98 protein-coding genes and 1 pseudogene (2 of these 99 only partly in view) are annotated in these 115,343 nt (G+C 72.9%); 43 read left to right on the top strand and 56 right to left on the bottom strand.

Translation table 11 applies throughout. From position 1 onward, the window contains the following. From Q2K16_RS12005 to Q2K16_RS11985, 5 genes are all read left to right on the top strand, one after another. Window positions 1–1,650 carry the 3' portion of a replication initiator gene (locus Q2K16_RS12005; protein ID WP_302745423.1) on the top strand. 105 nt of this gene lie to the left of the window's left edge, so the window shows 1,650 of its 1,755 coding nt (coding positions 106–1,755); its start codon lies off the left edge, out of view; the stop codon is at window positions 1,648–1,650. After that, the gene (locus tag Q2K16_RS12000) at window positions 1,647–1,832 is read left to right on the top strand and encodes a helix-turn-helix transcriptional regulator (protein WP_302745421.1); all 186 of its coding nucleotides are present in this window, start codon (window positions 1,647–1,649) and stop codon (window positions 1,830–1,832) included. The genes Q2K16_RS12005 and Q2K16_RS12000 overlap by 4 nt, the downstream gene beginning before the upstream one ends. After that, on the top strand, window positions 1,832–3,052 hold the full coding sequence (locus Q2K16_RS11995) for a tyrosine-type recombinase/integrase (protein WP_489671914.1): 1,221 nt from the start codon (window positions 1,832–1,834) through the stop codon (window positions 3,050–3,052). Before Q2K16_RS12000 ends, Q2K16_RS11995 begins: the two co-directional genes overlap by 1 nt. 362 nt (window positions 3,053–3,414) lie before the next feature. Beyond that, on the top strand, window positions 3,415–3,777 hold the full coding sequence (locus tag Q2K16_RS11990; RefSeq protein WP_302745418.1) for an RIP homotypic interaction motif-containing protein: 363 nt from the start codon (window positions 3,415–3,417) through the stop codon (window positions 3,775–3,777). Between the two features lie 728 nt (window positions 3,778–4,505). Then, window positions 4,506–7,472: a hypothetical protein gene (locus Q2K16_RS11985; RefSeq protein WP_302745416.1), complete on the top strand. Its 2,967-nt coding sequence runs from the start codon at window positions 4,506–4,508 to the stop codon at window positions 7,470–7,472. Between the two features lie 270 nt (window positions 7,473–7,742). Here the strand turns inward: Q2K16_RS11985 and Q2K16_RS33225 are convergent, their stop codons facing one another. From Q2K16_RS33225 to Q2K16_RS11955, 5 genes are all read right to left on the bottom strand, one after another. Further along, the gene (locus Q2K16_RS33225) at window positions 7,743–9,236 is read right to left on the bottom strand and encodes a hypothetical protein (RefSeq protein WP_489671878.1); all 1,494 of its coding nucleotides are present in this window, start codon (window positions 9,234–9,236) and stop codon (window positions 7,743–7,745) included. A gap of 253 nt (window positions 9,237–9,489) precedes the next feature. Beyond that, window positions 9,490–9,978: a roadblock/LC7 domain-containing protein gene (locus tag Q2K16_RS11970; protein ID WP_302745413.1), complete on the bottom strand. Its 489-nt coding sequence runs from the start codon at window positions 9,976–9,978 to the stop codon at window positions 9,490–9,492. After that, window positions 9,975–10,346, bottom strand: a complete 372-nt coding sequence (locus Q2K16_RS11965) for a hypothetical protein (protein ID WP_302745411.1) — start codon at window positions 10,344–10,346, stop codon at window positions 9,975–9,977. The genes Q2K16_RS11970 and Q2K16_RS11965 overlap by 4 nt, the downstream gene beginning before the upstream one ends. Window positions 10,347–10,668: 322 nt before the next feature. Continuing rightward, a complete protein-coding gene (locus Q2K16_RS11960) occupies window positions 10,669–11,889 on the bottom strand; it encodes a M48 family metalloprotease (RefSeq protein WP_302745410.1) in 1,221 nt (406 codons plus the stop codon). Window positions 11,890–11,927: 38 nt separating this feature from the next. Further along, window positions 11,928–13,391 carry a hypothetical protein gene (locus tag Q2K16_RS11955; RefSeq protein WP_302745408.1) on the bottom strand — a complete coding sequence of 488 codons (1,464 nt, stop codon included), beginning with the start codon at window positions 13,389–13,391 and terminating at the stop codon, window positions 11,928–11,930. Window positions 13,392–13,463: 72 nt separating this feature from the next. Here Q2K16_RS11955 and Q2K16_RS11950 point away from each other — a divergent pair, with 72 nt between their 5' ends. Then, a complete protein-coding gene (locus Q2K16_RS11950) occupies window positions 13,464–14,894 on the top strand; it encodes an RNB domain-containing ribonuclease (RefSeq protein ID WP_302745406.1) in 1,431 nt (476 codons plus the stop codon). 78 nt (window positions 14,895–14,972) lie between these two features. Beyond that, window positions 14,973–15,671 carry an NADPH-dependent F420 reductase gene (gene npdG, locus Q2K16_RS11945; RefSeq protein WP_302745404.1) on the top strand — a complete coding sequence of 233 codons (699 nt, stop codon included), beginning with the start codon at window positions 14,973–14,975 and terminating at the stop codon, window positions 15,669–15,671. 122 nt (window positions 15,672–15,793) lie between these two features. Here the strand turns inward: npdG and Q2K16_RS11940 are convergent, their stop codons facing one another. The 3 genes from Q2K16_RS11940 to Q2K16_RS11930 all read right to left on the bottom strand — a co-directional run bounded on the left by Q2K16_RS11940 (window position 15,794) and on the right by Q2K16_RS11930 (window position 19,352). Beyond that, complete coding sequence (locus Q2K16_RS11940; RefSeq protein ID WP_302745403.1) at window positions 15,794–16,294, bottom strand: hypothetical protein; 501 nt, start codon at window positions 16,292–16,294, stop codon at window positions 15,794–15,796. A 186-nt stretch (window positions 16,295–16,480) separates the two neighbouring features. Further along, a complete protein-coding gene (gene panB / locus Q2K16_RS11935) occupies window positions 16,481–17,326 on the bottom strand; it encodes a 3-methyl-2-oxobutanoate hydroxymethyltransferase (protein WP_302745401.1) in 846 nt (281 codons plus the stop codon). A 265-nt stretch (window positions 17,327–17,591) separates the two neighbouring features. After that, the gene (locus Q2K16_RS11930; RefSeq protein ID WP_302745399.1) at window positions 17,592–19,352 is read right to left on the bottom strand and encodes an NAD+ synthase; all 1,761 of its coding nucleotides are present in this window, start codon (window positions 19,350–19,352) and stop codon (window positions 17,592–17,594) included. Between the two features lie 247 nt (window positions 19,353–19,599). On the opposite strand from Q2K16_RS11930, the gene glnA (Q2K16_RS11925) reads away from it, so the two are divergent. Together glnA (Q2K16_RS11925) and Q2K16_RS11920 are read left to right on the top strand one after the other, a co-directional pair. Further along, a complete protein-coding gene (gene glnA / locus Q2K16_RS11925) occupies window positions 19,600–20,949 on the top strand; it encodes a type I glutamate--ammonia ligase (protein WP_088644813.1) in 1,350 nt (449 codons plus the stop codon). 169 nt (window positions 20,950–21,118) lie between these two features. After that, window positions 21,119–21,544: a DUF350 domain-containing protein gene (locus Q2K16_RS11920; protein WP_302745397.1), complete on the top strand. Its 426-nt coding sequence runs from the start codon at window positions 21,119–21,121 to the stop codon at window positions 21,542–21,544. Window positions 21,545–21,678: 134 nt separating this feature from the next. Here Q2K16_RS11920 and Q2K16_RS11915 read toward each other — a convergent pair whose 3' ends face one another. Then, entirely contained in the window at window positions 21,679–22,149 is a 471-nt protein-coding gene (locus Q2K16_RS11915) for a hypothetical protein (RefSeq protein ID WP_302745395.1), read from the bottom strand. 233 nt (window positions 22,150–22,382) lie between these two features. Further along, window positions 22,383–23,318 carry a S66 peptidase family protein gene (locus Q2K16_RS11910; protein WP_302745394.1) on the bottom strand — a complete coding sequence of 312 codons (936 nt, stop codon included), beginning with the start codon at window positions 23,316–23,318 and terminating at the stop codon, window positions 22,383–22,385. A gap of 79 nt (window positions 23,319–23,397) precedes the next feature. Here Q2K16_RS11910 and Q2K16_RS11905 point away from each other — a divergent pair, with 79 nt between their 5' ends. Together Q2K16_RS11905 and Q2K16_RS11900 are read left to right on the top strand one after the other, a co-directional pair. Further along, a complete protein-coding gene (locus Q2K16_RS11905; RefSeq protein WP_302745392.1) occupies window positions 23,398–24,162 on the top strand; it encodes a type 1 glutamine amidotransferase in 765 nt (254 codons plus the stop codon). A 1-nt stretch (window position 24,163) separates the two neighbouring features. After that, window positions 24,164–27,187, top strand: coding sequence for a bifunctional [glutamine synthetase] adenylyltransferase/[glutamine synthetase]-adenylyl-L-tyrosine phosphorylase (locus Q2K16_RS11900; RefSeq protein ID WP_302745389.1), 3,024 nt, complete (start codon window positions 24,164–24,166; stop codon window positions 27,185–27,187). Between the two features lie 137 nt (window positions 27,188–27,324). On the opposite strand, the gene Q2K16_RS11895 is transcribed toward Q2K16_RS11900, so the two are convergent. The 3 genes and pseudogenes from Q2K16_RS11895 to Q2K16_RS33215 all read right to left on the bottom strand — a co-directional run. Further along, on the bottom strand, window positions 27,325–27,714 hold the full coding sequence (locus tag Q2K16_RS11895; RefSeq protein WP_088644805.1) for a peptidase inhibitor family I36 protein: 390 nt from the start codon (window positions 27,712–27,714) through the stop codon (window positions 27,325–27,327). A gap of 317 nt (window positions 27,715–28,031) precedes the next feature. Beyond that, window positions 28,032–28,745 carry a class I SAM-dependent methyltransferase gene (locus Q2K16_RS33220; protein WP_489671913.1) on the bottom strand — a complete coding sequence of 238 codons (714 nt, stop codon included), beginning with the start codon at window positions 28,743–28,745 and terminating at the stop codon, window positions 28,032–28,034. Window positions 28,746–28,769: 24 nt separating this feature from the next. Then, window positions 28,770–29,864, bottom strand: a pseudogene (locus tag Q2K16_RS33215) (NAD(P)/FAD-dependent oxidoreductase); the annotation flags it as partial. Window positions 29,865–30,247: 383 nt separating this feature from the next. Here Q2K16_RS33215 and Q2K16_RS11885 point away from each other — a divergent pair. Continuing rightward, entirely contained in the window at window positions 30,248–30,886 is a 639-nt protein-coding gene (locus tag Q2K16_RS11885; RefSeq protein WP_302745384.1) for a helix-turn-helix domain-containing protein, read from the top strand. Window positions 30,887–31,089: 203 nt separating this feature from the next. Here the strand turns inward: Q2K16_RS11885 and Q2K16_RS11880 are convergent, their stop codons facing one another. Further along, the gene (locus Q2K16_RS11880) at window positions 31,090–32,769 is read right to left on the bottom strand and encodes a hypothetical protein (protein ID WP_302745382.1); all 1,680 of its coding nucleotides are present in this window, start codon (window positions 32,767–32,769) and stop codon (window positions 31,090–31,092) included. 44 nt (window positions 32,770–32,813) lie between these two features. On the opposite strand from Q2K16_RS11880, the gene mptB (Q2K16_RS11875) reads away from it, so the two are divergent. The 3 genes from mptB (Q2K16_RS11875) to Q2K16_RS11865 all read left to right on the top strand — a co-directional run bounded on the left by mptB (Q2K16_RS11875) (window position 32,814) and on the right by Q2K16_RS11865 (window position 36,366). After that, complete coding sequence (gene mptB, locus Q2K16_RS11875) at window positions 32,814–34,247, top strand: polyprenol phosphomannose-dependent alpha 1,6 mannosyltransferase MptB (RefSeq protein WP_302746451.1); 1,434 nt, start codon at window positions 32,814–32,816, stop codon at window positions 34,245–34,247. Window positions 34,248–34,260: 13 nt separating this feature from the next. Beyond that, window positions 34,261–35,730, top strand: a complete 1,470-nt coding sequence (gene mptB, locus Q2K16_RS11870) for a polyprenol phosphomannose-dependent alpha 1,6 mannosyltransferase MptB (protein WP_302745380.1) — start codon at window positions 34,261–34,263, stop codon at window positions 35,728–35,730. 165 nt (window positions 35,731–35,895) lie between these two features. Next, a complete protein-coding gene (locus tag Q2K16_RS11865) occupies window positions 35,896–36,366 on the top strand; it encodes a hemerythrin domain-containing protein (protein ID WP_302745378.1) in 471 nt (156 codons plus the stop codon). 95 nt (window positions 36,367–36,461) lie between these two features. Here the strand turns inward: Q2K16_RS11865 and glnA (Q2K16_RS11860) are convergent, their stop codons facing one another. Then, the gene (gene glnA, locus Q2K16_RS11860) at window positions 36,462–37,886 is read right to left on the bottom strand and encodes a type I glutamate--ammonia ligase (RefSeq protein WP_088644628.1); all 1,425 of its coding nucleotides are present in this window, start codon (window positions 37,884–37,886) and stop codon (window positions 36,462–36,464) included. Window positions 37,887–38,206: 320 nt separating this feature from the next. Between glnA (Q2K16_RS11860) and Q2K16_RS11855 the strand changes: the two genes are divergently transcribed. Beyond that, a complete protein-coding gene (locus Q2K16_RS11855) occupies window positions 38,207–38,617 on the top strand; it encodes an RDD family protein (protein ID WP_489671877.1) in 411 nt (136 codons plus the stop codon). A 99-nt stretch (window positions 38,618–38,716) separates the two neighbouring features. Here Q2K16_RS11855 and Q2K16_RS11850 read toward each other — a convergent pair whose 3' ends face one another. The 3 genes from Q2K16_RS11850 to lipA form a co-directional block, all read right to left on the bottom strand. Further along, on the bottom strand, window positions 38,717–39,406 hold the full coding sequence (locus Q2K16_RS11850; protein WP_145921086.1) for a DUF4191 domain-containing protein: 690 nt from the start codon (window positions 39,404–39,406) through the stop codon (window positions 38,717–38,719). 67 nt (window positions 39,407–39,473) lie between these two features. Then, entirely contained in the window at window positions 39,474–40,997 is a 1,524-nt protein-coding gene (locus Q2K16_RS11845) for an NAD(P)/FAD-dependent oxidoreductase (RefSeq protein ID WP_302745375.1), read from the bottom strand. Between the two features lie 215 nt (window positions 40,998–41,212). After that, on the bottom strand, window positions 41,213–42,262 hold the full coding sequence (gene lipA, locus Q2K16_RS11840) for a lipoyl synthase (protein WP_302745373.1): 1,050 nt from the start codon (window positions 42,260–42,262) through the stop codon (window positions 41,213–41,215). A gap of 357 nt (window positions 42,263–42,619) precedes the next feature. On the opposite strand from lipA, the gene aspS reads away from it, so the two are divergent. Continuing rightward, entirely contained in the window at window positions 42,620–43,906 is a 1,287-nt protein-coding gene (gene aspS / locus Q2K16_RS11835) for an aspartate--tRNA(Asn) ligase (RefSeq protein WP_302745371.1), read from the top strand. A 63-nt stretch (window positions 43,907–43,969) separates the two neighbouring features. Here aspS and lipB read toward each other — a convergent pair whose 3' ends face one another. The 6 genes from lipB to Q2K16_RS11805 all read right to left on the bottom strand — a co-directional run bounded on the left by lipB (window position 43,970) and on the right by Q2K16_RS11805 (window position 50,843). Continuing rightward, window positions 43,970–44,608 carry a lipoyl(octanoyl) transferase LipB gene (gene lipB / locus Q2K16_RS11830; protein WP_302745370.1) on the bottom strand — a complete coding sequence of 213 codons (639 nt, stop codon included), beginning with the start codon at window positions 44,606–44,608 and terminating at the stop codon, window positions 43,970–43,972. A gap of 112 nt (window positions 44,609–44,720) precedes the next feature. Beyond that, window positions 44,721–46,544, bottom strand: a complete 1,824-nt coding sequence (locus Q2K16_RS11825) for a DUF6311 domain-containing protein (RefSeq protein WP_302745368.1) — start codon at window positions 46,542–46,544, stop codon at window positions 44,721–44,723. A 64-nt stretch (window positions 46,545–46,608) separates the two neighbouring features. After that, window positions 46,609–47,508: a TIGR01777 family oxidoreductase gene (locus Q2K16_RS11820; RefSeq protein ID WP_302745366.1), complete on the bottom strand. Its 900-nt coding sequence runs from the start codon at window positions 47,506–47,508 to the stop codon at window positions 46,609–46,611. A 97-nt stretch (window positions 47,509–47,605) separates the two neighbouring features. Then, window positions 47,606–48,256, bottom strand: coding sequence for a DUF4276 family protein (locus Q2K16_RS11815; protein WP_302745364.1), 651 nt, complete (start codon window positions 48,254–48,256; stop codon window positions 47,606–47,608). Beyond that, window positions 48,253–49,680: an AAA family ATPase gene (locus Q2K16_RS11810; RefSeq protein WP_302745363.1), complete on the bottom strand. Its 1,428-nt coding sequence runs from the start codon at window positions 49,678–49,680 to the stop codon at window positions 48,253–48,255. Before Q2K16_RS11810 ends, Q2K16_RS11815 begins: the two co-directional genes overlap by 4 nt. A 161-nt stretch (window positions 49,681–49,841) precedes the next feature. Then, entirely contained in the window at window positions 49,842–50,843 is a 1,002-nt protein-coding gene (locus tag Q2K16_RS11805; protein ID WP_302745361.1) for an aldo/keto reductase, read from the bottom strand. A 55-nt stretch (window positions 50,844–50,898) separates the two neighbouring features. Between Q2K16_RS11805 and Q2K16_RS11800 the strand changes: the two genes are divergently transcribed. Continuing rightward, window positions 50,899–51,270 (top strand): MerR family transcriptional regulator, encoded by a 372-nt coding sequence (locus tag Q2K16_RS11800; protein WP_302745359.1) that lies wholly within the window; start codon window positions 50,899–50,901, stop codon window positions 51,268–51,270. Between the two features lie 17 nt (window positions 51,271–51,287). On the opposite strand, the gene Q2K16_RS11795 is transcribed toward Q2K16_RS11800, so the two are convergent. The 3 genes from Q2K16_RS11795 to Q2K16_RS11785 form a co-directional block, all read right to left on the bottom strand. After that, window positions 51,288–52,244, bottom strand: coding sequence for an LLM class flavin-dependent oxidoreductase (locus Q2K16_RS11795; protein WP_302745357.1), 957 nt, complete (start codon window positions 52,242–52,244; stop codon window positions 51,288–51,290). Window positions 52,245–52,352: 108 nt separating this feature from the next. Beyond that, complete coding sequence (locus tag Q2K16_RS11790) at window positions 52,353–53,693, bottom strand: low temperature requirement protein A (RefSeq protein ID WP_302745356.1); 1,341 nt, start codon at window positions 53,691–53,693, stop codon at window positions 52,353–52,355. Window positions 53,694–53,755: 62 nt separating this feature from the next. Further along, entirely contained in the window at window positions 53,756–54,433 is a 678-nt protein-coding gene (locus tag Q2K16_RS11785) for a TetR/AcrR family transcriptional regulator (protein ID WP_368052547.1), read from the bottom strand. Between the two features lie 227 nt (window positions 54,434–54,660). Between Q2K16_RS11785 and Q2K16_RS11780 the strand changes: the two genes are divergently transcribed. Continuing rightward, the gene (locus Q2K16_RS11780; RefSeq protein ID WP_302745354.1) at window positions 54,661–55,605 is read left to right on the top strand and encodes an SDR family NAD(P)-dependent oxidoreductase; all 945 of its coding nucleotides are present in this window, start codon (window positions 54,661–54,663) and stop codon (window positions 55,603–55,605) included. An 85-nt stretch (window positions 55,606–55,690) separates the two neighbouring features. Here Q2K16_RS11780 and sucB read toward each other — a convergent pair whose 3' ends face one another. Both sucB and lpdA read right to left on the bottom strand, forming a co-directional pair. Then, entirely contained in the window at window positions 55,691–57,496 is a 1,806-nt protein-coding gene (sucB, locus tag Q2K16_RS11775) for a 2-oxoglutarate dehydrogenase, E2 component, dihydrolipoamide succinyltransferase (protein WP_302745352.1), read from the bottom strand. Between the two features lie 71 nt (window positions 57,497–57,567). Beyond that, window positions 57,568–58,995 carry a dihydrolipoyl dehydrogenase gene (lpdA, locus tag Q2K16_RS11770; protein ID WP_302745351.1) on the bottom strand — a complete coding sequence of 476 codons (1,428 nt, stop codon included), beginning with the start codon at window positions 58,993–58,995 and terminating at the stop codon, window positions 57,568–57,570. Window positions 58,996–59,137: 142 nt separating this feature from the next. On the opposite strand from lpdA, the gene Q2K16_RS11765 reads away from it, so the two are divergent. Then, window positions 59,138–59,467 carry a hypothetical protein gene (locus Q2K16_RS11765; protein ID WP_302745350.1) on the top strand — a complete coding sequence of 110 codons (330 nt, stop codon included), beginning with the start codon at window positions 59,138–59,140 and terminating at the stop codon, window positions 59,465–59,467. A 104-nt stretch (window positions 59,468–59,571) separates the two neighbouring features. Here the strand turns inward: Q2K16_RS11765 and Q2K16_RS11760 are convergent, their stop codons facing one another. Continuing rightward, window positions 59,572–61,146, bottom strand: coding sequence for a leucyl aminopeptidase (locus Q2K16_RS11760; protein WP_302745349.1), 1,575 nt, complete (start codon window positions 61,144–61,146; stop codon window positions 59,572–59,574). A gap of 161 nt (window positions 61,147–61,307) precedes the next feature. Between Q2K16_RS11760 and gcvT the strand changes: the two genes are divergently transcribed. Further along, the gene (gcvT, locus tag Q2K16_RS11755) at window positions 61,308–62,438 is read left to right on the top strand and encodes a glycine cleavage system aminomethyltransferase GcvT (protein ID WP_302745348.1); all 1,131 of its coding nucleotides are present in this window, start codon (window positions 61,308–61,310) and stop codon (window positions 62,436–62,438) included. A 93-nt stretch (window positions 62,439–62,531) separates the two neighbouring features. Here the strand turns inward: gcvT and Q2K16_RS11750 are convergent, their stop codons facing one another. The 3 genes from Q2K16_RS11750 to Q2K16_RS11740 all read right to left on the bottom strand — a co-directional run bounded on the left by Q2K16_RS11750 (window position 62,532) and on the right by Q2K16_RS11740 (window position 66,617). After that, window positions 62,532–63,827 (bottom strand): DUF2314 domain-containing protein, encoded by a 1,296-nt coding sequence (locus Q2K16_RS11750; protein ID WP_302745347.1) that lies wholly within the window; start codon window positions 63,825–63,827, stop codon window positions 62,532–62,534. Between the two features lie 65 nt (window positions 63,828–63,892). Further along, a complete protein-coding gene (gene cobS / locus Q2K16_RS11745; protein WP_302745345.1) occupies window positions 63,893–64,666 on the bottom strand; it encodes an adenosylcobinamide-GDP ribazoletransferase in 774 nt (257 codons plus the stop codon). Continuing rightward, window positions 64,656–66,617, bottom strand: coding sequence for a bifunctional adenosylcobinamide kinase/adenosylcobinamide-phosphate guanylyltransferase (locus Q2K16_RS11740; protein WP_302745344.1), 1,962 nt, complete (start codon window positions 66,615–66,617; stop codon window positions 64,656–64,658). The genes cobS and Q2K16_RS11740 overlap by 11 nt, the downstream gene beginning before the upstream one ends. Before the next feature lie 169 nt (window positions 66,618–66,786). On the opposite strand from Q2K16_RS11740, the gene Q2K16_RS11735 reads away from it, so the two are divergent. Both Q2K16_RS11735 and Q2K16_RS11730 read left to right on the top strand, forming a co-directional pair. Next, a complete protein-coding gene (locus Q2K16_RS11735; RefSeq protein WP_302745343.1) occupies window positions 66,787–66,987 on the top strand; it encodes a hypothetical protein in 201 nt (66 codons plus the stop codon). Then, window positions 66,987–67,784: a site-2 protease family protein gene (locus tag Q2K16_RS11730; protein ID WP_145921064.1), complete on the top strand. Its 798-nt coding sequence runs from the start codon at window positions 66,987–66,989 to the stop codon at window positions 67,782–67,784. The genes Q2K16_RS11735 and Q2K16_RS11730 overlap by 1 nt, the downstream gene beginning before the upstream one ends. A 49-nt stretch (window positions 67,785–67,833) precedes the next feature. Here the strand turns inward: Q2K16_RS11730 and Q2K16_RS11725 are convergent, their stop codons facing one another. Together Q2K16_RS11725 and Q2K16_RS11720 are read right to left on the bottom strand one after the other, a co-directional pair. Continuing rightward, window positions 67,834–68,832: an aldo/keto reductase family protein gene (locus Q2K16_RS11725; RefSeq protein WP_302745341.1), complete on the bottom strand. Its 999-nt coding sequence runs from the start codon at window positions 68,830–68,832 to the stop codon at window positions 67,834–67,836. A gap of 51 nt (window positions 68,833–68,883) precedes the next feature. Further along, complete coding sequence (locus Q2K16_RS11720; protein WP_302745339.1) at window positions 68,884–73,929, bottom strand: WG repeat-containing protein; 5,046 nt, start codon at window positions 73,927–73,929, stop codon at window positions 68,884–68,886. Window positions 73,930–74,090: 161 nt separating this feature from the next. Between Q2K16_RS11720 and Q2K16_RS11715 the strand changes: the two genes are divergently transcribed. From Q2K16_RS11715 to Q2K16_RS11705, 3 genes are read left to right on the top strand one after another with little or no spacing between them, the layout of a single operon-like run. After that, entirely contained in the window at window positions 74,091–74,939 is an 849-nt protein-coding gene (locus tag Q2K16_RS11715; RefSeq protein ID WP_302745338.1) for an ABC transporter permease, read from the top strand. Then, the gene (locus tag Q2K16_RS11710; RefSeq protein WP_489671876.1) at window positions 74,932–75,783 is read left to right on the top strand and encodes an ABC transporter permease; all 852 of its coding nucleotides are present in this window, start codon (window positions 74,932–74,934) and stop codon (window positions 75,781–75,783) included. Before Q2K16_RS11715 ends, Q2K16_RS11710 begins: the two co-directional genes overlap by 8 nt. Continuing rightward, window positions 75,780–76,760 (top strand): ABC transporter ATP-binding protein, encoded by a 981-nt coding sequence (locus Q2K16_RS11705; RefSeq protein WP_302745337.1) that lies wholly within the window; start codon window positions 75,780–75,782, stop codon window positions 76,758–76,760. Before Q2K16_RS11710 ends, Q2K16_RS11705 begins: the two co-directional genes overlap by 4 nt. Before the next feature lie 83 nt (window positions 76,761–76,843). On the opposite strand, the gene Q2K16_RS11700 is transcribed toward Q2K16_RS11705, so the two are convergent. From Q2K16_RS11700 to nadA, 3 genes are all read right to left on the bottom strand, one after another. Beyond that, complete coding sequence (locus tag Q2K16_RS11700; RefSeq protein WP_204959364.1) at window positions 76,844–77,467, bottom strand: DUF3043 domain-containing protein; 624 nt, start codon at window positions 77,465–77,467, stop codon at window positions 76,844–76,846. 95 nt (window positions 77,468–77,562) lie between these two features. Continuing rightward, a complete protein-coding gene (murA, locus tag Q2K16_RS11695) occupies window positions 77,563–78,918 on the bottom strand; it encodes a UDP-N-acetylglucosamine 1-carboxyvinyltransferase (RefSeq protein ID WP_088644655.1) in 1,356 nt (451 codons plus the stop codon). Window positions 78,919–79,156: 238 nt separating this feature from the next. Continuing rightward, the gene (nadA, locus tag Q2K16_RS11690; RefSeq protein WP_302745334.1) at window positions 79,157–80,356 is read right to left on the bottom strand and encodes a quinolinate synthase NadA; all 1,200 of its coding nucleotides are present in this window, start codon (window positions 80,354–80,356) and stop codon (window positions 79,157–79,159) included. Between the two features lie 94 nt (window positions 80,357–80,450). Here nadA and Q2K16_RS11685 point away from each other — a divergent pair, with 94 nt between their 5' ends. The 4 genes from Q2K16_RS11685 to Q2K16_RS11670 all read left to right on the top strand — a co-directional run bounded on the left by Q2K16_RS11685 (window position 80,451) and on the right by Q2K16_RS11670 (window position 83,727). Next, window positions 80,451–81,587: a glycerate kinase family protein gene (locus tag Q2K16_RS11685; RefSeq protein ID WP_302745333.1), complete on the top strand. Its 1,137-nt coding sequence runs from the start codon at window positions 80,451–80,453 to the stop codon at window positions 81,585–81,587. Window positions 81,588–81,777: 190 nt separating this feature from the next. Beyond that, window positions 81,778–82,146, top strand: a complete 369-nt coding sequence (gene erpA, locus Q2K16_RS11680; protein ID WP_302745332.1) for an iron-sulfur cluster insertion protein ErpA — start codon at window positions 81,778–81,780, stop codon at window positions 82,144–82,146. A gap of 106 nt (window positions 82,147–82,252) precedes the next feature. Then, the gene (locus Q2K16_RS11675; RefSeq protein WP_302745331.1) at window positions 82,253–83,230 is read left to right on the top strand and encodes a carbohydrate kinase family protein; all 978 of its coding nucleotides are present in this window, start codon (window positions 82,253–82,255) and stop codon (window positions 83,228–83,230) included. Beyond that, on the top strand, window positions 83,227–83,727 hold the full coding sequence (locus Q2K16_RS11670; protein WP_302745329.1) for a P-loop nucleotide/nucleoside kinase family protein: 501 nt from the start codon (window positions 83,227–83,229) through the stop codon (window positions 83,725–83,727). Before Q2K16_RS11675 ends, Q2K16_RS11670 begins: the two co-directional genes overlap by 4 nt. A gap of 629 nt (window positions 83,728–84,356) precedes the next feature. Here Q2K16_RS11670 and Q2K16_RS11665 read toward each other — a convergent pair. Further along, a complete protein-coding gene (locus tag Q2K16_RS11665; RefSeq protein WP_302746447.1) occupies window positions 84,357–84,572 on the bottom strand; it encodes a sulfurtransferase TusA family protein in 216 nt (71 codons plus the stop codon). Between the two features lie 116 nt (window positions 84,573–84,688). Next, window positions 84,689–85,840 (bottom strand): cysteine desulfurase family protein, encoded by a 1,152-nt coding sequence (locus tag Q2K16_RS11660; protein ID WP_302745327.1) that lies wholly within the window; start codon window positions 85,838–85,840, stop codon window positions 84,689–84,691. A gap of 171 nt (window positions 85,841–86,011) precedes the next feature. Here Q2K16_RS11660 and ctaC point away from each other — a divergent pair, with 171 nt between their 5' ends. Both ctaC and Q2K16_RS11650 read left to right on the top strand, forming a co-directional pair. Next, complete coding sequence (ctaC, locus tag Q2K16_RS11655; protein WP_302745325.1) at window positions 86,012–86,983, top strand: aa3-type cytochrome oxidase subunit II; 972 nt, start codon at window positions 86,012–86,014, stop codon at window positions 86,981–86,983. 10 nt (window positions 86,984–86,993) lie between these two features. After that, complete coding sequence (locus Q2K16_RS11650) at window positions 86,994–87,422, top strand: cytochrome c oxidase subunit 4 (RefSeq protein WP_088644665.1); 429 nt, start codon at window positions 86,994–86,996, stop codon at window positions 87,420–87,422. A gap of 161 nt (window positions 87,423–87,583) precedes the next feature. On the opposite strand, the gene Q2K16_RS11645 is transcribed toward Q2K16_RS11650, so the two are convergent. The 5 genes from Q2K16_RS11645 to Q2K16_RS11625 all read right to left on the bottom strand — a co-directional run bounded on the left by Q2K16_RS11645 (window position 87,584) and on the right by Q2K16_RS11625 (window position 91,100). Further along, window positions 87,584–87,985, bottom strand: a complete 402-nt coding sequence (locus tag Q2K16_RS11645) for a VOC family protein (protein ID WP_302745324.1) — start codon at window positions 87,983–87,985, stop codon at window positions 87,584–87,586. A 75-nt stretch (window positions 87,986–88,060) separates the two neighbouring features. Further along, window positions 88,061–88,267, bottom strand: coding sequence for a hypothetical protein (locus Q2K16_RS11640; protein ID WP_302745322.1), 207 nt, complete (start codon window positions 88,265–88,267; stop codon window positions 88,061–88,063). Between the two features lie 141 nt (window positions 88,268–88,408). Next, a complete protein-coding gene (gene trpD, locus Q2K16_RS11635; RefSeq protein WP_302745320.1) occupies window positions 88,409–89,455 on the bottom strand; it encodes an anthranilate phosphoribosyltransferase in 1,047 nt (348 codons plus the stop codon). Between the two features lie 86 nt (window positions 89,456–89,541). After that, window positions 89,542–89,937: a hypothetical protein gene (locus Q2K16_RS11630; RefSeq protein WP_302745319.1), complete on the bottom strand. Its 396-nt coding sequence runs from the start codon at window positions 89,935–89,937 to the stop codon at window positions 89,542–89,544. A 176-nt stretch (window positions 89,938–90,113) separates the two neighbouring features. Next, window positions 90,114–91,100 carry a cytochrome c oxidase assembly protein gene (locus Q2K16_RS11625; RefSeq protein WP_489671875.1) on the bottom strand — a complete coding sequence of 329 codons (987 nt, stop codon included), beginning with the start codon at window positions 91,098–91,100 and terminating at the stop codon, window positions 90,114–90,116. A 108-nt stretch (window positions 91,101–91,208) separates the two neighbouring features. On the opposite strand from Q2K16_RS11625, the gene ctaE reads away from it, so the two are divergent. The 5 genes from ctaE (at window position 91,209) to Q2K16_RS11600 (ending at window position 96,349) form a co-directional block, all read left to right on the top strand. Then, window positions 91,209–91,808 (top strand): aa3-type cytochrome oxidase subunit III, encoded by a 600-nt coding sequence (gene ctaE, locus Q2K16_RS11620; RefSeq protein ID WP_088644671.1) that lies wholly within the window; start codon window positions 91,209–91,211, stop codon window positions 91,806–91,808. Window positions 91,809–91,880: 72 nt separating this feature from the next. Beyond that, the gene (gene qcrC / locus Q2K16_RS11615) at window positions 91,881–92,714 is read left to right on the top strand and encodes a cytochrome bc1 complex diheme cytochrome c subunit (RefSeq protein ID WP_204927835.1); all 834 of its coding nucleotides are present in this window, start codon (window positions 91,881–91,883) and stop codon (window positions 92,712–92,714) included. Window positions 92,715–92,781: 67 nt separating this feature from the next. After that, a complete protein-coding gene (gene qcrA, locus Q2K16_RS11610) occupies window positions 92,782–93,867 on the top strand; it encodes a cytochrome bc1 complex Rieske iron-sulfur subunit (protein ID WP_302745318.1) in 1,086 nt (361 codons plus the stop codon). Beyond that, complete coding sequence (qcrB, locus tag Q2K16_RS11605) at window positions 93,864–95,489, top strand: cytochrome bc1 complex cytochrome b subunit (protein WP_302745317.1); 1,626 nt, start codon at window positions 93,864–93,866, stop codon at window positions 95,487–95,489. Before qcrA ends, qcrB begins: the two co-directional genes overlap by 4 nt. Before the next feature lie 182 nt (window positions 95,490–95,671). Continuing rightward, on the top strand, window positions 95,672–96,349 hold the full coding sequence (locus Q2K16_RS11600) for a DUF4142 domain-containing protein (RefSeq protein WP_088644675.1): 678 nt from the start codon (window positions 95,672–95,674) through the stop codon (window positions 96,347–96,349). Between the two features lie 65 nt (window positions 96,350–96,414). On the opposite strand, the gene Q2K16_RS11595 is transcribed toward Q2K16_RS11600, so the two are convergent. The 6 genes from Q2K16_RS11595 to Q2K16_RS11570 all read right to left on the bottom strand — a co-directional run bounded on the left by Q2K16_RS11595 (window position 96,415) and on the right by Q2K16_RS11570 (window position 102,538). Beyond that, window positions 96,415–96,702: an Lrp/AsnC family transcriptional regulator gene (locus tag Q2K16_RS11595; protein ID WP_302745316.1), complete on the bottom strand. Its 288-nt coding sequence runs from the start codon at window positions 96,700–96,702 to the stop codon at window positions 96,415–96,417. A gap of 78 nt (window positions 96,703–96,780) precedes the next feature. Next, window positions 96,781–97,395, bottom strand: coding sequence for a hypothetical protein (locus Q2K16_RS11590; protein WP_302745314.1), 615 nt, complete (start codon window positions 97,393–97,395; stop codon window positions 96,781–96,783). Between the two features lie 23 nt (window positions 97,396–97,418). Next, window positions 97,419–98,279, bottom strand: a complete 861-nt coding sequence (locus Q2K16_RS11585) for a sugar phosphate nucleotidyltransferase (RefSeq protein WP_302745313.1) — start codon at window positions 98,277–98,279, stop codon at window positions 97,419–97,421. Then, complete coding sequence (locus Q2K16_RS11580) at window positions 98,276–98,797, bottom strand: NUDIX hydrolase (RefSeq protein ID WP_302745312.1); 522 nt, start codon at window positions 98,795–98,797, stop codon at window positions 98,276–98,278. The genes Q2K16_RS11585 and Q2K16_RS11580 overlap by 4 nt, the downstream gene beginning before the upstream one ends. A gap of 67 nt (window positions 98,798–98,864) precedes the next feature. Next, window positions 98,865–100,652, bottom strand: a complete 1,788-nt coding sequence (locus Q2K16_RS11575) for a RelA/SpoT family protein (RefSeq protein ID WP_302746445.1) — start codon at window positions 100,650–100,652, stop codon at window positions 98,865–98,867. A gap of 128 nt (window positions 100,653–100,780) precedes the next feature. Beyond that, the gene (locus Q2K16_RS11570) at window positions 100,781–102,538 is read right to left on the bottom strand and encodes a DEDD exonuclease domain-containing protein (protein ID WP_302745311.1); all 1,758 of its coding nucleotides are present in this window, start codon (window positions 102,536–102,538) and stop codon (window positions 100,781–100,783) included. Between the two features lie 127 nt (window positions 102,539–102,665). Between Q2K16_RS11570 and Q2K16_RS11565 the strand changes: the two genes are divergently transcribed. From Q2K16_RS11565 to Q2K16_RS11545, 5 genes are all read left to right on the top strand, one after another. Beyond that, window positions 102,666–104,135: an NYN domain-containing protein gene (locus tag Q2K16_RS11565; RefSeq protein ID WP_302745310.1), complete on the top strand. Its 1,470-nt coding sequence runs from the start codon at window positions 102,666–102,668 to the stop codon at window positions 104,133–104,135. 310 nt (window positions 104,136–104,445) lie between these two features. Continuing rightward, a complete protein-coding gene (locus Q2K16_RS11560; protein WP_302745308.1) occupies window positions 104,446–104,949 on the top strand; it encodes a flavoprotein in 504 nt (167 codons plus the stop codon). A 175-nt stretch (window positions 104,950–105,124) separates the two neighbouring features. Then, window positions 105,125–105,334, top strand: coding sequence for a hypothetical protein (locus Q2K16_RS11555; protein ID WP_302745307.1), 210 nt, complete (start codon window positions 105,125–105,127; stop codon window positions 105,332–105,334). Window positions 105,335–105,475: 141 nt separating this feature from the next. After that, a complete protein-coding gene (locus tag Q2K16_RS11550; RefSeq protein ID WP_302745306.1) occupies window positions 105,476–106,735 on the top strand; it encodes a M48 family metallopeptidase in 1,260 nt (419 codons plus the stop codon). After that, window positions 106,732–107,871 carry a glycosyltransferase family 4 protein gene (locus tag Q2K16_RS11545; RefSeq protein ID WP_302745305.1) on the top strand — a complete coding sequence of 380 codons (1,140 nt, stop codon included), beginning with the start codon at window positions 106,732–106,734 and terminating at the stop codon, window positions 107,869–107,871. Before Q2K16_RS11550 ends, Q2K16_RS11545 begins: the two co-directional genes overlap by 4 nt. Window positions 107,872–107,926: 55 nt before the next feature. Here Q2K16_RS11545 and Q2K16_RS11540 read toward each other — a convergent pair whose 3' ends face one another. From Q2K16_RS11540 to Q2K16_RS11520, 5 genes are all read right to left on the bottom strand, one after another. After that, a complete protein-coding gene (locus tag Q2K16_RS11540) occupies window positions 107,927–109,687 on the bottom strand; it encodes a putative bifunctional diguanylate cyclase/phosphodiesterase (RefSeq protein WP_302745303.1) in 1,761 nt (586 codons plus the stop codon). Next, complete coding sequence (locus tag Q2K16_RS11535) at window positions 109,680–110,489, bottom strand: SAM-dependent methyltransferase (RefSeq protein WP_302745301.1); 810 nt, start codon at window positions 110,487–110,489, stop codon at window positions 109,680–109,682. Before Q2K16_RS11535 ends, Q2K16_RS11540 begins: the two co-directional genes overlap by 8 nt. A gap of 208 nt (window positions 110,490–110,697) precedes the next feature. After that, the gene (locus Q2K16_RS11530; protein WP_007072219.1) at window positions 110,698–111,366 is read right to left on the bottom strand and encodes a response regulator transcription factor; all 669 of its coding nucleotides are present in this window, start codon (window positions 111,364–111,366) and stop codon (window positions 110,698–110,700) included. A 7-nt stretch (window positions 111,367–111,373) separates the two neighbouring features. Continuing rightward, on the bottom strand, window positions 111,374–113,065 hold the full coding sequence (locus tag Q2K16_RS11525; RefSeq protein WP_302745278.1) for a GAF domain-containing sensor histidine kinase: 1,692 nt from the start codon (window positions 113,063–113,065) through the stop codon (window positions 111,374–111,376). Window positions 113,066–113,079: 14 nt separating this feature from the next. After that, window positions 113,080–114,879, bottom strand: a complete 1,800-nt coding sequence (locus tag Q2K16_RS11520; RefSeq protein WP_302745276.1) for an AMP-dependent synthetase/ligase — start codon at window positions 114,877–114,879, stop codon at window positions 113,080–113,082. Between the two features lie 167 nt (window positions 114,880–115,046). On the opposite strand from Q2K16_RS11520, the gene Q2K16_RS11515 reads away from it, so the two are divergent. Then, window positions 115,047–115,343 carry the 5' portion of an SRPBCC family protein gene (locus Q2K16_RS11515; protein WP_302745274.1) on the top strand. It continues 156 nt past the right edge of the window, so the window shows 297 of its 453 coding nt (coding positions 1–297); the start codon lies at window positions 115,047–115,049; its stop codon lies beyond the right edge, outside the window.

Below are 115,343 nucleotides of genomic sequence, written 5' to 3'. Positions count from 1 at the left end.
GACGTCCTCAAGGAGATCGCCGCCGAGTACGGCGTCTGCGTGCGTCCCCTCGCCATGCGCCGCACCGACCTCGACACCGGCCTGACCGAAGTCATCGACCTGCCCTGCGGGGCCACCCGGGAAGACAAGTGCGCCCCGTGCGCCAAGAAGAACCGCCGGCTGCGGCAGGCCCAGATCCGCGAGGGCTGGCACCGCGACGACGAACCACTACCGCCACCGGAACCCGCGACCGAGGAACAGAAGGCGCTGATCCTGCTGCGCGGGCATCTGGAGTTCTCCCGTGACGAGGCATCCCGGGCGTGCCAGTGGGACCAGGTCGAAGACCTCGACGACGCTATCCGCGAGGTGGAAGAGGCCATTGCGGCCGAAGGACTCCGGGGAAGGGTCGCCCCGCCGCACGCGACCGGCGACGACGACCAGGGCGACGACGACACCGGCCCGCGTCGGAAGCGCTCGACCCGACGTCGGCAGGATGCTCCCGAGCTGCCTCGGCGCAAGGTGGAGCGGCGCACGGTCGGCAGGACGTTCACCGCTGCGGACGGCACCACCTACCGGCCGTCGATGTGGCTGACCCTCACCCTCGACTCCTACGGCCCGGTCCGCCCCGACGGCACCCCGGTCAATCCCGACCGGTACGACTACCGCCGTGCCGCCTGGGACGCCGTGCACTTCCCCCGACTCCTGGATCGCTTCTGGCAGAACCTACGGCGGTGTGAGGGCTGGAATGTCCAGTACTCCGGCTGCGTCGAGCCACAACGCCGCCTCGCCCCACACGCACACTTCGCCATCCGGGGCACCATCCCCCGCGAAACCCTCCGCACGGTGGCAGCGGCCACCTATCACCAGGTGTGGTGGCCGGCCGTCGACGTCCAGCAGTACACCGCCGACCGGCCTCCCGTGTGGGACGAGGACGCTTCGGCGTGGGTCGACCCGGACACCCGCGAGCCGTTGACCACCTGGACGGAAGCCCTCGACGCCATCGACGACAACCCGCACGCGGAACCGGTGCACGTCGTCCGCTTCGGTACCCAGGTCGACGCGCGGGGCGTCATGCCCGGCACCACCGACGCCGAACGGACCATCCGGTACGTCACGAAGTACATCACCAAACACACCGGCGACGTGCACAAGGCCACCACCGACCGGCAACGCAAACACCTCGACCGGCTCTGGCGGGAACTGCGCATCACGCCCTGCACCGACCGGTGCGCCAACTGGCTGCTCTACGGCATCCAACCCAAGAAGGCGAACGCCAAGCTCAAGCCGGGCCGGTGCAAGGGCAAGGTCCACCAACGGGACACCCTCGGCATCGGCGGCCGGCGCATCCTCATCTCCCGCGACTGGTCCGGCAAGACGCTCAGCGACCACAAGCACGACGTCCGGGCCTGGGTGCGATCACTGCTCGGCGTCACCGTCGGCCTCGATGGGGTCGACGACCAGGGCGCCACCGTCGAACCGGTCCGGCACGCCTGGGAACTGGCCCGACCCGATGACCCGGACGTGCCGGCCATGGCTCACCGGCTGCTGCGGTCGATCAGCGAGCGTGCCCGCTGGCGCTCCGAACTGCTCGCCGCCAAGGACCGGGCCGCTCAGCTCCCCGACGACGGATCAGCAACAGGAACGGGCGACACAACGGGGGAGGGGCTATGACGGTGGTGAACGATGGGCTCTGGACGGTGCGGGAGGTGGCGGCCTACCTGCGGGTGCCGCAGGAAACGCTGTACCGCTGGCGCAAGGTCAAGTACGGTCCGCCGGCGGCCCGGGTCGGTCGACACCTGCGGTACGAACCGGAGACGGTCCGGGCGTGGGTACGCGCGCAGGCGGCGGCCTGATGGGACACGTGGAGGATCGCTGGTACAAGGTGATCCGGCACCCCGGCGGCCGGAAGGAGCGGATCAAGTCGAGTCTGTTCGGCAAGGGAATGCGCTACCGGGTGCGGTACATCGGCCCGGACGGGCGGGAACGTAGCCAGTCCTTCCCCGACCGGGCCAAGCGTGACGCTGACGCCTTCCTCGTCTCCACCGAGACGGACAAGCTCCGGGGCTCCTACGTCGACCCGTCCGCCGGTCGGATTACCTTCGCTGAGTACGCCGAGAGCTGGTTGCGTACGCGCTCGTTCGACGAGTCGACGCGGGAGAGCACAGAGTTCCGGGTACGGAAGCACCTGCTGCCGTTCTTCGGCTCTCGGCAACTTGCCTCGATCAAGCCGGGTCACATCCGAGAGTGGGATGCCGGCATGGTCGGCAAGCTGGCCCCGGCGACCCGGGCCGTCGTCTTCGCTCATCTCCGGACCATCCTCGGCGCGGCCGTCGACGACGAGCGCATCGCCAAGAACCCGTGTTCGGCAAAATCGGTCAAGCCCCCGCGACCCGTACAGCGTCGGGTGGTGCCCTGGCGGTACGACCAGGTTTCGGCAGTCCGCAGTGGCCTCGCCCAGCGGTACCGCCCGATGGTCGACCTGGGGGCCGGCTGCGGTCTGCGGCAGGGGGAGATCCTCGGTCTCGCGGTCGACGACATCGACTTCGACGCGGGCTGGGTGCACGTCTGCCGCCAGGTCAAACTCGTCCGCTCTCGGCTCGTCTTCGGGCTGCCCAAGAACGACCGGGACCGCCGGATACCGCTGCCCGACTCCGTCGCCCGAGAGCTGCGGCAGCACGTCGACGACTTCGCCCCGCTGTCGCTCACCTTGCCGTGGGAAGATCCGGCCACCGACGAGCGGGTCACGGTGCCATTGCTGTTCACCACTACCCGGCGGGGCGCGATCAACCGGCGCACCTTCGACAACAAGAGCTGGCGACCCGCTGTCGTGGCGGCTGGCATCACGCCAACCCGGGCCACCGGCATGCACGCGCTACGCCACTTCTACGCCTCGTCGCTGCTCGACGCGGGGGAGAGCATCAAGGCCCTCGCCTCGTATCTCGGCCACGCCGATCCCGGCTTCACCCTCCGCGTCTACACCCACCTGATGCCTGCCAGCGAGGAGCGAACCCGGCGATCGACCGATGATCTATTTGGGTCGCTTCCAGGTCAGGAGTGGGGTACGAATCGGTAATCAAGAGAGCCACGCGTGACGGGCAGCCCGTACCCCCTGACCCGTCCCGCAGGGCTCGTTAGCAGCATGCCTACTGCGCTCTAGTGCGGACGAAGGGGAGGAGAGAGGTCCGCCACTACCGGTGAATCAATGAAGCATTTGTGCAGCAAAGCGGCAAAGCCTACTGGAAGTGAGTCATGGGAAGCCAGGCGGTCGGCAACGCTCTGCCGCAGCGCTGCGGCCACGTAGTTCTAGCCAGACGTGGAACTTGTGGCTGTCGAGTGTTTGCCAGCGACGTTAGCATCGAAAGCTGATCAGCTTAGATATGGTTCTGGTTGTCCGGTACGGTAGCCAGACGGACTGGGAGGTTAGAGATGGACCCGGTGTCTCTGGTGGTCGGCGCGTTGGCGGCGGGGTTATCGGACACGATAAGTGTCGCAGTCAAGGATGCTTACTCGGAGTTGCGAGACGCTTTGTTGCGGCGGCTGCGGAAAACTGGAAGTCCAGAGGCAGACCCCGAGCAGATCGTAGAAGCGCTTGAGGCGCGTGTCGCTGATCCCAACATTTTGAAGTCTTTGGTTATTTCCGTTGACGTCGCAAATGATGAAGATGTTCTTGCTGCGGCGCGGCAGGTTCTTCGTGCGAGCGATCCTGCGCAGGCGAAAGTTGGCAAGTATGTGATCGACATGCACGATGCGAAGGGCGTCCAAATTGGAGATAATTCGAATATGAACATCAAATTTTAACCCTTGGACTGATGACTTCCATGACAGAGCCGATTGAAGCTGATCTTGTCAGGGCGGTGGACCTGCGGAACGCAATCGGGGTGCAAGTAGGAGACAGTTCGCAGATGCACTTGCATCTCCATGGCGGTCGGCCCCGATGGTGGACAAGGTCCGGTTATATCGAGCAGGTCCGTGATATCGCGCCGGGTAGCGGACTGCCTGGGATGCTAAAAGATCGGGACGCTGAACTCAAGGAACTTGCGGACTTTTGTGGAAGTGACGAACAGTACCTTTGGTTGCGGGCCGGCCCGTGGGCGGGCAAGTCTGCCTTACTGTCAACCTTCGTCCTTAGCCCGCCACAAGGGGTTGAGGTGGTGTCGTTTTTTGTGACGGCGCGACTTGCCGCCCAAGCTGATAGCAACGCCTTCACGGATGCTCTACTCGATCAACTCTCGGCAATCGTTGACGAAACTCTGCCGCCAACTTTAACCGCGACTGCACGCGACGCTCACCGTAGAGCTTTGTTGCGAACTGCCAGCGAAAAGGTCCACGCTGAGGGTAGGCGACTGGTGCTGGTTGTCGACGGTTTGGACGAGGACATAGGTACCGGCGCGGACTCGAAGTTGGCTAGCGTTGCATCAATGCTTCCGAAAGCCCCCGGCGAGCATCTTCGGGTCATAGTCGCCAGTCGCCCTCACCCGCAGCTGCCAGGTGACGTATCTCGTGACCATCCACTGCGAAGATGCCGGGTGCGCGACCTCGACGTCTCGCAACACGCTACCGAGATCGCCCTTGCTGCCCGGGCTGAGCTTGACCAGATTCTGCATGGTGGCCAGTCGAAACAAGAGGTCATCGGACTAATCACGGCGAGTGGCGGCGGCCTCACCCTAGACGATCTAGAGGAGCTAACCACCATTCCTCGGTATAGTCTCGATAGCATGCTCGGCGGCCAATTTGGTCGCACTGTTACCGGGCGGGTTGATGCAATTGGAGTCGATGGCCAACACACTTTCATTTTCGCCCATGAGACCCTGCGTGAAAGTGCTATACATCGGCTTGGGCGGGCTTTAGAGGGGTACCGGGAGCGGCTCCACTGCTGGGCGGACCGGCATTCTAAAAGCGGCTGGAGTGGCGATACGCCCCAGTATTTACTGCGAGGTTATCCGCGCATGCTCCGTGCGCAGGAGGACTATGGTCGCCTCGTCAAGCTTGCGGTGGATTCAAATCGACACAACCGGCTCTTGGCAACTACTGGTGGTGACGCTGCTGCTTTCGCGGAGATAGCGTCTGCACATGACATCGTCATCACTAGAGATGAGGCTGATGTACTTGCGATGACGCGGTTGGCTATTCATCGCGACGCGCTTACTTCGCGTAACGCCAATTTGCCAAGTGGGCTACCGTCCGTGTGGGCGAAGATTGGACAGACGGCTCGCGCAGAGGCTCTTGCGCGTGGCATTGCGGATCCTGACGGGCAGGCTCAGGCATTGGCGGCGCTGGCCACCGTAATATCGGCATCTGGCGATGTGGGATACGCCCAAGCTCTGGCACGCGATATTGCTACATCTGACCGACGTTCCCAGGCACTTGCTGCGGTTGCACAAACGGCGGCCCGAGTCGGCGACCTCGAACGCGTCGAGGTGATCGCTCGTTCTATCGCCGACCCGTATTGGCAGACGCAGGCATTAATAGCTCTTGCTGAAGCGTTGCCGGCTCTGGGCAGAGTCGATGAGGCTGAATCAATCATTACGGCCATTGCAGACCCGTCCTGGCGTGCCCAGGCGCTGACACGAGTGGCTGCCGCCGAGGCGGCCTCTGGGGATCATGATCAAGCAAGCCGTCTAATGACTAGGGCAGAGAGTATCGCTGAGGCCCTTGTGGACCCCTACCGGCGAGCGCAAACGTTAGCCGTTGTAAGCAAAGCCGCGGCAACGACTGGCGAGATCGAATTGGCTGAGAGGTTATGTAGCGGCATCTCTGACCCAGGATGGCGAGCGGAAGCGCTGATAGAAGTAGTCGGGGCATGCGCTGGAAATGGCGAAATCAGCCGGGCTTGCGCCATCGTAAAGGGAATCTCTGACTGGTATCGTCGGGCCCGTGGCCTGATTGCTATCGCCAAAGCGGCCGCCGTTGCCGGAGACGTAAAACGTGTCGACGCTATCGTCGCCTCTATTGACGTTCCCGAACTGCGGGCGGCGGCTCTTGCGTCCGTAGCGGAGACGGTAGCAACGGCTGGAAACACTGTTCGGGCAGTGAAATTTATTGCCGATGCCGAGTTCGATGTGGAGGCAATCGCGAATCTTGGTTTACGGGTGGAGGCTCTAACGGGACTGGCCAAGGCGGCAATGGTGAGCGGCGACATCTTCCGCAGCGCTCGCCTAATCACGGATGCTGAAATCATCATTCGGGCGATCGGCGATCCTGCCCGGCGGGCGCGGGAACTTACTGCCTTAGCAAACTCGCTAGCGGCATCTGGTGACCTTGTCCGAGCGGCGCAACTAGCTACCGATGCAGAGGGAATCGCTCGCGCCATTATCGACCAGGATAAGGAGGCGCGTGCCCTCGCGGCGCTTGTGGAAGCGGTAGCCGTTGCCGGCGATGTTGATCGGGCGGAAACGATTGCTGCTACCATTAAGAACAAGTATCTACAAGGGCAAGCGCTTGGTACTATTGCGCAGGCTGTAGCTGTGGCGGGGGATATGGGGCGGGCGGAGAGCCTGGCGCGCACCATTAGAGACCCTGGTCTTCGGGACCAAGTGCTGATGGTTATGTTCGATGCAACGATAGCAGCGGGCGAGCTGGATCGGGCTGAGTTGGTAGCTCGGGCAGTTGGGGAAACGATTCGACGAAACCAGGCTTTGAGGAGTGTCGCAGTTGCCTTGGCGGAGACAGGCAACGCTTCTCGAGCTAAGACGATCGCAAGCGCCATCTCAGACCCCTACTCGCAACAATGGGCGGTAGAAGAGATGGCAACAGCATCTGTCAAGGCCGTGGCGGTAGCCGGGAAGATCGATCTTGCCAGCTGGTCGGCGGGGCAGATTGAAGATCCTTATTCGCGAATGCGAGCCCTGGTTGGCGTAGTTGAGGTTGTTGCGGCGAGGGGTGATGTTGATAGAGCTGAGGCGATCGCCAAGACCATAACTGCTTCCTATTACCTGGGTCAGGCTCTCCTTGCGGTGTCGCATGCGGCGGGCATGGCGGGTGATATTGACAGGGCTGAGGCTATAGCGAAGGTCATTAACCCTCATTATCAGGCGCGAGCCCTTGTCGCGGTGTCGCGAGCGGCAGGAATGGTTGGCGATGTCGACCGAGCCGAAGCTATCGCCAAAGCGATCTCCGAGCCCTATCGGCGGGCAGAAGCGTTGGCTGGCGTGGTTGATGCCGTAGCGAAGGGCGGTGATGTCGACCGAGCCGAAGCGATTGCTGCCTCTATTACTGACTTGTTTCGGCGGTCGGAGGCTATGATCGCAGTGGCAGAGGCGGCAGGTGTTGCGGGGGACGTCGACCGGGCTGACGCGATTGTGCAAGCCATGAGTAGTCAGGAATTGACTCGTCAAGCGCTCGCCGCTGTTGCGACAGCCGTAGAGCCTCGCGATTCGCGCCGCCTCCTTATTGCTGCACTTTCTCGTGATTGGACGACGGCACTACATGCGCTCGCGAAACTGCATCCTGACGTTATCTTGGACGTTGCGGCAGAAAGGATAGCGGCTATCTGAGTAGCGCCGAAAGAGCTGGCGTGAACTGGGTATCGGACTTACTTCAGCGGCCGGCCGGGGTTTCCGCTGGGTCGGCAGAAGATCCCGCCTGGCATATGAGCGCAGCTCCGACGGCCTAGCGACGGCCTACGGTGGCAGTAGCCGGGCTCTTGCCCAGGTCGGCAGGCTTCTCACCCTCATAATCCGGCGTACAGGTCGACTCGTCCGTCGCCCACCGGATGGGCATCGGCTCCGGGCGTCGTCGACGCCCGGACGCCCCGTCCGTTCAGTTCAGGCGGTGCACACGCGACCCCCGTCAGCGGCCAGGCTGGCCAGGGAGCAGACCTTCAACAGCGGATAGTGCGGCCCCATCACGGCGGCGGCGGTCTCCGCCGAGCTGTCCACCGGCACGTTCTGGGTGGCGTGCGGGAAAGCGGGCACCGGCAGCAGGTTCCGCAGCAGCACCATGTGCGGAGCCGCCGGATACGAGACGGAGAACGGCAGGAAGGTCGCGTCGTCCACCGCCTCGATTGCCGTCCGCTGCTGCTCCCTGCCGAGCACGTACGTGTAGTAGCCGTGTCGGTCGAGCCGGGTGTCGTCGTCGTAGCGGCACCCGAGGCTCGCCGGCGCGTCGGTGAACCGGTTGATCACGACGGGCTTGACCTGGCCGCCGAGGTTGGTGCACATCGAGAAGTAGCGCAGGTCGGCGTGTCGGCGCGGCCAGACGCCCGGATGGTTGCCGGTGACCGCCCGGGGTGCCCGACCCCGGATCACCAGCACCTGGTCCGCCGCTGGCGGGCTGACCCAGGTCCCGAGGTAGGCGTTGTCCGGGTTGGGGGCGAGGTTCTCCACCTCCGACGTCCGGGTGAAGAGCTTCTGCCCGGTCTCCTCCGGCAACCCCGGCCCCCCGGGATGCCCCGGCCCACCGGGCCCGCCCGGCCCACCGGGATGACCGGGCCCGCCCGGCCCACCTGGATGACCGGGGCCGCCGGGGCCAGGACCGCCGGGGTGGCCGGGTCCGCCCGGTCCGCCGGGGTGGTGGCCGGGTCCGCCCGGTCCGCCCCCGGGATGCCCCGGCCCGTCACCGGGACCGCCCGCGCCGGACAGCCCCGCCTCCCGGGCGTCCGCCTTCGCCGGGGTGGTGGAGGTGCTGCTGCCCGACGAGCAGGGCGGCAGGGTCTGCGACACCCCGTCGAGGGTGAGGGTCATGGTGGGTAGGGCGACTGTCGTGTCACCACCGGCCGGCAAATAGACCCGGAAGATGACCGATGCCTTCGCGCCGGGCAGGGCGTCCTCCCGGGCCAGGGGCAGCCGGTTGGTCTGTCCGAAGGCCACCTCGGGGGTGATGGTGAGGGTGAACCGCCCACCCGGCGCGACACCGGTCTGCCACGGATTCTGGCTGCCCGCGTCCGGTGCGATGAGGTAATCCGGCATGCTGGAGCTGACGCCATTACGGGTGAAGTACGTGGGCTTGTCGTCGTACACGTTGAAGGACGCGTACCTGGCGTCGGGAAAGACCCCGGAGAGGGTGATTTCCAGGCCCGGCGTGACCGGATAGATGGTCGACCAGTAGGTGGCGGCGGTGTCCGGCCAGTAGGCGTTCAGGCTTGTCGCCCCATACTTCGACGACCAGGCGCAGGTGGGCATGGTGACGCCGGAGCCGACGGCGCGCTCTGCCTCGGCGGGGGTGGCTACCAGGGGAGCGGTCAGCGCGATCAGCCCTGACAGCAACAGAAGTCGCCGACGCGTGGCCTGCGTCGCCTGTGCGAGTACGGATGGTGGCATGCGTCGACTTGATCAGAAACATGTGTCGACGTAGTTACTCTCACCGTCAATTAACGTTGCTGTGTCGCGCGTTTTTGGCCTATCTGTGAACAATTTTCCGGCAGTGACGATTATTTCGGAAAAGCCACTTCCAGGGGTCCTGGTCGGCTGGTGCGGTGGAGTGTGGACAGAGGTCGGGACTCATCCGTCACCGCGGGGCTCCGTCCCGGCCGGGCGGGGGTACGGCGTGCCCGGCCGCACCCCGCCGTACGGGTCAGGCCTGGGCCGGGACCCGGGTGAGCAGCGCCGCGATCCGGCTCGCCACCCCCGGGGCGCGCAGGTGCAGCCGGGCGACGTTGACGGTGTCCGTGCCGATGACGGCGAGCAGGGCCTGCTCGCTGACCGCGTAGACGCTCAGGTAGCCGCCCTGGTTGCGTACCGTGGACTGTTGGAAGTCGCCCTGGCCGAGCCGCATGCCGACCTGCCGCCCGAGGCCGAAGGTGGTCGCGGCGAGCGCGGCCAGGTCGTTCGGGTCCACCTCGTTCTGCAGGTTGTGCGTGATGAGCAGGCCGTCGACGCCCCCCAGAACGCAGCCGTGCACCCCGGGGATCTCGTGCCGCAGTGCCGCCAGCTCACGACTGATCGCCGGGTACGGCAACGAGCGGTCCCCGGCCAGCGACGGCGGGAGCGGCCGGGCGGCGGGCAGGGTGGCGGCGCGGGCGGAACGGCGGGGCAGGATGGTCTCGGTCTTGTCCGCGGTCACAGTTCCAGGCTCTCCTCGATGATGCGCAGCTGGTGCCGGGCCATGGCCAGGTTGGCCCGGCTCTTGCTCACCATCAGGTAGAGGAAGAGGCCCTTGCCGGTGCGGCCGGTCAGCGGGCGGATCAGGTGGTACTGGCTGCCGAGCGTGATCAGGATGTCCTCGATCTCGTCCTCGATCTTGAGCATCTCCAGGGTGCGCATCTTGGCGCGGACGACGTCGGTGTTGCCGGCGGCGGCGACGGTCAGATCGATCTCGCCGGTGCCGCCGGCCACGCCGAGGGTCATGCCGCTGTTGTAGTCGACGAGCGCCACCCCGATCGCTCCGTCGATGTTCATCGCGTTCTTCAGGGCGACGTCCAGGCTAGCCACGGTGGTGTTCTCCCGCTTCGACAGGGCGGCGCCGTCGACATCGTCGTCGTCCCGCCCAGGTGGCGGGCGGTGGGCAGCGCCGCAAGAGGTCTGACGAGGCTCGCACACACCCGGGTCGGTCGCACTCGGTGCCGCCGCATCGGGGCTGTCCGGCCGACCCGGACCGCCCGGCGGTCCCGCCAAGAGGACCAGGCCGAGGGATGGTTCATCGCGGGGCGAACTGATACCAAGTGCCTGGTCGGGACGGTAGGGCCGAAAGTCTCTGATCCGGGGGCCACCGCGTGCCACGACCGTCCCGGCCGTGGACACCACGGACGACGGCTCAGCCGGACCAGGCGACGGTCCGGGCCGTCCGGTCGAAGTGCCTGGTCAACTCCGCGTCGAGGCGCTCCATCCGGCTGCCGTCCAGCGTCACCGTCGGCTCCTGCGGGGTGCGGGCGGTGAGCATCCGGTGGCGCAGCCCGGCCGGCGGGTGCGCGGCGAACAGCGACGCCTCGTCGCGGACCGACAGTTGGCGGACCAACGGCATCCGGCCGGCAGCCGCCGTCCGGGCCAGCGCCACCCCCGACCGCCACGCCGCCGGCCCGTCCCCGGCGCGCGAGGCCTGCCGCACCACCCGGGCCACCGCGTCCCCGCTGAGCAGGACGTCGAGCAGGTTACGCGCGCCGTCGGTGCCCGCCACCCGGGCGGCCAACTCGTCGGCGAGGTACTCGGCCCGCTGGCCGTCCCGCAACGCCGTCCAGACCAGCAGCAGGTGGACGCCGAAGAGCACCCGGGACAGCGCCCACGACATCGCCCGGCCCGCTGCCTCGCCGAGCAGCTCCAGCAACCCGACGTCCCGGCGGGCGGGGGACGGCCGGAACAGGTCGGCGGCGTCACCGAGCATCGTCAGCGCGGGCTGGGTGACCAGCAGCCGGCGTACGTCACCGTTGACGAAGTGCGCCAGTTCGTGACCGATCAACGCGACCCGCTGCGCCCCGTCGAGGGCACCCCACAGCGGCAGACCGAGACAGAGCACCCGCTGCCGCCGCAACCCCACCGACGTCGAGTAGGCGTTGAAGCTGCCGTCCACCCCGACCACCTGCGGCACAGGCGCGCCGATCGCCGCCGCGACCTCCGCGACCAGCGCGTGCAACTCCGGCGTCTGGGAACGGTCGAGCACCTCCAGATCGGCGTCCAGCCGCCCCAGCCGGGGCCGCAGCACCACCGCCAGCGCGATCAGCGCCACCCCGAGGAGGACCGCGACATTCGGAAAGGGGTACGCGACGAGCAGCCAGCAGCCGAGCCCGGCCAGCGTCGGCACCCCGACCGTCAGCAGCAGCGAGACGGTCGCCGTCACCACTCCCGCGGTCCCCGGCCCGGTCGACTCCAACGGACGGTCGACGAGCGCGGCGTACTGCCGACGGTTCAGCCGGGCGGCGATCCGGTGGGTACGCCTGTCGACCCGTCCCCAGCCGAACTCCGGTGCCCGCCGCCCCGGGTCGTAGCCGTCCAGGTTCCACTCGCAGTCCGGGCACCAGGGCATCGCCGCACGGATGGACACGGTCGCCGTGGTGCAGCGCGGACACGTCCCCGTCATGATCACGACGTTCGATTCTGCCTGGGCGTGCGGCGTCGTACCACCGGCTTTCCGGCTCCTCCCGGACGCGTCGCGGCGGCCCCGCGACCCGGGCCGACGCGGTGTCGCCGGGGGTTTTTCCGGCGGCGTCCGGGCAGGTCAGGACCGATTTTGCGATTTCGCCCCGGAGCCCGCCGAGCACGTCTACTGTGGATGTGGTCGCGACCAATTGCGGCGATCCGGTGGCGGTCGGGCTGCGCCCGGTGCACAGTGATCTCATGAACGACAGCGGAAGTGGTGGGCACTACTACTGGTGCACCCGACACCACCGGGTCGAGACCGATGCCGACGTGTGCCCTGCCAAGCACGTTCTCGGACCGTATCCCTCGGCTGCCGACGCGGAGAACGCCCTGCAGAAGGTGCAGGAGCGCAACGAAGCGTGGGAGGCCGAAGATGCCCGCTGGGCCGGGGAGGGCAACTGAACGGCGCGGGACGGCCCGCGTCGAGGACTCCGTGCCTCCGTGAGGAGGCACGCGGGAGCATGTCCCCAAGGAGGGAACCGAGATGGCCGAAGCAGCAAAGGCCACCACCCGCCCGGCCGCGACGAAGACCGCCGCCGCGCAACGGACCGCAGGCGCGACCCGGAGCACCGCGGCCCGCCGCTCGACCACGACCACGGCCGCGGCCCGCAAGGCGTCGGCCGGCCGGGCGACGGCGAGCGCGGCGGGCGCCGGCTCGGGCCGGACCCCGTCCACCGGCACCGCCCGGAAGACGGCGACCGGCACGGCGAAGAAGGCCCCGGCCGCCAGGAAGGCCCCCGCCTCGAAGTCGACGGCGAAGAGGGCCCCGGCGGCCCGGAGCACCGCGTCGAAGTCGACCGCGAGAAAGGCCCCGGCGAAGAAGGCCGCCAGCAGGACCACCGCCGCCGCCCGCACCACCGCCGGGGCGGCCAGGAAGACCACGGCCGCCGCCCGGAGCACGGCGGCGAAGAAGACCACCGCGGCGAAGCGGACGACCGCGGCGGCGGCGAAGAAGACCACCGCGACCGCCCGGACCGCCGCCAGTAAGACGACGGCCGCGACAAAGACCACCGCCGCGAAGAAGGCGATGCCCGCCAAGAAGGCGATGCCCGGCACGAGGAGCACGGCCGCCAGGAAGACCACGGCCGCCAGGAAGACCACGCCGGCGAAGACGACGGCGGCGAGGACCACGGCCGCGAAGAAGAGCACGCCCGCGAAGAGGACCACCGCGGCCACGAAGGCACCGGCCCGTAAGTCGAGCGCGAAGACCGCACCCGCGTCGAAGTCGACCGCGAAGGCGGCGCCGGCCCGCAGGACCAGCGCGACGGCCACCCGCAAGGCGGCGGCGAAGAAGACCACGGCCACGACCGCCCGCAAGGCCACCGCCCGTAAAGCCACCGCCCGCAAGGCGCCCGCACGGACGGCGGCGGCGCGGGCCACCGCACCGACGCGCGCCCGCAAGGCCACCGGCTGACCGTACGGAGCCTGCGGCCCGCCCGCCGGAGAGCGGATCACGCGGCACGCTGCCAGGATTGACCCGTGGTCATCCGACGTGTGCTCGCGCCCCGCATCGACTTCGGCGCGCTGCGCCGTGAGCTGGGACTGCCTGACGGCTTCCCGGCCGCGGCGCAGCGCGAGGCGGACGAGGCGGCCGACGCCCCACCGCCCGCCGTGGCCGACCGGACCGACGTCCCGTTCGTCACCGTCGACCCGGCCACCTCCCGCGACCTGGACCAGGCGATGCACCTCAGCCGTCGACCCGGCGGCTACCGGGTGCGGTACGCCATCGCCGACGTCGCCGCCCACGTACGCCCCGGCGGGCCGCTGGAGGAGGAGACCTGGCGGCGCGGGCAGACCGTCTACCTGCCCGACGGCAACGTGCCGCTGCATCCGCACACCCTCAGTGAGGGTGCCGCCAGTCTGCTGCCCGACGTCGACCGGGCAGCCGTGCTATGGACCATCGACCTCGACGCCGACGGGGCCACCGTCGCCGTCGGACTGGAACGCGCCCTGGTACGCAGCCGCGCCAAGCTGGACTACCCGGGCGTGCAGGTGGCCGCCGACGCCGGCCGGCTACCCGACCCGATCGCGCTGCTGCCCGAGATAGGTGCCCTGCTCACCGCCCGTGGCCTGCGCCGGGGCGCGGTCAACCTGCCCCTGCCCGAGCAGGACGTCGAACCCGACGGGGACGGGTGGCGGCTGGTGCTGCGCGGCCCCGGCCCGATGGAGGACCACAACGCCCAGATCTCGCTGCTCACCGGGATGGCGGCGGCGGACATCATGCTGGCCGGCCGGATCGGGCTGCTGCGCACCATGCCCGCCCCGAAACCGGAGGCGGTGGCCCGGCTGCGCGCGGCGGCGGCCCCGCTGGGCGTGCACTGGCCGGACGGGGTACGGGTCGGCGAGGTGCTGGCCGGGTTGGATGCCTCCCGGCCCCGGGCCGCCGCCTTCGTCGACCAGGCGGCCGAGCTGATGCGCGGTGCGGCGTACACGGCGTTCGACGGTGAGCTGCCGGAGCAGCCGGAACACGGCGGGGTGGCCGCCGCGTACGCCCATGTCACCGCCCCGCTGCGCCGGTTGGCCGACAGGTACGCCACGGAGGTGTGCCTGGCCCTGCACGAGGGGCGCGAGGTGCCCGGATGGGCCCGGTCGGCGCTGCCCCGGCTGCCGGAGGTGATGGCCTCGACCGACCGGACGGCGGGGGCGGCCACCCGGGGCGCCATCGATCTGGCCGAAGCGGTGCTGCTGGAACACCGGGTGGGGGAGACGTTCTCGGCGGCGGTGCTGGACGCCGACGTGCCCCCGAACGGCCAGGCGAAGCCCGGCCGGGTCCCCGGCGGGACGGTGGCGTTGGACGATCCGCCGGTACGGGCCCGCTGTACCGGGGACCTGCCGCGGGGTGAGCGGGTCACCGTACGCCTGGTCACCGCCGACCCGGTCGGCCGCAAGGTGCTCTTCGAGCGGGCCTGAACCCGGCCCCGGCCCCGGCGGCCCGGCCCGACAGCGCCCTACGCCGCTGGTGGCGTGGCGGTTTGCGAGGATGACGCCATGGCATACGACGCGAGCACCCTCCCCGACGTGTCCGGGCTGACCGTCGGCATCATCGGCGGCACCGGCGACCAGGGACGGGGGCTGGCCTACCGGTTCGCCCGTGCCGGCCAGCGGGTGCTGATCGGGTCCCGTTCCGCCGACCGGGCCGCCGAGGCGGCGGCGGAGATCGCCGCGCTGCCCCGGCTGCCCGCCGGGGCCGACGTGACCGGCGCGGACAACGACGAGGTGGCCCGCCGCAGCGACGTGGTGGTGGTCGCGGTGCCGTGGGACGGGCACGCGGCCACCGTCGGCGCGCTGGCCGGTCCACTGGCCGGCAAGATCGTCGTGGACTGCGTGAACCCGCTCGGCTTCGACAGGCAGGGCCCGTACGCGCTGCCGGTCGCCGAGGGCAGCGCGGTGCAGCAGGCGGCGGCCCTGCTGCCCGACTCCCGGGTCTGCGCGGCGTTCAACCACGTCAGCGCGCCGCTGCTGGCCGACCCGGAGATCGACCGGATCGACCTCGACGTGCTGATCTGCACCGAGGAACGGGAACTGGTCGACATCGTCGGCGCGTTGGCCGCCCGGATTCCCGGCATGCGCGGCATCTACGCCGGCCGGCTGCGCAACGCCCACCAGATCGAGGCGTTCACCGCGAACCTGATCGCCATCAACAAGCGCTACAAGGCCCACGCCGGCATCCGGGTCACCGACCTCTGACCCACCGTGCCTCCCCGCCTCCGTTCCCGTCTTCCGCTGCGATCCTGGAGGGAAACTGCCCCGCAGGGGGCCGGTTCCCTCCAGGATTCTCTGGCGGGTGGGGTCGTGCGGTGGGGTGGTGGTCAGAAGTTGGTGTCGACGCCTGCCTTTTTGCAGGCGGCGTTCGCCATCGCGCTGGTCTTCTGGAACTCGGGGGCGTCGGCGGCGGTGTCCAGGTTTGCCGCGGTCGCCGCCCGGCCGGACGCGGCCCCGAACGCGGCCAGCGCGGTGACCGCCTCACTGGTGGGGACGCCGGTGGTGGCCTTCGCCAACTTCTGCGCCATCTCCGTGTAGGCCTTGCGGATGGTCGGCGTGGGGTCGCCACCGGACGTCGCGGCCTTCATCACGTCGGCCTTCGTCGTGTCGGCGATCTTCTTGGCCGCCGTGCAGAGCTTCTTGTCGGCTGTCGGGTCGGCGGCGGCGGTCGGGCCGCCGGTGCTCGGGTCGATGGTGGTCGGGTCGGTGGCGGCCGACGGGGCCGCAGCGGTGGCCGACGCCGACGGTGCGGTAGTGGTCGACGGCTCCGCCTCGCTGCACGCCGTGAGGGCCAGCACGGAGACACAGGTCAGGACGACTGTTGACAAGCGAACATGATCCACGGGCGGAACCCTAGCCGCTCCCGCCGTACCACGGTCACCCCCCGGGCCTGCGGCGATCATCCCGGGCCGGGCCCTCGCCCGACCCGGCGCGGCGCGTACCGTGAGGCGCCCGAACCGGGCGGTTGATCGTTGCGGGGCGGTGGGGCGGGGGTGCCGCCCCACCGCCAGTGCTCAGAAGGTGTGCTCGGTGGCGGGGAAGTCGCCGCCGCGTACCTCGTCGGCGAACCGGCGGGTCGCCTCGGTCAGCGCCCCGGCCAGGTCGGCGTAGCGCTTGACGAACCGGGGGGCCTTCCCGGTCCGTAGTCCGGCCATGTCCTGCCAGACCAGCACCTGGGCGTCGGTGTCCGGGCCCGCGCCGATGCCGACGGTGGGGATCGCCAGTTCGGCGGTGACCCGCTTCGCGACCTCACCGGGCACCATCTCCAGCACCACCGCGAACGCGCCCGCCCCGGCCACCGCCCGCGCGTCGGCGAGCACCTCGTCGGCGGTGTCGCCGCGCCCCTGCACCCGGTAGCCGCCCAGGGTGTGTTCGCTCTGCGGGGTGAAGCCGATGTGCGCCATCACCGGGATGCCCGCCCCGGTGACGGCCGCGATCTGGTCGGCGCAGCGCCGGCCGCCCTCCAGCTTCACCGCGTGGCAGCCGCCCTCCTTCATGAACCGCACCGCCGTACGCAACGCCTGCGTCGGTCCCTCCTCGTACGAGCCGAAGGGCAGGTCGCCGACGACGAGGGTGTGCCGGGTCGCCCGCACCACGGCACGCACCAGCGGCAGCAACTCGTCGACCGTCACCGGCAGGGTGGTCTCGTAGCCGAACACGTTGTTCGCCGCCGAGTCGCCGACCAGCAGCGCCGGAATTCCCGCCTGGTCGAAGATCCCGGCGGTGTACTGGTCATACGAGGTGAGCATCGCCCACCGGTCGCCGCGCTCCTTGGCGGCGATCAGGTCGCGGGTGCGGACCCGGCGGGTGGCCGGCCCGCCGTACAGGGCGGTCACCTCGGTCGGGGTGGACTCCACCATGACTGTCTCCTTTCCTCGAGGCCGCTGTCGCGGTCCCCGGGTTCTGCCGCGATCGTCGCACCGCGCGACCTGTCGACGGCAGGGAACAGTGCAGGATTTCACTCCGCCGGGGCGACGCCGGCCGGGGCCGGCCGGCGTCGGGTTGCCCAGCCGGCCGGGTTGCCCAGCCGGCCGGGTTGCCCAGCCGGCCGGGTTGCCCAGCCGGCCGGGTTGCCCAGCCGGCCGGGTTGCTCAGCCGGCCGGGTTGCCCAGCCGGCCGGGTTGCTCAGCCGTCCTCGCGCCAGCGGTTGGTGATCGGCAGCCGACGGTCGCGGCCGAACGCCTTCATCGAGATCTTGGTGCCGGGCGCGGACTGCCGACGCTTGTACTCGGCGGTGTCCACCATCCGCAGCACCCGGTCGACGATCGCCGGGTCGTGGCCGGACTCGATCAGACCGGCCCGGCCCAGGTCGCCGTCGACGTAGCCGATCAGGATCGGGTCCAGCACGTCGTAGTCGGGCAGGCTGTCGCTGTCGAGCTGACCGGGGCTCAGCTCGGCCGACGGGGGCTTGCCGATGGAGTTCTCCGGGATCGGCGGGGTCTCGCCCCGGCGGGCCGCGTCGGCGTTGCGCCACTTCGCCAGCCGCCAGATCAGCGTCTTCCAGACGTCCTTGACCGGGTTGAACCCGCCGACCGAGTCGCCGTAGAGGGTCGAGTAGCCGACCGCCAGCTCACTCTTGTTGCCGGTGGTGAGGACCAGGTGGCCCTCCTGGTTCGACAGTGCCATCAGGATCACCCCGCGCACCCGGGCCTGAAGGTTCTCCACCGCCACCCCGGACAACGAGATGTTCGCCAGGAAGGTGTCCACCATCGGCTGGATCGGCTCGATCCGGTAGTCCAGGCCGGTGCGCTTGGCGAGGTCCTCCGCGTCGGCCCGGGAGTGCTCCGAGGAGTGCTGGCTGGGCAGCGACACGCCGACCACCCGCTGTGGCCCGAGCGCGTCGACGGCCAGCGCGGCCACCACCGCCGAGTCGATGCCGCCGGACAGGCCCAGCACCACCGAGGGGAACCGGTTCTTGTTGACGTAGTCACGCAGGCCCAGCACCAGCGCCTGCCACACCTCGGCCTCGTCGGCCACCGGGGCCATCAGGCTGCCGTCGGCCGCCGGCCCGGTCGGGGCCGCCGGCACCCCCTCGACGGTACGGCGTAGCACCCGCATCCCGTCGGCGAGATCCTCGGTGTCGGCGGCGTGCGGGCCCGCCCCGGCCAGCTCCACGTCGTGCACGAGCAGGTGCTCGACGAACTGCGGCGCGCGGGTGAGCAGGTCGCCGTCGGACGTGACGATCATCGAGTCGCCCTCGAAGACCAGCTCGTCCTGGCCGCCGACCATGTTGACGTACGCGATCGGGGCACCGGCCTCGGCGGCCCGGCGGCGCACCAGCGGCAGCCGGACGTCGTCCTTGTTCAGCTCGTACGGCGAGCCGTTGATGTTGACCACCAGACCGACGCCGGCCTGCCGGGCCACCGCGAACGGGCCGCCGGCCTGCCACAGGTCCTCGCAGATGGTCAGCGCCACGTCCACCCCGCCCACCCGGACCACGGTCAGGGTGTCGCCCGGCACGAAGTAGCGGTCCTCGTCGAAGACGCCGTAGTTGGGCAGGTGGTGCTTGAAGTAGTGGGCGACCACCCCGCCCCGGTGCAGCAGTGCGGCGGCGTTACGGGCCCCCCGGCCCGGCTGGGCGTCCCCGCTGACCTGCGGTGGCCCGTCGGCGTCCAGGTAGCCGACGACGACCGGCAGGTCGCCGAGGCCGTCGGCGGCCAGGTCGGCGGCGAGCTGCCGCAGCGCGGCCTGCGAGGCGGCGACGAAGGAACGACGGAAGACCAGGTCCTCGACCGGGTAGCCGGTGAGCACCAGCTCCGGGAAGGCGACCAGCTGGGCGCCGGCGTCGGCGGCCCGACGGGTCCAGGCGCGGATCAGCTCGGCGTTGCCGGCCGTGTCGCCGACGGTCGGGTTGACCTGGCACAGGGCCAGACGCAGGGTGGGCATGCCCTCATCTTGCCCCAGCGGCAGCCGGTCAATCCGGCGGCTCCGACGAGACGACCGCCACCCTTTCCCCGCCCCCGGGCCACCCGGCGTCGGCGGGCGGAGGCCGCCCGTCGATCCGGCCGTCGGGACACCGCAGGACGGGCGAGGGCAGGTCGCGTAACGTCTGCTTAACCAGGCCGGTGAAGACTGGGCGGTCAGGACGGACCGGCCGACCGGTGCCGGACGTACGTGGCGAGGGGTTGGGGAAGTGGACCGTCAGCAGGAGTTCGTCCTCCGTACGCTGGAAGAGCGGGACATCCGGTTCGTCCGGCTGTGGTTCACCGATGTGCTGGGCACGCTCAAGAGCGTCTCAGTGGCCCCGGCGGAGCTGGAGGCGGCCTTCGAGGAGGGCATCGGGTTCGACGGCTCGGCCATCGAGGGTTTCGCCCGGGTCTTCGAGTCCGACATGGTCGCCATGCCGGACCCGACGACCTTCCAGGTGTTCCCGTTCGAGGGAGGGGTCAGCGGCGAGAGCGCCCGGATGTTCTGCGACATCCTGCTGCCCGACGGCGGCCCGTCCTGGGCCGACCCGCGCCACGTGCTGCGCCGGATGCTGTCCAAGGCGGCCGAAAAGGGCTTCACCTTCTACACCCACCCGGAGATCGAGTTCTTCCTGCTGGAGAACGGCCCGCAGGACGGCTCGGTGCCCACCGCCGTGGACACCGGCGGCTACTTCGAGCACACCACGCACGCCGTGGCGCGGGACTTCCGCCGCCAGGCCGTGCTGGCGCTGGAGCGGATCGGCATCTCGGTGGAGTTCAGCCACCACGAGGTCGCCCCCGGCCAGCAGGAGATCGACCTGCGGTACGCCGACGCGCTGACCACCGCCGACAACATCATGACCTTCCGGCACGTGGTCAAGGAGGTGGCGCTCTCCACCGGCGTGCAGGCCAGCTTCATGCCGAAGCCGTTCACCGACCAGCCGGGCAGCGGCATGCACACCCACCTGTCGCTGTTCGAGGGGGAGCGCAACGCGTTCCACGACTCCGGTGACCCGATGAAGCTGTCGAAGGTGGCGAAGTCGTTCATCGCCGGCCTGCTGATGCACGCCCGGGAGTACACCGCCGTCACCAACCAGTGGGTCAACTCGTACAAGCGGCTGTTCCCGCAGGCGTTGCCGGACCGGATCACCGAGAGCCCGGCGTACGTCTGCTGGGGGCACCTGAACCGGTCCGCGCTGGTCCGGGTGCCGGCGTACGGCAAGCCGAACTCGGCCCGGGTGGAGGTCCGGTCGCTGGACTCGGCGACCAACCCGTACCTGGCGTTCGCCGTCATGCTCGGTGCCGGCCTCAAGGGCATCGAGGAGGGCTATGAGCTGCCGCCGGGTGCCGAGGACGACGTCTGGTCGCTGAGCAGCGCCGAACGGCGGGCGATGGGCTACGAGGCGCTGCCGGAGAACCTGTCCGAGGCGATCGACGTGATGGCCGGCTCCGAGCTGGTCGCCGAGGTGCTCGGCGAGCACGTGTTCGACTTCTTCCTGCGCAACAAGCGGGCCGAGTGGGAGCAGTACCGCCGCGAGGTCACCCCGTACGAGCGGCAGCGGTACCTGTCGCTGTAGTGCGTACCGCCGCCGGCCGGGGCCGTCGTGCCCGGGCCGGTGGCGGCCCGGCTGCCCCGGCGGCCCGCGTCTGCGCCGTTGCGGGGGTGTCGGAGGTGGCGCGGTGCCGCTATCGTCTCGATCACCGTGCCGGCACCTCCGCCGGGCGCAGGAGGTCGGGAGGCCGTCGGTGCTGGAAGATCTGCTCACCGGAGCATGGCAGAGCGTCGTGTTCGGTGTCGTCGGGGTGGCGCTGATGGCGGCCGGCTTCGTGGTGGTCGACGTGCTCACCCCGGGCAAACTGCGCGAGCTGATCTGGGTACGCCGCAACGGCAACGCGGGGCTGCTGCTGGCCGCCAACCAGCTCGGCGTGGCCGGCATCGTCTTCACCGCGATCGTCACCAGCTACGACGACTTCGCCAAGGGGCTCGCCTCGACCGTGGTCTTCGGCCTCATCGGGCTGGCCGTCATGGCGCTCGCCTTCGGCGTCCTGGACCTGCTCACCCCGGGTCGGCTCGGTGAGGTCATCTGCTCGGACGAGCCGCACCCGGCGGCCCGGGTCAGCGCCGCCACCCACTTCGGCGCGGCCCTGATCGTCTGCGCCTGCATCGCCTGACCCCGGCCGCCCGCGCGGCCCGTACCGGCTGGGTCACAGGGCCGACGTTGCGGTGTCCCAGTGCGCCGGACACCGCAACGTCGGCCCTGTCGTGTCGATCCTCGGCCCGCCGGGTGGGGCGGGCCGCAGGTGGGTCACCTGCCGGGCGTACCCTCCGGGCCGCCGTGGTGGCCGCGGCCGGCCGGACCCGGGAAGACCCCGGCCTCGACGGCCTTGGTGATCGCGTCGGCCTGCTCCTGGGTGAGCTTGCCGTCCTTGACCGCCTGGGCCAGCCGCTCCGCCAGCTTCTCCTGCCGGTCCTCCGGTGACGGGCGCTCCGGCCGGTCACCCTTGGGCCGGTGCTGCTCGCGCACCTTCTCCAGGGCGGCGGTCACCTTGTCGGTGTCCACCCCCAGCTCCTTGGCGAGCGCGTCGGCGAACTCGTTCTGCCTGTCGGCGCGCTGCTGCTGCCGGTCGGTGCCCTGGTCGGCTTCACTGCTGACGCCGGCGGTCGGGGTCGCCGACTCCTCGGCGAAGGCCACCGTCGGAGCGGCGATCCCCACCCCGAGCAGGCCGGCGGCAGCGAGGCCGACCAGCAGCTGCTTCCTCGACATCGTGCGGGACATCGGTCCTCCATGGGTCGGTGGTGCTGTTGACGTCACCGACAGTGACCATCGAACCTGAAAAACCCCCGTCCCCGTCCTGTCCGCCAGCTGAAAGTTCCACCCCCTGACTCCGGTGATCAAGAGGTTTCGGTCAGGAACACGCTTTCCCCTGCCGCGAACCTCTTGATCACCGCAGCGGGCGGCGGGACGGCGGGCGGCGGGGTGGGAAGAGGGCGGACGGCGGTGGGGGTGGGTTACCGGACGGCGGCGGTGACGGTGAGGGTGCCGGCGGTGGCGTCGAGGGTGGCGCTGGTGCCCACGGGGACGGTGAGTTGGCCGGGGCCGTGGCCGATCGGCAGACCGCCGAGGACCGGCACGCCGAGGTCGCCCAGCCGGTCGGTGAGCACGTCCACGACGGTGGTGTCCCAGCCGTCCGCGCAGTCGGTGAACTGGCCCACCGCCACCCCGGCCAGGCCGTCGAGCACCCCGGCGCGGCGCAGGTGGGTGAGCATCCGGTCGACCTTGTACGGCGGCTCCTGCACCTCCTCGACCAGCAGCACCGCCCCGGTCAGGTCCGGCATGTCCGGGGTGCCGAGGGTGGCGGTGAGCAGACAGAGGTTCCCGCCGAGCAGCCGGCCCACCGCCCGGCCGGGGACCCGGACCGGATACGTCTCCTCCCCGGGCACCGCCGCCACCGTCACCGGCGTGGTGGTCATCAACGCGGCGTGCAACGACTCGGCGGAGCGCAGCGGGGTCCGCTCGTCCACCCAGGCCGCCCCGGGGCCGTGCACGCCGGTCAACCGGGCGCCCCGCCAGAGCGCGAACTGCAGGGCGGTGATGTCGGAGAAGCCGGCCACCACCTTCGGGTCCCGCCGGACGGCGGCCATGTCGATCAGGTCCACCACGCGTTGTGCGCCGTACCCGCCCCGGGTGCAGATCACCCCGCGTACCTGCGGGTCGGTGAAGGCGGCGTTCAGGTCCGCGGCGCGTAGCGCGTCGTCACCGGCGAGGTAACCCCGCCGGGCGTACGCGTTCGGCGCCACCTGCGGGCGCAGCCCCCAGCCGGTCAGCAGCTCGATGCCCCGGGCCACCCGCTCCGGCCGGGTCGGCCCGGACGGCGAGACCAGCAGCACCGTGTCACCCTCCCGCAGCACGGGCGGGCGCAGGACGGACGGGTCGTCGGCGGTCACAGCGGCCGAGCATAGCCGCCCCGCCGGGCGGGCCGAGGCGTTCCCGGTGGCGGTCGACGCACCCGATAGCCTCGACGGCGTGGGAACCGCACTGGTGATCGAGAACGACCCGACCGACGACCCCCGACGGCTGGGGGAGTGGCTGGTGGAGGGGGGCCTTGAGCTGCGGGTACTGCGTCCGCACGCCGGTGACGAGATACCCGACGACCTCACCGGATACGTGGCGCTGGTGGTGCTCGGCGGTGACCAGCACGCCTACCCGGCCCCCGACGGCACCCCCGGCGCACCCTGGTTCCCGAAGCTCGAAGGGTTGCTGCGCAAGGCGGTCCGGCACCGGGTGCCGACCCTCGGCGTCTGCCTCGGCGCGCAACTGCTCGCCACCGCGCACGCCGGCCTGGTCGAGCGCAGCCCGTCCGGCCCCGAGGTCGGACCGGGGGTGGTCGGCCGGCGCGACGCCGCCGAGAGTGACCTGCTGTTCCGGTACGTGCCGCTGATCCCGGACGTGCTCCAGTGGCACTCCGACGAGATCACCGAGCTGCCCCGGGCCGCCACCCTGCTGGCCGCCTCGACCCGCTACCCGCACCAGGCGTTCCGGCTCGGCGACCGGGCCTGGGGCCTGCAGTTCCACATCGAGTGCGACACCGCCATGATCGCCGAGTGGGCGCACGGCTCCGAACTGCTCGCCGAGCTGGGTTACGACGAGGATCTGGTGGTGGCCGCCTGCGACCGGGTGATGGCCGACGTCGAGGAGGTGTGGCAGCCGTTCGCCGTCCGGTTCGCCGCTCTCGCCCTCGGCGAGCTGGACGACGACACCCGCCGCAGCCTGCCCCTGCTCGGGCACTGAGATGAGCAGACCGACCAGGGGACGGTTGGCCCGCTACGGGTTCGCCGAGGGCGACGGTGGCGTCCGCGCCGCCGACCTGCTCGGGGCGGACGGCCTTGGGCTGTGGCAGGCCGACGAGCAGGAACCCACCGACAGGGCGGCGGCCGACCTGCTGGCCGCGCTCTCCCGGGCCGCCGACCCGGATCTGGCGCTGCGTCAACTGCACCGGATGGTGGAGACCGAACGCCGCACCGCCGCCGACGACGCGACCGGGTCGGAGCTGCTGGCCGCGATCGCCGCCGACCCGGGGCTGCGCCGCCGGCTGGTCGCCGTGCTCGGCGCCTCCGCCGCCCTGGGCGACCACCTGGTCGCCAACCCCGGACAGTGGACGGTGCTCCGCACCGCCCCGGACGGGCTGGCCCCCACCGCCGACGGGCGGCTCGACCTGGCGCTCGCCGGCCGGCTGACCACCGCCACCGCGCCGGTGGCGGTGCTGCGGCAGGCGTACCGGCTGGCGTTGCTGCGGATCGCGGCGGCCGACCTGACCGGCGGACGCGGCCTGGAGCAGGTGATGGCGGCGCTGTCCGCGCTGGCCGACGCCACCCTCGCGGCGGCGTACGAGATCGCGGTGGGTGAGCTGCCGGCAGGCACGCCCCGGCCCCGGCTGGCCGTGGTGGCGATGGGCAAGTGCGGCGGCGACGAGCTGAACTACGTCTCCGACGTCGACGTGATCTTCGTGGCCGCGACCGACGAGGACCTGCCCGCCGCGACCACCGTCGCCGCCCGGCTGATCCACGTCTGCGGGCTGGTCGCCTGGCCGGTGGACGCCGCGCTGCGCCCCGAGGGCAACCGGGGGCCGCTGGTGCGCACCCTCGCCAGTCACCTCGCCTACTACCAGCGGTGGGCCCGCACCTGGGAGTTCCAGGCGCTGCTCAAGGCGAGGCCGGCCGCCGGTGACCTGGCGCTGGCCGGCGAGTGGATCGCCGCCCTCGCCCCGCTGGTCTGGCGGGCGTCCGAGCGTCCCGAGGCGGTCTCCGACGTGCGCGCCATGCGCCGTCGGATCATCGACAACATTCCGCCGAAGGAGTTGGACCGCGAGATCAAACGGGGTCCCGGCGGGCTGCGGGACATCGAGTTCGCCGTCCAACTGCTGCAACTGGTGCACGGCCGAGGCGACGAGTCGCTGCGGGTGCCGGGCACCGTGCCGGCGCTGCGCGCGCTGGTGGCCGGCGGCTACGTCGGGCGGGCCGACGGCGAGGCGCTGCTGCGCGGGTACCGCTTCCTGCGCGGCGTCGAGCACCGGCTCCAGCTCCAGGCGCTGCGGCGGACCCACACCGTGCCGACCGAGCCGGCCGCGCTGCGCTGGCTGGCCGCCGCGCTCGGCTACGCCGCCACCCCGGGCCGCAGCGCCGTGGAGAGCTTCCGGGCCGACTGGGTCGCCCACGCCACCGAGGTACGCCGGCTGCACGCCAAGCTGCTCTACCGGCCACTGCTGGAATCGGTGGCCCGGGTGCCCGCCGACGGCCTGCGGCTCACCCCGGAGGCGGCCCGGCACCGGCTGGAGATCCTCGGCTTCGCCGACCCGGCCGGGGCGCTGCGGCACCTCCAGGCCCTCACCGGCGGGGTGAGCCGGACGGCGGCCATCCAGCGCACCCTGCTGCCGGTGCTGCTCAGCGAGTTCGCCGACGCGCCCGAACCGGACCGGGGGCTGCTCAACTACCGCCAGGTCTCCGACAAGCTCGGCAGCACCCCGTGGTACCTGCGGCTGCTGCGCGACTCCGGCCCGGTGGCCCGCCGGCTGGCCCGGGTGCTCTCCTCGTCCCGGTACGCGGCCGACCTGCTGGCCCGGGAACCGGAGGCGCTGCGGCTGCTGGCCGAGGAGAACGAGCTGACGCCCCGGCCCCGGGAGGTGCTCTGCGACGGGTTCGCCGCCGCCGCGGCCCGGCACGCCGACCCGGTCGAGGCGACCCGGGCGGTACGCGCGCTGCGCCGCCGGGAACTCGTCCGGATCGCCTGTGCCGACGTGCTCAGCCGGGCCGGCGGGTTGGCCCCGCGACCCGAGCGTGGCGCACCCGCCGGCCCGCTGGCCGACGTCACCCGGGTCGGCACCGGCCTGTCCTACGTCACCGACGCGACCCTGTCCGCCGCGCTGCGCGCCGTCCGGGCCGCCCAGCCGGAGCTGCCCGGCCTGCGGTTCGCGGTGATCGGCCTCGGCCGCCTCGGCGGGTACGAGTCGAACTACCTCTCCGACGCCGACGTGCTCTTCGTCTACGACCCGCCAGCCGGGACGGCGGAGAGCACGGCCAGCGCCGCCGCGCACGCGATCGCCGAGGAACTGCGCCGGCTGCTCGGCGCGCCCGCCCCCGACCCGGCGCTCGGGGTCGACGCCGACCTGCGCCCCGAGGGACGGCAGGGTCCGCTGGTCCGCAGCCTCGCCGCGTACGCCCAGTACTACGCCCGCTGGTCGCGGGTGTGGGAGGCGCAGGCGCTGCTGCGGGCCCGGTTCGTCTGCGGCGACGCCGACCTGGGCACCGAGTTCGAGAAGATGGTCGACCCGGTCCGCTACCCGGCCGACGGGTTGACCAGGGAACAGGTGGTCGAGATCCGCCGGATCAAGGCCCGGGTGGAGAACGAACGGCTGCCCCGGGGCGCCGATCCGGCCACCCACACCAAGCTCGGCCGGGGTGGCCTCGCCGACGTCGAGTGGGCTGTGCAACTGCTCCAGCTCCGGCACGCCGGGGCGTACCCGCAGCTGCGCGGCACGCGTACCCTCGACGCGCTCGCGGCGGCCCGGGACGCCAAGCTGGTCGACCCGGCGGACGCCGTCGCGATGACCGCCGGGTGGACCCTCGCCGCGCAGGTCCGCAACGCGTTGATGCTGGTCCGGGGGCGTGCCGGTGACCAGTTGCCCCGGCACGGGGTGGAGTTGGCCGGCGTGGTGCGGCTGCTCGGCGCGGACGACCCGGGTGAGTTCCTCGACGACTACCTGCGTACCGCCAGGCGGTCCCGGGCCGCGATGCAACGCGTCCTCGACGCCGGGGTCTGAGCCCCGGCGTCGAGGACGGCTGAGGGTGCGCCGAATGAGCGCGTCACCCGATGGTGACCGCCTGGTAAATGGTCGTGGAACGCTTTTCCCGCACTATTTCCAGGTGTCGGAAAATGGTGTTCCGATTGGTGTGGGGGTCAGCACCAGATCTGCGCGTAGCTGATGGAGTCGTTCCACTGCAGACCCCAGAACGTCCCGAGGTTGGAGATCTCGGTGCGCGGGCCGACGGTGATGGGGCTGTCGGAACGGTCGCCGTTGCGGTAGAGCTTGTAGGCGCAGGTGCCCCGGTTGCGGACCGAGGTGACCGCGTTGTCGGCGTTGGTGTTGACCAGGCTGGCGCTGCCGTTGAGCACGTCCAGGATGTTGAGGAAGCCGGCGTCCTTGTAGAGGCAGAGCGCGCCGGTGGAGGGGCAGCTCAGGGCCAGTGCGTCCGTCGTGGCGGGTGCTGCGGCCTGGGCTGGGGCACCGGCGAGGACGGTGGTGCCGACGAGGGCGAGGCCCGCGAGTGTGGTCCCGATGTGTCGCATGGTTTCCTCCCGTGAAGTGGTGGCGGGGGGCATGGCACGACGCGGCACATGGCCGGCCAGCGAGCGACCTTCGACCGAGACGTCGACTGTCAATGCTGAGAATTGCGGATACCCGCATGTGCGGCGGCAGGGCGTGCCTGCGCCGTCGTCCAACAGTTCTCCCAGAGGCCCCCGTGGCCTGTTGTCGGTCCTTAACCTACGTGAAGGAAAATGGGGCGTCAATACTTCTCGATTTCTTTGGTGGTAGTCCGGTGATTCCTGCAACCGTGGGGATCTCCGGTCGGCTCACCCCATCGTGGACGGAGATCGGGCCCGCCCTACCGGCGGCGAACCAGCACCAGATGGTCGACCAGGGTGCCGGTCTGGCCGTCGGGGCCGGTCGCCTGCCGCTGCGGCGCGTCCAGCCGTTCGACGTCCCAGCCGTCCGGGTCGAGGTCGAGGTCGGCCAGGGTCTCCTGCGGGGTGGGGAACCGGATGTGGTGGTGCGCGGCGTTACCCCACGGCGGCACCGCCCCGTGCTCGACCACCAGCAGCCGGCCGCCCGGGGCGACCGCCCGCGCCGCCGCCCGCAGCACCTCGGCCCGGGGGAACTCCAGCGGCGACTGGAGGAACTGCGCGGAGACCAGGTCGAACACGCCGGTCGGGAAGGTCCGGGCCAGGTCGTGCCGCTGGAAGTCGACCAGGGCCGCCACCCCGGCGGCGGTCACCGCGGCGGCCGACCGCTCCAGGGCGGCGGTGGAGACGTCGACGGCCGTCACCCGCCAGCCCTGCCGGGCCAGCCACACCGCGTCGCCGCCCTCGCCGCACCCCAGGTCCAGCGCGGTGCCCGGCGGCAGCGCCCCGGCCACGTCGACCAGGTGCGGGTTGGGCCGCCCGCTCCAGTACCGCTCCCGGCCCCGGTACAACTCGTCCCAGTGCCGGGCGGTCGCCTCGTCTACCGCGTCGGCCCGCTCGCCGTTCGCCCCGGCCTGCTCGTCGCTGTTGTCGTCGGCCCCGGTTCGGTCGCCCGCGGCCCCGGGCGGGTCGACCATGGTCCCGGGCGGGTCGACCATGGTCCCGGTCCGGTCGTCGACCGCCCCCGTCTGCTCGTGCCCGGCCCCGGTCTGCTCGGCTGCGGCCGTGCGTCGGGCGGCGACGGCCCGGTCGGTGTCCTCGGCGATCAGGTCGGCGTTGAGGGCGGCGGCGGCCTTCAGGCCCGCCGCCGCGGCGGCGATGACGGTGGCCTGCGGATCGGTGACGTTGCCGGCCACCCAGACCCCGGGCAGCCCGGTCGCGCCGGTGGCGTCGGCGGCGATCCGGTCGCCGAAGGCGTGCCCGCCGACGACGAAGTCCTCCGGGGTCAACCCGAGCCCGGCGAGGAAGGCGGCCCGTGCGCCGAAGCGGGGCGCCACCACCAGCGCCTCCCGGGGGACCACCCGCCCTGACCGCAGCCGTACGCCGGTGAGCCGGTCGGCGGTGACCTCCAGCTCCGCCACCTCACCGTCGACCACGGTGACGCCCCGGGCGGCCAGCCGCTCCGCCTCGTCGGCGGGCAACGGTCCGGCGGTGTGGGTGAAGACCACCACGTCGTCGGTGAGTTGCCGGAACAGCAGCGCCTGGTGGGCGGCCATCGGGCCGGTGGCGAGCACCCCGACGGCCTGGTCGCGTACCTCCCACCCGTGGCAGTACGGGCAGTGCAGCACGTCGCGGCCCCACCGCCCGGCCAGCCCCGGAATGTCGGGCAGGTCGTCGACCAGGCCGGTGGTGACCAGCAACCGCCGGGCGTGCAGCACCCGACCGTCGGCCAGCGTCACCGCGAACCGCGCCGGCCCTGCGCCGTCGGCCGGGCGGGTGCTCTCGGGTGCGCCGTCGGCCAGGCCCGCCCCGGTGGTCGCGGGTCCGTCGTCGAGCGGGTGGGCGGCGGTGACGGTGGCGTCGAGCAGGGCCACGCCGTACCTGGCCACCTCGGCCCGGCCCGTCGCGTACAGGGTGGCGGGTGGGACACCCTCGTTGGTCAGGAAGTTGTGCACGTGGTCGGCCGGGGCATTGCGCGGGGCGCCGCCGTCGACCACCACCACGTCGCGGCGGAACCGGCCCAGGGCGAGCGCGCCGCTGAGCCCGGCCGCGCCGCCGCCGACCACCACCACGTCGTGCACCACCGGGTACGTCATGCTCGATGCCTTTCGCCGGGCGGGCCCGTCCCGCCGATGCTCCGGATCGTCCGCCCGAATCACCGTACCGCCAAATGTTGTTGCCGGAATGGCAAACTGGTGCGGTGACCGACGACCACAGGGACCGGACGGCAGCACCCCGGCGGGACGACCCACCCCCGGCGGACGACGCACACGGGCGGGCCGGAGCCGGACCGCGACAGGGGCCCCGACCAGGGCAGAGTGATGATCGACCTGAGTCCCGCCACGGTGGTGGTCGACCGGGCGTCGAGGGCCGGGGCCCGGGTCGGACACGTGATCCGGGTCAGGCGGGTGATTCCGGTCCGGGGCCGGGTCCGGGCCGTGATTCCGGTCCGGGGCCGGGTCGTGATCCGGGGCAGTGGGTGGTCCCGGGCGACACCGCCGCCACCACCTCGGAGGAGGTGCTCACCACCGTCGGGCCGCGACTGCGGGCGCTACGGCAGCAGCGCGGCGTGACGCTGAGTCAACTCGGTGCGGCGACCGGGATCTCGGTCAGCACCCTGTCCCGGCTGGAGTCCGGCGGCCGGCGGCCCACCCTGGAACTCCTGCTCGCCCTGGCCCGCTTCCACCGGGTACCGCTGGACGATCTGGTCGGTACGCCGACGGTCCGGGACCCCCGGGTCCACCGCCGGCCGGTCGTCCGGCACGGCGTCACCATCGTGCCGTTGACCCGCCGCCCGGGTGGCGTCCAGGCGTACAAGATGATGTATCCGGCGCGGACGCCGGTGGGGGAGCCGACCCCGCAGGTGCACGAGGGGTACGAGTGGCTCTACGTGCTCTCCGGCCGGGTTCGGCTGCTGCTCGGCGGGCACGACCTCACCCTCGACGCCGGTGAGGTCGCCGAGTTCGACACCCGCACCCCGCACTGGTTCGGCAACCCGTTCGACGTGCCGGCCGAGATCCTCAGCCTCTTCGGCCCCCAGGGCGAGCGCCTACACGTCCGCGCCCGCCCCGCCCTCACTCCCCCCACCCCCGCCCCTGCCCCCGCCCCGTCGAGTTGATCAAGAGGTTTGCGTCATTCCCACCCACGGCGGATGACGCAAACCTCTTGATCACCGGCCCGGACGGGGGTGGTCTGCGGTGATCAAGAGGTTTGGGGCAGGGATTGCGGGGCGGGATGACGTAAACCTCTTGATCAACCCGAGCAGGCGCGGGACGGGGCTAGGGACGGGGGCGGGGCTGGGGCGGGAGGGGTGTGGGTGGGTCAGGTGTGGAGGGTCCAGGTGCCGGCGTGGGGGACGGTGACCAGGGTCCAGGGGCCGTCGGAGGTGACGGTGGCGTCGGGTGAGACGGTCAGCCAGGGGGAGTGGCGGATGCGGACCGGGACCCGGCCGGCGGCGGTGGTCCGGAACGTCAGCGTGGCGGCGTCCTGCCGGACCAGCACCCCCGGCGCGGCGACCAGGGGCGTCGGGTCGGTCACCGCGTACAACCGCCAGTGCCGGTCCGACCAGACCTCGGTCAGGTACGGCAACCCCGCCCCGACCAGTTCCGCCTCGGCCCGGCCCACCCAGGACAGCGGCGCGTCGGCGACGGCGACGTACTGCACGGCGTACTCGTCCAGCCAGGTCCGGTAGCTGTCGGCGGTCAACGGCACACCGGTGCCACCGGCTCCCGGGACGGTGGTGAAGAACAGCGGGTTGCGGCCGATGTCGACCTGGCGCAGCCAGCCCCGGGCCAGCGGCACCCCACCGAGTTGTGCGGCCTCCCAGTAGTTGCGGGTCGGCGGCACCTCCACCCGCCCGGTGAGCCCGCGCCGGCCCAGCTCGGCGGCGAGCGGGGCGAAGTAGCTCCGGTCGGCGGTCGGATCGTCGGCGCTACGCACGTCGGCGGCCACCACCGGCGGCAGCCACCAGCACACCACCGCCAGCACCACGGCCAACGCCGCACCGCCGATCCGGGCGACGGTACGGGGTGCCGCCGACAACCGGGCGGTGAGCCGGCCGGGTGGCCTGGCGGCGGCCAGTACCGGCAGCGCGAACATCGTCACCAGCCGGGTCGCGTTCAGCCCGACCGGGGTGTGCACCAGCGCCGCCGCCAGCACCCCGCCCGCCGACAGCAACGCCCCCACCCGCACCGGCCGGTACGCCACCACAGCGGCCACCAGCAGGCTAACCGTGACCGACCGGAGGGTGTCGGTGCCGCTGATGTTCATCCAGCCGCCCTCACCGAACAGCAGGCCGGTGACCGCCAGCGGCACCGCCGCCGCGACCCCGAGCAGCAGGCCGTCGACCCACCGGCGGGTGACCAGCAGCGCCACCCCGACCAGACCGACGAACAGACCCGCCACCGGGCTGGTCGCCGACGCCAGCGTCGCGCCGGCCACCACCAGGACCGGTCGGCCCCAGCGCCCGCCCCGTGTCCAGCGCCCACCCCGGCCGGCCGCCCGACTCGGCTCGGCTCGACCGCCCGCCCCACCCCGGCTGTCAGTCTCGCCCCGGCGGGCCGGCCCGCGCCGGTCGGTCGGCAGGGTCAGGGCGAGCAGGGCGGCCAGCCCGAACGCCACCCCGAGGGCGTAGGTGACCCGGCCGGAGACCAGGTTCCCGGTGATCGTCAGCACCCCGACCAGGCTGCCCAGCAGCGGCCGGGGCACCCGGGTCCGCACCAGCAGGGCGGCGAACGCGGCGGCCGAGCCGACCAGCGCCAACGCCCCGGTCAGGCGGACCCCGAGGGTCGCCATCAGCGGCGGTGAGACCAGGCTGTAGCCGAGCGGCTGGATGCCGGCGTACCAGCGCAGGTCGGCCAGGGCCCAGCCGTGCGCGGCGAAGAAGTCGGCGCGGGCCACCTGGGCCGACAGGTCCGACCCGAGCGGGGGCAACGCCAGCCACACCCCGGCGAGCACGACGGCGACCACGGTGGCAGACCCCACCACCCTGCTGCCCCGCATGCCCACCTCCGGTCCGCGCCCACGCTACTGGCAGCATGACGGACGTGCCTCACCACCTGTCCCGCTGGCTCGGTCTGTCCGGTTCGGTGCTGCTCGCCATCGCCGCGTACCTCGGCGGCGCGCTGCCGGGGTCGGAGCTGCGGCCCACCCCGGTCAGCATCTGGCAGAGCCGGCACGGGCCACTGATCATCGCCCTCTGGCTGGTCGGCACCGGGCTGCTGGCCTGGGCGTGGTGGACCCGGCGCGACCGGGTGCCGTCGGCCCGGTGGGCGCTGGTCACCGCCGGGCTGTGGGTGCTGCCGCTGCTCGTCGCGCCGCCGCTGGCCAGCCGGGATGTGTACGCGTACTCCTGCCAGGGCGCGAGTTACGCGGCCGGGATCAACCCGTACGAGCAGGGGGTGTCGGCGCTGCCCTGCCCGTGGATCGACACCATCTCCTACATCTGGCGGGACACCCCCGCCCCGTACGGGCCGCTGTTCGTGATGGTCGCCGGGGCGGTGGTACGGCTCACCGGGGGCCTCGACCCGGACACCGCGCTGACCGCCAACATCGCCCTGTTCCGGCTGCTCGCCGTGGCCGGGGTGGCGCTGACCGCCGCCTGCCTGCCGGTGCTGGCCCGGCGCTGCGGCGTACCGGTGGAGCGGGCGGTGTGGCTGGCACTGGCCTCGCCGCTGGTCGGCGTACACCTGGTCTCGGGGGCGCACAACGACGCGCTGATGATCGGCCTGCTGGTCGCCGGCCTGGCCGTGGTGGCGGCCAACCCGGGCCGGCGCTGGCCGCTGCTGGCCGGCGGGATGCTGCTCGGGCTGGCCGGCGCGGTGAAGGTGACCGCGCTGGTGGTGGTGCCGTTCGCGGTGCTGGCCGCGCTGGTCGGGCCGTACCGGATCAGGGCGCTGCTGCGCGACGGCCTGCCGGTCGCCGTCGGCACGCTGGTCGCGGTGGCCGGCGCGACCCTGGCGGCGGGCCTGGACTTCGGATGGATCGCCGGCCTGGAACAGGGCGGCCTGGTGATCGCCTGGACGTCACCGCCGACCGCCGTCGGGCAGACCGCCGGGTACGTCGCGGCCCTGTTCGGCGCGGACGTCGACGCGCTGCCGGTGGCCCGGACGATCGGCATGCTGGTGCTGGCGGTGCTGCTGGTCTGGTTGTGGTGGCGGGCCCGCACCCGCGACCCGCTGTGGCACGCCGGCCTGGCGCTGGCCGCGACGGTGGCCCTCGCGCCGCTGTTCCATCCCTGGTACTGGCTGTGGCCGGTGGCCGTGCTCGCCGCGACGACCCACCGGTCGACCCGGTGGTTCGCGCTGGTGGCGTTGGTCTCCTCCTTCCTGGTGCTGCCGGACGGCACCGGGCTGCCCCGGTTCACCAAGATGCCCGGTGCCCCGCTGATGACGCTGTTGGTGATCGTGGTGGCCGTCCGGTTGGTACGGTCGGCTCGGGCGGGCCGGCGACCCGCCACCGTGGACGCGCCCGCCGACTGAGGAGAGGTGGCCGGTGACCGAGGCCGGCGCACCGACCGGGGGGCGGGCCCGCGCGGCACGCCACCTCGGGACGAGCGGCGCGGTGCTGCTCGCCGTCGCCGGCTGGCTGGGCGGGGTGCTGCCCGAGGTGCCGCCGACCGGCCCGTGGCGCGCGCCGCACGGCCCGGCCGCCGTGAGCTGCTGGATGCTCGGGACGGCGCTGATGGTGGGAGCCTGGTGGGCGTTGCGCGCCGGTGCCCCGTCGACGGGGTGGGCGTACCGCACCGCCGGGCTGTGGTCGCTGCCGCTGCTGCTCACCCCGCCCCTGGCCAGCCGGGACGTCTACTCGTACGCCTGCCAGGGCTGGTCGTACGCGGCCGGGCACGACCCGTACCGGGTGGGGGTGGCGGTGGCCGGCTGCCCGTGGGTGGACGCGGTGGCGCCGATCTGGCGGGACACCCCGGCCCCGTATGGCCCGGTCTTCGTGCTGCTGGCCGCCCTGGCCGCCGGGACCGGCGGTTCCCTGCTCGGTGCCCTGGTGGTGCTGCGGCTGTACGCGGTGGCCGGGGTGCTGCTGGTGGCGCTCTGCCTGCCCGGCCTGGCCCGCGCCGCCGGGGTGCCCACCCGCCGGGCGGCCTGGCTGGGGCTGGCCTGCCCGCTGGTCGGGGTGCACCTGGTGGCCGGCGCGCACAACGACGCGGTGCTGCTCGGGCTGCTCGTGCTGGGCCTGCTGGTGCTGGTGCGGTCGCCCGGCCGGACCCGGGGGCTGCTCGTCGCCGGGGTGCTGTTCGGGTTGGCGGTGGGGGTGAAGGCGACCGCGCTTGTGGTGTTGCCGTTCGCGGCGTTGACGGCGGTGCACGGCCGGTACACCCTGCGGGCCCTGCTGCGCGACGGCGGCCGGCTCGCCGGTGCGGTCCTGGTCACCCTGGCGGCGGTCTCGGCGCTGTCCGGCCTGGGGCTGGGCTGGGTCGCCGGGCTGGCGCGCAGCGGTGACTCGCAGCAGTGGACGTCGCCGCCGACGGCGGTGGGCTTCGTCGTCGACTATGTCGGCGAGCTGGCCGGTCGGCGACCGGACGCGGTGCCGGTGACCCGGGCGGTGGGCCTGCTGGCGCTGGTGGCGCTGCTGGTGGTGCTGTGGTGGCGGGCGTGGACGGCGCTGCGCCGGCTCAACGACGTCCGGCGGCGGGTGCACCGGCTGGCGGCGGCCCGGCCCCGGGTCACCCTGGGCGCGGCGGGCACGGCGCTGGCCGCGACGGTGCTGCTCGCCCCGGTCCTGCACCCGTGGTACGTGACCGGGCCGCTGCTGCTGCTCGCGGTGTCGGCGACCCGGACGACCTGGTTCGTGCTGCCCGCGGCGGTGGCGTCCTTCCTCACCCTGCCGGACGGCACCACTGTCGCCCGGTACACCAAGGCGCCCGGCGCGATCGCGGTGACCGCCCTGGTGCTCGCGGGCGCGCTCGGGGCGCTCCGCCGCCGGTACCCGACCCGCCGTGACGTGCCCTGACCCGCCCTGACGTGCCCCGGGTCCGGGGTGGGCGCGGGCCGCCCGGGTGGGCGGTTTCGAGTAGGGTGACGGCAACGCCGCGTGCCGGTGGCAGACCGTGTCAGGCATGGAGGCGTCGAACCACGAAGGAGCCGACGATGATGCCGTCGTTCCCTTCGCCCTCGCGTGTCTGAGGGCGAGCAGACCAGGCTGATCGCCTGGAGTCAGGAAATGCGCACCGTCCACCACCGCCTGCGCGAGGCCCTACGGGTGACCCGGGACGCGGTGCGGGACGGCGCGGACGCCGAGCCGGCGACCCGGGATCTGCTGATGTTCTGCCACGGGTTCTGTGCCGCGCTGACCGGCCACCACGAGGGCGAGGACGAGCAGCTGTTCCCCGCTGTCGCGGCGGCGTACCCCGAGCTGGGCGACACCCTGCGGCACCTGAGACAGGACCACTCGATGATCGGGCATCTGCTCTCCGGCCTGCGGGCCGCCGTGGAACGGGCCGCCACCCCCGCCGAGATCAGCCGACATCTGGAGGGCGTGGCCGCGATCATGGAGAGCCACTTCCGGTACGAGGAGCGGCAGCTCCTGTCGGTGCTGGAGACGCTCGCCCTGGACGCGGACCCGCGCGTGGTCTTCGGGCCGCTGTGAGCGCGCCACACCCGCGGGCCGGTTGACACACGTCCGCACCCGCAGACGGAGCAGGCCCCCGAAGATCCGGGGGCCTGCTCCGTCTGCGTGACCGCTCAGCAGTCGAAGTACATCGCGAACTCGTGCGGGGTCGGGCGCAGGCGCACCGGGTCGACCTCGTTGGCCCGCTTCCACCCGATCCAGGTGGAGATCAGGTCGGGGGTGAAGACGCCACCGTCGAGCAGGTAGTCGTGGTCGGCCTCCAGGGCGTCGAGCACCTCCGGCAGCGAGCCCGGCACCTGCTTGACGTCGCCCCACTCCTCCGGCGGGAGGTCGTAGAGGTCCTTGTCGATCGGCGCCGGCGGCTCCATCTTGCTCTTGATGCCGTCCAGGCCGGCCATCATCATCGCCGAGAACGCGAGGTACGGGTTGCTGGACGGGTCCGGCACCCGGAACTCGACCCGCTTGGCCTTGGCGTTGCTGCCGGTGACCGGGATGCGGGTGCAGGCGGAGCGGTTGCGCTGCGAGTAGACCAGGTTGACCGGGGCCTCGTAGCCGGGCACCAGTCGACGGTACGAGTTGACCGTCGGGTTGGTGAACGCCAGCAGCGACGGGGCGTGGTGCAGCAGACCACCGATGTACCAGCGGGCGGTGTCCGACAGGCCGGCGTAGCCGGTCTCGTCGTAGAACAGCGGCTCGCCGTTGAGCCAGAGGCTCTGGTGGGTGTGCATGCCGGAGCCGTTGTCGCCGAAGAGCGGCTTGGGCATGAAGGTGGCCGTCTTACCGTTGGCCCACGCCTCGTTCTTCACGATGTACTTGAAGAGCTGGAGCTGGTCACCGGCGTGCAGCAGGGTGGAGAACTTGTAGTTGATCTCCGACTGGCCGGCGGTGCCGACCTCGTGGTGCGAACGCTCGACGGTGAAACCGCCGTCGACCAGCCGACGCACGATCGAGTCCCGCAGGTCGGCGTAGTGGTCCACGGGCGGCACCGGGAAGTAGCCGCCCTTGTACGCGGTCTTGTAGCCGCGGTTGCCGCCGGCCTCCTCACGCCCCGTGTTCCACGCGCCCTCGACCGAGTCGATGTAGTAGAACGACTGGTGCGCCGAGGTCTCGTGGCGGATCGAGTCGAAGATGTAGAACTCCGCCTCGGCGCCGAAGTACGCGGTGTCGGCGATACCGCTGGCGGCGAGGTAGGCCTCGGCCTTCTTGGCCACGTTGCGCGGGTCCCGGGAGTAGGCCTCACGGGTGAACGGGTCGTGGATGAAGAAGTTGAGCGCGAGGGTCTTCTGCGCGCGGAACGGGTCGATGAAGGCGGTCGCGACGTCCGGGAGCAGGAGCATGTCCGACTCGTGGATCGCCTGGAAACCGCGGATCGACGAACCGTCGAACGCGAGACCGTCGGTGAAGACGCTGTCGTCGAAGGACTCCACCGGCAGATTGAAGTGCTGCATCACGCCGGGCAGGTCACAAAAACGTACGTCGACGAACTTTACGTCCTCGTTCTTGAGGTATCGCAGGAGTTCCTCGGGATTGGCAAACACACGTCCTCCTGGCACGTCCACTCCGGTGGCTGGGCTCTGGCGACGCTATGACCGTGGGGTTGCTCGCCCGTGTCTCCAATGTTTCTGCCGTGTTACGCCGCTCGCGGAGCGTCATCTGCGCCGCTCAGTACCCGCCGGGTTGTCCGTTCGGACGATACCGGCTGAAGCACTGTATCGCTTTTCCGGGTGATACGACCGAATTTGCACAGACTGCGGGAACGCCCCCGGAGTCCACCTGCTGGTCCGCCCCGGAGCCGTCCCGGGACCCGACGGTGGGCTGCGGGGAGGTCCCGGGACGGTGCTGACTACCCTTGACCACCGTGACGAGTCCGCCCGCCCCGGCACCGGTGCCGCCCGCCACCGACCCCACCTTCGACCCGCCGGGCCTCGGCCGACGGTTCGGTGCCCTGGTGATCGACTGGGTGCTCTGCCTGCTGGTGTCGAACTTCTTCGCCGACCCGGTCCGCGACGGCTGGGCCCCGGTGCTGGTGCTCATCGTCGAGTACGGCTTCTTCCTCGGCCTCTTCGCCCAGACCCCCGGCATGTGGATCACCCGGCTGCGCTGCCTCGACTGGTCCGACGGCGGGCGGCTCGGGATACCCCGGGCGCTCCTGCGCGGTCTGCTCCTGGCCCTGGTGGTACCGCCCCTGATCATGGACGGGCAGCGTCGCGGCCTGCACGACCGGCTCAGCGGAGCGGTCGTCGCCGACGCCCCCCGCCCCGCCCGCTGAACCAGTTCTGCCCGCTGAACCAGTTCTGCCCGGCTGACCCTGGACACGACGCGAGCCGGGCCCGACGGACGGACCCGGCTCGCGGGGCGTGACTGAGGGTCAGCGGCCCCGGGTCTGGCGGAACGCGCGGCCCGGCGGCCGCATGTTCTTGGGAATCGCGCCCTTGGGCATCTGCGGCCGGGCGGTGAGCGCCTTGAGCCGCTTGTCGAGCGAGTTGACGTCCTTGCCGTTGAGGGTGCGCGGCAGCCGCATCAGGGTCATCCGCAGCTTGCGGATCGGCAGCTCACCCTCGCCCTGGCCGATCACGTAGTCGTGCAGCGGCGCGGAGCCGATCACCTTGGCCAGCCGGCGCTTCTCCTGACCCAGCAGGCCCCGGACCCGCTGCGGGTTCCCCTCGGCCAGCAGGATCACGCCGGGCCGGCCGATCACCAGGTGCACCATGTCCATCTGGGTGGTGGAGCTGACCGCCGGGGTGACCCGCCAGTCACCACGCATGCTCTCCATGATCTGCGCCGCCGCGCCGGGCTGCCCCTCGGCGGCGTTCATCATCGCCTTGTTGGACCGCAGGTTGAGCACGATCAGCAGGGCGAGCAGGGCGAACAGGATGCCGATCGGCAACCATAGCCAGCCCCAGAGGATCACCGCGACCACGGTCAGCGCGAGCGGGATCAGCACCGCCCCGGCGGCCAGCGGCGCGAACCACCTGTCCTGCTTGGCGGTGAACCGGAACACCATCCCGATCTGCTTCAGCCGTTGGCCGAACGACACCTTCTCCTGGGGCTTTGCCATGCCGCCGAGTCTAGTGGTCGCCGCCGGGACGGATGATCCCCGGCCGGTGGTCGGCCGGGCCCGTCCGTCAGCCGGTGGGCGAACGGTCCCCGACCGGCGCGGTACGGGGACGGGGCACCACCGGGGCGGCGCGGCCGGTGCCGCCCTCGCCGCGACCGGCGTCGGCGCTGCCGCCGGTGCCGCCCTCCTCGTGGTAGTCCTCCTCGACGTTGACCGCCCAGACGTCGTGGTCGGCGTCGTCGAGGATGTTCTCCGCGGCCAGCATCGCGGTGAGCATGGAGTGGTCCTGGTTGTTGTACCGGTGCATGCCGTTGCGACCCACCGGGTGCACGTTCGGCACCGCCTCGGCCAGCCAGCGGCGGATCACCTCGACCGCCTCGGCGTAGCCCTCGTCGTAGACCGGGTAGGCCTTCGGCATCCGCACCACGTACCCGGTGGTGACCGAGCCGGGGCGGACCAGGCCGAGCCGCTCCAGCTCGGCGGTGCCGAACGCGACCAGCTCCGGGTCGGGGGTCGACCACAGCTCGTCGCCCTCGTTGACGAAGTACTCCAGGCCCAGGCAGGTGCCGCCGGCCCGGACCATCTCCGGCGACCAGGCGCCGTAGTTCTGGATCCGCCCGACCTGCACCCCGGGGGTGTGCACGTAGATCCAGTTGTCGGGGAATCCGGCCTCGGCCGGCACCACCAGCGCCACGGTCAGGAAGTCCCGGTGCCGCAGCGCGTCGGCGGCCTCGCGGACCTCCGCCGGGGCGGGCGGGTCCATCGCCCGGACCAGGGCCGAGATCGGCATGCTGGAGACCACGTGGTCGGCGGCGATCCGCCGCTCACCGGACGGGCCGTCGACGGTCACCGCGACCGCCCGGCCGTCCGCCCGGTGCACCGTGCGTACCGCCGTCTCCAGCTCGACCGTCCCGCCGCCCTTGACCACCAGTTCGGCGCAGCGTTCCCACATCATCCCCGGGCCGAGGCGGGGGTAGCGGAACTCCTCGATCAGGCTGGTCACCTCGGTGCCGCCCCGCTGGGGCAGCAGCGCGCCCCGGATCGCCGCGCCGAGGGAGAGGTTGCGGATGCGCTGGGCCGCCCAGTCCGCCTGCAGCTCCGTCGCGGGGATGCCCCAGACCTTCTCGGTGTACGTCTTGAAGAACATCCGGTACAGCCGGGCCCCGAACCGGGCCGACACCCAGCCCTCGAAGTGGCTCTGGTCGGCCGGCGGACGCACCCGCGCCCACAGGTACGACCCGACGCACCGGCACGCCTCCCACACCCCGAGGTTGCGCAGCGCGTTGCCGGCCCGCAGCGGGTAGTCGAAGAGCCGACCCTGGTAGTGGATGCGGCTCATCCGGGGGCGCAGCAGGAAGTCGTCGTCGGAGAGCAGCTCGTGCCAGAACGCCTCGACCCGGGACACCTTGGTGAAGAACCGGTGCCCGCCGATGTCGAACCGCCAGCCCTCCCGCTCCACGGTACGGCTGATCCCGCCCACCACGTCGTCGGCCTCCACCACGTCGACCGGGGCGTGCCGCCGGGTCAACTCGTACGCGGCTGTGAGGCCGGCAGGGCCGGCGCCGATGACAACCGTGTGCGGCTGCGCCATCAAAGACACCACCATCGATGAGTTGCGGGTCAGGGCTGGCGGAATCTAACACGATCCCGGCCTGCCCGGACAGCGCCGTCGAATCGACGCCGAGCTGCGGCCGGACACCTCTTGCGGGTGCCGCCGAGGTCTGGGAAGATCGACACACTCGAATGCCCGGCGATCGTCGCCGGGGCCGGTGGTCTTCCGCAGGCGTGCCCGGTGGCGTCCGGGGGTCAGCCGACGGTGACCGAGGCGTCCCGACGGGCCGTCAGCGCCTGCTGGTAGAGCCGCCCCGCCCGGTACGACGAACGCACCAGCGGCCCGCTCATCACCCCGGCGAAGCCGATCTCCTCGGCCTCCTCGCGCAGCTCGACGAACTCCTCCGGCTTGACCCAGCGGGTCACCGGGTGGTGCCGGGGGGTCGGACGCAGGTACTGGGTGATGGTGATCAGCTCGCAGCCGGCGGAGTGCAGGTCGCGCAGCGCCTGGGAGACCTCGGCCCGTTCCTCGCCCATGCCCAGGATCAGGTTGCTCTTGGTGACCAGCCCGGCGGCGCGCGCCTGCCGGATCACGTCGAGCGAACGCTCGTAGCGGAACGCCGGACGGATTCGCTTGAAGATCCGCGGCACCGTCTCGACGTTGTGCGCCAGCACCTCGGGCCGGGCCCCGAACACCTCGGCGAGCTGCTCGGGGACGGCGTTGAAGTCGGGGATCAACAGCTCGACACCGCAGCCGGAACGCAGCGCGTGGATCTGCCGGACCGTCTCGGCGTAGAGCCACGCGCCGCCGTCGGGCAGGTCGTCGCGGGCCACCCCGGTGACGGTGGCGTAGCGCAGGCCCATCGTGGCCACCGACTCGGCCACCCGACGCGGCTCGTCGGCGTCGAACTCGGCCGGCTTGCCGGTGTCGATCTGACAGAAGTCGCAGCGCCGGGTGCACTGGTCGCCGCCGATGAGGAAGGTGGCCTCCCGGTCCTCCCAGCACTCGTAGATGTTGGGGCAGCCGGCCTCCTGGCAGACGGTGTGCAACCCCTCGCGGGAGACCAGCCCACGCAGCTCGGTGTACTCCGGCCCCATCTTGGCCTTGACCTTGATCCACGGCGGTTTGCGCTCGATCGGCGTCTCGGCGTTGCGCGCCTCGATCCGCAGCATCCGTCGCCCCTCGGGGGCGACCGTCGCGGAGCGCGCTGCCTGCTGGGTCGTCGGCGCGGAGTGCTCGATCGTCACAAAACCGAGCCTACGCCCGACGGCGGCGATCGATGCACGTCGGGCGACAGGAGTCACGTCACCGGTCTTGTGACACCGGCCACCCGGCGACCGGAAAAGCCCGTTACAGACCGACGGATCGGGTGCTAGCGTGCCGGCAGAGCTGTGACGGAGCCGAGTAACGCCCCGATCCGCCAGTGCAGAGAGCCGCCGGTTGCTGGAAGGCGGTCTGACGCCGGGGCGCGAAGACCCTCCCGAGCCGCGGGAAGAACGGCGTGTCCGCGCGCCCAGTAGAGCCCGCCCGGCTGGCCCCGGTGAAAAGGCGACGAATGAGGCCCCGCCACGGCGGGGGCGAAGGTGTGGTGGCACCGCGAGGTTCCCGCTCGCCCACACCTCCCGGGGATCGCGTTGCGATTGATCGAGGAGGTAACCGCCGTGCAACGCATCCTTTCCACCCACCTGCCCACCCGTACCGGCACGACCGTGCGGATCGCCGGCTGGGTGCACCGCCGCCGACTGCTCAAGTCGGTGGCCTTCCTGATCGTCCGGGACGCCACCGGCCTGACCCAGGTGGTGGTCACCGACCCGGACGTGCGGGCCGTCGTGACGGCGCTGCCCGAGGAGACGGTGGTCGAGGTGGTCGGCACGGTCACCGCGAACGGCACCGCGCCCGCCGGGGTCGAGCTGACCCACCCGACCGTACGACCGCTCGGCCCGCCCGCCGTGCCGCCCCCGTTCGACCTCTACCGGCCGGCGCTCACCGCGACCCTGCCCACCCAGCTCGACCACGCGCCGGTGGCGCTGCGGCACCCGACCCGCGCGGCGGCCCTGCGGATCGCGGCGGCGGCGGTGGCCGGCTTCCGGGCCACCCTGGACGCCCGCGACTTCGTGGAGGTGCACACCCCGAAGGTGGTCGCCACGTCCACCGAGAGCGGGGCGAACGTCTTCGCCCTCGACTGGTTCGGCCGGCCCGCGTACCTGGCCCAGTCGCCGCAGTTCTACAAGCAGCTCATGGTGGGCGTCTTCGAACGGGTCTACGAGGTGGGGCCGGTGTTCCGGGCCGAACCGCACGACACCGTCCGGCACCTGGCCCAGTACACCTCGCTCGACGTCGAGCTGGGCTTCGTCGACGACCACCGGGACGTGATGGCGGTGCTGCGGGACACCCTCGCCGGGATGCTCGCCGAGGTGGCGCGCCGGGCCGGGGGCGCGGTGGCCACCCTGGGCCTGACCCTGCCCGGGGTGCCGGCCGAGATCCCGGCCGTGCACTTCACCGAGGCGCTGCGGATCGCCGGCGCACCCGCCGACGAACCCGACCTGGCCCCCGCCCACGAGCGGACGCTGGGGGAGTGGGCCCGCGACAGCCACGGGTCGGACTTCCTCTTCGTCACCGGGTACCCGATGGCGAAGCGACCCTTCTACACCCACCCCGACCCGGCCCGGCCGGCGTACTCGAACGGGTTCGACCTGCTCTTCCGGGGCCTGGAACTGGTCACCGGCGGGCAGCGGCTGCACCGCCACGCCGACTACCTGGCGGCGCTCGCGGCCCGCGACGAGCCGGTCGAGCCGTACGCCGGGTACGTCGACGCGTTCCGGCACGGGATGCCGCCGCACGGCGGTTTCGCGATCGGTCTGGAGCGGTTCGTGGCCCGGCTGGTCGGCGCGGCCAACGTCCGGGAGGCGACCGCCTTCCCGCGCGACCTGCACCGGTTGACCCCCTGAGTCACCCGGCGTGCCCGACCGGACGGTTCGGTGCGCGGCGGCGTCACGAACTCCACGCCGGCTCTAGCCGAGCAGGGTGGGCAGGTGCCGTTCCACCACGGGCAGCACCTCGGCCACCGTCACGGGGCGGCCCAGTTCGGCGGTGAGCGAGGTGGTGCCGGCGTCGGCGATGCCGCAGGGCACGATCCGGTCGTAGTACGACAGGTCGCAGTCGCAGTTGATCGCGAAGCCGTGCTGGGTGACGCCCCGGGCGACCCGGATGCCGATGGCGGCCACCTTGCGGGCCGGGCCCCGGTCGTCGTCGGGCACCCAGACGCCGCTGCGCCCCTCGACCCGGCCGGCGGTCAGCCCGAACTCGGCGCAGACGTCGATCAACAGCTGCTCGGTGCGGCGGACGTAGGCGACCACGTCGACCGGATCGGGCAGCCGGACGATCGGGTAGCCGACGAGCTGCCCCGGGCCGTGCCAGGTGATCTTGCCGCCCCGGTCGACGTCGACGACTGGGGTACCGTCCATCGGCCGGTCCCAGGGCTCGGTGCGCTTGCCGGCGGTGTAGACGCTCGGGTGTTCCAGCAACAGCACGGTGTCGCCGCGCTCGCCGGCCACCACCGCCTCGTGCAGCCGACGCTGCTCGTCCCACGCGGCCGAGTAGTCGACCACACCCGCCCGGACGGCGGTCACCCCGGAAGTCGTCACGCTCACCCTGCCACCCTAGCCCCGCCCGCCTCCGCCGCGCCCCGTGAGCCTCGTCGCGCCACCCTGCGTGACCCCCGCCGACGACCCACCGGCAGGACCGGTCGGGCGGATGGACCCGTCAGGCGGCGGGGACCGTCCAGAGCCACACGTCGTCCACCCGGCGGGGCTCGCCGAGCAGGGCGGTGGCGGTGCGGCGCAGGGCGTCCTCGTCGAGGTCGTACTTGGCCCCGTGCACCTCGTCGGGGAGGACCACCGCCTCGACCCCCCAGTACCGCAGGTCCGCCCGGGACAGGCGGATGCTGCCCTCGGTGACGATCGGCACCAGCCCGGTCCGCCCGGCCTGGTCCATCAGCGTGTCGAAGGTGCGCGGCGGCGGCCCGATCCGACCCCGCCCGTCCGGGCCGCCGGGGCCGAGGAAGAAGCCGGCGGGCAACCGGAACTCGCCCTGCCGGTGGGACAGGGCGTACGCCTGCCAGCGCTGCCCGTCCGGGGTCACGTCCAGGGTCAGCGGGATGGGGGTGAGCACCCCGCCCGGTGAGACGTACTCCCGCCAGGTGCCGGCGGTGACGAACTCCGGCACCGGCGGGCGGACGCTGGTCAGCAGCGGGGTCGGCAGCAGCGGCAGCAGCGCCGCCACGAACCCGACCCGCCACGCCCAGGCCGCCGTGCGGCCCGGTGGCGTCGCCCGCAGCCGGTCGACGGTGTACGCGAGCAGCACCCCGATCACCGGCGCCACCACCAGCGCCAGCCGGGACGGCAGGGCGGCGTTGACCACCGGCAGGTTGTCCAGCACCCCGAAGGGCAGCAGTTGACCGGTACGCCTCCCGTTCCACTTCGCCAGCGGCCCCCAGGACAGCACCGCGAAGACCACGGCGGTCAGCCCGAGCGCGGTCAGCGTGGCCCGCCGGCCGGGGCTGGCCCGTCGCCACAGCCACCCGAAGCAGGCCACGGTGAGCAGCAGCAGCGGCAGCCCGAAGAAGCTGTTCTCCTCGGTCGGGTTGGGTGCCAGCGTGGTGTCCCCACCCAGCGCCCCGGCCAGCGAGCGGCTCGGGTACGCCCCGAACGCGGCGATGTCCTCAGCGTGGATGACCGAGTCGAAGCCGGTGCCGTGGAACCGCTGCGGCCCGGCGAAGTGCAACCACAGCGGGTACGCCAGCAGCACCCCGGCGACCAGCGCGGTCACCGCCAACCCGCGCAGGAAGTCCGGCAGCGCGGCGCGGGCCTGCGCCCGGCGGGCCGGGTGCAGCGCCCAGACGGCGAGGAAGACGGCGACCGCCAGCGCGGTGAAGAACAACCCCTCGGCGGCGATCGAGAAGGCCACCGCGACCAGCACCCCGAGCACCAGCCCGCCCCGCAACCAGCGGCCCGGCCGGCGCAGCGCGAACACCCCGGCCACCAGCAGCGGCACCAACCAGCCCGCGGTCCAGTTCAGGTGGGCGTTGGCGTGCGCGACCATGCCGGGGGAGAAGGCGATGAACAGCGCCCCGACGCCCGCCGCGAGCCGACTGGCGACCAGGTGCCGGGAGAACAGCCAGTACCAGGCCAGCGCGGTGGCGGCGAGGTTGAGGGTGAGGATCACCAGGAACGTCGCCGGCGGACCGACCAGGTACGTCAGCGGCGCGAAGACCACCGCGTACACGGTGATCGAGGTGTTGACGGCGAGGTTCACCCCGTCCGGCACGTTGAGCAGGTGGGTGAAGAGCGGGTTCTCCCCGTGCGTGACCGCGTGCCCGCCGAAGGCGAGCAGCCACTCGAAGAGCGCCTGGTCGCTGGAGTTGACGGTGATCGCCCGCTGGTTCGGGTCGCGCCACAGCCCGCTGGTCACCCAGACCGCCAGCGCCACCGCGACGACCAGCACGATCAGGTCGGCCCGCCGGCCCCGGGCGGCGTCCGGGACGGCGGTGGGCGGCTGGTCGGCGGCCAGGGTCGGGGAAGTCGGCACGGAGCGGACGTTACCAACCGGAACTGGACCGACCGGTCGGACCCGCTACCCCGACCCTGGCGGGTCAGTCGTGCAGGGCGGCGTGCAGCGCGGCGGGCAGCCCGGGGTGGGTCCAGGTGAAACCGGCCCGGGTGAGCACGGCGGGCAGGACCCTCGCGCTGGTCAGCGCCTCCTGGGCGAAGCCGCCCAGGGCGAGCTTCAGGGCGACCGCCGGGATCGGGACGACCGCCGGCCGGTGCAGTTGGCGGGCGAACTCCCGGGTGAACTCGGCGTTGGTGACCGGATTCGGGCCGACCACGTTGACCGCGCCGGCGACCTCCCCGGCGGTCAACAGGAACACCGTCGCGTCCAGCCAGTCCCGCAGCGAGATCCACGGCAGCCACTGCCGTCCGCTGCCGAGCCGGCCGGCGATGCCCAGCCTGAACGGCAGCAGCTGCGGCTTGAGCAGCCCCCCGTCGCGGTGCAGCGGCAGACCTGTGCGCAGCCGCACCACCCGGGCCCCGGCGTCCTCGGCGGGCCGGGTCGCCGCCTCCCAGACCCGGCACACGTCGGCGAGGAACCCCTCACCCGCCGGGGCGTCCTCCTCGACCACCCGGTCGCCGGTGTTGCCGTACCAGCCGACCGCCGAGGAGTTGAGCAGCACCGGGGGCCGGTCCGCCGCCGGCATCCCGGCGATCGTGACGGCCAGCGTGGTGGTGGTGTCCACCCGGCTGGACCGGATCACCCGGCGGTACCCGTCGGTCCACCGCTTGTCACCCACCCCGGCCCCGGCCAGATTCACCACCGCGTCGACCCCGGCCACCACGGCCGGGTCGAGCTGCCCGGCGGTCGGGTCCCACCGCTGCTCGTCGGGGGTACGCGGCGACCGCCGGACCAGCCGGGTGACCTGGTGCCCGTCGTCGGTGAGGCGGTCGACCAGCCGGGTGCCGAGGAAGCCGGACGCGCCGGCCATCAGGATCCGCATACCTCCATCTTCGGGTACGGAGGCGGTGGTGGATGCGTGGAGCGTTACGAGTCACTCGATTGTCGTGGCGGCGGACCTGGTTTGTGCTACTCGAGATTCACTTCCGGTGTGGCTCCCACTGTGTGGCTATCTCGTTGATGTCTTCAAGTAGCCGCTTCCAGCTATCGAGCCGAGCGACCGGCCCCGATGGATCGAGTAGCTGAAGTAGTTGACGCCGATGTTGGCTGAATCGCTTACGGACCGCCTCCCTGCGGCGGCCGGTCTCTCCCGCAGCGGCCAGGAGGCAGGTCTGGAGAACCCCCTTTGGATCGGCGAGTGCCTCCACCTCGTGTCTTTTTGGCAAGGCGAGGTTCATACGTCCCATCGGATTGCCGGCCACCAGCCGGATGGTCGCCTCATCGAGCAGCAGCCACGCCTCCGTCATGCGCACTGGAATCACCGGAATGAGTAGACTGTCCAGATGGAGTGAGTCGATCGCACTGGTGATCTCTCTCAAACGGGCGCTGCGCCCGGCATTATCTGCGTCTCGGTGTACCACAATCAGATCGACGGGTGCTCCGACCAGCCTCAGGCCGGCAGCTACCCGGGACCGCACGTCCTTGTCGACCTTTCCGAGCAACGAAAAGTCCGGTTGACTCAGCCGGACCTCGATGCCTCGCTCGAGAAACAGGGACTCGATGAGTTCCGCAAGGGGTGCATCGGAACTGCCCTCCGCCACGAACAAGCCGGAGTAGGAACGTTGCCTCATCCCGCCATGTCCAACGGCAGTCGCAGTTGAGCCCCGGGAGGCGCGGCGAGATAGGCCACGACATCCGCCTCGGAGAAGCTCGGCTGTCCTGGCAGGGCCCGCCACGAGTCGCGGTAGGGCAACAGGGCCAATGCCCTGGTGACCGTCCCGTCCGGTGCCAGTTTGGGTCTGATGTCGGCCAACAGGAGATCAGACGTGCCGCAGAGTGCCATCACTCCCGGTGAATGCGTGTTCACGATGACCTGTCGGAACGGGTTGGTATCCGCAGGGGCGACGGTGGGGTCAACAGCAAGGTCTTGAACGAGTTGTACCATCGCGGGCAGGTTTGCGGGGTGGATGCCGTTTTCCGGCTCCTCCATGCAGATGAGCCCGGTGAACCCTGGATCCTCCAGCAGGACGCAGAGCGCCAGGAATCGGAGAGTGCCTTCTGAAAGAGCGCGAGCGGGTAGCCGGAGGTTACCCTTCTCCTGTAGGAAGAGTGTGAAGACCTCCCGAACCTGGTCCAACTCCACGGTGATTCCCCTGACGCCGAGCCCGATGAGATCGGACAGGCGACCGGCAACGCGGGCATAGAGGGCGGCCGGGTCGGCCTCGGGTTCGTCCCCGGCGGGTTCGTTGGCGATGCGGTACAGCGCTGCGGCCAGGTGACGGCCGTCGGGCGCGAGTGAGCGCGGATCGGCGAAACTGTCAGGGGCGCGTAGTGCGGAGGGCTCAAGAGCCAATCTGCGCCAGCTCTGCATCTCTCGTCGGGCCGCCAGAATCGTCGGGTAGTCGTTGGTGGTGACCGTGCTGAGCACAGTGCGACCGGCCCGAGCCGCTGCTCGCGGTTGGGGCTTGCCTCTGCTTCCGCCGTCGCCGTGGACGTTGATGACCGTGCCGGTGTCCCGCTGCTCAGTGGAGAGGAACGGGCCGCCCCGTCGCTCACCGCGTACCACGCCATTGCGGAAACGTGCGACGTTGTGACGGAACTTGAGGTGTTGCCCCGCTTCGCCCCGCCGGATGTGCCGTAGCTCTTCACCGAGCAGGCTCAGCCGGCCAATGCTGCCTTCTCGCGTAGGTGTCTCGAAGCCGAGCGTCACTTCATAGCGGAGGAAGGTGGTGGTGGCGTCGGCGGTCGTCCCGAGGTCGTCCTCCACCTCGGCCGGAACGATCATTTCGGCGGCGAGCTTGATTCGATGTTCATGGTCCCGATAGCCGTCCCAGAACAGGTCCCGAGGATCGCCACCCCGCACACCGGATGAGCCGCGGACGCGTTGCGAAGCCTCTACAAGGCTGTCACTGGCAAGGTAGGACATGAACTCGATGGCGTCGAAGATGTTCGACTTTCCGACCCCGTTGGCACCGGCGATGCAGGTGAAGGGGCCAAAGTCTACCGCGATATCGAGCAGGTTCTTGAAACCCTGCACCTCGAGCCGCGTCAGCATGGCACGAGCCTAGTCGTCGAGAGACTTCCCATCCGTACCCCCTCTGCTGCCGGCGCGGCGGCGGCCCGGTCGGGCAAACTCTGTGGTCGACTCCTGAACGGGCGGAAGAAGAACGAGACCTGCCCGGCTCGGCATCGGTACGCGGCACGACAACGGTGTGGTCAGGCTTTCGGTAGAACCGACCGCAGGTCGGCCAGGAGGCGCTCCACCTCGGCGAACGCGTCCGCCGGGAGCGCGCCGAGGGTGAGGGCGGCAAAGTTCTCCCGGGCCTGCGCCACCGTCCGGCACCCCGGGATCGGCAGCGTACGGGGGCTGCGGGCCAACAGCCAGCCCAGCGCCCCCTGGGCGAGGGTACGGCCGTCGGCGGTCAACCCCGCCCGGATCGCCGCCACCCGGGCCGACCACTCGGGGGTGGGTCGGCCGTCGCGGAACCAGACCAGCCACTCCGGGGCCCGGCCCCGCACGTCGTCCGCGCCCGGCGTACGGGTGGCCCCGGTGAGCAGGCCCATCGCCAGCGGCCCCCGGTTGAGGCTGGCCAGGTCGAAGGTGTCGCAGACGGCGAGCACCTCCGGGTTGTCGTTCAGCACCGACTCGTCGTGTTCGACGGCGATGCAGTGCGGGCCCGCCCCGGCGAACGCCCGCGCCGAGTCCGGGTTGTCGGTGCTCCAGCCGTACCCCCGGATCTTGCCCTGGGTGACCAGGCCCTCCAGGGTGTCGACCAGGTCGAGCGCGGCGGACGCCGGCAGGTCGTTGAGGTGCAGCAGGTAGAGGTCCACGTGGTCGGTGCCGAGCCGGCGCAGCGACCCCTCCAGGCTGGCGACCGCGTACGCCGGGCTGGCGTCCACGCCCAGCGCCCGCCGGGTCGCCTCGTCGCTGCGGTTGCCGAACTTGGTGACGATCACCGCCTTGTCGCGCCGGCCGGCGAGCGCCCGGCCGAGCACCCGCTCGCTGTGCCCGGCCCCGTAGTTGCTGGCCGTGTCGAAGAGGGTGACGCCCAGGTCGAGGGCCTGGTGGATGGCGGCGACCGACTCGTCGTCGTCCACCTCACCCCAGCCGTACGGCTGACCGTCGTCGCCCCACAGCGGGCCACCGATCGCCCAGCACCCCATGCCGATCGCGCCGACCTCGATTCCGCTGCGGCCCAGAGTCCGTGTCGTCGTCATGCCGACCAGTTTTCAACCTGGAGTGCGCTCCAGGTCAAGCGGTAACATCCGGCCCATGTACCCGCCCTCGGAGGCCGCCCGACGCAGTGGGTTCAGCCTCGACACTCTCCGCTACTACGAGAAGATCGGCCTGCTCAGCTGCATCGGACGCACCTCGGGCGGCCGTCGGGTCTTCACCGATGACGACCTGAGCTGGCTGGTGGTCTTCCGCTGCCTGCGCGACACCGGCATGCCGATCGCCGAGATGTGCCGCTACGCCGAGCTGTCCCGCGAGGGGGAGCACACCGTCGCCGCCCGGCAGGAACTGCTGGAGCAGCACGCCGCCCGGGTCGAGGAACAGTTGACCCTGCTCCAGCGCCAGTACGCCCACCTGCGCGAGAAGATCCGCTTCTACCAGGGCATCACCGGGGCGACCCCCGCCCCCTGAGCGCCCGGCCCCGCCGGTCACGGTCGGGTGGACCCCGACCCGTCCGGGGCCGGTGGGGCACCGGGCAGCCGGCCCAGCACCGGGACGAGCGGTTCGAGAGCGTCCCGGCGTACCACGAAGCGGGTGACACCCCAGCGACGCCGGTGGGCCGCGACCGCCGCGACGATCTCGTCCACCGTGCCGATCAGCACGAACGGGGTGGCCAGCAGCTCGGCGACGGTCAGCCCGACCCGCTCGGCCTGCTCGGCGGCGGCGGCCCCGGCGTCGTCGGTGACCACCACCGTCTGCACCAGCGCCTCCAGCGCGGGCGGGGTGTCCCGCCCGGCCGCACCGGCGGCCACGTGCGCGAGCTGCGCCTCGATCTGGTCGACCCGCCAACGCGCCTCGTGCCGGTGGCCGTCGGCGAGGGTACGCCCGAAACCGGTCAACCCGACCACGTCGGCGTGCGCGCCGGCCCAACGCAGCAGCGTCGAGTTGGCGGTGCCCATGGTCAACGGGATGCGCTCCTGCACCGGCCGGGGCGAGGTCAGCCGGGCCTCCCGCGCCGCCAGGTCGGGGGAGTCGACCGTCACCGGGGAACCGTCGAGCAGGGCACGGACCGCCTCGGCGACGGCCACGCAGCGGCGTACCCGACCGGCCACGCCGGGGCGTACCCGGCCGACGGCGGCCCACTCGGCGGGGGTGTGGCCGGCACCGACACCGAGCCGGGCCCGCCCGCCGGAGACCAGGTCGAGGGTGGCCACGTCGGCGGCGAGCAGGATCGGTTCCCGCACCCCCAGGTTCGACACGTACGAGCCGAGACCGATCGTGGTGGTCACCGATGCGGCGGCGGCGAGCGCGACGAACGGGGACGTCACGTCGCCCGGGTGGTCGGCGGCGAGCAGGGCGGCGAAACCGGCCGACTCCGCCCGGCGGGCGAGATCGACCCAGCTCGCCGCGTCGGTCGGGGTGGCCTGGAGCGAGAAGACGGTCACCGGGTCAGCTTCGCCGTCGTGGACCGTCCCGGCCATCCCGCAGGCCCGGATTCTGCCAACCGGAGAATCCCGGCACGCTCCGCCGGCCGGGAGGCTGCTGCCGCCGGGCTACTGCGGGTTCGGCCGCCTCTCCTCCGGGTTCGCCTCGTGCCAGCGGGCCCGCCAGGCGGCCGCGTGTGCCTCGTGGTCGGCCCGCTCGTCGTGTACGGCCCGACGCAGGGCCTGCCGGGAGCCGCTCATGATCACCACCTCTGTCGTGACCAGCCCGACGCAGATGGCGGTCAGCAGCGCGAGCGCGACCAGCGCCGAGAGCCCCGCCGCGACCGGCACGGCGGCGGCGAGCACCACCAGCGTGCCGAGCCGGGTCCAACTCAGCGTGTGCAGGGTGCGCAGTTGGAACAGCATGTTGCTGGCCAAATAGCAGATCACCCCGCCGAAGAACAGCGGCACGGCCGGCCCGTGGGCCCGCTCGCCGAGCCCGCCGGCCGGGTCGGTGACCGCGCGGACCAGTTCCTCGCTGCCGATCGCGAACAGGATGATGCCCGCGATCATCGGCAGGTAGAGATAGGCGTAGGCGTCCCGGGCCATGGTCGTGCGACGGCGGCCGGTCGCCGCATGCAGGGCGATCCGGGCAGCCGGGCCGATCAGGTCGAAGTGTGCCCACCACAGGGCGGCGGTGAAGATGATGCCGAGCGCGGAGGCGATGACCCCGGGCCAGGTCACCGGCTTGCCGAGGACGTTGCCGCCGACGCCGACCGAGATGATCGACTCGCCGAGCGCGATGATCAGGATGAGGTCGTACCGTTCGGTCCAGTGCTCGGCGGAGGTCACCGCCCAGCTCCAGGTGTCGGCGACCAGCCCGGTGCCGTACTGGACCAGCACCACCAGAACCCAGAGCACGTCGCGGACGAGGCCGGCCCGGTCGGAGTCGCCGATCGCCACCGGCACCAGGGCCGCCGCCAGCAGCAGCACGGTGCTGGTGAGCAGTTCGGGCAGGAAGTGGAACAGGGGCCGCCGGCCGGTCGGGTCGTTCTGCGCGGTGAGCAGGAACAGCACCACGTGTACGCCCCGGACCGCCACGTAGCTGACCGCCACCACCAGCGGCCCGGCAAGCTCCCCCTGCGGCGGGCTGAACGCCTGCGGCAGGGCCAGCGCGAACGCGAACAGGGAGGCCATCGCGACCACCATCAGCACCGGGACGAAACCCTCACCGAGCCGTAGCCGGGTGGCGGCCATGCTGTGCACCACCCAACACCACCAGAGCACGGCGAGCACCAGGCCGGCGTGCAGCAGTTGCCGGCCGCTGATCTCGGCGGCGGTGGCCCGGGTGATGATGAAGAACGAGACGACGAAGACCAGGTCGAAGAAGACCTCGAACTTGTCGACCCGGGCACCGGGTGCGACGGCCACCGCCGGGCCGAGCCCGCCGCTCCGTCGTTCACCGTTCACCGGTCCACTCTGGCAGCGCGCCGGGGGGCCGGGGCGGGAATCCCGCAGCCGGTCCCTCGTCGTCAGTGCCGGCTCAGCCCGGCCATGAGCAGGTCGAGCAGGCGGCCGGCGAGCTCCCGTTGCTCCGGCCCCTGCGCCGCCAGCGACATCCCGCCCAGCCCGGCCAGCACGTCGCCCGGGTCGACGTCCGGGCGGATCGTGCCGGCGGCGACACCGGCCGCCAGCAGCCGGGTCAGCGCCGCGACCAGCAGGTCCCGGCTCTGTGCGTACGGGTTGGCGCCGGCGGCGATCACCAGGCGCAGGGCGTCGGCCATGCCCCGTTTGGTGGCCAGGTAGTCGACGAAGCGGTCCATCCAGGCCCGGGTCGCCTCGGCGGGTGGCAGCCGGGCCAGCAGGTCGTCGGCGGCGGCGCAGAGCTTGGCCAACTCGCTGCGGTAGGCGGCCTCCACCAGCGCCTCCCGGGTGGGGAAGTGCCGGTAGAGGGTGCCGATGCCGACCCGGGCGTCCCGGGCGATCGACTCCAGGGTCACCTCGGGCCCCTGCCGGGAGAACGCCCGTACGGCGGTGTCGAGCAGCCGCTGACGGTTGCGCTGCGCATCGGCGCGCAGCGGCCGGGGCCCGGCCGGCGGCACGCCGACGCTCGGGCCGGTCGGCCCCGGGTCGTGGTCCGGGTCGGTCTGCCGCGCGTCGTGGTCCGGGTCGGTCTGCCGCGCGTCGCGGGCCGGGCTGGTGGGCGGCACGTCGCCTCCTGATGTCCGGTGCGGTGGCGTCACCGCACCGGTGCGTGTCGGGGGCCCCCGACGGGCCGGTTGCGGGGTGACGACGGCCACCCGGACCGGCCCGGCGCGGCGACCGGTTGGCAAACGGAGGAACCTCCGGTTACGCTCGGAGGCGTAACGGAGGGCCCTCCATTTCTCATCGTACCGGTCGGGCCGCCCGGCCCACGCCGCACCGACAAGGACGGATCATGACCACCGACACCCCGGTCCACACCCCCTTCGACGCCCGCACCACCGCCCTGGAGGTGGTCCGCGACGTCGACCTCACCGGCCGACGCGCCGTGGTCACCGGCGGCGCCTCCGGCATCGGCGTGGAGACCGCCCGCGCCCTCGCCGCCGCCGGAGCGGACGTCACCCTGGCCGTACGCGACCTCGAGGCCGGTCGGCGCGCCGCGAAGGACATCACCGACAGCACCGGCAACGACCGGCTGCTGGTCGCTCCGCTCGACCTCGCCGACCAGGCGTCGGTGGCCGCCTTCGTGGCCACCTGGGACAGGCCGCTGCACATGCTGGTGAACAATGCCGGCATCATGGCCTCGCCCGAACGGCGTACCCCCGAGGGCTGGGAGTTGCAGTTCGCCACCAACCACCTCGGGCACTTCGCCCTCGCCACCGGGCTGCACCGCGCCCTCGCCGCCGCCGAGGGAGCCCGTGTCGTCGCGGTCAGCTCGGCGGCGCACCTGCGCTCCCCGGTGGTCTTCGACGACATCCACTTCCGGCAGCGCCCGTACGACCCGTGGGAGGCGTACGGGCAGTCGAAGACCGCGAACGTACTGTTCGCCGTCGAGGCGACCCGGCGCTGGGCCGACGACGGCATCGTCAGCAACGCGCTGATGCCCGGCGCGATCCCGACCAACCTCCAGCGGTACGTCAGCGCCGAGGAGCTGGCGCGGATGCGGGCCGCCAGCGGGGGCGGGTCGGCCACCTGGAAGACCGTCGAGCAGGGTGCCGCCACCTCGGTGCTGGTCGCCGCCTCGCCGCTGCTCGACGGGATCGGCGGCCGGTACTTCGAGGACTGCCAGCAGGCCGGCCCGCACCAGCCCGGCACCCGCACCGGCGTCGCCGCGTACGCCCTCGACCCGGCCGCCGCCGAGCGGCTCTGGACGGTCTCCGCGCAGACCCTGCGCGGCTGACCCGCCGGGGTGTCGTGCCCGGCACCCCGGTGACGACGGAGGGCGCCCCGGTCGACCGACCGGGGCGCCCTCGCGCAGGCGGGTGTTACAGGCCCAGCTCGGCCTCGAAGTTGCCGCCCTCCAGCCGTTCCTTGACCGCGACCAGGAAGCGGGCCGCGTCGGCGCCGTCGATCAGCCGGTGGTCGTAGGACAGGGCCAGGTAGACCATCGACCGGATCGCGACGACCTCGCCCAGGTCCGGGTCGTTGACCACGACCGGACGCTTCACCACGGCACCCGTGCCGAGCATCGCCGACTGGGGCGACGGCACGATCGGGGTGTCGAACAGCGCGCCCCGGCTGCCGGTGTTGGTCAGCGTGAAGGTCGCCCCGGCGATCTCGTCCGGGCTGATCTTGTTGGTCCGGGTGCGCTCGGCCAGGTCGGCGACCCGCTTGGCGATGCCGCCCAGGTTGAGGTCACCGGCGTTGTGGATGACCGGCGTCAGCAGGCCCCGCTCGGTGTCCACCGCGATGCCGAGGTTCTCGGCGTCCGGGTAGGTGATGGTGCCCGCGTCGAGGTCCATCCGGGCGTTCACGATCGGGTACGTCTGCAGGGCCTCGATGGCGGCCAGTGCGAAGAACGGCAGGAACGACAGCTTCACGCCGTGCCGCTGCTGGAACGAGTCCTTCGCCTGCGCCCGCAGCCTGGCGACCCGGGTGACGTCCACCTCGATCACCGTGGTGAGCTGCGCCATCTCGTGCAGCGACTCCTGCAGGCGGTTGGCGATGGCCTTGCGGATGCGGGTCAGCTTCTCGGTGGTGCCCCGCTTGCCGCTCGGCTGCGGCTTCGCCGCCGGTGCGGCCGGGGTCGCCGCGGCGGCCGGCTGCGCGGCGGGGGCCGGAGCTGCCTTGGCCGCCTTCGCCTTCTCCGCCGCCTCCAGCACGTCCTGCTTGCGGATCCGGCCACCCACGCCGGTGCCGTTGACCGAGGCCAGATCGACACCGTGCTCGCCGGCCAGCTTGCGGACCAGCGGGGTCACGTAACCGGGAGCGTCGCCGCCACCCTGGGCGGGCGCGGCCGGTGCCGCCGGCTGGGCGGCCCGCTCGGCCTGCGCCGGCTGGGCGGCCGACTCGGTCTCGGCGGCCGGCTCGCTGTAGCCCGCGCCCGGGGTCGGCTCGGTGACCTCAGGCTTAGCCTCGGCCCTGGGCTGCTCCGCCTTCGGGGCCTCCGCCTTCGGGGCCGGCTCCGGCTCCGGCTTCGCCTCGGCCGGGGCCGCCCCCGCCGCACCGATGATCGCCAGGTCCGCGCCGACGGCGGCGGTCTCGTCCTCGGGGACCTTGATCTCCAGGACGGTGCCGGCGACCGGCGACGGGATCTCGGTGTCGACCTTGTCGGTGGAGACCTCCAGCAGCGGCTCGTCGACCTCGACGGTCTCGCCTACCTGCTTGAGCCAGCGGGTGACCGTACCCTCGGTGACGCTCTCGCCCAGGGCCGGCATCTTCACCGGGGTGCCCTCGCCCGACGCCGGGGCGGCCTGCGCCGCCGGCTGCTCCCGGGCCGGCTGCTCCTGCTCCGGCTCCGGGCCGGTGCCCTCGGCGGCGGCCGTCGGCTCGGCGGCCGGCGCGGCCTGCTCCTGCCCGTCGGCCTGCGGGGCGTCCCCGCCTGCCGACTCGCCCTCACCCGAGATGACGGCCAGCTCGCTGCCCACCTCGGCGGTCTCGTCCTCGCCGACCACGATCCGGCTCAACACCCCCGCGGCGGGGGAGGGGATCTCGGTGTCGACCTTGTCGGTGGAGACCTCCAGCAGCGGCTCGTCGACCTCGACGGTCTCGCCCTCCTGCTTGAGCCAGCGGGTGACGGTGCCCTCGGTGACGCTCTCGCCGAGCCGAGGCATGGTGACCGATACCGGCATGTTCTGAAACTCCTTCGTGGCCTGGTGCGATCCTCGCCCGCTTGCCGCCGGCGTCGCGGAATGAGTGTGGGTCAGGCGTGCGCGTGCAGCGGCTTGCCGGCCAGGGCCAGGTGCGCCTCACCCAGTGCCTCGTTCTGGGTCGGGTGGGCGTGCACGAGCTGCGCCACCTCAGCCGGGTAGGCCTCCCAGTTGTAGATGAGCTGCGCCTCGCCGATCAGCTCACCGACCCGGGCACCGACCATGTGGACGCCGACCACCGGGCCGTCCTCGACCCGGACCAGCTTCACGAAACCGGCGGTCTTGAGGATCTGGCTCTTGCCGTTGCCGCCGAGGTTGTAGTTGTAGGTCCTGACCTTGTCGCCGTACTGCTCCTTGGCCTTCGCCTCGGTCAGGCCCACCGACGCCAGCTCCGGGTCGGAGTAGGTGACGCGCGGGATGCCGACCTCGTCGATCACGGCCGGGTTCAGGCCGGCGATCTCCTCGGCGACGAAGATGCCCTGGGCGAAGCCCCGGTGGGCGAGCTGGAGGCCGGGCACGATGTCGCCGACCGCGTAGACGTTCGGCACGCCGGTGCGCAGCCGTTCGTCGGTGAGCACGTACCCCCGGTCGAGCTTGACGCCCTGCTCCTCGTAGCCGAGGTCGGCGGTGTTCGGACCCCGGCCGACGGCGACCAGCAGCAGCTCGGCCTCGACCGTCTCGCCGCCGGCGATGGTCAGCCTGACGCCGTTCTCGGTCTTCTCGACCTTCTCGAACGGCTTGCCGACCTTGAAGTTGATCTTCCGCTTGCGGAACGCCCGCTCCAGCGCCTTGGACGACTCCTCGTCCTCGGCGGCCACCAGCCGGGGCAGCGCCTCGACGATGGTCACGTCCACCCCGAAGGACTTCCACACGCTGGCGAACTCGACGCCGATCACGCCGCCACCCAGCACGATCGCCGACGCCGGCACCCGGTCCAGGGTCAGCGCGTGGTCGCTGGTGATGATCCGCTCGCCGTCGACCTCCAGGCCCGGCAGGCTCCTGGCGTACGAGCCGGAGGCCAGGATCACGTTGCGGCCGGTGTACCGCTTGCCGTCCACCTCGACGACGTTCCTGCCGACCAGCTTGCCGGCGCCCGCCACGAAGGTGATGTTCTTGCTGCTGCCGACCAGCCCCTGCAGGCCCTTGTAGAGGCGGGAGATCACCCCGTCCTTGTACGAGTTGACCCCGGCCATGTCGATGCCGACCAGCTCGGCCTTGACCCCGAACTGCGCCGACTCCCGGGTCTGGTCGGCGATCTCCGCCGCGTGCAGCAGCGCCTTGGTCGGGATGCAGCCGTTGTGCAGGCAGGTGCCGCCGAGCTTGCCCTTCTCGACCAGCGCGACGGAGAGATCAAGCTGGGCGGCACGCAGCGCCGCCGCGTAGCCGCCGCTGCCACCTCCGAGAATGACGATGTCGAAGGTTGCGTCGTTCGGCTCGCTCACGTCCAACTCCCTGGTCGCTTCGCTGCATCGGGGGGTCACGGCGGGGCGCCACGGGCAGACCCCACCTCGGTCATCTTGTCACTTGCCCGTCCGGGGCGCGTACCGAGGTGCCCAACGACACGTCCCCGACACGTACTCTTGGCACCGTCCGCGACGACGGACGGGGGAGAGGAGTAGCCCGGTGGCGCTGTTCCGGCGACGCAAACCGCCGACCCCGGCCAACCGTGACCGGCCGGCCGACCGGGCCGACCTGGATCACCTGGCCAACTTCGCCCGCACCCGCCGGGGGGTCGAGGCGTACCTCGAACCCCGGACCACGATGACCGAGACCACCGTCATCATGATCGCCGACGACGGCGAGTGGACCCGGCGGCGCATCGACGGCCCGGACGGCGCCCGCCGCTTCGCGCACGCCCTGGGCATCCCGATCTACGACGTCCGGCTGATGGGCTACCCGCAGCGGATGCGCGACTACAACGAACGCCGCAAGCGCCGCCCCGAGCTGTACTGAGCAGCCCCGCCCCGGCCGGCGACGTCACACCGACCGGCGACGCGACCGGCCCGGAAACGCGGACGGGACGCCCACAGGCGTCCCGTCGTCGCGTCGTACCTCAGTCAGCCGTTGGCGGCGACGTCCTCGACCAGCTGCACCAGGGTGCGCACCGGCACGCCGGTGCCGCCCTTGGTCCAGTAGCCGGTCGGCTCGCCCGAGTGGTAGCCGGGGCCGGCGATGTCGATGTGCGCCCAGGCCACGTCGTCGGTGACGAACTCGCGCAGGAACACCCCGCCCTGGAGCATGTGGCCGGCCCGGTCCATGCCCGCGTTGACCTGCGAGATGTCCGCGACGTCGGAGTCCATGCCCTTGCGGACGTCATCCGGCAGCGGCATCGGCCAGGCCGGCTCGCCGACCGTGTCACCTGCCACCTTCACCCGCTCGCACAGCTCGGGGGTGCCCATCACCCCGGCGATCCGCTTGCCCAACGCGATCACCTGCCCGCCGGTGAGGGTGGACGTCTCGAACAGGTAGTCGGTGCCGTCGGCGCAGGCGCGGGCCATCGCGTCACCGAGGATCATCCGGCCCTCGGCGTCGGTGTTGAGCACCTCGACCCGCTTGCCGTTGAACATGGTGACCACGTCACCCGGCCGGTAGCTGGTGCCCGACGGCATGTTCTCCGCCATCGGCAGGTAACCGGTCACCGTCACGGCCGGCTTGAGCGCCGCGATCGCCAGCATCGCCGCGCCGACCGCCGCCGCGCCCGCCATGTCGGACTTCATCTCCCACATGCCCTGGGCCGGCTTGATCGAGATGCCGCCGGTGTCGAAGGTGATGCCCTTGCCCACCAGCGCCACCCGCTTGCCGTTCGTCTGGCCCTGCGGGGTCCAGGTCAGCTTGACCAGCCGCGGCGGGGCCTCCGAGCCCTGCCCGACGGCAGTGATGCCGCCGTACCCGCCGGCCCGCAGCTGCTCCTCGTCGAGCACCTCGACGTCGAGCCCGGCGGCCCGGGCGGCGGTGGCGACGGCCTCGGCGAAGGCCGGCGGGCGCAGCTCGTTCGGCGCGGTGTTGACCCAGTCGCGGCTGGTGCGCACCGCGCCGGCCACGGCGGTGGCCCGGTCGACCTCGGCCCGCGCGGTCGCGTCGGCGGCGTCCGGCACGGCGATCAGCACCTCGGCCACCGGCTCCCGCCGGGACGGCTGCGGCTTGGTCTTGTAACCGGCGAACCGGTAGCCGCCGAGCAGCGCCCCCTCGGCGACCGCGCGCAGCGCGGCCGGAGCGTCGGCGTCGTCGGGCAGCGGCAGGCTCAGCGCCACCCGGGGCGCCCCGGCCAGCGCCCGGACCGCCGCGCCGGCGGCCCGGCGCAGCGTCTCCGGGGCGGGGGCGGCACCGGTCGGCTCCGGACCCAACCCGACCGCCACGACCAGTGGGGCGGTGACGGTGCCCAGCGTGGCCAGCTTGATCACCTCACCGGGGCCGCCGGTCGCGCCGAGCAGGGCCAGCGTCGCGGTCAGCTTGCCGTCGAAGGCGGCGGCGATGCTCTCCGCGCCGTCGGCGAGCAGCAGGGTGCCGGCCGCCGGACCGCTCGTGGCGTCCGGACCGGTGGTCTGGCTGTGCACGCCGATCACGATCGCGTCGACCGCGAGTTCGGCGGGGTCGGTGTCGACCAGGCTGAGGGTGGTGCTGGACGATGTCACTGAAGCTACTCCGGGCGGGCCGGGCCGGCCGCGTCGTCGCGTACCGGCGGTGATGGTCTCCGGCGGCAACCTACCCGCCGGAGCGCGGGTGCGTCCCGCCGAAGTGCCGACGGGTCCCGCCGATGCTAACCAGCGGGACACCCGGCGGTAAGTTGCCACCCATGACGGACGTGACCTCCGACGCCGCCGCGACCCGGCTGCGCCGTTCCCCGCTGCACGCGCGACACACCGCGCTCGGTGCCAAGTTCGCCCCCTTCGGGGGGTGGGAGATGCCCCTGGAGTACGCCGGCGGCGGCGTGCTCAGGGAACACGCGGCGGTCCGGACGGCGGTCGGCGTCTTCGACGTCTCGCACCTGGGCAAGGCGCGGGTCACCGGCCCCGGGGCGGCCCGGTTCGTCAACTCCTGCCTGACCAACGACCTGGACCGGATCGGGGCGGGCCGGGCGCAGTACACGCTCTGCTGCGACGACGCCACCGGTGGCGTGGTCGACGACATCATCGCCTACCGGTACGCCGACGACCACGTCTTCCTCATCCCCAACGCGGCGAACACCGCCGAGGTGGTCCGCCGGCTGCGCGCCGCCGCCCCGGCCGACGTCGAGGTCACCGACGAACACGACCGGTACGCCGTGCTGGCCGTGCAGGGGCCCCGTTCGGCCGAGCTGCTCGACGCGCTGGGCCTGCCCACCGGACACGACTACATGAGCTTCTCCCAGGCGACGCTGGCCGGTGCCGAACTGACCGTCTGCCGTACCGGCTACACCGGTGAGCTGGGCTACGAGCTGGTGGTGCCGGCCGACCACGCCGTCGCCGTCTGGGACGCGCTGTTCGCCGCCGGGGCGCAGGTCGAGCTGCGGGCCTGTGGGCTGGGCGCCCGGGACACCCTGCGTACCGAGATGGGCTACCCGCTGCACGGGCAGGACCTCTCCCTGGACATCACCCCCGTGCAGGGGCGCTCCGGCTGGGCCGTGGGCTGGGACAAGCCGGCCTTCTGGGGCCGCGACGCGCTGCGCGCCGAGAAGGCCGCCGGCCCCCGCCGTACGCTGCGCGGCCTGGCGGCCGTCGACCGGGCCATCCCGCGCGCCGGGATGACCGTGTACGCCGGTGACGCCCCGGTCGGCACCGTCACCAGCGGCACCTTCAGCCCCACCCGTAAGCAGGGCATCGCCCTCGCCCTGCTGGACACCGACCCGAAACTCGCCGACGGCGACCTCGTCGAGGTCGACATCCGGGGCCGCCGCGCCCAGATGCGGGTCACCCGACCCCCCTTCGTCACCCCCTCCGTCCGCTGACCCCGCCCCCGGTCCCCCGGCCCCGGCCCCTGCCCCCGGGAGAGTGTGCAGGGGGCAGGGGGCGCGGGGGAGCGCCGGGGGAGGGCGGCGGGGTCAGTGGGTGGGGTGGGGGCGTTCGCCGGCGTCGAGGACGGCCTGGGTCCAGCCGCCCTCGATGACGCCGGTGCCGTCCAGGACCGCCCAGTCGACGACCTCGGCGACCGCCACCACGACCGGGGAGCCGATCCGCACGGTGGGGTCGGTGTTGGCGTCGCTGGCGCTGGCACCGACGATCCGCTCCGGGGCGTCCCACGAGCTGACCCCGGCCCACACGTACTCGGGGCCGTCGTCGCCGGGCAGGCCGTACTTGACCACCAGTTGCGCCTCCGGCGGCAGCCCGTCGGCGAGGAACCGGGCCCGGATGTCGTCCAGCCCGGCGCGGGCGGTGGCGACGGCCCGGCTCATCGCGTCGCCGGCCCGGGCGTACCGGACGTCCGGCTCGATGCCGGAGAAGAGGGTCGCGCAGGCCGCCGCGTAGTAGCGGCCGTCCGGGCCGGGATGACCGGGCGGCGGGCGCAGGCTCAGGAACGAGTCGGCGTCCGGGTCGGTCGCCGGGTCCAGCTCCAGCCGCAGCAGCACCGGTGCCGTCGCGCCGTGCTGCTCCGGATTGCCGTACGCCACCGCGATGTCGTGCCCGGTCACCGTGGCCAGCACCGGCAGCTGCACGAACGCCGGCACCTCCTCGCCGGCCAGCCCGTCGGTCCAGTCCCGCAGCAGTCGGCGGGCGGCACCGGTCAGCACCGCGCCCCAGGCCCGGGTGAGATGGTCGGGCACCCCCTGGGTCTGCAACTCCAGCAGCCCGAAGCGGCGCAGCCCCTTGGTGGTGAACCACAGCCCCTCGGTGTCCGAGGAGTACGGCACGAGCACCCAGTCGACCAGCCGGATGCGGCCCTGCGCGTCGGGCAGCGACCTCAACGCCGTCGCCGGGTCGAGGAACTGCAACCCGAACACGTCCACCACGTCACCGTCGACGGATTCGGCGACGGCGGCGGCCACCGCACGGGCCGCCCACTCGTGCGCCGGTGGCCAGCCCGGCCGGTACTCGGCCTGCACCACCACCAGGTGACTGGCGGCGGCGAGCCGGCCCAGCTGGGCCTCGGTGGCGCCGAACGCGGTGAGCAGGTCCGGCGGCAGTTGCGGGAACTCGTCGATCGACCGGGTGTCCACCGACATCAGCGGGCTGTCCAGCATCTGCGTGGCCAGGCCGTACACCGGGTCGGCGAGGCGGCCGGCGAGACCCCGTACCGCCGTCTTCGGGCTCACCGGTGGCAACCCCGCCACCGGCACCAGGTAGGTCGCGCTGAGCGACTCCGGGACCGGTACGGGCAGGAAGTCGTCCGTGATGAGCAAGTCGTCCCCCGGAAGGCCGTGCCGGTGCTGTCGGGGCAAACGCTACCCGGCGCGCCGTGTCGTCCTCAGGCGGACAGCACCAAGCCCAGGTAGACCAGCGTGGTCACCACCTCCACGACGGCCCCCAGCACGTCGCCGGTGATCCCGCCGAACCGGCGTACCAGATGGCGGAGCAGGCAGGTGGCGACGGCGAGGGCGGCCAGCACGGCCAGCGGCCCCTGCCACGGCCGGCCCGGCACGGCCGGCACCGCCACCAGCGCGACGGCGACCGTCCCGACGACCGGCGCGACCGGCCCGACCGTTCCGGCGACCAGCGCGCCCAGCCCGTCGGGGCGGGCCGCCGGCACCCCCCGGCGGCAGGCCAGGGTCACTCCGAGCCGGCCGGCGGCGGTGCCGGCCAGCACCGCCGCGAGCACCGCCGGCCAGGACCGCCCGGCCAGCTCGGCCAGCGTCGCCGTCTGCAGCAGCAGGACGACCACCAGCGCGACCACGCCGAACGGGCCGACGTCCGGCTTCTTCATGATCTCCAGCGCCGCCGTGCCCCGCCGGTAGGAGCCCAGCGCGTCCACGGTGTCGGCCAGCCCGTCCAGGTGCAGTCCCCGGGTGAGCAGGGTCGCCGCCGCGACTGTCACCCCGGCGGCGACCAGGGGCGGGGCGAGCGCGGCCAGGCCGAGCAGCACCGCGGCCAGCACCGCCCCGAGCAGCAGCCCGACCAGGGGCGCGAGCGTCATCGCGGTGCCCGCCGTCGCCCGGTCGATCCGCCCGGCCCGGACCGGGACGGTGGTGAGGGTGGTCAGCGCCAGCCGGAGCCCGTCGCCGCGCCCCGAATCAGCCGGCACGCCGGCCGGACGGGTCGGGCTCCGGCCCGGCGTCGGCGGGGGCGGTGGTGGTCGGCCCCGGGCCGGCCGGCGTCGGCTCGGCGAACTCCGGGGTGGCGTCGGGCTGCCCCGCCTCGCTCCCGGCGGTCGCCGGCGCGGGGGGCTCCGGCTCGCCCTCGGGGGCGGTCGCGGCGGCGTCGGCCGGCAGGTCGGAGTCCCCGTCGTCGTCGGGGCCGCCGTGGTGCGGGTGCACCGGCAGCGACCCGGCCAGCGCCAGCACCGAGCGCAGCAGCGGCAGGGCGGCCAGCGCGTTCGCGCCCTCGCCCAGGTCGAGCCGCAGGTCCAGCAGCGGGGTCAGACCGAGCACGTCGGCGGCGAGCCGGACCGCCGGGTGACCGCCGTGGTCGACCAGCAGGCACCAGTGCCGGGCCTGGCCGGCCAGATCCCGGGCGACCATGCCGGCGGCCAGCCCGACCGGCCCGTCGAGCAGCACAGGCACCCGGCGGGCGGTCGCCCCGAGCAGCACGCCGCAGGCCACCGCCACGTCACCGCCGCCCAGCTCGGCCAGGATGTCCTTGGCGTCGCGGGGGGAGCGGCGGGTGCGGTGCAGCGCGTCCCGGACCGTCGCGCACCGCACCATCCAGGCCGCGTCGTCGATCTCGCCGTCGGCGGTGTGCACCCGGCCGAGCACGGTCGGGGCCTCCGCGCCGGCGGTCGCGACCAGCACCGCCGCGGCGGCGGCCTCCGCGCCCGCGCCGCACGCCCCGAGCACCAGCAGCCGTACGCCCGCCTCGGCGGCCTCCTCGGCCAACCGCCAGCCGTAGCGCAGCGCCGACTCGACGGTGTCGGCGTCCAGCGCCGGCCCGTGCTCGATCGGCGCGGCCGGCGGGGCGTCCACCACCTGCAGGCCGGCCCCGTTCTCGGCGGCCAGCCGGGCCAGCGCCCCCCGGCCGGCGCGGGCCTGCCGGGCCAGCCGGGTCGACTCGCCGACCGGTGCCCCGGCCGCCACGCCACCGGTGTGGTCGCCGTGCAGCAGCAGCACCCGGACGTCCGTCCACGGCATCGGGGTGGGGGTGCCCTGGGTGGCGGCGGCGAACTCGACCACCCGTTCCAGCACGCCCAGGCCGGCGCCCGGCAGGTCCAGGGTGCCGAGCCGCTGCACCGCCTGCGGGCCGGCGTACTCGTCGGGCATCGGCAGTTCCATGCCCGGCTGGATGACCAGGCCGGTGGCGACCACCGGCAGCGCCATGGTCGGCGTGGTCCAGGTCGTGCCGGCCGGGGTCCGTGGGGCCGGCGGCACGGTGGGGGTGAGCACCTCCGGCAGCGGCCCGGCGGCCGGGAGCGTCGCGGCGGCGGCCGGGCCGGCACCGTCCGTCCCGTCGACCGGGACGGCCCGGGCGGGTACGCCGACCGGCGGGACCGACGCGGACGGCTTCAGCCAGGCCGGCTGGCCGGCGACCACCAGCGCGACCGCGTCGCAGGCGTCCGCGACGGCCCGGTTGGCGGCGCCCAGCGCGTCGGCGAACGCCCGCCCCAGCGGGGTGGTCGGCACCAGCGACAGCCCCACCTCCGGGCTGACCAGGACGATCCGGGCCTCGCTGGCGCGTACCGCGTCGGCCAGTTCGGTGATGGTGGCGACGTCGTCGGCCGGCTGGTGCGCCGGGTCGAGCAGCACGGTCACCCAACCGCCCAGGTCGTCCACGAGCAGCGTCTCGTTCGGCCCGGCGGAGGCGAGCACATCCGCCAGCCGGCGCGGGTCGTCGGCGGTCTCCTCGGTGGTCCAGCTCCCCGGCCGGCGGGCCCGGTGGGCGGCCAACCGGGTGGCCCACTCGGTGTCGTCCGGGTCGGCGGCGGCCGAGGTCGCCACGTAGCGCACCGTGGGCGCGTCGGCCACCAGGGACTCGGCGAACTCCGACTTGCCCGAACGGATACCGCCGAGCACCAGGACCGTGTTCCACCCCTCAACCGACATGCCCGTACCTTAAGGCCGCCCGACCCGGCCCCGCCCGCCGGCCCGGACCCGTCACGCTGCGCGGAACCCCGGCGTCGGGGGCGTGCGTCCCGTGCGCGCCGGTGACGGCCGACTACGCTTGCGGGGGTCCGTCCCCCGGGGACGGTTGAGCGGCGAGGGGAGACGCGGCATGGCGTGGAGCTGGCGGTACGAGGGCACGGACGGCGCACCGCTCGACGGGCCGGCGGAGACGTTCAGCAGCCAGGCGGACGCCGAGTCCTGGATCGGCCAGACCTGGCGGGAGCTCGCGTCGTCCGGCGTCACCGCGGTCACGCTCGTCGAGGACGACCGGGTGGACTACCGGATGAGCCTGCTGCCGACGGCGGAGTGATGGCGGGCGACCGCCCGGGGGGCGAGCCGCTGGTGCTCGGTGTGCCCCGGGCGGCGTTCCGGCCCAGCCCGGTCTTCCTGGCCCTGGTCGCGCTCTTCGTGACCAGCGGCGTGCTGACCTGGAACGGCGTCGGCAACGTCCGGTTCGACGTGTTCCTCTTCGTCGTCTCCGGCTGGCTGGTCTCGCTCTGCCTGCACGAGTACGCGCACGCCGTGGTCGCCTACCGGGCGGGCGACCGGGACATCGCCCACCGGGGCTACCTGACGTTGAACCCGCTGAAGTACACCCACCCGCTGCTGTCGATCGTGCTGCCGGTGGTGGTGGTGCTGCTCGGCGGCATCGGCCTGCCCGGCGGGGCGGTCTGGGTGGACCGGCACGCCATCCCGGGCCGGCTGCGGCACACCCTGGTCAGTCTCGCCGGCCCGGCTACCAACGTGCTGTTCACCCTGCTGTTGGTGGTGGTGCTGCGGGTGGGCATCGACGCCGGCGGCCCGATCGAGTTCTGGGCCGGGGTGGCGCTGCTGGCGTTCCTCCAGCTCACCGCGAGTGTGCTGAACCTGCTGCCGGTGCCCGGCCTGGACGGCGGCAACATGATCCAGCCGTGGCTCAGCCCGCAGTACCGCCGGATGTACGACATCTTCGCGCCGTTCGGGTTCATCCTGCTGTTCGCCCTGCTGTGGAACCCGCGTATCGGCGGCTGGTTCTTCAGCGCCGTCTTCTGGCTCAGCGACCTGCTGGGGCTGCCACCGTGGCTCTACGGCACCGCACTGTCCCTGATCCGCTTCTGGCAGAGCTGACCGCACCCCACCCCGCGACCGGCCGGGGGTGGGGTGCGGCCGGAGCCGGTCAGGGCCGCTGGGCCGGGCTCTCCGTCTTGCCCGGGTCCCGCTCGGTGACCGGGGCGACGATGTCGTCGATGGCCTTGAGCAGGTCGGCCTCCAGGGTCACCCCGGCGGCCTTGACGTTGTCGTGCACCTGGTCGGGGCGGGACGCGCCGATGATCGCCGAGGCGACGTTGGGGTTCTGGAGCACCCAGGCGACGGCGAGCTGCGGCATGGTCAGCCCGGCCTGCTCGGCGAGCGGCTTGAGCTGCTGCACCCGGGTCAGCACCTCGTCGCCCAGCCACTGGGCGATGAAGTTCGCGCCGGACTTCTCGTCGGTGGCCCGGGACCCGGCCGGCGGCGGCTGGCCCGGCAGGTACTTGCCGGACAGCACCCCCTGCGCCATCGGCGACCAGACGATCTGGGAGATGCCCAGCTCCTCGCTGGCGGGCACCACCTCGGACTCGATGACCCGCCACAGCATCGAGTACTGCGGCTGGTTGGACACCAGCGGGACGCGCAGCTCCCGGGCGAGGGCGTGCGCCTCGCGCAGCTGCGACGCCTTCCACTCCGAGACGCCGATGTAGTGCGCCTTGCCGGCGTGCACGACGTCGGCGAACGCCTCCATCGTCTCCTCCAGCGGCGTGCTGTAGTCGTACCGGTGGGCCTGGTAGAGGTCCACGTGGTCGGTCTGGAGGCGACGCAGCGAGCCGTCGATCGACTCCATGATGTGCTTGCGGGACAGGCCCCGGTCGTTGCGGCCCGGACCGGTCGGCCAGTAGACCTTCGTGAAGATCTCCAGCCCCTCCCGGCGCTCCCCGGCCAACGCCTTGCCGAGGACCGTCTCGGCCCGCGTACCGGCATAGACGTCGGCGGTGTCGAAGGTGGTGATGCCGGTGTCCAGGGCGGCCCGGACACACGCCAGGGCCGCCTCCTCCTCGACCTGCGAACCGTGGGTGATCCAGTTGCCGTACGAGATCTCACTGACCATGAGGCCCGAGCGGCCAAGGTGTCGGAATTCCATGCCCCGACCCTAGCCCCGTCAGGTGCCGGGCACCCGTCGGCGCAGCCGGCGTCAGAGCACGGGGTGGGTGTCGGCGAGCAACCTGTCGATCTCCGCCACCACCGTGTCCCAGTCGGGGTGCACCGGCGGGATCAACGGTTCGCCCCGCCGGTCCAGCGCCCCCCAGTGATTCATCCCGTCGCCGACCAGGAACGCCACCGGGTGGATCACCAGCGCCGGGTGCACCGGCCGGACCAGCAGGGTGCCGGTGCGGTCGAGCACCCCCCGCCGCCCGGCCAGCTCCACCACGGCCAGCCCCTCGTCGGTGAACCCGTCGAGCCGGCGACCGTCGGACAGCGTCGTGTCGATCCCGTGGTAGCGCGGCGGGACGACCAGCCGACCGTGCCGGTCCACTGCCCCCCAGCCGCCCCGGCGTACCGCCGCCACCCCGGCCCGGAACGGTCTGACCTCCTCGAACCCCGCCGGCACCACCACCGTCCCGTCGGGCTCGATCGCCGACCAGTCCGCGTCGCCGCCCTGCGAGACCCAGGCCAGGCCGTCGGAGAAGGCCAGCACCCGGGCGTACGCGGGACCGAGCAGGGTGCCGCCGGTCTCGTCGATCAGCTCCCACCCGGCCTGGTCGGGGCGGCGCACCCAGGCCATCCGCTCGTGGAACGGCTGCGCCTCGACGTACCGGTAGTCGACGACGAGGTCACCGTCGGTGTCGGCGTACCCCCAGCGACCCCGGCCGTCGTGGGTGGGGCGCGGGGACCGGCGGCCGTGCCGCACCTCGTCCCGGCTGCGCGGGTACGGCCCGAAGCCGCCCCGGGCCGCCGCGCGGGCGTGCACCGCGTCCAGGCACACCGCGATCCGGTCGGTCAGCTCCGGGTCCTCGGCCCGGTGCAGGTCCAGGGCCCGTTCGAAGTGTCCACACGCCTCGATCAACCGGCCCTGGTCGTAGCAGGACCGGCCGGCGTGCTCGTGCAGCGCCGAGCGCAGCCGGTCCGGCAGCTCCGTCGAGTTGGCCTCGGTGAACAGCCTGTCGGCCTCGGTGAACTCACCCTTCCACCGCAGCGCCTCGGCCAGCCGCGCCCGGGCCAGCGCGGTACGCCGCAGCTCACCTGTCGCCTCCGCGTAGGTCAACGCGAGCCGGCCGTCGGCCACCGCGTCGTCCAGGTCGTCGACCAGCCGGGACAGCACCGCCCGCAGGCTGAGCAGCCGGGCGCGGGCCCGGTTGTCCAGGGCCGAGGCGAGCTTCTCGGTCAACCGGCGGCGGGTGGTCCGTAGCTCCGCCGGGTCGTCGACCACCTCGCGCAGGGTTTCCGGGTCCAGCCGCCACCGGTAGCCGGCGAGCACCTGCTCCGGGTCGGCCTGCCGCACCGCCGTCCCGGCGGCCCCGGATCCGGTCGGGGTGCCTGCGGTCGGGCCCGCAGCGGTGGCCCAGTCCCCGGTGGCCCCCCGCTCCGGGGTGCCCGCCCGGTCCGCGTTTACCGGCTGGTCCGCGTTCGTCTGCCGGTCCGTGCCCGTCGGCTGGTCCGTGCCCGTCGGCTCCGTGACGGTGGCCCGGTCCTCGGGCGTGGCCCGGGCCGGGGTGGGGGTCCGGTCGGTGGTTGCCGGCCGGTCGATGGTGCCGGCCCGGTCCTCGGTCGCCGGCGGCTCGGTGGCGTCGGCCCGGTCCGGGGGCGCCGGCCGGTCCGCCGTCGCGGTCGGGCGCGCGGGGACGGCCCGGGCGGGCGGTCCAGGCGGGTCACCGGCCGTCGCCGTGGCCGCCGGGCCGGTGTCGTGGCGGGTCCCGCCGCCGCCGAGCCCCGCCGTGCTGTCAGCCGGTCTCGCCGTGCTGTCGGCCGCCCCCGTCGTGCTGTCGGCGGGTCCAGGAGCCTTCGTGACCAGCCCCGGCATGTCGCCCGCCGCCACCGCACCGGTCGCGCCGAAGGCGGGGGTGGCGGCCGCCGGATCGTCGCCGGCCTCCACGGTGCCGCTCGGTCCGGTGCCGACGGTCACGGTGCTGTCCGGCCCCGTGCCGATCGGATCGGTTGGGTTCGGGCCGGTGCGGGTCGGTCCATCGGCTCCCGTGCGGCTGTCCGCCGGACCGGTGTCGGTCGATGCGGTGTCGGCCGGGCCGGTGTCGGTCGATGCGGTGTCGGCCGGATCGGTGCGGGCCGCGCCGTCGTCCTCCGTGCTGGTGCCGGCCTGACCGGGCTTCGTGGGTCTGGTGCTGACCGGACCGGTGTGGGCCGGGTCGTCGCGTCGTACGGCGGTGCCGTCCGGGCCGGTCGTGGCCGTGGCGGTCGGTGGGGCCGTGGCGGTGCCGGGCAGGGCGGTGTCGACCGGATCGGTGACGGTGCTGCCGGTGACGGGCGCGGGGGACACCGGGACGGTGCGGTCGGGGACGGCGGCCGGGACGGTGTGGCCGGCGACCGGAACGGGTCCGGCGGGGGTGACCGGAGTGGCCTCCCGCGTCGGGCCGGCGTCGACGTCCACCGCGCCGGACCGGTCCTCCGGGCCGTCCTCGCCCGGCCCGTCCAGGGACACGGCCGGGTCCGTCGTCGCGGGAAGACCACTCCCGGCGGTTCGGTAGCGTCCACCGGCCGGAGCGGGGGCGGCGGGGGTCGCCGGGACGGGACGCCCGGCAGCGGCTCCGACGTCGGCCGGGCCGTCCACTGTGTGCGCCTCGGCTCCGGCGGTGGGCCGCCCACCGGGGTCGGCGGGGCCGCCGGCCGGGGTGGTCGACCGGCCGGGGTCGCCTGTGGTGGCTGGCTGGTCCGGGGCGGTGGCGTGCGGCGGGGGTGCCGGCGGGCGGGGCACGGGAAGGTCCGTGCCACCGGTCGGTGCCCCGTCGGGGGCGGCCGGGCGGCCGGCCGGGTACGGGTCCGGCGTGGTGCTGCCCGTCGTGCGGACGGCCGCCGTCGTGCCGTCCGTCGAGGCGGCCGACCGGCCGGGCCGGAACCAGGCCGCCGAGCCTCCCGACGGGGTCGGGGCGGCGCTCGCGGGCCGGTCGGTGCCACCGGACTCCGGTGCCGGCGGGACGTACCGGCGGGGCCGGTCCGGGGTGATCTCCAGGGCGGGTCGGTCGGTGGCGGGTGCCGCCGGGGGGTGCCCTGCGGTGCCCGGGTTGCTGGGCCGGTCGGCCCCGGGGCCGGTGATGGGCGCAGCCGAGGGCAGCCCTGCGGTGTCCAGGTCGGTCCCGGGTGCGGCCGAGGGCAGCCCTGCGGTGTCCGGGTCGCTGGGTCGGTCGGTCCCGGGGCCGGTGGGTGCGGCGGGGGTGCGGCCGGCGGGCCGGTCGACCGGTGGCGTGTTCTCCGGGGGCCGGCGGAACTCGATGTGCAACCGGGCGGCCGGCGGCGTGGAGACCGGGGTGGCCCGGTCCGGGGCGGGGACGGGCGGCCGGGCGGCGGCGTGGCGCTTGCGGGTGGGCAGCTCGGTGGGGGACGCGGGAACGTCCGGCGGCAGGGGGGTCTGCCGACCGGCCGTCGGGGCCGGCGCGTCGGAGCCACCCGGCCGGGCGCTGGCCGGCGGTGGGGGAGGACCGGGGCGGGGCCCCCACGGACCGGTCGCGGGCGGGCCCGCCGCAGTCGTGCCGGGCGGCGACGACACCGGGGCCGGTGACACCGGCAGCCCGGAGACCGGCGCCCCGGACACCGGGTGGCCGGGCGGCGGGTCGAGAGGCGGCGTACCGACGCCCGGACGTACCGGGGACGACGCCAGGCCGGGGCGACGGTCGCCGGGGTGCCCCGGGGCACCCCGGGTCGCCGGACGGTCCTCGCGGCGGGCGGGTGGCTCGGCGGGGTGCCGTGGAGGGTACGCCGGCCGCCCGTCGCGGCCGTGGTCCGGTTCCCGCGTCGGGCGGGGGTCGGTGCCGGTACGACCCCACGGCTCGCGGTACGGCTCGCCCTGCGGACGCAGGTCGGGGTACGCCACATGGCGGGCCGCCGGCTCGTACGGCTGCGCCGGCCGGCGCTCGTCGTGGCCACGCGGGTGCTGCCACCGCTCCTCGGGGATGGCGGACGTCGTCGACCGGCTGTCGTGGCGCGGCGGGTGGCCGGGCGGGGTGTCGTCGCGCGGGCGGACCGGCGGGACGTCCTGGGGCGGGCGCTGCCACCGGTCCGCGTGTCCGTGGGCGGCGGGCCGCCGGTCGGTGTCCCGACGGGGCGGCTCGTCCTCCCGGAACCGGGCCGGCAGGTCCCCGCCTCGTGCGGGGCCCGTCGGGTACGGGTCGTACCTGTCGGCGGCGCGGTGGTGCGGCTCGTCGTCGACACGGTGGCCGGGGCCGGCGGCGCGGCGGGCCTGCCCTGCGGGCTCGGTGGGGCGCCGGTCGGAACTGCCGCCGTCCACGGGCCGGCGGTCCTCGACCAGGCGGTGGTCGGTGGGCAGGCGGTCGGCGGTCAGGCGGTGGTCGGCGGTGGGGCGTTCGCTGGTGCTACGCCGTCGGGGCACGCCCTCGTCGGGTTCGCGCTGCCGGTCCGGTTCGGTGAACCGGTCGGGGCGGGCGCGGGGCGGCTCGTGGCGGGGCGCGGGGGACACGGGTGGGCGGCCGGGGGAGACCGGCGTGGTCCCGGGTGCGCTCCGCTCCTGCCGGGGCGGGCCGTCGTACCTGTCGGTGTCGGCCCGGTCGCGGTGCCAACCGGTCGGTGCCGGTTCGGTGCCGCCCCGCCGACGGTCCGACCAGCTGATCCGGTCGGCCGGTCGGTCGTCGTACCGCTCGGGTGCGGGCTGACGGCGTTCCCGCTGCCAGATCGGCTCGTCCGCCGGCCGCCGGTACGCCTCGTCGGCGGGTCGCCGGTACGCGTCGTCCGCAGGCCCCCGGTACGTCTCGTCGGCCAGCCGGCGGTACGGGTCGTGGTCGCCGTGCCGCTCGTCGCGGAGGTCGTCCCGGCGGGGCGGCCCGTCGTCCAGGTCGGACCAGGACCGGCCGAGGTACGTGCCGTCGGAGCGGGTCGGGGCGAGCGGGGGCACCTCGGCGCGGCCCGAGGCGGTGACCCGCCCCCGGGGGTCGGCGTACTGCGAGCCGATGTCGCCGGGATAGCGCTGGCCGGGAAACTGCGGATGCCACTCGCTCGTCGGTTCGATCACCCAGGACGGTTCCGCCGGGGCGTCCCAACGGTCGGACCAGCCCGTCACCGGGGGGCTCCGGGTCCACGCGTGCGGCGCGGCCCGATGCCCGGCTCGCGTCGCTCGCTCACGGCGGTGTCACCTCGTTGCAAATTGTCGTGCAGGGCGCCCCGGGATGCCGGTAGAGTCCCCCGTCCGGCACGGCGGGGCTGCGGAAGGAGGGTAACGGCGTGGGCTCGGTCACCGCCACTACGGCACCGTCCACGAGCGCAAACGTTACCCGATGGTTCCGGACATTCGGGGCCATATCCCGGGCCGGTTTCCGCCGCTACTCCACCTACCGCCAAGCGGCCCTGGCCGGGGCCGTGACCAACACCGTGTTCGGCTTTCTGCGCTGCGCGGTGCTGCTGGCCGCGGCCGGTGCCGGGACCGTCGGCGGGTACGACCGGGCCCAGCTCGCCACCTTCGTCTGGACGGGTCAGGGGCTGATCGCCGTCGTGCTGCTCTGGGGCTGGACGGACCTGGCCGACCGGATCCGTACCGGCGACGTGGCCGCCGACCTGCTCCGCCCGGTGCACCCGGTGACCAGCTACCTCGCCACCGACCTGGGCCGGGCCGGGTACGCCGCACTGGCCCGGCTGCTGCCGCCGGTCCTGGTGGGGCCGCTGTTCTTCGACGTCTACCTGCCGTCGCGGTGGTCGACGCTCGGGCTCTTCGTGGTCTCCGTGGTGACCGCCGTGGTGCTCTGTTTCGGCTGCCGTTTCCTGGTCAACGCCACCGCCTACTGGTGGCAGGACGCGCGGGGCCCGGTGCTGCTGTGGACCCTCGGTTCGGGGGTGCTGGCCGGGCTCTACTTCCCGTTGCGCTTCCTGCCCGACTGGCTGCAACTGGCGCTGTGGTTCGGCACCCCGTTCCCGAGCCTGCTGCAGACCCCGCTCGACGTGCTGGTGGAGCGGGACCCGCCGGCCGTCCAGGTCGGCCTGGTCGCGCTCCAGCTCGGCTGGGCGGCGCTGGTGCTGGCGGTCTGCCGGCTGGTGCAGCGGCGGGCCGAACGTCACCTGGTGGTGCAGGGTGGTTGAGCACCGGACGGCGGTGACCGCGGCGGACCGTCCCGCCCGGCCGGGCGGGACGGTCGGGGCATACAAGGCGTTGCTCGGGGCGCAGGCCCGGGCGCAGACCACCTACCGGGCGTCGTTCCTGCTGGACCTGGTGGGCAACCTCGGTGCCACGGTGTTCGACGTGGTCACCGTCCTGGTGATCTATGGGGTGACCCGGGAACTGGGCGGTTTCACGCTGCGCGAGACGGCGGTGATGGTGGGGCTGTCGGCCAGTGCCTTCGCCGTGGCGGACCTGCTGGTAGGCAACATCGAACGGCTGTCCGCGCACGTGCGGACCGGCCTGTTCGACGCGGTGCTGCTGCGTCCGCTCGGCGCGCTGCCCCAACTGCTGCTGATGAACCTGCCGCTGCGCAAGGTGTCCCGGGGTCTGTTCGGGGTGGGCGTGCTGGTGGTGGCGCTGACCTCGGCCGGGATCGACTGGACCCCGGCCCGGGTGGCGTTGGCGGTGGTCGCCCCGCTGGCCGGGGTGGTCTTCTTCGGCTCGGTCTTCGTGGTCACCGCCACCGTGTCGTTCTGGTGGGTCGACTCAGGCGAGCTGGCCAACGCGGTCACCTACGGCGGGCGGGACTTCACCACGTACCCGGCGACCGTCTTCGACGGGTGGTTCCGGGCCGCCTTCGCGTACGGCCTGGGCTTCGCCTTCGTCAGTTACCAGCCGGCGCTGGCGCTGCTGGGCCGCGCCGATCCGCTGGGCCTGCCGTCGTGGGCCGGCTGGGTCGCGCCGGGGGTGGCGCTGGTCGCCGTCGCCGGCGCGGCGGCGGCCTGGCGCACCGGCATCCGCCACTACCGGAGTACGGGGTCATGAGCGTCATCGAACTGGACGGGCTGCGCAAGGAGTTCACGGTACGGGTCAAGGCGGGCCGGCTGCGTCGGGAGAAGCGGACGGTCACCGCCGTGGACGGCATCGACCTGCGGGTGGAGCGTGGCGAACTGCTCGGCTACATCGGCCCGAACGGGGCGGGCAAGTCGACCACCCTGAAGATGCTCACCGGCGTGCTGAGCCCGTCGGCGGGGCGGGTCCGGGTGTGCGGGCTGCGCCCGGTCGCCGACCGGACCCGGCTGGCGCTGCGGATCGGGGTGGTCTTCGGCCAGCGTTCCCAACTGTGGTGGGACCTGCCGCTGGCGGACTCGTTCGACCTGCTGCGGCACCTCTACCGGGTGCCGGCCGCCGCGCACGCCGCCCGGCTGCGCCGCTGCCGTGACCTGCTCGACCTGGACGACTTCCTGACCACCCCGGTCCGTCAGCTCTCGCTGGGGCAGCGGATGCGGGGCGAGTTGACCGCCGCGCTGCTGCACGACCCGCAGGTGCTCTTCCTCGACGAACCGACCATCGGGCTGGACGTGGTGAGCCGGCAGGCGGTCCGGGGGTTCCTCGCCGAGTTGGGCCGCACCGGCGACACCACGCTGGTGCTCACCACCCACGACCTGGCCGACATCGAACGGCTCTGCGCCCGGCTGGTGGTGGTGGACCACGGCCGGGTGGTGCACGACGGGACGATCGCCGCCCTGCACGCCCGGTACGGCTCCCGCCGGCTCGTCGTCGCCGACCTGGACGCCCCGCTGGCGGTCCCGCCGCGACCGGCGGGGGCGACGCTGCACCGGGTCGAGGCGGACGGCCACCGGCTGGTCTACGCGTTGGAGTCGGCGGGGGTGGGCGAGGTGGTCTCCGCGCTGGCCGGGCTGGCCGCGCTGCGTGACCTCTCGATCGTCGAACCGGACATCGAGGACGTGGTGGCCCGGCTCTACCGGAGCCCGGCCCCCGACCCGCGCCGCCCGGCCTGACCGCCCCGCTCCCGCCCCGCCGTCCGGGCCCGCCGGACACGACGACGGCCCCGCCACCGGGCGGGGCCGTCGGGAGACGTCGGTCAGATCGGGTCGCCGATGTTCACCCGGGGGGCCGGGGCGCGCATCCGGCGGAAGGTGATCGACCGCATGATCGCGTAGAGGTAGAGCGACCCCATCCGCTCGCCGCTGTTGGGGTGGCGTTCCCGCACCAGCTTCTTGATCCGCCGGGAGATCAGCACCGAGTCGATCACCACGCCGAGCGCGAGCGCACCCCACACCACGTTGGAGGCGAGCCGGATCGCCTGCGGCATCGCCGCGTTCGACCCGATCAGCACGATCAACGCGCCGCCGAAGAACCAGGTGCCGATGGTCCGCCGGGAGTCGACCACGTTGCGGGCGAGCAGCCGTTCCGGCCCCCGGTCCCGGGGGCCGCCCTCGCGGCGGAACTCGGCGGCGGCCTCGGTACGCGCCTTGCGACGCTGTTCCCGGGCCTCCTCCTTGGTCAGCGGCCGGGTCGGGCCGGCCGGCCGGCGGCCGGCGACCGGCCGCTTCGGGGTCTCGACGCCCAGTTCCTTCTTGCTCGGGGTGTACCCCCGGGGGCGCGCGGCGGGTGGCTCCTCGGTCACCACCGGGGCGGTGGCGGAGGAGTCGGAGTCGGCGGACTTGCGGCGAAACAGCGACGGCACGAGGTGAAGGGTAGCCATACGACGGCGCCCGGTGCACATCACGGGTGCACCGGGCGCTCGGTGGAGCGGGTCGGCCGGGCCGACGGCAGGGGCCGGCTGCGGGACGCGGGTGGTTACGGCCGCTCGACGTGCGCGCCGAGGCTGGCCAGCTTGGCCTCGAAGTCCTCGTAGCCCCGGTTGATCAGGTCGACGCCGTACACCCGGGAGGTGCCCTCGGCGGCGAGCGCCGCGATCAGGTGGCTGAACCCGGCCCGCAGGTCCGGGATGACCAGGTCGGCGGCGTGCAGCTTGCTCGGCCCGGCGATCACCGCGGAGTGCTTGAAGTTGCGCCGGCCGAACCGGCACGGGGTGCCGCCGAGGCAGTCCCGGTAGACCTGGATGTTGGCGCCCATCGTGTTCAGCGCCTCGGTGTAGCCGAGCCGCTGCTCGTAGACCGTCTCGTGGACGATCGACAGCCCCCGGGCCTGGGTCAGCGCCACCACGAGGGGCTGCTGCCAGTCGGTCATGAAACCGGGGTGCACGTCGGTCTCCAGCGCCACCGCGTTCAGCTCGCCGCCCGGGTGCCAGAACCGGATGCCGCCCTCCTGGCCCGGGTCGCCGAGCTTCGGCGGGCGGGCGTCGGTGACCTCGTACTCGCCGCCGACGGAGCGGAAGATGTTCAGGAAGGTCATCATGTCGGCCTGCTGCGCGCCGAGCACCTCGACGTGGCCCCGGGTGGCCAGCGCCGCCGCCGCCCAGCTCGCCGCCTCGATCCGGTCGGGGATCGGCCGGTGGGTGTAGCCGTGCAGCTTCTTGACGCCCTGGATCTCGATCACCCGGTCGGTGTGCACCTTGATGATCGCGCCCATCTTCTGCAGGATGCAGATCAGGTCGATGATCTCGGGCTCGACGGCGGCGTTGCGCAGCTCGGTGACGCCCTCGGCCATCACCGCGGTCAGCAGCACCTGCTCGGTCGCGCCGACGCTCGGGTACGGCAGGGCGAACTTGGTGCCGTGCAGCCCGTTCGGCGCGGACAGGTGCAGACCCTCGGGGGTCTTGTCGACAGTCGCGCCGAACTCGCGCAGGGCCTGGAGGTGGAAGTCGATCGGGCGCGGGCCGATGTGGCAGCCGCCCAGGTCGGGGATGAAGGCGTGGCCGAGGCGGTGCAGCAGCGGCCCGCAGAACAGGATCGGGATCCGGCTGGAACCGGCGTGCACGTTGATCTGGTCGGTGCTGGCGCTCTCGACGTTGGACGGGTCGAAGACCAGCTCGCCGTCCTCGGTGCCGTCGGTCACCTTCACGCCGTGCAGGCCGAGCAGCCCGCGGACCACCTCGACGTCACGGATCTTGGGGACGTCGAACAGCCGGCTGGGCGAGTCGCCCAGCAGGGCCGCGACCATCGCCTTGGAGACCAGGTTCTTCGCGCCGCGCACGCGGATCCGCCCTTCGAGCGGGGTACCTCCGTGTACGACCAGGACGTCGTCCGTCAACGCAAACCTCCAGCGCGCGTCGGGTGGTGCGGGGTGAGTCGATGATGGGGCATGCTGTCCAGCTGTCCGGTACGAGCTGTCCAGCTACCCGGAACGGGGCCGGCCCAAAACGGTCCCCGTGGTACGTCGCCCCGGCAGCATAGCCCTCCGTGACGAAATGGGAATTGGTCACCGCGCCGGTACGGGAACGAACCGGGAATCCGGTACGTTTCCGTACCTCGATGGTGACTTTGGGTGATCAGGTGGTGGCGGGTGGCGGGGTGTCGACGCCCGGCAGCGCGAGCATCTGGTCCAGCGCCACCCGGGCATGGTGCGCGGTGTCCGCGTCGACCGTGATCTGGTTGACCACCCGGCCGGCGACCAGCTCCTCCAGCGCCCAGACCAGGTGCGGCAGGTCGATCCGGTTCATCGTGGAGCAGTAGCAGACCGCCTTGTCCAGGAACATGATCTGCTTGTCCGGATGGGCCAGCGCCAGCCGGCGCACCAGGTTCAGTTCGGTGCCGACCGCCCACGCCGAGCCGGCCGGGGCCGCCTCGATCGCCTTGATGATGTACTCCGTCGAACCGACCTGGTCGGCGGCGGTGACCACCTCGTGCCGGCACTCCGGGTGCACCAGTACGGTGACCCCGGGCACCCGGGCCCGGACGTCCTGCACGCTGTCCAGGGTGAACCGGCCGTGCACCGAGCAGTGCCCCCGCCAGAGGATCATCTTCGCGTCGCGCACCTGCTCGGCGGTGAGCCCGCCGTTCGGCTTGTGCGGGTCGTAGAGCACGCAGTCGTCGAGCGAGTAGCCCAGCTCCAGCACGGCGGTGTTACGGCCGAGGTGCTGGTCGGGCAGGAACAGTACCTTCGAACCCTGCGCGTACGCCCAGTCCAGCGCCCGCTTCGCGTTCGACGAGGTGCAGACCACGCCGCCGTTGCGGCCGACGAAACCCTTGATGTCGGCCGAGGAGTTCATGTACGTCACCGGGACGGTGTCCGCCGCGACGCCCAGGTCGGTCAGCACCTCCCAGGCCCGCTCGACCTGCGACAGCACCGCCATGTCGGCCATCGAGCAGCCGGCCGCCAGGTCGGGCAGGATGACCCGCTGCGCGTCGGTGGTGAGGATGTCGGCACTCTCGGCCATGAAGTGCACGCCGCAGAAGACGATGTACTCCGCGTCGGGCCGGGCCGCGGCCTCCCGGGCCAGCTTGAACGAGTCGCCTGTGACGTCGGCGAACTGGATCACCTCGTCGCGCTGGTAGTGGTGGCCGAGGACGAACACCTTCGTGCCCAGCGCGGCCTTCGCCGCCGTCGCCCGGGCCACCAGGTCCGGGTCGCTCGGCGCCGGCAGGTCTCCCGGACACTCCACGCCACGCTCGGTGGCGGGGTCGCTGCCACGGCCGAGGAGCAGCAGCGCCGTCGCCGTGTTGGAGGGTTCCACCCAGGTCGAAGTCACGTCCTCATGGTCCCACAGCGGGCCGCCCGCACGACCGCTGCCGATGTGGGCTCCCACACTGCCCCGTGCCGATGTGTCCTGCCACACTCGGGACATGCGCGTGCTGCTCTGTCCGGACAAGTTCGCCGGCACCCTTCAGGCCCCGGAGGTGGCCGCCGCCGTCGCCGCCGGCTGGCGCGAGGTCGACGACGCCGACGAGCTGCTCATCCGTCCCCTCGCCGACGGCGGGCCGGGCTTCGTCACGGTGCTCGCGGGCGCGCTCGACGGCCGCCGGGTCACGGTGCCGACGGTCGACCCGCTGGGCCGGCCCGTCACCGGTGAGATCCTGCTCACCGCCGACGGCGTCGGCTACCTGGAGAGTGCCCAGGCGTGCGGGCTGCACCTGCTGACCGCCGCCGAACGCGATCCGACGGCCACCACCTCGTACGGCCTCGGCGCGCTGGTCACCGCCGCCGTCGAGCACGGTGCCCGGACGGTGGTGGTCGGGCTGGGCGGTTCCGGCACCAACGACGGCGGGGCCGGCCTGTTCGCCGCCCTCGGCGCGACCCCGCTCGACGACGCCGGCCGGGCCCTGCCGTACGGCGGGGCGGCGCTGACCGCCGTCGCCGCCCTCGACGGGACGCCCCGGCTGCGCGACGCCACCCTGGTAGCCGCCACCGACGTGGACAACCCACTGCTCGGCCTGCACGGCGCGAGCAGCGTCTACGGCCCGCAGAAGGGTGCCGACCGGGCCGACGTGCTGCTGCTCGACGCCGCGTTGGAGCGCTGGGCGGCGGTGCTGGAACGGGACCTGCCCGGCTGCCCGCCCGGCCTGGGCACGCTGCCCGGCGGTGGCGCGGCCGGCGGGCTCGGCGCGGCCATCCTCGCCCTCGGCGGGCGCTGCGAATCCGGCATCGACCTGGTGAGCCGGGCCATCGACCTGGACGCCGCCCTCGACGACTGTGATCTGGTGGTCACCGGGGAGGGGTCGTTCGACCACCAGTCGCTGCGCGGCAAGGTGGTCGCCGGGGTGGCCGGCGCGGCCCGCGACCGGGGGGTGCCCTGCGTGGTGCTGGCGGGCCGGGTCAGCACCGGCCGGCGGGAGGCCGCCTCCGCCGGGGTGACCGAGGCGTACAGCCTGGTGGAGCACTTCGGCGGCGAGGAACGCGGCGGGGTGGCGGCGGCGATGGGCCGGCCCGCCGAGGGGTTGCGGGCGCTCGGCGCGCGGCTGGCCCGGCAGTGGAGCCGCTGAGCTGCCGGGGCGGGCCCGCCGACGGCCCGGCGGGCGGGCCGCCGGGGACGGCCTGCGGCGGCGATCGCGCCGGCCGGGTGGGCTCCGCCGGGGCGGCGTACCATCGGAGGTGGACCGCACCGGGAATCACTGGCCGCGACGTGCTGTTGGCCAGGGTGTCCGGACCCATACCGCGCAGGGAGATTTCCACGTGACCACGCCAGCGCAGACCGACCCGACCGAGGCCCAGGCCCCCACTTCCGTCGTCCTCACCGACGTCGCGGCGCAGAAGGTCAAGGCCCTGATCGAGCAGGAGGGCCGCGACGACCTGCGGCTGCGGGTCGCGGTGCAGCCGGGTGGCTGCTCCGGCCTGCGGTACCAGCTCTTCTTCGACGAGCGTTCGCTCGACGGTGACGTCGTCACCGACTTCGGCGGGGTCGAGGTCGTCGTCGACCGGATGAGCGCCCCCTACCTGGCCGGGGCGACCATCGACTTCGCCGACCGGATCGACGCCCAGGGTTTCACCATCGACAACCCGAACGCGGGCAGCTCCTGCGCCTGCGGCGACTCGTTCAGCTGAGTCCCGGTCCGTCCGAGGGGGCCGTCCCACGCCGGGACGGCCCCCTCGTCGTCCCGCCCGGACCGGTAGGCTGACCCGCGCCGTGCTCCCGACCCCGAGGGTTGACATGAAGATCGCCGTGACCGGCTCGATCGCGACCGACCACCTGATGAGCTTCCCGGGTCGCTTCGCCGACCAGCTCATCGCCGACCAGCTGCACAAGGTGTCGCTCTCCTTCCTGGTGGACGATCTGGTGCTGCGCCGGGGCGGGGTGGCCGCCAACATCGCCTTCGGCATGGGGCAGCTTGGGCTGCGTCCGATCCTGCTCGGCGCGGTCGGCGCCGACTTCGCCGACTACCGCTCCTGGCTGGAGCGGCACGGCGTGGACTGCGACTCGGTGCACGTCAGTGAGGTGGCGCACACCGCCCGCTTCGTCTGCACCACCGACACCGACATGTGCCAGATCGCCTCGTTCTACGCCGGCGCGATGAGCGAGGCCCGCAACATCGAGCTGGGCCCCGTCGCGGATCGGCTCGGTGGCCTCGACCTGGTCCTGGTCAGCGCGAACGACCCGGAGGCGATGATCCGGCACTCGGCCGAGTGCCGGGACCGGGGCTACGCCTTCGTCGCCGACCCGTCCCAGCAGCTCGCCCGGATGGACGGCGCGGACGTGGTCTCGCTGATCGACGGTGCCGAATACCTGATGACCAACGACTACGAGAAGTCGCTGCTGCAGAGCAAGGCCGGCCTGACCGACGCCCAGCTCCTGGAGCGGGTGAAGGTCCGGGTCACCACCCTCGGCAAGGACGGCGTCGAGGTCGCCACCCGGGGCGCGGAGCCGTTCCGGGTGCCGATCGCCAGGGAGATCCGGGCCGTCGACCCGACCGGGGTCGGCGACGGCTTCCGGGCCGGTTTCTTCGCCGCCCTGTCCTGGGGTCTCGGCCTGGAACGCGCCGCCCAGGTCGGCTCGCTGCTGGCCACCCTGGTGCTGGAGACCGTAGGCACCCAGGAGTACGACGTACGCCGCGACCTGTTCGTCAAGCGGCTGGCCGAGTCGTACGGTGACGCCGCCGCCGAGGACGTTCGGCCGCACCTGGTGCCATGACGCAGCTCCTGGTCGTGTTCGCCGGCCTGCCGGGGGTGGGCAAGAGCACCCTCGCCGGGCAGGTCGGCGTGGCGTTGGGCGCGGCGGTGCTGCCGGTCGACCCGATCGAGCGGGCGCTGGCCCGGCACGGGCTGACCGGCCCCGGGTCCGGCCCGGCCGGCTACGACGCGCTGGCCGGGCTGGCCGAGGTGCAGCTGGGGTTGGGCACCAGCGTGGTGGTCGACGCGGCCAACCCGGCAGCCGGCACCCGGGGGCTCTGGTTCGAGCTGGCCGAACGGGCCGGGGTGCCGCTGCGGCTGATCGAGGTGTACTGCGGCGACGAGGCGGAACTGCGCCGCCGGGTCGAGGCCCGGCACGTCGCCGACCCGCTCGCCCCTACCTGGGAGCAGACCCGGCAGCGCGGCGCGGGGTACGAACCGCTGATCGGCCCCCGGCTGGTGGTCGACACCACCATCCCGATCGACCCGCTCCCGGCGATCCTGCGGTACCTCGCCTGACTGTCAGCGGCCGGCTGCCCTGATCCCGGGGCCGGTTCCCCCGCGTCCGGCGAGGTCAGCCGGCCTGACCGGGAAGCGGGTCGGGGTGGTGCGGCGGCGAACGCCCACCGCTGGCACGCCGGGAAGGCCGGCACCGCGCCGGAGGGGCCCCTCGCCGTGGGCGATCGGGCTGACGCCGGCGAAGTCCAGCAGGACGAACCTGCCCAACGGGGTCGCGGCGTGCGGCCCGCCCTCGGGCGGACCCCCCGAACGGTGACGTTCGGCAGCCCCGACATGGCGGTCAGGTGAGCGCCGCGCCCGCCGGATCTCGTCGCCGCTGACCGGTACCCGTGACGCCGCCTCGCCGATCACCGGTGCAGGACGAGCGGATCACGTCGGTGAGCCGCCGGCCCCGGACCCGCCGGACGGAGCCGTCAACCGGCCACCCCACCACCGCCGAGCGCGCGACATCCCGCCCCCCACCCGCCGCCCAACTTGGCCCCACCCCCACCCCCGTCGATCATGGAGTTGTGGTGCCTCGGAGACGGCAGTAATGCCGCATAACGACCACCATAACTCCATGATCGACGGCGGGAGGGGCGGGACGGGGCCGGGCGGAGTGGGGTGGGGATGGGGTGGGGTGGGGTGGGTCAGTGGGTGCGGCGGATGTCGTAGGCGGGGCCGTCGGGGGTGGTGGTGACGAACTCCTGGGCGCGCATCCGGCACCAGGCGGGGATGTCGACGGCGGCGGCCGGGTCGTCGGCGAGGACCCGCAGGATCGTGCCGACGGGCAGTTCGGGCAGCCGACGGGCCAGCGCGATCACCGGCAGCGGGCAGCGCTGCCCCCGACAGTCCAGCACCTCCACCGGCCCGGCCCCGTCGCCGCTGGTCCGGGTCGGTTGGCCCACCGTCCCGACCCGGTCGTCGTCCGTCCCGGGCGGGAGGTCGTCCGTCCCGGCTGGGGGGTCATCCGGCGCGGTGGTCACAGGCCCACCACGCCGGCGTCGGCGCGCAGCTCGGCGACGATCCCGGGCAGTTCGGCGAGGAACCGCTCGACGTCCGCCCCGGTGGTCTCCCGGTGCAGCGAAACCCGGACGTTGCCGTGCGACAGCACCCCCATCGCCTCGAGCACGTGTGACGGGCGCAGCGTGGAGGAGGTGCAGGAGGAACCGGAGGAGACGGCGAAGCCGCGCCGGTCCAGCGCGTGCAGCAGCACCTCGCCGTCGACGTACAGGCAGGAGAACGTCACCAGGTGGGGGAGCCGGTCCACCGGGTCGCCGACGACCTCGACGTCCGGCACCTCGGCGGCGACCCGGGACCGGATCAGGTCCACCAGGGGCGTCAGCCGGGCCGCCTCGGCCGCCGCGTCGGCCGCCACCGCGCGCAGGCTCGCCGCCGCCGCCACCACCGCCGGCAGGTTCACCACCCCGGGGGTACGCCCGAACTCCCGCTCGTCGGCCGGCCACGGCGACTCCCAGCGGGTGCCCTTGCGGACCACGAGCAGCCCGACCCCGGGCGGACCGCCCCACTTGTGCGCGCTGGCGGTCAGCACCGACCAGCCGGCGGGCACCGGTATCCGGCCGACGAGCTGGGCCGCGTCGACGTGCAGCGGCACCCCGACGGCGGCGCAGGCGTCGGCCGCCCCGGCGACCGGTTGCACGGTGCCCACCTCGTGACTCGCCCCGATCAGCGTCGCCAGCGCCACCCCGGGGGAGCGCACCGCCGCCGACCAGGCGGCCAGGTCGAGCCGTCCGAGCCGGTCCACCGGTACGGACGTGGCGGCCCCACCGGCCGCCACGTGCCGCTGCGCGGCGTGCAGCACCGCCGAGTGCTCGATCGCCGAGTGCACCAGCGTCGCCCCGACCCGCTGCCGGCCGACCAGGCCGCCGAGCACGGCGGAGTGCGCGGCGTGCGTACCGCTGGGGGTGAAGGAGACCTCGTCGGGGCGGACGCCGAGGGTGTCGGCGGTGGCCTCGCGGGCGGCGTCGAGGAGCTGCCCGGCGCGGCGGGCCCGGGTGTAGAGGCGGGCGGGGTCGGCCCAGCCGTCGTCGAGGGCGGCCAGCAGCGCCTGCCGGGCGACCGGGTGCAGCGGCGCGGCGGTGGCCGCGTCCAGGTAGACCGGGTGGGCACTCACGACCGCAGACGCTATCGCGTCGGGGGCGGACGGCACCCCCCGATGGGGGCGGACACTGACCCCAAGACCGTCGAGCCCGCCATGGTCGAGTAATCTGCGACCGTCGGTGACGCCTTTGCCGTCGGTGCTGATGGAATACCCCACCGCGGCGCGCTAGGGAGGCAGGACCAGGTGGTCGCAAGGAGTTCGGAGGTACGGCCGTCGGCCGTACGGCACGGTGCTTCCCCCGGAGCCGGTGTGCGTCGGCGGCGTGGTGCTGGCCGGCTCGCCGGGCTCGGTCTCGGCGGAGCTGCGCTGCTGGTTCTGCTCACCGGGTGTGACGTCGGCCGCTCGGTCGACGGCTTCGGCTGGCCGCAGGGCGGCATCACCCCCGAGTCGCACCGGATGTACGACCTGTGGATCGCCTCCTGCATCGCCGCCCTGGCGGTCGGTGTCTTCGTCTGGGGCCTGATCTTCTGGTGCGTCGTGCGCTACCGCAAGCGCGGCAACGAGCTGCCGGTGCAGACCCGCTACAACCTGCCGATGGAGTTCCTCTACACCATCGCGCCGATCCTGATCGTCTCCGTGCTCTTCTACTACACGGCGGTGGTCCAGACCGACGTGGTGCGGACGACGAAGAACCCCGACGTCACCGTCGAGGTCGTCGCCTTCAAGTGGAACTGGCAGTTCAACTACCGCGACGGCCAGGGCGCCGAGGCCAACACCGTGGCGTCGGTGCTCGGCACCAGCGAGGTCATCCCGGTGCTGGTGCTGCCGACCAACCGGTCCATCCGGTTCGAGGAGACCAGCCGCGACGTCATCCACTCCTTCTGGGTGCCGGAACTGCTGTTCAAGCGCGACGTGATGCCCGGCAAGATCCGTAACGTGTTCGAGGTCTCCAAGCTGGAGTCCGAGGGCGCGTACGTGGGCCGCTGCGCCGAGCTGTGCGGCAGCTACCACGCCTTCATGAACTTCGAGCTGCGGGTGGTCTCCCCGGAGGCGTACGACCGGTTCCTCGCCGCGAAGCGGGACGGCAGGTCGACGCAGGAGGCGCTGACCGCCATCGGCCAGGACCCGTACGCGAAGACCACGCAGCCCTTCGACACCCGTCGTACGAAGGACAACTTCAACCCGGACGACGCGTCCGCGAGCGCGGGAAACTGAGGTATCCGGCATGAAGACCGAGTGGCGTATCTTCCTGATCATCGCCGTGTTCCTGCTCGGCGCGACGGCCCTCTACGGCGCGTGGACGTACGGCGACTCCGGTGGCCACGTCGAGTGGGTCGGTACGGTGGCCCTGCTGCTCTCCTTCCTGCTCTGCGCGATGTGCGGCGGCTTCTTCTGGTTCGTCTCCCGCCGCATCGACCTGCGCCCGGAGGACCGTCCGGACGGCGAGATCGCCGACGGCGCGGGCGAGATCGGCTTCTTCAGCCCTGGCAGCTACTGGCCGTTCGGGCTGGCGCTGGCCGCCGCGATCGCCGGCCTCGGCCTGGTGTTCTGGCAGTTCTGGCTGCTCGGCCTGGGCCTGGTGCTGGTCATCTTCGCCGCCTGCGGCCTGCTCTTCGAGTACTACTCCGGCACCCGCCGCACCGCCGAGCACTGATCCGGACCGACAGGCCCGCCTTCCCGACCCGGGAGAGGCGGGCCTGTCGCCGTTCGGTGACCGGCTCCGGGGCGGGCGAAGTGGCGGTGTTCCCAGCGATCTGACACCGCTGTTCCGCCTCGGTCGAGCAGGTCAGGCAGGCCGGGTGGGGATCAGGCGGGTTAGGGCCAGACGGGTCCCTGGTCGGTCCAGGTGACACCCTTGTTGCGGCAGAGGCAGAAGGGGTGGCCGACGGGGTCGGTGTAGACCCGCCATCCGTAGCCGTCGGGGCCGACGAAGTCCTGCTCCAGGGTCGCGCCGAGGGTCAGCACGCGGCGCTGTTCGGCCTCGATGTCGTCGACTTCGAAGTCGAGGTGGAACTGTTTGGGGTGCTCGCCGTCGGGCCACCGCGGGGCGCGGTAGTCCGCCACCCTGATGAAGGCCAGCTCGATCTCGCCGAACCGGATGCCGGCCCACTCCTCGTCGCTGCCCTCCCTGACCGGGCGACCCGTCACCGCGGCGTAGAAGGCCGAGAGCTTCATCGTGTCCGGGCAGTCGATGATGAAATCGGTGAGTCGGAGCATCAGGTGATCCTGCCATCCGGCTCGGCAGGCCGGAGCCCGGGACGGGACCGGGGAGCCGACGACGCCCTGCCCGGGTCAGGCGGCGTGCCGACCGGTCGACGGCCTACGCTGGCGGTCAGCGAGGCGGGCGGGCTGGAAGGCGAAGGTCGCGATCAGCACTGCCGCGCCGCAGCCGGTGCAGAGCAGCTCGGGGCAGTCGACGCCGTGGCCGTCGGCGCACGGCGGTGTCTCGAACGGCTGAACGCCCCCGCAGGTGTCGCAGTAGAGCTCGCGGTCCGACACGGGCGTCTCCTCTCGCTCCGGAACCCGCCGATGGGCATCGCCGCCATCGTCGGAGACGGAAAAACTACTCCCGTGTAGTTTCCCACGCCCCTCCGACACTTCCCCGTCAGCCCCACCGGGGCGGCCGGGCAGAACGGCGGGTCAGAGGGAGCGGGCGACGTCGACCCAGCGTTCCAGGACGGTCGCCGCCGCGCCCGAGTCGACGGATTCGGCGGCCCGGGCCATGCCGGCGCGGACCGCCTCGGTGAGGTCACCGTCCAGCGGGGCCTGGGTGGCCAGCGCGACGGCCGAGTTGACCAGGACGGCGTCGCGGACCGGACCGGTCTCGCCGGCCAGCAGCCGTCGGGCCACGGCGGCGTTGTGGGCCGCGTCGCCGCCCCGCAGGTCGGCCAGGGTGGACCGGGGTACCCCGAGATCGGCCGCGTCCAGCAGCGCCTCCCGTACGGTGCCCTGCTGGGCCACCCAGACCCGGGTCGGCGCGGCGGTGGTGAACTCGTCCAGGCCGTCCTCGCCGCGCATCACGATCACCGAGTCGCCCCGGCGGGCGAACACCTCGGCCATCACGGGGGCCATCCGGGCGTCGAAGCAGCCGACCGCCCCGGCGTGCGGCCGGGCCGGGTTGGTCAGCGGGCCAAGGAAGTTGAACGCGGTCGGCACGCCGATCTCCCGGCGGACCGGGCCGGCGTGGCGCATCCCGGGATGGAACCGGGCCGCGAAGCAGAAGCCGATCCCCGCCTCGGCCACGCACCGGGTCACCTGCTCCGGACCCAGGTCCAGCGGTACGCCGAAGAACTCCAGCAGGTCGGCGGTGCCGCACAGCGACGACGCGGCCCGGTTGCCGTGCTTGACCACCCGGACGCCGGCACCGGCCACCACCAGCGCGGTCATCGTCGAGATGTTGACCGTGTGGGCGAGGTCACCGCCGGTGCCCACCACGTCGACCGAGGTGCGCCGCAGCTCCTCCGGCAGGGTCACCGGCACCGCGTTGCCGAGCATCGCCTCGACCAGGCCGGCCAGTTCGGCAGGGGTCTCGCCCTTGGCCCGCAGCGCGATCGCGAACCCGGCGATCTGCGCTGGTACGGCGGCACCCGCCATGATCTCGTTCATCGCCCAGGCGGTGTCGGCGGTGGACAGCTCGTCGCCGCGCAGTAGCGCGTTGAGCAGGTGCGGCCAGGTCCGTTCGCCCATCGTGGGCCTCCCGAGCGGGCGTGGGGTGCGGGTGGACGGGTGCGCCCGTCACCCCGGGCGCCTGGGCGCCGCCGAGTGTCTGCGACTCAGGCGGCGGCGTGCGTACGCAGCAGCTCGGCGACCGTGGTGCCGGTGGTCACCGGGTCGAGCGGGTGCATCAGCACGCCGTCGACCTGCGCGTACGAGGCGAGCCATCGGTCGGCGGCCCGGGCGATGATTACGCACGTCGGCGGGGCGTCGTCCCGGTCGTCCTTGATCTGGCGGGCGATGCCGAGGCCGCCGCCGGGGCTGGCCTCGCCGTCGAGCAGCATCAGGTCGATCTCGTAGTCGTCGACCAGCCGGACGCAGCCGGCGTAGTCGGACGCCTCGACGAACTCGATCTGGATGCCCGGCGCGGGACGGGTGCCGACGGCCAACCGCATCCGGTCCCGGACCTGCTGGTCGTCGCTGTAGAGCAGGACGGTGCAAAGACGCTCGCTCATGCCGGCACTCCGCTTCGCTCCGTGCCGTGATGAGGCACCGTCGCACTGAGCCTGACTCGCTCGCTGCGCTCACTCATGGGCTGTACTCCTCGTTGCTGCCCGTTGATCGTACCGGGCGGTGTGGCGTACCCGACATCCCGCCTGCCGGCCCCCGGCGGACCGGGTGTCGCGGCAGCTCAGGACGGGTTTGCGGGGGCTGCGGCCGGGGTGGCGGCGGCCTCGGCGGCGCGGTCGCGGGCCTCCTGCCGGTCCAGCTCGCGGTCCACCCGGCGGGCCTCCCGCTCGGACTGCTTGATCCACTGCACCACCAGCACCGCGATCATCGTCACGCTGACGAACTCGCCACCGGCCCACAGGATGCCGCCGGCGACCACCTGGTCGTTCCATGGGTCGGACCAGGCCAGGTTGAGCGAGGGGTACCAGTCGCCGCCGAACAGGGTGGTGCTCTGCATGATGGTGAGCCCGAGCACGGTGTGGAACGGCACCGACAGCAGCATCAGCAGCGCCCGCGCCGGGTACGGCCAGCGGCCGGGCAGCGGGTCGAGCCCGAGCAGCGGCCAGAAGAACACGCAGCCGGTCATGATGAAGTGCGCGTGCACCAGCTCGTGCGCCCAGGCGTGTTCGAGGGTGTAGCGGTACAGGTCGGTGAAGTAGAGCGCGAACGGGTTGACCACGAAGATGGCGAACGCCACCAGCGGGAAGCCGTAGATCCGGGCGATCCGGCTGTGCACGACGGCCAGCAGCCGCTTGCGCGGGCCGACCGGCAGGGTGCGCAACGCCAGGGTGACGGGCGCGCCCAGGGCCAGGAAGATCGGGGAGATCATCGACAGCACCATGTGCTGCACCATGTGCACCGAGAGCAGCGCGGTGTCGTAGGCGTGCAGGCCGCTGACGGTGACCGCGGCGATGCCGCCCAGGCCGGGCCCGAGGAAGCAGACGGTACGGATCACGGGCCAGCGGTCGCCGCGCAGCCGCAGCCGGTGGACCCCGTAGAGGTAGAGGCCGGCGGCGAGGACCAGGCCCAGGGCGAGCCAGCTGTCCAGCCGGGTCTCGGTGAAGACCCGGGTGATGTCGAACGGCGGCGGTACCTCGACGCCGCCGGCCGCGAGGCTGGTGGGCGGGGTCGCCGAGGTGGCGGCGAAGATCGAATCGACGTGCAGCACGCTTTTCAGGCTAGGCCAGGCGAACCGGACCGCCACGATCGGGCCATCCCCTCCCCGGGTTTGGCCCCCCGCTGATCGCCCGCCCCGGTCAAGGGCAATAATGACCGCGTGACTGCGGCCCCAGCCATTGACAAGAGCCGGATCCACTCTCTGACGCGGCCCAACATGGTCAGCGTCGGGACGATCGTGTGGCTCTCCAGCGAACTCATGTTCTTCGCGGCGCTGTTCGCGATGTACTTCTCGATCCGCGCGGCGGCGCCGGAGCAGTGGGAGAAGCACACCGAGGTTCTCAACATCCCCTATGCGACCACCTTCACGGTGATCCTGGTGCTGTCCTCGGTGACCTGCCAGCTCGGTGTGTTCGCGGCCGAGAAGGGTGACGTCCACGCCCTGCGGCGCTGGTTCACGATCACCTTCGTGATGGGCCTGATCTTCGTGCTCGGCCAGGCGAACGAGTACCTGACCCTGGTGCACGAGGGCGTGAAGATCAACGAAGACGGTTACGGGTCGATGTTCTACCTGACCACCGGCTTCCACGGCCTGCACGTGACCGGCGGTCTCATCGCCTTCATCATCTTCATGATCCGCACCACCATGGGTCGGTTCACCCCGGCCCAGGCCACGTCGGCGATCGTCGTGTCGTACTACTGGCACTTCGTCGACGTCGTGTGGATCGGGCTGTACGGCATGATCTACTGGCTTCAGTGATCTTGGCGTGTCACGTTCCGCGCCGCTGCTCCGTCCCCTGAGACAAGGTCCAACCGGTTAAGGACACAGGTCATGACTTCTGACAACGACCGCCGACGCGGTCTGCTCGCGCGCCTGCGCGGGCGGCCCGCGGCGCGCAGCAGGGGCCGCCGCCGGCTGGGCGCGGCGTTCCGGCTGATCGCCGCGTTGACGCTGGCCGGCGGCGCCTACACCGTCTTCGCCCCCGGCGTGCAGGCGCAGGAAAACCCGCCGCTCACCGGCGCCGCGGCCGAGGGCAAGGCGCTGTTCGACGTGAGCTGCGTGACCTGCCACGGCCGCAACGCCCAGGGTGTCGAGGGTCGTGGCCCGAGCCTGATCGGGGTCGGCTCCGCGTCGGTCGAGTTCCAGGTCGGCAGCGGTCGGATGCCGATGGCCCGGCAGGAGGCGCAGGCCATGCGCAAGCCGCCGGTCTTCACCGACGAGCAGGTGCGCCAGCTCGGCCAGTACATCCAGGAGCTCGGCGGGGGCCCGCAGGTCCCGCAGGGCAACCTCCGCGAGGGCGCCAACCTGGCCACCGGTGGCGAGCTGTTCCGGATCAACTGCTCGCAGTGCCACGCCTTCGGCGGCGGCGGCGGCGCGCTCTCCTCAGGCAAGTACGCCCCGAGCCTGAACCCGGCCAGCGACGCGCAGATCTACGCCGCGATGCTCAGCGGCCCGCAGAACATGCCGGTGTTCGGCGACAACCAGATCACCCCGGAGCAGAAGGCGGACATCATCGCCTACATCCAGGAGACCCTGAAGGCCGACCAGGACCAGGGCGGCTTCAACCTCGGCCGGTACGGCCCGTCCACCGAGGGCCTGGCGATCTTCCTGGTGGGCATCGTCGCGCTGGTCTTCGCGAGCCTGTGGATTGCGGGCAAGTCGTGACCGAGCGGATCGTCAACACCATTGCCGTGGTGCCGTGCGCCGGCACCGCCCGTAGCGAGGTGACGGCATGAGCGCCAAGACCGAGCAGCACGCCCCGCAGGACCGGGAGCCGCTCGACGTCCACGACCCCCGGCTCTCCCGGTTCGACATCGTCACCGAGGGCGCCCGCCGGGACGACATCGAGATCGTCCACTACGAGGAGCAGGTCGTCCCGGGCAGCAAGGCCGAGCGCCGGCTGACCCGTACGGTCGCGGCGATGTTCCTGCTCACCGGCCTGGCCGCCACCGCGTTCCTGGTCGTCTACATCTGGTGGCCCTGGGAGTACGAGCCGGGTCGCGGCGGCGACAAGTGGTACACCCCGCTGCTCGGCCTCACCCTGGGCGTCGCCCTGCTCGGCATCGGCTTCGGTATCCTCACCTGGGGCAAGAAGCTGCTGCCCAAGGAGGTCTCGATCCAGGACCGGCACGACGGTCCCGGCTCGGCGGAGGACCGGAAGATCACCGGCGAGACCATGCTCTACCTCGCCGACGAGATGGGGGTGCGGCGTCGTCCGCTGCTCGGCGTCTCGCTGGTCGCCGGCCTGCTGCCGGTCGGCGCGGTCGCCGCAGCCCCGCTGGTCGGCGGGCTGATCTCCAACCCGCACAAGAACAACCAGATGTTCACCACCGGCTTCGCCCCGCAGGACGGTAAGAAGATCCGGCTGGTCCGCGAGGACGGCCGGCCGATCCGCCCGGCCGACGTCAGCGCCGGTGGCCAGCTCACCGTGTTTCCCGGCATCGAGCACGGGGTGAGCAACAAGCACGCCGACTCGCCGACCCTGCTGATCCACCTGCGGGAGACCGACGCGGAGAAGTCCCGGCAGGCCAACTCGCGGGTCGGCCACGGTGACTACATGTGGGGCAACTACGCGGCGTACTCCAAGATCTGCACCCACGCCGGCTGCCCGGCGAGCCTGTACGAGCAGCAGACCAACCGGCTGCTCTGCCCGTGTCACCAGAGCCAGTTCCTGATCACCGACAACGCCCGGCCGGTCTTCGGCCCGGCGAGCCGGCGGCTGCCCCAGCTGCCGATCGAGGTGGACGAGGACGGCTTCTTCGTGGCGAAGTCCGACTACACCGAAACCGTCGGCCCCGACTTCTGGGAGCGGCCATGAAGCGCCGAAAGTTTGACGTAGCAGCGGTGCCGGGCAAGGCCGCCGGCGGAGTGGACGACCGCTTCCAGGTCGCCACCCCGCTGCGCAAGCTGCTCAACAAGGTCTTCCCGGACCACTGGTCGTTCCTGCTCGGCGAGATCGCACTCTTCTCGTTCGTCGTGCTGCTGCTCACCGGGGTCTTCCTGACCTTCTTCTACGAGCCGGCGATGACCGAGGTGGTCTACAACGGCAGCTACGCCCCGCTGCGGGGCACCCCGATGTCCGCCGCGTACGCCTCCAGCCTGGACATCTCGTTCGATGTCCGGGGTGGCCTGATCATGCGCCAGATGCACCACTGGTCCGCGCTGCTGTTCATGGCCGCGATCGTGGTGCACATGATGCGGGTCTTCTTCACCGGCGCGTTCCGCAAGCCGCGGGAGACCAACTGGATCATCGGCTCGCTGCTGTTCTGGGTCGGCTTCCTGGCCGGCTTCACCGGCTACTCGCTGCCGGACGACGGCCTGTCCGGCACCGGTCTGCGGATCGCCTCCGGCATCATGCTGTCGATCCCGGTGATCGGCTCCTGGGTCACCTCGTCGATCTTCGGCGGCGAGTTCCCCGGCGAGATCATCATCAGCCGGTTCTTCATCGCCCACGTGCTGCTGATCCCGGGTCTGCTGGTCGCGCTGATCAGCGCCCACCTGGGTCTGGTATTCAAGCAGAAGCACACCCAGTGGCCCGGCCCCGGTCGGACCAACGAGAACGTGGTCGGCGAGCGGATGTTCCCGCGTTACGCGCTCAAGCAGGGCGGCTTCTTCATGGTCGTCTTCGGCGTGATCGCGCTGATGGGCGGCCTGTTCCAGATCAACCCGATCTGGTATTTCGGCCCGTACGAGGCGTGGGTGGTCTCGGCCGCCAGCCAGCCCGACTGGTACGTCATGTTCCTCGACGGCTCGACCCGCCTGATGCCCGCCTGGGAGATCAACATCCCGATCGGCAACGGGTACGTCATCCCGCCGCTGTTCTGGCCGACGGTCGTGCTGCCCGGCATCCTGGTCGGCCTCTCCACGCTCTACCCGTTCGTGGAGGCACGGCAGCTCAAGGACTACCGGCACCACAACCTGCTGCAACGCCCCCGGGACGTGCCGGCCCGGACCGCGGTGGGCGCGATGGCCGTCGCCTTCTACATCGTGCTGACCCTCTCCGGGGCCAACGACGTGATCGCCGACAAGTTCCACATCAGCCTGAACGCGATGACCTGGGCGGGCCGGATCGGCCTGCTGTTCATCCCGCCGCTGGCGTACTACGTCACGTACCGGATCTGCCTCGGTCTCCAGCAGCACGACCGGGAGGTGCTGGCCCACGGCGTGGAGACCGGCATCATCCGGCGGCTGCCCGACGGCCGGTTCGAGGAGGTCCACCAGCCGCTCAGCGCCGGTGACGGCCACGGGCACGGCGAACTGGACTACGTCGGCTGGGTGGTGCCGAAGAAGATGAACCGGCTCGGGGCGCTCGGCCCGGCGATCCGGGGCTTCTTCTACCCGATCGAGAAGCCGGTCGAGGCACCTGTCTCGCCGGGGCACCCGCCGGTGGAACCCCGCCCCGAGCGGGAGGAGATCGGCAGCGGGGATTCCCGCCGCTGACCTGCCCGTACCACTGCACCGAAGCGCCCGCCGGAGAACTCCGGCGGGCGCTTCGTCCGTTGCGGTGGCCGCCCCGCCGGGCGGGCGGTGGGGGCGTGACCGGCCACCAACGGGTGGAAAGCACAGGAATAACCCGCGCCAGCCGGGTATCCGTGCGGTCCAACGAAAAACGGGGAGGGAACATGTTGGGTATCAAACGCCTGGGACTGCTGGCCACGCTGGTGGTGGTCGGCCTGGCCCCCGCGGCTGCCGCGCAGGCCGCCGCGCAGCCGTCGGCGCAGGACACCCAGTACCTGCAGGCGGTGCACCAGGTCAACCTGGCGGAGATCGTCACCGGGAACCTGGCCCAGAAGAAGGGGCAGAACGAGCAGGTCAAGCAGTTGGGGCAGCAGTTCGTCACCGATCACACCCAGCTCGACCAGACGGTGAAGAGCACCGCCCAGCAGCTGAACGTGACCCTGCCGAACGCGCCGACGGCCGACCAGCAGAAGGTGATCGACAAGCTCAACGGCCTCAACGGCGCCGCGTTCGACAAGGCGTGGGTGACCGCTGAGCTGGCCGGTCACGTGCAGGCCATCCAGGCGACCCAGACCGAGATCTCGCAGGGCTCCGAGCAGTCGGTGGTCCAGCTCGCGCAGGACGCGCTGCCGGTGTTGCAGGCGCACTACGACGCGCTGGTCGCCCTGGCCCAGGAGCTGGGCGTTCCGGTCCCGCAGACCAGCGCCAGCGGCACCGCGAGCCCGGGTGGCAGCGGTACGCCGGCTCCGGGCGGCACGACCGAGTCCCCGGCCCCGGGCGGCACCACGGAGTCGCCGGAGCCGGGTGGCACCACCGAGACGCCGGCTCCGGGCAACAGCTGACGTCCCGTACCACCTGACGGTGGCCGGTCCCCAGCGGGCCGGCCACCGTCACCTGTGCGCGGCTGTCAGTCGGCGCCGGCCAGGCCGATCGCGAACGCCTCCTCCAGGTCGTGCTGGGAGTAGGCGCGGAAGGCGATGTGCGACTCGGTGTTGAGCACGCCGGGGACCTTGGAGATGCTGCCGGCGATGACCTTGGCGATCTGCTCGAACTCCCGGACCCGGACGATGGCGATCAGGTCGACGTGCCCGGCCACCGAGTAGACCTCGCTGACACCGGGCAGGTTGGCCAGGTTCTCGGCCACCTCGGGGATCGAGTCGGTGGCGCAGTCGATCAGGACGATCGCGGTGATCACTTGACGATTCTCCGTTCGTCGTGCCCGGCGCGACGCCGGCCTGCCGTCGCTGACCATGCTAGTGCCGTACGGCGTGGGTCAGAGCAGCATGGTGCGGGGGTCGGCGGCCATGGCGCGCAGCCAGGCGGACGCCTCCGGCGCCCCCGGGCAGCGGGCGGTGTCCAGCGCGGCGGCCAGGGCGTACATCTCGGGCGGCGGGATGAGCAGGCTCTCCTTGCTGCGCAGCCCCAGCTTGACCGTGCCGGTGTCGGCGGTGACGGTGAGCACCGGGGTCCGGGTGACCGCGCCGGTGGCGATCAGCGAACCGTCGCTGGAGACACCGGTGTGCGCGACGGCCGCCGCCTGCAGCGACACCGACCGGGCCGACCGCAGGTCGACGCTCTTCGTGGTGAGCCCGACCACGGTGAGCCGGCTGCCCTCCAGCCACGCGCTGCTCCGCACGATGGAGGTCACCAGCAGGCCGACGAAGATGACGACCAGCCCGGCCGACAGCAGCGCGACGACGGCCGGCACCGCCGCGCTGCCCGAGGTGCCCGCGCCGACCGCCGCGTTCAGCACGGTCCCGAGGACGGCACCGACACAGCCGCAGGTCACCGTCAGGAGGACACCCAGCACCAGCAACGAGACGACCCGACCGGTACGGCTCGACCGGTGACCGACCGACAGGGTGATCCGGGGCGCGGAGGGCTGCATGCCGGTGATTCTGACACCGGTGATCAACCTCCGCCTGGTGAGGCGGCCACGGTGAGCCCATCGGCGGCCCGGATCGCGTCGCGGAGCCGTTCGTCCGGGCCGACCGTCGCGCCGGGCCAGACCACCACGCGTTCCACGTCGCCGCGTACCACCGCGCCTGCGCCGACCACCGCGTGCCGGGCCCGACCGGTGACGGTGGCGTCCGGGGCGACCAGCGCGTCGTCGCCGGCCGCGTGCAGGTTGGCCGCCAGGTAGTCGGCGGGCGTGCCGGTGTCGAAGAACGTGCCCGGGTACGGCACCACGGTCAGCTCGCCGGCCGCCTCCGCCGGCCGCCACACCGTGCGGACCAGGTCACCGAAGCTCGCCGGCAGCTCCCGCACCCGGTGCCAGGGCAGCAGCGAGAAGCCGGTGAAGACGTGCCCGTCGAAGGTGCCGGGGGCGCGCGGGTCGGGTGCCGGCCGGCCCAGCAGGCGTACGGACCGGAAGTCCCACCCGGCCAGCAGCGCCGCGACGTCCGGGCCGGGGGCCGCACCGGGATCGGCCAGGTACGCGTCGGCGTTGCCGACCAGCACCCCCCGGCCGGCGATCCAGTCCCGCAGGTTGCCCAGGCCACCGGCGGTGCCCAACGGGTCACCCGGCTCCACCGACAGGTGCGCCCGGTCGCCGACGTGCCTCACCACCTGGTCGGCCAGGTAGCAGGCGTTCACCGCCACCCGCTGCGGCCCGGTCAGGCCCAGCCCGGCGAGCCGGTGCAGGGCCCGGTCCAGCAGCGGCACGTTGCCGACCGGGCAGAGCGCCTTGGGCACCTCGGCGGTCAGCGGACGCAGCCGGGTGCCCTCACCGGCGGCGAGCACCACCGCGCACAGCCCGTCCGGGGCGGTCACGTCGTCGGCTGGCCGGCCTGCGGCCCGATGCCGTAGTGGCCGAGCAGGTTGGCGGTGGCCCGGCTCAGTCGGGGCAGGTCGTCCAGCGGGTGCCAGGCCGCCTCGAAGACCTCCGCGCCGTCCACGGCCAGCTCCGTCGTGGCGGCGGGCACCTCCGCCTCGAAGACCATGTCCACCCAGCCCCGGGTGTGCACCACGGCGTTCGGCACGGCCGGCCGGAGCTGTTCCGGGGCGAGCCGGACGCCGGACTCCTCGTACAGCTCGCGGGCGGCGCCGACGACCGGGGCCTCCCCGCGCCGGAGCAGGCCGGCGGGCAGCGTCCAACTGTGCCCGGGGGGCTGACGCAGCAGCAGGAGCCGGCCGGCCCCGGCGGCCCCGCTGTCCCGGACCAGGGCCACCGCGCCGACGACGTACTTCGGCCCGGCGAGCCGGACCAGGCGGCGACGTACCGAGACCGGCAGCCGGTAGAAGACCTTGTACGCGACGGCCCGGCCGGTGGCGCGGGAACGGAGGATCATGGTCTCCAGGCTAGGCCGTCGGTGCGTTGCCGTGGGGTGCGGGGCGACCGGTCACCCGGCCAGGGCGTCACTGTCGATGGTCGACCAGGTCGATGAGCTGGCGGACCACGGTGTCCGGTTCGACGGCCCGGTCGAAGACCGCCACCAGCAGGGTCTCCAGGTCGGGGTAGCCGAGTTCCTCCGACAGCCGCAGCAGCGGCAGGTCGCTGGCCAGGCCGCGGTCGTGCTTGCGCAGCGCCAGGCCGATGGTGGCCCGACCCAGGCGTACCTTGTCGGCGATGGAGATGCCGGGCTCGACGTGTTCGGTGAACCAGCGGCTGATCTGCATCTGCGCGTGCGGCGACTTGACGAAGTCGAGCCACTCGCGGCGGGGCCCCCGGGGGGCCGCGGTCGCCTCGAAGCCGCTCTCCGCGTCGCTCTCGGTGTAGATCTCCACCACGTCGCCCTCGTCCAGTTCGGAGGCCAACGGGGCGAGCCGGCCGTTGATTCGCGCCGCGAGGCAGTGGTCGCCCCGCTCGGTGCCCAACTCGTAGGCCAGGTCGACAGGGGTGGCCCCGGCCGGGAGCACCACCTGCCGGCCGTCGGCGACCACCTGGATCTGCGCCTCGGCCAGGTCGCACCGCAGCGACTGGAGGAACTGGGCCGGGTCGGGCGCCTCCTGCTCCCAGTCGAGGACCCGGCGCAGCCAGGAGAGCTGGTCGGTGTTGCTGGCCCCGGTGGCGGCCCGGGGGAAGCGGAAGTCGGCGGCCACGCCGTACTCGGCGCAGCGGTGCATCTCCCGGGTGCGGATCAGCACCTCGACGGTGCGGTCCTGCGGGCCGCAGACGCTGGTGTGCAGGGAACGGTAGAGGTTGTTCTTGGGGGAGGCGATGAAGTCCTTGAACCGGCCGGGGACCGGTCGCCAGCGGCCGTGCACCGCGCCGAGGGCGGCGTAACAGTCGGTGGCCGGGCCGTCCACCACGATCACGATCCGGGGCAGGTCGTACGGCACGGTGTGCCCGCCGGCCACGGTGTCCTTCCAGATCGAGTAGAGGTGCCGGGGCCGGACGCTCACCTCGGCGTCGACCCGGCTACGGCGCAGCGCCACCTTGGCCTGGGCCACCACGTCGTCGAGGTAGGCGTCCCAGCCGGGCCGGTCGTGCACGTGCCGGGCCAGCCGGGCGTGCTCGTCGGGTTCCAGGTGCAGCAGCACCACGTCGTCCAGGTCGCGCTTGAGGGTCTGGATGCCGAGCCGGTCGCAGAGCGGGACCAGCACCTCCTGGGTCTTGCGGGCGATCCGCTCCCGCGAGGCGGCCGAGCGGACCCCGAGGGTACGCATGTTGTGCAGCCGGTCGGCCAGCTTGATGATCAGCACCCGGACGTCCTTGCCGGCTGCGATGATCATCTTACGGATCGTCTCCGCCTCGGCGGCCTTGCCGTAGAACGCCTTGTCGAACTTCGTCACCCCGTCGACCAGGTGCGCCACCTCGTGGCCGAAATCCTCACTGAGCGCCTGGAGGGTGTAGCGGGTGTCCTCCACCGTGTCGTGCAGCAGGGCCGCGACCAGAGTGGTGGTGTCCATCCCGAGGTCGGCGCAGATCTGGGCGACCGCCAGCGGATGGGTGATGTACGGCTCGCCGCTCTTGCGGAACTGCCCGCGGTGCATGTTCTCGGCGATCGTGTACGCCCGGCGCAGCACCGAGGCGTCGGCGCTCGAATGGATGCCCCGGTGGGTGCGGACCAGCTGGGTCACCGGGTCACCGTCACCGGCCGGCCAGCTCAGCAGGGACCGTAGCCGGCGGGCCAGGGGAAGCTCACCCGGCTGGGCCGGGAGCGCACCCCCCAGGGCGGCGCCGTGTCCGGCGTCGACGTCCACGAGGGACACCTCCTCACCCCGGCTCCACGGTCACCGTCGCCGGCGACCGGAAGCAGGCCCACGAAACGGGCAGGACTGCACTCCCTTAACAGACTAAGCGAGGCGAGGTCGTCCGATCGGACACTTGCTCATGAGCGTTCGGTCGAGAGTTGGCGGGACCCGCCGCCCTCGGCCTTCGCCAGCAGGTCGCGGAACCGTCCCGCGCCGGCCACCGGGGACGACCATTCGGAGGTCATCTCCACCAGCCGGGTCTCCGGCCGTTCCAACCAGGACAGGATGCGTTCGGTCTCCTCGGCGGTGGCCCGGGGCACCGGCCCGTGCCCGCCCGGCTCCACCGTCTCGGCGGTCGCCCGGATCGCGGTGATCGTCGGTCGGGGGTGGACGCCCGGCGGGGACACCCCGGCCCCGGCGAGCCGCCCGTGCCGGACCAGCGCCAGCTCCCAGCCACCCCCGGCGGCGGGCCGGGCGGCGGCCAGCTCGGCTATCCGGGTCAGCCCGGCCAGCCGCTGCATCCGGACGGTGGCCCGCAGCACCGCCGCCAGTCGGGAGCGCACCACCGCCGCCTCCTCGTAGCGCTGCGCGGCGGCCAGCGCCTCGATCCGGGCCAGCAGGGCCTCCACCACCACCTGCGGGTCGCTGGTGGTGGCGGTGCGGAACGGGGCGACCGCGCGGTCGTCGTACTCCTGCGGGGTGATCCGGTGCTCGCAGGGTGCCGGGCAGCGGCCCAGCTCGGCCAGCGCGCAGGCAGGCGTGACCGTGCGCAGCGACAGCCGGTGGGTGCACTGGCGCAGCGGCACCGCGTCGTGGAACCCGGCGGCGGCCAGCTCGGCGGCCCGGGTGGAACGGAACGGGCCGAGGTAGGCGGTGTCGCCCGGGGCCAGGCCGCGCACCACCGACAACCGGGGGTACGGCCCACCGGTCAGCTTGAGCCACACCATCCGTTCCGGGTACTTCGACCGCCGGTTGTACGGCGGCGCGTGCGCGGCGATCAGTCGCAGCTCCCGGACCTCCGCCTCCAGCGGGTGGGCGCACTGCACCGCCTCCACCCGCTCGGCGGCGGCCAGCATCTCCGACATCCGCGCCCGCTTCTCGGCGGCGGTGAAGTAGCTGCGGACCCGGGTGGCGATGTCGCCGGAGGTGCCGACGTAGAGCGGCCGGTCGTCGGCGGCCCGGAAGATGTAGACCCCGGGGCCCCGGGGCAGCCCGTCGGCGAGGTGCCGCTTGCGCCGCTGGGTGGGGCTGACCGCGCGGGAGAACTCGATCGCCTCGCCGACGGTGTCGACCCGGTGCCCACCGAGCCGGGCGATCAGGCCGTGCAGCACGTCCACGGTGGCCTTGGCGTCGTCGAGCGCCCGGTGGGTGGGCTGGGTGGCGGTGCGGAAGTAGGCGGCCAGGGTGCCCAGCTTGCGGTTGGGCACCTCGTCGCGGCTGAGCACCCGCCGGGCCAGCGCCGCCGTGTCCAGCACCCGCGGGTTGGGCCAGCGGTAGCCGTGCTTCGCGCAGGCGGCCTTGAGGAAACCCACGTCGTACGGGGCGTTGTGGGCGACCAGCACGGCGTCGGCGACGAACTCCAGGAAGCTCGGCAGCACCTGCTCGATCGGCGGGGCGGGCACCAGCATGGCCTGGGTGATGCCGGTCAGCACGGTGATGAACGGCGGGATCGGCACCCCCGGGTTGACCAGGGTGGCGAGCACTCCCAGCTCCTCACCGCCGCGCACCTTCACCGCGCCGATCTCGGTGATGCCCCCGCCGTCGGGCGCGCCGCCGGTGGTCTCCAGGTCGACCACCACGAACGTCGTCGCGTACAGCGGCAGGGCCGGATCGACGCCATCGGCCGACCGGTCCAGACCGGCCAGCGTCTGCTGGACGTACTCCCCAGGTGCCACGGGCGGCAGGCTAACCGTTCGGTGCGACACTCCCGTCACCGCAGCCCCAGGGGCCCCTGGCGGCATAGGATGAGAGATCGGCTCACTCATCCGGCGGTGGGCCCGGTCGCGGTGGGAGACTTGCCCCATGCCCCTCACCGACCCGCACGACGGCCACCTCCCGCTGGAGGGGTCGTCCACCGCCGCGCCCGGGGCCGGCGGGGACCTGGGTGCGGGGGCGCCCGAGTCTGAGGCCACCCCTCCCACGAGCGACGGATCCGACGCCGGTGAGCAGGTGGACGGGCTGCCGGAACCGGAACCCGTCCTGCCCGAGCCGGTCCGGCAACGGATCGTGGCGCTCACCGCGGCGGTCCTGCCCGGTCTGCCCGCCGACGAGGTGCCGGTGCCGCTGCGCCGGGTGGCCAAGTTCGCCCCCAACCGGCGGGCCCGACTCGGCGGCTCGGTGATCGCCGCCCAGCTCACCGCCGACCCGCTGTTCCGGCAGCGGGTCACCGCCCGGGTGCTGACCGACGCCGGTGACCTGGGCGCGGCCGTGGTCGAGGGCACCGCACCGGCCGCCGCCGACCCGGTCGAGGTGGCCGCCCTGGCCTACCTGGTCCGCCCCCGGGGCTGGCGGGAGCTGATCGACGCCAGTGGCGCGGCGGTCCGGGCCGAGGCGGACAGCGCGGTCGTCGCCGAGCTGGTCCGCGAGGCCGAGCAGCGGGCCACCCGGGCCGAGCACGACCGGGCGGTGGCCCGGGTCGAGGCGGACAAGCTCCGCGACGAGGTGGCCCGGGTCCGCGAGGAACTCGGCCAGCTCCGGGAGGAGAACCGCCAGCTCCAGCGCGGCCTGCGGGAGACACAGGCCCGGGAACGCCGGGCCACCGAGCTGCTCGCCACCGAGCGTGGCCGGGCCGCCCGCGTCGCCGCCGACAGCGACGCCGAGCTGCGCCGGGCGCGGGCCCGGCTGGCCGAGGCCGAGGCGGCGGCGGGCGTGGCCAAGGCCAGCGCCAAGGAGGCCCGTTCGGTCGACGACGCCCGGCTGTGGCTGCTGCTGGAGACGATCGGCCAGGCCGCCGTGGGGCTGCGTCGCGAACTGGCCCTGGACCCGGTGGACAAGCTCCCCGCCGACTTCGTGGCCGACGCCTTCACCGACGCTCCGGCCGTCGCGCAGGGCGGGCCGGCCGCCCGCGCCCGGGACACCGACGACCCGGCCCGGCTGGACCAACTGCTCGCCCTGCCCCGGGCGCACCTGGTGGTGGACGGCTACAACGTCACCAAGCGCGGGTTCGGCGAGATGTCCCTGGAACAGCAGCGCAAACGGCTGATCACCGGGCTGGGCGGGATCGCCGCGCAGACCGGCGACGAGGTGACGGTGGTCTTCGACGGGGCGGAGCGGATGCACGGCCTGCCGCCCACCCCGCGCGGGGTGCGGGTGCTCTTCTCCCGCAAGGGGGAGACCGCCGACGAGCTGATCCGCCGGCTGGTCCGGGCCGAGCCGCCAGGCCGTCCGGTGGTGGTGGTCTCCTCCGACCGGGAGGTCGCCGACGGGGTGCGCCGGCACGGGGCGTACCCGCTGGGGGCCGACTCACTGCTGCGCCGACTGGCCCGCTCCTGAGCGGTGTGGGCGGACTGCCAGTCGCGGAGGGCGTTCTTGAGGCGTCGGTTCTGGGCGTACGCCTCATCACGTCCGTGTCCTCGCCGGGTGGGGTGGTCCGGGCAGGCGGGGGCGGGGTCGCGTCGTTCGGGTCGACACCACCCCGGAGCCCAGCACCCGCCCCGGGCCGGGTATCTCGGCGTCGAGGTGAGCGGGAGCAGCGACCACAGCGTCAGAGGAGCCGAAGTCACGCATCGGTGTGGCATCTGCGTACCCGCGACATCGACAGATGGTTACTAGGGTGCTGGTAGGTGAAGGGAGTGTGAGTGACATGCCCGTACTGGCCCTCGTCGTCGCGGCGGCACCGCCCGTCCTGCGGGTTGCCGAACTCATCGACCTACTGATCAGCGGCGGGTGGACCGTGTGCGTCACCGCCACACCCACCGCCGCCACGTGGATCGACCGCAATGCCCTGGCGCGCCGGACCGGGTACCCCGTCCGGGTCGAGTGGCGGCAGCCCGGAGACCCAGAGCCTCATCCCACGGCCGACGTGGTCGTGGTCGCGCCAGCCACGTTCAACGTCATCAACAAGTGGGCACTCGGAATCAACGACAGTGTCGCCCTCGGCATTCTCAATCAGGCGCTCGGCGCAGGGATACCGATCCACGCCTTTCCGAACGTCAAACCCGAACTCGCCGCACACCCGGCCTACGCTGCGAGTCTCCAACGACTCGCGGACGTCGGCGTGCACGTCACGGCGCTGATTCACGACGCAGGCTGGCCGTCCGTTGTCGCCGACATCGTGAGTCGAGAGGGTGCCGGGCCCTCCGCCTGAAGCCAGGGGAGGCGGGCGAGTCATCCCGTGTGCGCCGTTTTCCACCACCGCGGCCCGTGTTGATCACTGGTTGTCCGGTTGTGTCGTACCCGATGGGTAGTGTCCGACCTGACCGACGGTGCTCGGGTGGTGACGAGGGTCTGCCGCCAGACGCCGCACTGCGTCAGGAGGCACGATGCTCATCGACTGCGACGGCTGCCGGGTCCGGGGTGCGGGCTGCGCCGGCTGCCTGGTGACGGCCCTGCTCGACACCGACTCCCCGGTGGCCGGCCTGGGTGCCGCCGAGCACCGGGCGATCGAGGTGCTCACCCGCTCCGGCTTCGAGGTGGAGGTGTTGGCCCACGAGACCCGCCGGGCCCGGTCGACCCGCCGCCGGGTCGCCTGACCGCCCCGCCGGAGCGGCGGCTGGTGGACACCACGGCGGGGCCGCGCCGGCGGGCCATAGGATGGGCGCTCACGGCGGGAGGAGCGGCGGCATGACACGGGTACGACGCCACGCCCGCAGATCCGGTCCCGGGGTGCCCCGGTGACCCCGCGCGGCTGGGCGGTGCTCACCCTGGCGGCACTGGTGCTGGCCCTGGTCGTGGTCGGTGCCCTGCTGGTCCCGTGGAACCGCCCCCCGGCCCCCCGCGTCGACCAACTCGCCGCGCTGCGCGACCTGCCCGCCGACCAGGTCGCCCGGGGGCGCGCGTTGCAGGCGGCCCTGCGCCCCGGCCGCTACACCGGGATGGCCGTCGGCCTGCTGGTGGCCCTGCTGCTCGGGCTGACCCCGCTCGGCGCGCGGCTGGTCGAGCTGGCCGGCCGGCCGTTCGGCGACCACTGGATCGCCCGCGCGGTGCTCGGCGGGATCGCCGTGGTGCTCGTCGCCGACCTGCTCACCCTCCCGTTCGCCGCCTGGCGGCAGTCGGTGCTGACCCGGTACGGGCTGAGCACTCAGGGCTGGGGCGGCTGGACGGTCGACCTGCTCAAGTCGTACGCGCTCAGCGCGGTGCTCGCCGCGACCGTGCTGCTCGGCTTCTACACCGTCACCCGGCTCGCCCCGCGCTGGTGGTGGGCGTTCGGGGCGGCCGGCGCGGCCGGGCTGGTGGTGCTGCTGTCCTTCGTGCTGCCGGTGCTGGTGGAGCCGGTGTTCAACCGGTTCACCCCGATGGAGCAGGGGCCGCTGCGCACCGAGTTGACCGCACTGGCCGCCCGCGACGGCGTACCGGTGCGGGACGTGCTGGTCGCCGACGCCTCCCGCCGCACCCGGGCGGTCAACGCGTACGTCTCCGGTCTGGGGCCGACCCGGCGGGTGGTGGTCTACGACACCCTGCTGCGCGAGGCCACCCCGGCCGAGGTGACCAGCGTCGTGGCGCACGAGCTGGGCCACGCCAGGGACCGCGACGTCTGGACCGGCACGCTGACCGGTGCGCTCGGGGCCGCCGCCGCGGTCGTCGCGCTCTACCTGGTCGGCTCCTGGACGCCGCTGCTGCGCCGGGCCGGCGTCGACTCGATCGCCGAGCCCCGGGCGTTCGCGCTGCTGATCGCCCTGGTGACAGTCGTCGGGCTGGTCGCCGGCCCGGTGCAGGCGATGGTGTCGCGCCGGGTCGAGGCGCGGGCCGACGCGCACGCCCTGGCGCTCACCGGTGACCCGGCCACCTTCGAGGCGATGCAACGCCGGCTCGCCGGGGTCAACCTGGCCGACCCCGACCCGCCCCGGGCGGAGTACCTCTGGTTCGCCTCGCACCCGTCCACGGTGGAGCGGATGGCCGCCGCCCGCGCGTACGCCCGGGAGGCCGGCCGGTGACCCGGACCCTGCTGGTCACCAACGACTTCCCGCCCCGCCCCGGCGGCATCCAGTCGTTCGTGCACCACCTGGCGGTCCGCCAGCCGCCCGGCTCGGTGGTGGTCTACGCCTCCAGTTGGCGCGACAGCGCCGGGTTCGACGCCGAGCAGCCCTTTCCGGTGGTCCGGGACGCGACCCGGGTGCTGCTGCCCACCCCCCGGGTCGCCCGCCGGGCCGCCCGGCTGGCCCGGGAGCACGGCTGCGACACGGTGTGGTTCGGTGCCGCCGCCCCGCTGGGTCTGCTCGCCGGGGGGCTGCGCCGCCGGGCCGGCATCCGCCGCGCGGTGGCGCTGACCCACGGCCACGAGGCCGGCTGGGCGACCCTGCCGGGGGCCCGCGCCGCGCTGCGCCGGATCGGCCGGGACACCGACGTGGTCACCTACCTCGGCGACTACACCCGGGTACGGCTGGACCGCGCCCTGCGCGGCGTCACCGAGCTGCACCGGCTCGCCCCCGGGGTCGACGTGGACACCTACCACCCAGGGGTGGACGGCGCACCGGTGCGGGCCCGGCTCGGGCTGGCCGACCGGCCGGTGGTGGTCTGCGTCTCCCGGCTGGTCGCGCGCAAGGGCCAGGACACGCTGATCCGGGCTCTGCCGGCGATCCGCCGCCGGGTGCCCGACGCGGCGCTGCTGGTGGTCGGGGGCGGGCCGTACCGGGCCACGCTGGAGAAGCTGGCCCGGTCCACCGGTGTGGAACGTGACGTGGTGTTCACCGGCTCGGTGCCGTGGGAGGCGCTGCCCGCCCACTACGCGGCCGGTGACGTCTACGCGATGCCCTGCCGTACCCGCAACCGGGGGCTGGACGTCGAGGGGCTCGGCATCGTCTACCTGGAGGCGTCGGCGACCGGGCTGCCGGTGGTGGCAGGTGACTCCGGCGGCGCACCGGACGCGGTCCGCGAGGGCGAGACCGGGTACGTCGTCCCGGGGCGTGACGTCGCCGTGCTCGCCGACCGGGTGGCCACCCTGCTCGCCGACCGGGACCTGGCCCGGCAGCTCGGTGCGGCCGGGCGGGCCTGGGTGGAGAAGGAGTGGCGCTGGGAGACCCAGGCCCGTCGCCTGACGGACCTGCTCACCGGCACCGTCGCCCCCCGCTGAGCCGTCGGCCGGCCCGTGCCGGACAGGCCGGCGGGGCGCAGGCCCCGGCGGTGGGTCAGCGGATCTGTTCGAGGATGCGGGCGGCGGGGGCGGGCTTGCCGAAGTGCCAGCCCTGGCCGGCGTCGCAGCCGATGGCGCGCAGCAGGTCGGCCTGGTCGGCGGTCTCCACCCCCTCGGCGGTGACGGTCAGGTCCAGCGCGTGGGCCAGCGACACCAGCGAGGCCAGGATCTGCTCGTCGTTGCGGCTGGCCGGGTCGACCTGCGGGCTGCGCAGCCTGGTCACGAACTCGCCGGCCACCTTCAGCTCGGTCACCGGCAGGTCCCGTAGGTAGACCAGGTTGCTGTAGCCGGTGCCGAAGTCGTCGATGGCGATCCGGACACCCAGGTCGTTGAGCGTCCGCAGGGCCCGGACCGGGTCCTCCGCGCCGGTGCTCATCATGGTGCTCTCGGTGATCTCCAACTGGAGCCGTTGCGGCGGCAGCCCGGTCTGCGCCAGCAGTCCGCGCACCTCCTGCACCAGGTCGGGCCGGTGGACCTGCCGGACGGCGAGGTTGACGCTGACGAACGGGGCCGGTCCGCCGCCGGCCGCCCAGCTCTCCGCCTCCCGGCACGCCTCGGCGAGCACCCAGCCGCCGAGCCGGACGATCAGCCCGGTCTCCTCGGCCAGGCCGATGAAGCTGTCCGGGCCGAGCACCCCCAGCTCGGGGTGCCGCCAGCGGACCAGCGCCTCCACCCCGACCACGGTGCCGTCCCGCAGCGACGTCAGCGGCTGGTAGTCGAGGAAGAACTCGCCCCGGTCGAGGGCGGCGGGGATGGCCGCCGACAGGGCGTACCGGGCCAGCTCGGTGCGGTGCCGGGCCGGGTCGAACAGCGCCCAGCGGGCACCGCCGGCTGCCTTGGCCCAGTGCAGGGTGCTGTCGGCGGCCCGCATCAGCTCACCCGGGGTGGTGCCGGCCACCGGCCGTTCCACGATGCCCGCGCTGGCGGTGACGGTCAGCTCGTGCCCCTCGACCAGGGCCGGCTCGGCGACCGCGGCGAGCGCCGCCTCCGCCACCTTCACCACGTCGTCGGTGCCGTCGGTGCGCTCGACGAGGATGACGAACTCGTCGCCGCCGAGGCGGGCCACCAGGTGTTCGCCGAGCGCCCGGCTCAGCCGCTGCGCCACCTGCACGAGCAGGGCGTCGCCGAGCTGGTGGCCGAGGGAGTCGTTGACCACCTTGAACCGGTCGAGGTCGAGGAAACACACCCCCACCCGGGCGGAACCCCGCCCCGGGCCGGCGAGGGCGGTGGCGAGCCGCTCGGTGAACAGGGTGCGGTTGGGTAGATCGGTGAGCGGGTCGTGGGTCGCCTGGTGGCGGAAGCGGGACTCGCTGTCGCGTAGCGCCCGTTCGGCCTGGGCGCGGGCCACCATCGCCGCCCGCCGGATGGACTCCTGCTCGTCGAGGGTCCGGTCGCGTAACGCGCGGGCGTACCCGGTGGTGATGGTGGCGAGCAACCGGGCCAGCCGGTCGGAGATGTCGTCGCCGACCAGGCCGAGGTCGCGCAGCAGGCGGAGCTGGACGACCTCGACGGTACGCCCCAGCCCCTCCGCCGAGGCGATGTGCGCGGCGACCAGCTCCGCACCCACCTGGTGACCGATGCGCGGGTCGAACGGCTCGGCCCGCAGCGCGGCGGCCAGCCGCTCGGTGAGCCGTTGCAGCAGTTCCTCCAGCTGGACCTGGGTCATCGGCAGGTAGCTGGTGCCGGAGACCGCCTTGGCCCAGGCGCGGGCGAACGTGCCCGGGCAGGATGTCCGGGGGCCCGCCGGCTCACCCATCGAGACGCCCGACGCCGCCGAGGAAGACGGCCTGCTCGGCGTTCTCGGCGTTCTCCGGCGTGTCGGGCCGCCACTGCGGCACCCAGACCACCCCCGGATCGACGATCGTGAAGCCGTCGAAGAACGCGGTCAGCTCGGCGCGGCTGCGGATGCACAGCGGGTTGTCGGTGCGCCGGTAGACCCGTTCCGCATCGGCCCGTTCGGTCCCGCCGCGGGTGTCGTCGCTGGCCTGGGAGAGGACCAGGTAGCTGCCCGGGGCCAGCGCGGTGCGCAGCGTCCGCAGGGTGTCCTCGGGATGGTCGGAGTGCGGGATGAAGTGCAGCACCGCCACGATCATCACGGCCACCGGCTGGGAGAAGTCGATCAGCCGGGTCACCTCGGGGTGCGCCAGGATCGCCTCCGGCCGGCGCAGGTCCTCCTGCACGACGGTGGCGTTCGGGTTGCCGGCGAGGATCTCCTGGCTGTGCGCGACGGCGACCGGGTCGACGTCGACGTAGACCACCCGGGCCCGCGGGTCGGCCCGCTGGGCGATCTCGTGCACGTTGCCGACGGTGGGGATGCCGGAGCCGATGTCGAGGAACTGGCGGATGCCGGAGTCGACCAGGTGCTGCACCACCCGGCGCAGGAAGGCCCGGTTGGCCTGGGCCATCAGCGGCGCGTCGGGCACCGCCTCCACCATCGCCCGGGCGGCGACCCGGTCGGCGGCGAAGTTGTGTGAGCCGCCGAGGTAGTAGTCGTACATGCGGGCGACACTGGGGCGTTCGATGTCGATGTCGTCGGGTGCCCAGTTCGGTCGCTGCATCCCCAACCCCTTTGTCGAGTACCACCGCGAACATCGTCGACCGTGCGGTTCACCCGGGTATTCTGCCCGTCCGCCGCCCGGGTGCAAAGACCGTGATCAGCGCGCGACCGGTCCCTCACGGGACGCAGTCGAACCGGTGGTGTGCCGACGGCAGGCCCGGGTCCGGGGCGGACCCGGGCCTGCCGGCCCGGCGGGGGTGGCCCCCGCCTCAGAACTTCGGGGCGTCCGGCGCCTCGAGCAGGCCCAGCCGCAGGGCGGTCATCAGCGCCTGCGCCCGGTTGGCCGCGCCCAGCTTCTCGTAGAGCTTCGAGATGTGGGTCTTGGCGGTGGACTCGCTGACGAAGAGCTGCTTGGCGATGCCGGCCACGCTCATGCCGTCGGCGAGCAGCCGCAGCACCTGCCCCTCGCGGGGGGAGAGCTGCGGGCCGGACGGGGCCAGCCGGCGCTTCATCGCCTCGGCCAGGTCGGCGGCGGTGAACGCGCTGGGCGAGGAGGCGGCGTGCCGGGCGGCGGCCACCACCTCGTCGGCGGGCGCGGTCTTCGGCACGAAGGCACTCGCCCCCGCCTCCAACGCGCCGAAGAGCTGGTCGTCACCGGCGTACATGGTGAGCACCACGATGCCCATCGACGCGCTGGACTTGCGCAGCGCCCGGGTGGCCTCCAGGCCGCTGCCGTCGGGAAGCCGCAGATCCATGATCACGACGTCCGGTTGCAGCGCGCCGGCCTGGCGCACGCCCTCCGCCGCCGTGGCGGCCTCGCCGACGACCTCGAACTGACGGTCCCGCTCGAAGGCGTGCCGCAGCCCCTTGCGGATCAGATCGTGATCGTCGACAAGGAGGACCTTGGTACGGGTGGCCGGTGTCGGGCTTGTGGTCATCCTCGAATTACTCCACTTCTGCTGCTGCGCTGCCACGCACGTTATCGCGCCGGGGCGACGAACCCACCACCACCGCCACGGTCGTACCACTGGGTTGCCGGGGACTGATCTCCAACCGGCCCCGGATACGTTCCGCCCTCTCCGCCATGATCGCAAGGCCGTAGTGACCGTCGGTACGCTGGTCACCGATGCCGTGACCGTCATCCGACACTTCAATTTGTGCGTACGGGGGGTCCACCTCGCAGGTGACCCAGAGATTCGACGCCCCGGCGTGCTTGCGGGCGTTGGTCACCGCCTCCTGGGCGATGCGCAGCAACTCGGCCTCGGTGGCGGCCGGCAGCCGGGCGGTCGACTCGTCCAGCGACAGGTGCACCCGCAACCCGCCCGACGCGCCGACGGTACGGGCGTACTCGGCGATCGCCGCCGCCAGGCCGCCGTGCCGGTCCACCTCGCTGCGCAGCTCGAACAGGCTCAGCCGCAGCTCGGTGATCACCCGGGTCACCTCGGCGCGCAGGGTGCGCAGCGCCTCCGCGGTCTCCTTCGGGTCCTCGTCGACGTAGGCGAGCGCGTTGTCGATGCCGTAGCCGACCATCACCAGTTCCTGCGCCACCCCGTCGTGGATCTCCCGGGCCAGCCGCTGCCGTTCCTCGTTGGTGGCCAGCGACCGCACCTCGTCGAAGAGCAGCGCCGCCTCCAGGCGCAGCGCCGCCGGGCCGGTCAGCGCGGTCACCCGGGACACCACCGGCGGCGGGTAGGCGTGCGCCGCGTCCGCCTCCAGCACCACCAGCCCGACCGTACGGACCCCGGCGACCAGCGGCACGATCAGCGCCGAGACGTCCCCGCCGGTGTGCGAGCGGGCCTGCGACCGGGCCGAGGTCTGCGGCTGTTGGCTGGCCCAGGCATCGGCGATCGCCGAGTCGGCGTCCAGCGTCGTCTCCCAGTCGACCCGGTCCACCCCGACCTGGGCGAGCACCACCAGCCGCCCGCCGCCGCTGGCCGACAGCACCGCGCCCCGGTTGCCGGGGGCGACGGTACGCAGCTCCTCCAGCAGGTGTTCGGAGATGCCGCCCGGGTCGAGGGTGGCCCCGGGCAGTTGCCGGGCGACCGTGCGCAACTGGGTCAGCAGCCGGGTCGCCTCGGCGTACGGCTGGGGCTTGCCCTCGGCCCGGACCCGCATCACCTGGTGCAGCGTGCCGGCGGCGTAGAGGCCGAGCCCGGCGAGGATCAGCCACTGCGCGCAGACCGCCAGGTAGCCGGGCTGGCCGAGCTGCCGCCCACCGTCGACCTCGGTGAAGGCACCCGCCACCAGCAGGGTGGCCGCGGTGACCCCGAGCAGCACCGCCCCCTCGCGGAACTGCCGGCGCAGCGCGGTGACGGTCACCGGCACCGCCAGGTACGGCAGCACCGCCGAGGCGCCCAGCCCGCCGACCGACGCGCCGAGGGCGGCCTCGACGGCGACCTGGCTGGCGGCCAGCCCGATCACCACCGCCTCGGCGAGCCGGCTCAACGGGCCGAGCAGCCGGTGCTCGGGGGCGAGCAGGGCGGGCGTTCCGGCGACCGCCAGCAGGGCGATCCACCAGAGCTGGGCGGGATCGCGGGTGGCGATCAGGGTCAGTGCGCCGACCAGCGCGAGCATCACCGCACGCGCGGCGGCGGCGACGGGACGCGTCTGGGGGCGGACGGCTGTGGAGGCGGGCACGTGACGGATCGTAGTCAGCCTTGGTAGATCTCCGCGATCTCGGCCGCGTACGTCTTGTGGACGACCTGCCGCTTGACCTTGAGCGAGGGGGTCAACTCGCCTGTCGCCTCGGTGAAGTCACGGGGCAGGATGCGGAACACCTTGATCGCTTCGGCCTTGGAGACGGCCAGGTTGGCGGTGTCCACCGCGCCCTGGATCTCGGCCCGCAGCGCGTCGTGCTCCACGAGCTGCCCGACCGGGGTGTCCTCGGGCAGGCCGTGCGCGGCCAGCCACTTCGGCAGCGCTTCCTCGTCGACGGTGACCAGGGCGGCGATGAACGGCTGCCGGTCGCCGACCACCAGGCACTGGCTGACCAGCGGATGCGCCCGGACCTGGTCCTCCAGCACCGCCGGGGCGACGTTCTTGCCGGCGGCCGTCACGATGATCTCCTTCTTGCGGCCGGTGATGCTGAGGAAGCCGTCGTCGTCGAGGTGCCCCAGGTCGCCGGTGCGGAACCAGCCGTCGGCGAGCGCCTCGGCGGTGGCCGCCTCGTTCTTCCAGTAGCCCTGGAAGATCAGGTCGCCGGCGATCAGGATCTCGCCGTCGTCGGCGATCCGGATCGTCACGCCGGGCAGCGGCCGGCCGACCGTGCCGATCTTCGTGCCGGTGGGCAGGTTGGCCGCGGCGGCGGGGGAGGTCTCGGTGAGGCCGTACCCCTCGCAGATGGTCACCCCGATGCCCCGGAAGAAGTGCCCGAGCCGGGCGCCGAGCGGGGCGCCACCGGAGATCGCGTCCCGGCAGCGGCCACCGAGGGCGGCCCGCAGCTTGCGGTAGACCAGCCGGTCGAAGACGGCGTGCTGGGCGCGCAGCGCGAACCCGGGACCGCCCGGGGTCTCCTGCGCCTCGCTCCAGGCGATGGCGACCTTCTCCGCCCGGTCGAAGATCGCGCCCTTGCCGTCGGCCTCGGCCTTCTGCCGGGCGCCGTTGTAGACCTTCTCGAAGACCCGCGGCACCGAGAGCACGAACGTCGGCCGGAACTCCTGGAGTTCGGCGACCAGGTTGCGGGTGTCGGCGCAGTGCGCCATCGTGGCCCGCGCCTGCACCACACCGATCTGGATGAGCCGGGCGAAGGCGTGCGCCAGCGGCAGGAACAGCAGGGTCGAGGCCCCCGGCCGGAACAGGTTCGGCAGCACCGGCACCGCGTTGGCGATGTCGGCGTACATGTTGCGGTGGGTCAGCACGCAGCCCTTGGGGCGGCCGGTGGTGCCGCTGGTGTAGATGATCGTGGCAACGTCGCCGGCGCGGACCGAGGTACGGCGGCGCTCGATCTCGTCCGGGTCGACCGACGTGCCGGCGGCGACGATCTCGTCGACCCCGCCCAGCTCGATCTGCCAGACCGCGCGCAGCTCGGGCAACCGGTCGCGGACCCCGGCGACCAGGGTGGCGTGGCTGTTGGTCTCGACCACTACCGCGACCGCGCCGGAGTCGGCGAGGATCCAGGCCGCCTGTTCGGCGCTGGAGGTCTCATAGATCGGCACGGTGACCGCCCCGGCGGCCCAGATGGCGTAGTCGAGCAGGGTCCACTCGTAGCGGGTGCGACTCATCAGGGCGACCCGGTCGCCGGGGGAGATCCCCGCGCCGGCCAGCCCCCGGGCCACCGCCACCACCTCGTCGCGGAACTGCCGGCAGGTGACGTCGACCCGGGCGCGACCCTCGACGGTGGGCCTGACGAACTGCACCGCGTCGGGTGCGGCCGCGGCGTTGTCCCAGACCGGGTCGGTCAGGTTTGCCGCGTCGCCGATGGTGACGATCGGCGGGACGGAGAACTCGCGCACCTGCACTCCCTCGTGCTCGCACTGGCCGGACCGACCACGGGCCGGCATGGTCGAAACCTACCCGGCCGGCCGGGCGGATGCCCCAGCCAGGTTGCCCGTCCACCGGCCCGACCCCGGCCCGGGGGTGGAGCGGGGCATCCGTCCGCCGCGCCGGGTAGCCTCCCCCCATGGCGGACTCCTCCACCCAGTCGATCGTCATCGGCGCGTCACCGGACCGGGTCGCGGCGGTCATCTGCGACTTCGCGCGCTACCCCGAGTGGACCGAGGCGGTGCGCCGGACCGAGGTCGTCGAGGAGTACGAGGACGGCTACGCCAGCCAGGTCCGGTTCACCATCGACGCCGGGGTGATGGCCGACGAGTACGTGCTGGCCTACGAGTACGCCGAGGACCTGTCCCGCATCGAGTGGCACCTGGTGACGCCGTCGAAGATGCAAAAGTCCCAGCGTGGGTCGTACGACCTGGTC

This window comes from Micromonospora cynarisoli (genome assembly GCF_030518815.1).
Lineage (GTDB): Bacteria > Actinomycetota > Actinomycetes > Mycobacteriales > Micromonosporaceae > Micromonospora > Micromonospora wenchangensis.
Note: the sequence above shows the minus strand (reverse complement) of the source record. Positions and strands in the feature narration are given on the sequence as shown.

Coding starts and splice junctions, on each gene's coding strand:
- Q2K16_RS12000 (WP_302745421.1), top strand. CDS start 1,647: ATGACGGTGGTGAACGATGGGCTCTGGACGGTGCGGGAGGTGGCGGCC.
- Q2K16_RS11995 (WP_489671914.1), top strand. CDS start 1,832: ATGGGACACGTGGAGGATCGCTGGTACAAGGTGATCCGGCACCCCGGC.
- Q2K16_RS33225 (WP_489671878.1), bottom strand. CDS start 9,236: ATGCCACCATCCGTACTCGCACAGGCGACGCAGGCCACGCGTCGGCGA.
- npdG (WP_302745404.1), top strand. CDS start 14,973: ATGGCATACGACGCGAGCACCCTCCCCGACGTGTCCGGGCTGACCGTC.
- panB (WP_302745401.1), bottom strand. CDS start 17,326: ATGGTGGAGTCCACCCCGACCGAGGTGACCGCCCTGTACGGCGGGCCG.
- Q2K16_RS11930 (WP_302745399.1), bottom strand. CDS start 19,352: ATGCCCACCCTGCGTCTGGCCCTGTGCCAGGTCAACCCGACCGTCGGC.
- Q2K16_RS11915 (WP_302745395.1), bottom strand. CDS start 22,149: ATGTCCCGCACGATGTCGAGGAAGCAGCTGCTGGTCGGCCTCGCTGCC.
- Q2K16_RS11900 (WP_302745389.1), top strand. CDS start 24,164: ATGAGCAGACCGACCAGGGGACGGTTGGCCCGCTACGGGTTCGCCGAG.
- Q2K16_RS11895 (WP_088644805.1), bottom strand. CDS start 27,714: ATGCGACACATCGGGACCACACTCGCGGGCCTCGCCCTCGTCGGCACC.
- Q2K16_RS33220 (WP_489671913.1), bottom strand. CDS start 28,745: ATGGTCGACCCGCCCGGGGCCGCGGGCGACCGAACCGGGGCCGACGAC.
- Q2K16_RS11880 (WP_302745382.1), bottom strand. CDS start 32,769: ATGCGGGGCAGCAGGGTGGTGGGGTCTGCCACCGTGGTCGCCGTCGTG.
- Q2K16_RS11850 (WP_145921086.1), bottom strand. CDS start 39,406: ATGGCAAAGCCCCAGGAGAAGGTGTCGTTCGGCCAACGGCTGAAGCAG.
- Q2K16_RS11845 (WP_302745375.1), bottom strand. CDS start 40,997: ATGGCGCAGCCGCACACGGTTGTCATCGGCGCCGGCCCTGCCGGCCTC.
- Q2K16_RS11820 (WP_302745366.1), bottom strand. CDS start 47,508: ATGCGGATCCTGATGGCCGGCGCGTCCGGCTTCCTCGGCACCCGGCTG.
- Q2K16_RS11815 (WP_302745364.1), bottom strand. CDS start 48,256: ATGAGGCAACGTTCCTACTCCGGCTTGTTCGTGGCGGAGGGCAGTTCC.
- Q2K16_RS11810 (WP_302745363.1), bottom strand. CDS start 49,680: ATGCTGACGCGGCTCGAGGTGCAGGGTTTCAAGAACCTGCTCGATATC.
- Q2K16_RS11805 (WP_302745361.1), bottom strand. CDS start 50,843: ATGACGACGACACGGACTCTGGGCCGCAGCGGAATCGAGGTCGGCGCG.
- Q2K16_RS11800 (WP_302745359.1), top strand. CDS start 50,899: ATGTACCCGCCCTCGGAGGCCGCCCGACGCAGTGGGTTCAGCCTCGAC.
- Q2K16_RS11780 (WP_302745354.1), top strand. CDS start 54,661: ATGACCACCGACACCCCGGTCCACACCCCCTTCGACGCCCGCACCACC.
- sucB (WP_302745352.1), bottom strand. CDS start 57,496: ATGCCGGTATCGGTCACCATGCCTCGGCTCGGCGAGAGCGTCACCGAG.
- gcvT (WP_302745348.1), top strand. CDS start 61,308: ATGACGGACGTGACCTCCGACGCCGCCGCGACCCGGCTGCGCCGTTCC.
- Q2K16_RS11740 (WP_302745344.1), bottom strand. CDS start 66,617: ATGTCGGTTGAGGGGTGGAACACGGTCCTGGTGCTCGGCGGTATCCGT.
- Q2K16_RS11735 (WP_302745343.1), top strand. CDS start 66,787: ATGGCGTGGAGCTGGCGGTACGAGGGCACGGACGGCGCACCGCTCGAC.
- Q2K16_RS11730 (WP_145921064.1), top strand. CDS start 66,987: ATGGCGGGCGACCGCCCGGGGGGCGAGCCGCTGGTGCTCGGTGTGCCC.
- Q2K16_RS11725 (WP_302745341.1), bottom strand. CDS start 68,832: ATGGAATTCCGACACCTTGGCCGCTCGGGCCTCATGGTCAGTGAGATC.
- Q2K16_RS11705 (WP_302745337.1), top strand. CDS start 75,780: ATGAGCGTCATCGAACTGGACGGGCTGCGCAAGGAGTTCACGGTACGG.
- Q2K16_RS11700 (WP_204959364.1), bottom strand. CDS start 77,467: ATGGCTACCCTTCACCTCGTGCCGTCGCTGTTTCGCCGCAAGTCCGCC.
- Q2K16_RS11685 (WP_302745333.1), top strand. CDS start 80,451: ATGCGCGTGCTGCTCTGTCCGGACAAGTTCGCCGGCACCCTTCAGGCC.
- Q2K16_RS11675 (WP_302745331.1), top strand. CDS start 82,253: ATGAAGATCGCCGTGACCGGCTCGATCGCGACCGACCACCTGATGAGC.
- Q2K16_RS11670 (WP_302745329.1), top strand. CDS start 83,227: ATGACGCAGCTCCTGGTCGTGTTCGCCGGCCTGCCGGGGGTGGGCAAG.
- Q2K16_RS11650 (WP_088644665.1), top strand. CDS start 86,994: ATGAAGACCGAGTGGCGTATCTTCCTGATCATCGCCGTGTTCCTGCTC.
- Q2K16_RS11645 (WP_302745324.1), bottom strand. CDS start 87,985: ATGCTCCGACTCACCGATTTCATCATCGACTGCCCGGACACGATGAAG.
- trpD (WP_302745320.1), bottom strand. CDS start 89,455: ATGGGCGAACGGACCTGGCCGCACCTGCTCAACGCGCTACTGCGCGGC.
- Q2K16_RS11630 (WP_302745319.1), bottom strand. CDS start 89,937: ATGAGCGAGCGTCTTTGCACCGTCCTGCTCTACAGCGACGACCAGCAG.
- qcrC (WP_204927835.1), top strand. CDS start 91,881: ATGACTTCTGACAACGACCGCCGACGCGGTCTGCTCGCGCGCCTGCGC.
- qcrA (WP_302745318.1), top strand. CDS start 92,782: ATGAGCGCCAAGACCGAGCAGCACGCCCCGCAGGACCGGGAGCCGCTC.
- qcrB (WP_302745317.1), top strand. CDS start 93,864: ATGAAGCGCCGAAAGTTTGACGTAGCAGCGGTGCCGGGCAAGGCCGCC.
- Q2K16_RS11600 (WP_088644675.1), top strand. CDS start 95,672: ATGTTGGGTATCAAACGCCTGGGACTGCTGGCCACGCTGGTGGTGGTC.
- Q2K16_RS11590 (WP_302745314.1), bottom strand. CDS start 97,395: ATGCAGCCCTCCGCGCCCCGGATCACCCTGTCGGTCGGTCACCGGTCG.
- Q2K16_RS11580 (WP_302745312.1), bottom strand. CDS start 98,797: ATGATCCTCCGTTCCCGCGCCACCGGCCGGGCCGTCGCGTACAAGGTC.
- Q2K16_RS11565 (WP_302745310.1), top strand. CDS start 102,666: ATGCCCCTCACCGACCCGCACGACGGCCACCTCCCGCTGGAGGGGTCG.
- Q2K16_RS11560 (WP_302745308.1), top strand. CDS start 104,446: ATGCCCGTACTGGCCCTCGTCGTCGCGGCGGCACCGCCCGTCCTGCGG.
- Q2K16_RS11555 (WP_302745307.1), top strand. CDS start 105,125: ATGCTCATCGACTGCGACGGCTGCCGGGTCCGGGGTGCGGGCTGCGCC.
- Q2K16_RS11540 (WP_302745303.1), bottom strand. CDS start 109,687: ATGGGTGAGCCGGCGGGCCCCCGGACATCCTGCCCGGGCACGTTCGCC.
- Q2K16_RS11535 (WP_302745301.1), bottom strand. CDS start 110,489: ATGCAGCGACCGAACTGGGCACCCGACGACATCGACATCGAACGCCCC.
- Q2K16_RS11530 (WP_007072219.1), bottom strand. CDS start 111,366: ATGACCACAAGCCCGACACCGGCCACCCGTACCAAGGTCCTCCTTGTC.